This is a genomic window from Neorhizobium sp. LMR1-1-1.1, assembly GCF_040675795.1.
GTDB lineage: Bacteria > Pseudomonadota > Alphaproteobacteria > Rhizobiales > Rhizobiaceae > Neorhizobium > Neorhizobium cellulosilyticum.
This window is the reverse complement of record NZ_JBEGHE010000001.1, coordinates 515,563-627,698: the sequence shown is the minus strand read 5'-3', so window position 1 is coordinate 627,698 and position 112,136 is coordinate 515,563. Positions and strand designations below refer to the sequence as shown.

The 112,136-nt window shown below is 59.2% G+C and carries 112 protein-coding genes, 1 other RNA gene and 1 pseudogene (2 of these 114 only partly in view); 43 read left to right on the top strand and 71 right to left on the bottom strand.

The features are described from left to right. Window positions 1–353, bottom strand: partial view of a mechanosensitive ion channel family protein gene (locus MRBLMR1_RS02810; RefSeq protein WP_148145873.1) — the start only. The gene continues 769 nt to the left of window position 1, outside the view; only the first 353 of its 1,122 coding nucleotides appear in the window; it begins with the start codon at window positions 351–353; its stop codon lies off the left edge, out of view. 98 nt (window positions 354–451) lie between these two features. On the opposite strand from MRBLMR1_RS02810, the gene MRBLMR1_RS02805 reads away from it, so the two are divergent. Then, entirely contained in the window at window positions 452–886 is a 435-nt protein-coding gene (locus MRBLMR1_RS02805) for a DUF1810 domain-containing protein (protein WP_183685239.1), read from the top strand. 9 nt (window positions 887–895) lie between these two features. Here MRBLMR1_RS02805 and MRBLMR1_RS02800 read toward each other — a convergent pair whose 3' ends face one another. The 4 genes from MRBLMR1_RS02800 to MRBLMR1_RS02785 all read right to left on the bottom strand — a co-directional run bounded on the left by MRBLMR1_RS02800 (window position 896) and on the right by MRBLMR1_RS02785 (window position 6,155). Further along, entirely contained in the window at window positions 896–1,981 is a 1,086-nt protein-coding gene (locus MRBLMR1_RS02800; protein ID WP_148145876.1) for a Tim44 domain-containing protein, read from the bottom strand. Between the two features lie 278 nt (window positions 1,982–2,259). Beyond that, window positions 2,260–3,855, bottom strand: coding sequence for a phosphoglycerate dehydrogenase (gene serA, locus MRBLMR1_RS02795; RefSeq protein ID WP_148145878.1), 1,596 nt, complete (start codon window positions 3,853–3,855; stop codon window positions 2,260–2,262). Between the two features lie 79 nt (window positions 3,856–3,934). Next, the gene (locus MRBLMR1_RS02790) at window positions 3,935–5,116 is read right to left on the bottom strand and encodes a phosphoserine transaminase (RefSeq protein ID WP_148145953.1); all 1,182 of its coding nucleotides are present in this window, start codon (window positions 5,114–5,116) and stop codon (window positions 3,935–3,937) included. Window positions 5,117–5,315: 199 nt separating this feature from the next. Next, window positions 5,316–6,155 carry an outer membrane protein gene (locus MRBLMR1_RS02785; protein ID WP_148145879.1) on the bottom strand — a complete coding sequence of 280 codons (840 nt, stop codon included), beginning with the start codon at window positions 6,153–6,155 and terminating at the stop codon, window positions 5,316–5,318. A gap of 142 nt (window positions 6,156–6,297) precedes the next feature. Between MRBLMR1_RS02785 and MRBLMR1_RS02780 the strand changes: the two genes are divergently transcribed. Next, window positions 6,298–8,220 (top strand): glycoside hydrolase family 15 protein, encoded by a 1,923-nt coding sequence (locus MRBLMR1_RS02780; protein ID WP_500063602.1) that lies wholly within the window; start codon window positions 6,298–6,300, stop codon window positions 8,218–8,220. Between the two features lie 12 nt (window positions 8,221–8,232). Here MRBLMR1_RS02780 and glmM read toward each other — a convergent pair whose 3' ends face one another. The 9 genes from glmM to tolQ all read right to left on the bottom strand — a co-directional run bounded on the left by glmM (window position 8,233) and on the right by tolQ (window position 18,844). Then, complete coding sequence (gene glmM, locus MRBLMR1_RS02775; protein WP_148145880.1) at window positions 8,233–9,588, bottom strand: phosphoglucosamine mutase; 1,356 nt, start codon at window positions 9,586–9,588, stop codon at window positions 8,233–8,235. 231 nt (window positions 9,589–9,819) lie between these two features. Further along, a complete protein-coding gene (gene ftsH / locus MRBLMR1_RS02770) occupies window positions 9,820–11,754 on the bottom strand; it encodes an ATP-dependent zinc metalloprotease FtsH (RefSeq protein WP_148145882.1) in 1,935 nt (644 codons plus the stop codon). A gap of 102 nt (window positions 11,755–11,856) precedes the next feature. Beyond that, the gene (gene tilS / locus MRBLMR1_RS02765; RefSeq protein ID WP_148145884.1) at window positions 11,857–13,212 is read right to left on the bottom strand and encodes a tRNA lysidine(34) synthetase TilS; all 1,356 of its coding nucleotides are present in this window, start codon (window positions 13,210–13,212) and stop codon (window positions 11,857–11,859) included. Window positions 13,213–13,223: 11 nt separating this feature from the next. After that, a complete protein-coding gene (gene ybgF, locus MRBLMR1_RS02760; RefSeq protein ID WP_148145886.1) occupies window positions 13,224–14,231 on the bottom strand; it encodes a tol-pal system protein YbgF in 1,008 nt (335 codons plus the stop codon). A 198-nt stretch (window positions 14,232–14,429) separates the two neighbouring features. Next, window positions 14,430–14,963, bottom strand: a complete 534-nt coding sequence (gene pal / locus MRBLMR1_RS02755; RefSeq protein WP_148145888.1) for a peptidoglycan-associated lipoprotein Pal — start codon at window positions 14,961–14,963, stop codon at window positions 14,430–14,432. Between the two features lie 183 nt (window positions 14,964–15,146). Beyond that, window positions 15,147–16,454: a Tol-Pal system beta propeller repeat protein TolB gene (gene tolB, locus MRBLMR1_RS02750; RefSeq protein ID WP_148145889.1), complete on the bottom strand. Its 1,308-nt coding sequence runs from the start codon at window positions 16,452–16,454 to the stop codon at window positions 15,147–15,149. A 30-nt stretch (window positions 16,455–16,484) separates the two neighbouring features. Further along, window positions 16,485–17,630, bottom strand: a complete 1,146-nt coding sequence (gene tolA / locus MRBLMR1_RS02745; RefSeq protein ID WP_148145891.1) for a cell envelope integrity protein TolA — start codon at window positions 17,628–17,630, stop codon at window positions 16,485–16,487. A gap of 9 nt (window positions 17,631–17,639) precedes the next feature. Further along, window positions 17,640–18,098 carry a protein TolR gene (gene tolR, locus MRBLMR1_RS02740; RefSeq protein WP_148145893.1) on the bottom strand — a complete coding sequence of 153 codons (459 nt, stop codon included), beginning with the start codon at window positions 18,096–18,098 and terminating at the stop codon, window positions 17,640–17,642. 26 nt (window positions 18,099–18,124) lie between these two features. Further along, a complete protein-coding gene (gene tolQ, locus MRBLMR1_RS02735) occupies window positions 18,125–18,844 on the bottom strand; it encodes a protein TolQ (RefSeq protein ID WP_148145895.1) in 720 nt (239 codons plus the stop codon). A gap of 444 nt (window positions 18,845–19,288) precedes the next feature. Here tolQ and MRBLMR1_RS02730 point away from each other — a divergent pair, with 444 nt between their 5' ends. Further along, window positions 19,289–19,774 carry a DUF3617 family protein gene (locus MRBLMR1_RS02730; RefSeq protein WP_148145897.1) on the top strand — a complete coding sequence of 162 codons (486 nt, stop codon included), beginning with the start codon at window positions 19,289–19,291 and terminating at the stop codon, window positions 19,772–19,774. 30 nt (window positions 19,775–19,804) lie between these two features. On the opposite strand, the gene ybgC is transcribed toward MRBLMR1_RS02730, so the two are convergent. Next, the gene (ybgC, locus tag MRBLMR1_RS02725) at window positions 19,805–20,254 is read right to left on the bottom strand and encodes a tol-pal system-associated acyl-CoA thioesterase (protein ID WP_148145899.1); all 450 of its coding nucleotides are present in this window, start codon (window positions 20,252–20,254) and stop codon (window positions 19,805–19,807) included. A 122-nt stretch (window positions 20,255–20,376) separates the two neighbouring features. Between ybgC and MRBLMR1_RS02720 the strand changes: the two genes are divergently transcribed. The 3 genes from MRBLMR1_RS02720 to MRBLMR1_RS02710 all read left to right on the top strand — a co-directional run bounded on the left by MRBLMR1_RS02720 (window position 20,377) and on the right by MRBLMR1_RS02710 (window position 23,435). Beyond that, window positions 20,377–21,597: an NAD-dependent epimerase/dehydratase family protein gene (locus tag MRBLMR1_RS02720; protein WP_148145900.1), complete on the top strand. Its 1,221-nt coding sequence runs from the start codon at window positions 20,377–20,379 to the stop codon at window positions 21,595–21,597. A 132-nt stretch (window positions 21,598–21,729) separates the two neighbouring features. Continuing rightward, window positions 21,730–22,557, top strand: coding sequence for a glycosyltransferase (locus MRBLMR1_RS02715; RefSeq protein ID WP_148145901.1), 828 nt, complete (start codon window positions 21,730–21,732; stop codon window positions 22,555–22,557). Next, a complete protein-coding gene (locus MRBLMR1_RS02710) occupies window positions 22,554–23,435 on the top strand; it encodes an NAD-dependent epimerase/dehydratase family protein (protein ID WP_148145903.1) in 882 nt (293 codons plus the stop codon). The genes MRBLMR1_RS02715 and MRBLMR1_RS02710 overlap by 4 nt, the downstream gene beginning before the upstream one ends. Here MRBLMR1_RS02710 and MRBLMR1_RS02705 read toward each other — a convergent pair. The 8 genes from MRBLMR1_RS02705 to ruvC form a co-directional block, all read right to left on the bottom strand. Further along, on the bottom strand, window positions 23,432–23,824 hold the full coding sequence (locus MRBLMR1_RS02705; RefSeq protein ID WP_148145905.1) for a hypothetical protein: 393 nt from the start codon (window positions 23,822–23,824) through the stop codon (window positions 23,432–23,434). The two genes, MRBLMR1_RS02710 and MRBLMR1_RS02705, sit on opposite strands and share 4 nt — an antisense overlap. Next, entirely contained in the window at window positions 23,817–24,038 is a 222-nt protein-coding gene (locus MRBLMR1_RS02700) for a hypervirulence associated TUDOR domain-containing protein (RefSeq protein ID WP_148145907.1), read from the bottom strand. The genes MRBLMR1_RS02705 and MRBLMR1_RS02700 overlap by 8 nt, the downstream gene beginning before the upstream one ends. A 53-nt stretch (window positions 24,039–24,091) precedes the next feature. Further along, window positions 24,092–24,619 (bottom strand): NUDIX hydrolase, encoded by a 528-nt coding sequence (locus MRBLMR1_RS02695; protein WP_148145909.1) that lies wholly within the window; start codon window positions 24,617–24,619, stop codon window positions 24,092–24,094. Continuing rightward, a complete protein-coding gene (gene ruvB, locus MRBLMR1_RS02690) occupies window positions 24,612–25,652 on the bottom strand; it encodes a Holliday junction branch migration DNA helicase RuvB (RefSeq protein WP_148145910.1) in 1,041 nt (346 codons plus the stop codon). Before ruvB ends, MRBLMR1_RS02695 begins: the two co-directional genes overlap by 8 nt. A gap of 71 nt (window positions 25,653–25,723) precedes the next feature. Then, window positions 25,724–26,338 carry a Holliday junction branch migration protein RuvA gene (gene ruvA / locus MRBLMR1_RS02685; RefSeq protein ID WP_148145912.1) on the bottom strand — a complete coding sequence of 205 codons (615 nt, stop codon included), beginning with the start codon at window positions 26,336–26,338 and terminating at the stop codon, window positions 25,724–25,726. After that, complete coding sequence (locus tag MRBLMR1_RS02680; RefSeq protein WP_148145913.1) at window positions 26,335–26,766, bottom strand: type II toxin-antitoxin system VapC family toxin; 432 nt, start codon at window positions 26,764–26,766, stop codon at window positions 26,335–26,337. Before MRBLMR1_RS02680 ends, ruvA begins: the two co-directional genes overlap by 4 nt. A 4-nt stretch (window positions 26,767–26,770) precedes the next feature. Beyond that, window positions 26,771–27,022 carry an AbrB/MazE/SpoVT family DNA-binding domain-containing protein gene (locus MRBLMR1_RS02675; protein ID WP_148145915.1) on the bottom strand — a complete coding sequence of 84 codons (252 nt, stop codon included), beginning with the start codon at window positions 27,020–27,022 and terminating at the stop codon, window positions 26,771–26,773. A gap of 69 nt (window positions 27,023–27,091) precedes the next feature. Continuing rightward, complete coding sequence (ruvC, locus tag MRBLMR1_RS02670) at window positions 27,092–27,601, bottom strand: crossover junction endodeoxyribonuclease RuvC (protein ID WP_148145917.1); 510 nt, start codon at window positions 27,599–27,601, stop codon at window positions 27,092–27,094. A gap of 181 nt (window positions 27,602–27,782) precedes the next feature. Here ruvC and MRBLMR1_RS02665 point away from each other — a divergent pair, with 181 nt between their 5' ends. Next, on the top strand, window positions 27,783–29,153 hold the full coding sequence (locus MRBLMR1_RS02665) for a methyl-accepting chemotaxis protein (protein WP_183685241.1): 1,371 nt from the start codon (window positions 27,783–27,785) through the stop codon (window positions 29,151–29,153). 103 nt (window positions 29,154–29,256) lie between these two features. Then, a complete protein-coding gene (locus MRBLMR1_RS02660) occupies window positions 29,257–30,264 on the top strand; it encodes an LLM class flavin-dependent oxidoreductase (protein ID WP_148145921.1) in 1,008 nt (335 codons plus the stop codon). Window positions 30,265–30,445: 181 nt separating this feature from the next. Here MRBLMR1_RS02660 and MRBLMR1_RS02655 read toward each other — a convergent pair whose 3' ends face one another. Further along, the gene (locus MRBLMR1_RS02655; RefSeq protein ID WP_148143604.1) at window positions 30,446–31,192 is read right to left on the bottom strand and encodes a YebC/PmpR family DNA-binding transcriptional regulator; all 747 of its coding nucleotides are present in this window, start codon (window positions 31,190–31,192) and stop codon (window positions 30,446–30,448) included. A 169-nt stretch (window positions 31,193–31,361) separates the two neighbouring features. Here MRBLMR1_RS02655 and MRBLMR1_RS02650 point away from each other — a divergent pair, with 169 nt between their 5' ends. Next, on the top strand, window positions 31,362–31,874 hold the full coding sequence (locus tag MRBLMR1_RS02650) for a pyridoxamine 5'-phosphate oxidase family protein (protein WP_148143602.1): 513 nt from the start codon (window positions 31,362–31,364) through the stop codon (window positions 31,872–31,874). A gap of 22 nt (window positions 31,875–31,896) precedes the next feature. Here the strand turns inward: MRBLMR1_RS02650 and MRBLMR1_RS02645 are convergent, their stop codons facing one another. The 11 genes from MRBLMR1_RS02645 to MRBLMR1_RS02595 all read right to left on the bottom strand — a co-directional run bounded on the left by MRBLMR1_RS02645 (window position 31,897) and on the right by MRBLMR1_RS02595 (window position 40,268). Further along, window positions 31,897–32,745 carry an MBL fold metallo-hydrolase gene (locus MRBLMR1_RS02645; RefSeq protein ID WP_148143600.1) on the bottom strand — a complete coding sequence of 283 codons (849 nt, stop codon included), beginning with the start codon at window positions 32,743–32,745 and terminating at the stop codon, window positions 31,897–31,899. A 172-nt stretch (window positions 32,746–32,917) separates the two neighbouring features. Beyond that, window positions 32,918–33,277 carry a hypothetical protein gene (locus tag MRBLMR1_RS02640; protein ID WP_148143599.1) on the bottom strand — a complete coding sequence of 120 codons (360 nt, stop codon included), beginning with the start codon at window positions 33,275–33,277 and terminating at the stop codon, window positions 32,918–32,920. 95 nt (window positions 33,278–33,372) lie between these two features. Continuing rightward, window positions 33,373–34,197 carry a TIGR00282 family metallophosphoesterase gene (locus MRBLMR1_RS02635; protein WP_148143597.1) on the bottom strand — a complete coding sequence of 275 codons (825 nt, stop codon included), beginning with the start codon at window positions 34,195–34,197 and terminating at the stop codon, window positions 33,373–33,375. A gap of 2 nt (window positions 34,198–34,199) precedes the next feature. Next, complete coding sequence (locus MRBLMR1_RS02630; RefSeq protein WP_148143595.1) at window positions 34,200–34,799, bottom strand: 5-formyltetrahydrofolate cyclo-ligase; 600 nt, start codon at window positions 34,797–34,799, stop codon at window positions 34,200–34,202. Beyond that, window positions 34,799–36,085, bottom strand: coding sequence for a hemolysin family protein (locus MRBLMR1_RS02625; protein ID WP_148143593.1), 1,287 nt, complete (start codon window positions 36,083–36,085; stop codon window positions 34,799–34,801). The genes MRBLMR1_RS02630 and MRBLMR1_RS02625 overlap by 1 nt, the downstream gene beginning before the upstream one ends. A gap of 206 nt (window positions 36,086–36,291) precedes the next feature. Further along, window positions 36,292–37,323, bottom strand: a complete 1,032-nt coding sequence (locus MRBLMR1_RS02620) for a sensor histidine kinase (RefSeq protein ID WP_148143591.1) — start codon at window positions 37,321–37,323, stop codon at window positions 36,292–36,294. Window positions 37,324–37,332: 9 nt separating this feature from the next. Next, the gene (locus tag MRBLMR1_RS02615; RefSeq protein ID WP_148143588.1) at window positions 37,333–37,776 is read right to left on the bottom strand and encodes a response regulator; all 444 of its coding nucleotides are present in this window, start codon (window positions 37,774–37,776) and stop codon (window positions 37,333–37,335) included. Beyond that, window positions 37,773–39,272, bottom strand: a complete 1,500-nt coding sequence (locus MRBLMR1_RS02610; protein ID WP_500063591.1) for a sensor histidine kinase — start codon at window positions 39,270–39,272, stop codon at window positions 37,773–37,775. The genes MRBLMR1_RS02615 and MRBLMR1_RS02610 overlap by 4 nt, the downstream gene beginning before the upstream one ends. Before the next feature lie 112 nt (window positions 39,273–39,384). Then, window positions 39,385–39,543, bottom strand: a non-coding RNA gene (gene ssrS / locus MRBLMR1_RS02605) — 6S RNA. Between the two features lie 62 nt (window positions 39,544–39,605). Next, window positions 39,606–39,983, bottom strand: coding sequence for a cell division protein ZapA (locus MRBLMR1_RS02600; protein ID WP_148143584.1), 378 nt, complete (start codon window positions 39,981–39,983; stop codon window positions 39,606–39,608). A 12-nt stretch (window positions 39,984–39,995) separates the two neighbouring features. Further along, window positions 39,996–40,268, bottom strand: coding sequence for a DUF4164 domain-containing protein (locus MRBLMR1_RS02595; RefSeq protein WP_148143582.1), 273 nt, complete (start codon window positions 40,266–40,268; stop codon window positions 39,996–39,998). A 323-nt stretch (window positions 40,269–40,591) separates the two neighbouring features. Here MRBLMR1_RS02595 and tkt point away from each other — a divergent pair, with 323 nt between their 5' ends. Next, window positions 40,592–42,565 carry a transketolase gene (tkt, locus tag MRBLMR1_RS02590; RefSeq protein ID WP_148143580.1) on the top strand — a complete coding sequence of 658 codons (1,974 nt, stop codon included), beginning with the start codon at window positions 40,592–40,594 and terminating at the stop codon, window positions 42,563–42,565. 82 nt (window positions 42,566–42,647) lie between these two features. Further along, window positions 42,648–43,658 (top strand): type I glyceraldehyde-3-phosphate dehydrogenase, encoded by a 1,011-nt coding sequence (gene gap, locus MRBLMR1_RS02585; RefSeq protein ID WP_148143578.1) that lies wholly within the window; start codon window positions 42,648–42,650, stop codon window positions 43,656–43,658. A gap of 54 nt (window positions 43,659–43,712) precedes the next feature. Here gap and MRBLMR1_RS02580 read toward each other — a convergent pair whose 3' ends face one another. The 3 genes from MRBLMR1_RS02580 to MRBLMR1_RS02570 form a co-directional block, all read right to left on the bottom strand. Continuing rightward, entirely contained in the window at window positions 43,713–44,156 is a 444-nt protein-coding gene (locus MRBLMR1_RS02580) for a DUF1284 domain-containing protein (RefSeq protein WP_148143576.1), read from the bottom strand. Then, window positions 44,153–44,743: a biotin transporter BioY gene (locus MRBLMR1_RS02575; protein ID WP_148143574.1), complete on the bottom strand. Its 591-nt coding sequence runs from the start codon at window positions 44,741–44,743 to the stop codon at window positions 44,153–44,155. Before MRBLMR1_RS02575 ends, MRBLMR1_RS02580 begins: the two co-directional genes overlap by 4 nt. Before the next feature lie 119 nt (window positions 44,744–44,862). Next, window positions 44,863–45,492, bottom strand: a complete 630-nt coding sequence (locus tag MRBLMR1_RS02570; RefSeq protein ID WP_148143572.1) for a GntR family transcriptional regulator — start codon at window positions 45,490–45,492, stop codon at window positions 44,863–44,865. A gap of 685 nt (window positions 45,493–46,177) precedes the next feature. Between MRBLMR1_RS02570 and MRBLMR1_RS02565 the strand changes: the two genes are divergently transcribed. The 4 genes from MRBLMR1_RS02565 to MRBLMR1_RS02550 all read left to right on the top strand — a co-directional run bounded on the left by MRBLMR1_RS02565 (window position 46,178) and on the right by MRBLMR1_RS02550 (window position 51,666). Beyond that, window positions 46,178–48,001: a potassium/proton antiporter gene (locus MRBLMR1_RS02565; protein ID WP_148143570.1), complete on the top strand. Its 1,824-nt coding sequence runs from the start codon at window positions 46,178–46,180 to the stop codon at window positions 47,999–48,001. Between the two features lie 135 nt (window positions 48,002–48,136). Next, window positions 48,137–49,339: a phosphoglycerate kinase gene (locus MRBLMR1_RS02560; RefSeq protein ID WP_148143568.1), complete on the top strand. Its 1,203-nt coding sequence runs from the start codon at window positions 48,137–48,139 to the stop codon at window positions 49,337–49,339. A 197-nt stretch (window positions 49,340–49,536) separates the two neighbouring features. Then, entirely contained in the window at window positions 49,537–50,562 is a 1,026-nt protein-coding gene (locus MRBLMR1_RS02555) for a class I fructose-bisphosphate aldolase (RefSeq protein ID WP_148143565.1), read from the top strand. Window positions 50,563–50,748: 186 nt separating this feature from the next. Then, window positions 50,749–51,666, top strand: a complete 918-nt coding sequence (locus MRBLMR1_RS02550; protein ID WP_148143562.1) for a PhzF family phenazine biosynthesis protein — start codon at window positions 50,749–50,751, stop codon at window positions 51,664–51,666. Here MRBLMR1_RS02550 and MRBLMR1_RS02545 read toward each other — a convergent pair whose 3' ends face one another. Beyond that, window positions 51,667–51,828 (bottom strand): hypothetical protein, encoded by a 162-nt coding sequence (locus tag MRBLMR1_RS02545; RefSeq protein WP_183685242.1) that lies wholly within the window; start codon window positions 51,826–51,828, stop codon window positions 51,667–51,669. It abuts the gene before it with no gap. Window positions 51,829–52,027: 199 nt separating this feature from the next. Here MRBLMR1_RS02545 and MRBLMR1_RS02540 point away from each other — a divergent pair, with 199 nt between their 5' ends. The 3 genes from MRBLMR1_RS02540 (at window position 52,028) to rcdA (ending at window position 54,433) form a co-directional block, all read left to right on the top strand. Beyond that, window positions 52,028–53,299 carry an MFS transporter gene (locus MRBLMR1_RS02540; protein ID WP_148143560.1) on the top strand — a complete coding sequence of 424 codons (1,272 nt, stop codon included), beginning with the start codon at window positions 52,028–52,030 and terminating at the stop codon, window positions 53,297–53,299. Between the two features lie 2 nt (window positions 53,300–53,301). After that, a complete protein-coding gene (locus MRBLMR1_RS02535) occupies window positions 53,302–53,493 on the top strand; it encodes a DUF1192 domain-containing protein (RefSeq protein WP_148143558.1) in 192 nt (63 codons plus the stop codon). Between the two features lie 427 nt (window positions 53,494–53,920). Beyond that, a complete protein-coding gene (rcdA, locus tag MRBLMR1_RS02530) occupies window positions 53,921–54,433 on the top strand; it encodes a protease adaptor protein RcdA (protein WP_148143555.1) in 513 nt (170 codons plus the stop codon). On the opposite strand, the gene MRBLMR1_RS02525 is transcribed toward rcdA, so the two are convergent. Next, on the bottom strand, window positions 54,434–54,964 hold the full coding sequence (locus MRBLMR1_RS02525) for a P-loop NTPase family protein (RefSeq protein ID WP_286193986.1): 531 nt from the start codon (window positions 54,962–54,964) through the stop codon (window positions 54,434–54,436). 87 nt (window positions 54,965–55,051) lie between these two features. Continuing rightward, on the bottom strand, window positions 55,052–55,273 hold the full coding sequence (gene rpmE, locus MRBLMR1_RS02520; protein ID WP_112454588.1) for a 50S ribosomal protein L31: 222 nt from the start codon (window positions 55,271–55,273) through the stop codon (window positions 55,052–55,054). Window positions 55,274–55,549: 276 nt separating this feature from the next. Between rpmE and MRBLMR1_RS02515 the strand changes: the two genes are divergently transcribed. Together MRBLMR1_RS02515 and MRBLMR1_RS02510 are read left to right on the top strand one after the other, a co-directional pair. Continuing rightward, window positions 55,550–57,337: an ABC transporter transmembrane domain-containing protein gene (locus tag MRBLMR1_RS02515; RefSeq protein WP_210297855.1), complete on the top strand. Its 1,788-nt coding sequence runs from the start codon at window positions 55,550–55,552 to the stop codon at window positions 57,335–57,337. Window positions 57,338–57,360: 23 nt separating this feature from the next. Then, window positions 57,361–58,617 (top strand): glucoamylase family protein, encoded by a 1,257-nt coding sequence (locus MRBLMR1_RS02510; protein WP_148143551.1) that lies wholly within the window; start codon window positions 57,361–57,363, stop codon window positions 58,615–58,617. Between the two features lie 9 nt (window positions 58,618–58,626). On the opposite strand, the gene MRBLMR1_RS02505 is transcribed toward MRBLMR1_RS02510, so the two are convergent. The 4 genes from MRBLMR1_RS02505 to MRBLMR1_RS02490 form a co-directional block, all read right to left on the bottom strand. Then, a complete protein-coding gene (locus tag MRBLMR1_RS02505; RefSeq protein WP_148143548.1) occupies window positions 58,627–58,845 on the bottom strand; it encodes a hypothetical protein in 219 nt (72 codons plus the stop codon). Window positions 58,846–58,848: 3 nt separating this feature from the next. Beyond that, complete coding sequence (locus MRBLMR1_RS02500) at window positions 58,849–59,880, bottom strand: peptidoglycan -binding protein (RefSeq protein ID WP_500063586.1); 1,032 nt, start codon at window positions 59,878–59,880, stop codon at window positions 58,849–58,851. A gap of 3 nt (window positions 59,881–59,883) precedes the next feature. Further along, on the bottom strand, window positions 59,884–60,930 hold the full coding sequence (locus tag MRBLMR1_RS02495) for a flagellar motor protein MotA (RefSeq protein WP_148143544.1): 1,047 nt from the start codon (window positions 60,928–60,930) through the stop codon (window positions 59,884–59,886). 119 nt (window positions 60,931–61,049) lie between these two features. Next, on the bottom strand, window positions 61,050–61,850 hold the full coding sequence (locus MRBLMR1_RS02490; protein ID WP_148143541.1) for an inositol monophosphatase family protein: 801 nt from the start codon (window positions 61,848–61,850) through the stop codon (window positions 61,050–61,052). A 182-nt stretch (window positions 61,851–62,032) separates the two neighbouring features. Here MRBLMR1_RS02490 and MRBLMR1_RS02485 point away from each other — a divergent pair, with 182 nt between their 5' ends. Beyond that, the gene (locus MRBLMR1_RS02485) at window positions 62,033–62,383 is read left to right on the top strand and encodes a DUF1648 domain-containing protein (protein WP_148143539.1); all 351 of its coding nucleotides are present in this window, start codon (window positions 62,033–62,035) and stop codon (window positions 62,381–62,383) included. On the opposite strand, the gene MRBLMR1_RS02480 is transcribed toward MRBLMR1_RS02485, so the two are convergent. After that, window positions 62,380–63,459 carry a tetratricopeptide repeat protein gene (locus MRBLMR1_RS02480; RefSeq protein ID WP_500063583.1) on the bottom strand — a complete coding sequence of 360 codons (1,080 nt, stop codon included), beginning with the start codon at window positions 63,457–63,459 and terminating at the stop codon, window positions 62,380–62,382. The two genes, MRBLMR1_RS02485 and MRBLMR1_RS02480, sit on opposite strands and share 4 nt — an antisense overlap. A gap of 7 nt (window positions 63,460–63,466) precedes the next feature. Then, complete coding sequence (locus tag MRBLMR1_RS02475) at window positions 63,467–64,120, bottom strand: thiamine phosphate synthase (protein WP_148143537.1); 654 nt, start codon at window positions 64,118–64,120, stop codon at window positions 63,467–63,469. Between the two features lie 128 nt (window positions 64,121–64,248). Here MRBLMR1_RS02475 and MRBLMR1_RS02470 point away from each other — a divergent pair, with 128 nt between their 5' ends. After that, window positions 64,249–65,016, top strand: a complete 768-nt coding sequence (locus MRBLMR1_RS02470) for a sulfite exporter TauE/SafE family protein (protein ID WP_148143535.1) — start codon at window positions 64,249–64,251, stop codon at window positions 65,014–65,016. Between the two features lie 149 nt (window positions 65,017–65,165). Here MRBLMR1_RS02470 and MRBLMR1_RS02465 read toward each other — a convergent pair whose 3' ends face one another. After that, window positions 65,166–65,342 carry a YdcH family protein gene (locus MRBLMR1_RS02465; RefSeq protein WP_148143532.1) on the bottom strand — a complete coding sequence of 59 codons (177 nt, stop codon included), beginning with the start codon at window positions 65,340–65,342 and terminating at the stop codon, window positions 65,166–65,168. 229 nt (window positions 65,343–65,571) lie between these two features. On the opposite strand from MRBLMR1_RS02465, the gene MRBLMR1_RS02460 reads away from it, so the two are divergent. The 6 genes from MRBLMR1_RS02460 to MRBLMR1_RS02435 all read left to right on the top strand — a co-directional run bounded on the left by MRBLMR1_RS02460 (window position 65,572) and on the right by MRBLMR1_RS02435 (window position 69,387). Then, window positions 65,572–65,775 carry a YdcH family protein gene (locus MRBLMR1_RS02460; protein ID WP_112454343.1) on the top strand — a complete coding sequence of 68 codons (204 nt, stop codon included), beginning with the start codon at window positions 65,572–65,574 and terminating at the stop codon, window positions 65,773–65,775. Between the two features lie 10 nt (window positions 65,776–65,785). Then, on the top strand, window positions 65,786–66,280 hold the full coding sequence (gene purE, locus MRBLMR1_RS02455) for a 5-(carboxyamino)imidazole ribonucleotide mutase (protein WP_148143530.1): 495 nt from the start codon (window positions 65,786–65,788) through the stop codon (window positions 66,278–66,280). After that, window positions 66,277–67,356: a 5-(carboxyamino)imidazole ribonucleotide synthase gene (locus MRBLMR1_RS02450; protein WP_183685243.1), complete on the top strand. Its 1,080-nt coding sequence runs from the start codon at window positions 66,277–66,279 to the stop codon at window positions 67,354–67,356. Before purE ends, MRBLMR1_RS02450 begins: the two co-directional genes overlap by 4 nt. Before the next feature lie 129 nt (window positions 67,357–67,485). Further along, window positions 67,486–67,611 carry a type B 50S ribosomal protein L36 gene (gene ykgO, locus MRBLMR1_RS02445; protein WP_006726873.1) on the top strand — a complete coding sequence of 42 codons (126 nt, stop codon included), beginning with the start codon at window positions 67,486–67,488 and terminating at the stop codon, window positions 67,609–67,611. 92 nt (window positions 67,612–67,703) lie between these two features. Then, on the top strand, window positions 67,704–68,324 hold the full coding sequence (locus MRBLMR1_RS02440; protein ID WP_148143525.1) for a tetratricopeptide repeat protein: 621 nt from the start codon (window positions 67,704–67,706) through the stop codon (window positions 68,322–68,324). Between the two features lie 22 nt (window positions 68,325–68,346). Then, on the top strand, window positions 68,347–69,387 hold the full coding sequence (locus MRBLMR1_RS02435) for an alpha/beta fold hydrolase (protein WP_500063578.1): 1,041 nt from the start codon (window positions 68,347–68,349) through the stop codon (window positions 69,385–69,387). A 9-nt stretch (window positions 69,388–69,396) separates the two neighbouring features. Here MRBLMR1_RS02435 and MRBLMR1_RS02430 read toward each other — a convergent pair. The 3 genes and pseudogenes from MRBLMR1_RS02430 to MRBLMR1_RS02420 form a co-directional block, all read right to left on the bottom strand. Next, window positions 69,397–69,920, bottom strand: a pseudogene (locus tag MRBLMR1_RS02430) (GNAT family N-acetyltransferase). Window positions 69,921–69,994: 74 nt separating this feature from the next. Beyond that, on the bottom strand, window positions 69,995–71,434 hold the full coding sequence (pyk, locus tag MRBLMR1_RS02425) for a pyruvate kinase (RefSeq protein ID WP_148143521.1): 1,440 nt from the start codon (window positions 71,432–71,434) through the stop codon (window positions 69,995–69,997). Next, window positions 71,434–71,817 carry a DUF1036 domain-containing protein gene (locus MRBLMR1_RS02420; protein WP_223218398.1) on the bottom strand — a complete coding sequence of 128 codons (384 nt, stop codon included), beginning with the start codon at window positions 71,815–71,817 and terminating at the stop codon, window positions 71,434–71,436. The genes pyk and MRBLMR1_RS02420 overlap by 1 nt, the downstream gene beginning before the upstream one ends. 322 nt (window positions 71,818–72,139) lie before the next feature. Here MRBLMR1_RS02420 and MRBLMR1_RS02415 point away from each other — a divergent pair, with 322 nt between their 5' ends. From MRBLMR1_RS02415 to MRBLMR1_RS02400, 4 genes are all read left to right on the top strand, one after another. Further along, window positions 72,140–72,934, top strand: a complete 795-nt coding sequence (locus tag MRBLMR1_RS02415; protein ID WP_148143666.1) for an N-formylglutamate amidohydrolase — start codon at window positions 72,140–72,142, stop codon at window positions 72,932–72,934. Window positions 72,935–72,958: 24 nt separating this feature from the next. Beyond that, the gene (locus MRBLMR1_RS02410) at window positions 72,959–73,267 is read left to right on the top strand and encodes a DUF1244 domain-containing protein (RefSeq protein ID WP_148143519.1); all 309 of its coding nucleotides are present in this window, start codon (window positions 72,959–72,961) and stop codon (window positions 73,265–73,267) included. Window positions 73,268–73,360: 93 nt separating this feature from the next. Next, window positions 73,361–73,639 (top strand): DUF2312 domain-containing protein, encoded by a 279-nt coding sequence (locus MRBLMR1_RS02405; RefSeq protein WP_112454363.1) that lies wholly within the window; start codon window positions 73,361–73,363, stop codon window positions 73,637–73,639. A gap of 83 nt (window positions 73,640–73,722) precedes the next feature. Further along, entirely contained in the window at window positions 73,723–74,991 is a 1,269-nt protein-coding gene (locus tag MRBLMR1_RS02400; protein ID WP_148143517.1) for an FAD-dependent oxidoreductase, read from the top strand. Window positions 74,992–75,042: 51 nt separating this feature from the next. On the opposite strand, the gene MRBLMR1_RS02395 is transcribed toward MRBLMR1_RS02400, so the two are convergent. Then, window positions 75,043–76,899 (bottom strand): peptidoglycan L,D-endopeptidase MepK, encoded by a 1,857-nt coding sequence (locus MRBLMR1_RS02395; RefSeq protein ID WP_148143515.1) that lies wholly within the window; start codon window positions 76,897–76,899, stop codon window positions 75,043–75,045. 201 nt (window positions 76,900–77,100) lie between these two features. Continuing rightward, window positions 77,101–78,681, bottom strand: coding sequence for a sigma-54-dependent transcriptional regulator (locus MRBLMR1_RS02390; protein WP_148143513.1), 1,581 nt, complete (start codon window positions 78,679–78,681; stop codon window positions 77,101–77,103). 178 nt (window positions 78,682–78,859) lie between these two features. Here MRBLMR1_RS02390 and MRBLMR1_RS02385 point away from each other — a divergent pair, with 178 nt between their 5' ends. Then, window positions 78,860–80,722: a M3 family oligoendopeptidase gene (locus MRBLMR1_RS02385; RefSeq protein ID WP_148143511.1), complete on the top strand. Its 1,863-nt coding sequence runs from the start codon at window positions 78,860–78,862 to the stop codon at window positions 80,720–80,722. 58 nt (window positions 80,723–80,780) lie between these two features. Here MRBLMR1_RS02385 and MRBLMR1_RS02380 read toward each other — a convergent pair whose 3' ends face one another. Next, window positions 80,781–81,245: an NfeD family protein gene (locus MRBLMR1_RS02380; protein WP_148143509.1), complete on the bottom strand. Its 465-nt coding sequence runs from the start codon at window positions 81,243–81,245 to the stop codon at window positions 80,781–80,783. Window positions 81,246–81,249: 4 nt separating this feature from the next. Beyond that, window positions 81,250–82,281: an SPFH domain-containing protein gene (locus MRBLMR1_RS02375; protein WP_148143507.1), complete on the bottom strand. Its 1,032-nt coding sequence runs from the start codon at window positions 82,279–82,281 to the stop codon at window positions 81,250–81,252. Between the two features lie 137 nt (window positions 82,282–82,418). Here MRBLMR1_RS02375 and queC point away from each other — a divergent pair, with 137 nt between their 5' ends. From queC to queE, 3 genes are read left to right on the top strand one after another with little or no spacing between them, the layout of a single operon-like run. After that, window positions 82,419–83,144, top strand: coding sequence for a 7-cyano-7-deazaguanine synthase QueC (gene queC / locus MRBLMR1_RS02370; RefSeq protein ID WP_148143505.1), 726 nt, complete (start codon window positions 82,419–82,421; stop codon window positions 83,142–83,144). Then, entirely contained in the window at window positions 83,144–83,500 is a 357-nt protein-coding gene (gene queD / locus MRBLMR1_RS02365) for a 6-carboxytetrahydropterin synthase QueD (RefSeq protein ID WP_148143503.1), read from the top strand. The genes queC and queD overlap by 1 nt, the downstream gene beginning before the upstream one ends. Continuing rightward, window positions 83,497–84,231 carry a 7-carboxy-7-deazaguanine synthase QueE gene (gene queE, locus MRBLMR1_RS02360; RefSeq protein ID WP_148143501.1) on the top strand — a complete coding sequence of 245 codons (735 nt, stop codon included), beginning with the start codon at window positions 83,497–83,499 and terminating at the stop codon, window positions 84,229–84,231. Before queD ends, queE begins: the two co-directional genes overlap by 4 nt. Window positions 84,232–84,247: 16 nt before the next feature. Here the strand turns inward: queE and MRBLMR1_RS02355 are convergent, their stop codons facing one another. From MRBLMR1_RS02355 to MRBLMR1_RS02315, 9 genes are all read right to left on the bottom strand, one after another. Beyond that, window positions 84,248–84,937: an SDR family oxidoreductase gene (locus MRBLMR1_RS02355; protein WP_148143498.1), complete on the bottom strand. Its 690-nt coding sequence runs from the start codon at window positions 84,935–84,937 to the stop codon at window positions 84,248–84,250. A 228-nt stretch (window positions 84,938–85,165) separates the two neighbouring features. Next, window positions 85,166–86,200 (bottom strand): ferrochelatase, encoded by a 1,035-nt coding sequence (gene hemH, locus MRBLMR1_RS02350; RefSeq protein ID WP_148143496.1) that lies wholly within the window; start codon window positions 86,198–86,200, stop codon window positions 85,166–85,168. 171 nt (window positions 86,201–86,371) lie between these two features. Continuing rightward, window positions 86,372–88,318: a 5'-nucleotidase C-terminal domain-containing protein gene (locus tag MRBLMR1_RS02345; RefSeq protein WP_183685245.1), complete on the bottom strand. Its 1,947-nt coding sequence runs from the start codon at window positions 88,316–88,318 to the stop codon at window positions 86,372–86,374. A 217-nt stretch (window positions 88,319–88,535) separates the two neighbouring features. Further along, window positions 88,536–88,898 carry an outer membrane lipoprotein Omp10 gene (gene omp10 / locus MRBLMR1_RS02340; RefSeq protein WP_148143492.1) on the bottom strand — a complete coding sequence of 121 codons (363 nt, stop codon included), beginning with the start codon at window positions 88,896–88,898 and terminating at the stop codon, window positions 88,536–88,538. A gap of 173 nt (window positions 88,899–89,071) precedes the next feature. Further along, entirely contained in the window at window positions 89,072–90,523 is a 1,452-nt protein-coding gene (locus tag MRBLMR1_RS02335; protein WP_148143490.1) for a homospermidine synthase, read from the bottom strand. A gap of 153 nt (window positions 90,524–90,676) precedes the next feature. Continuing rightward, the gene (locus tag MRBLMR1_RS02330) at window positions 90,677–91,588 is read right to left on the bottom strand and encodes a heme-dependent oxidative N-demethylase family protein (RefSeq protein ID WP_148143488.1); all 912 of its coding nucleotides are present in this window, start codon (window positions 91,586–91,588) and stop codon (window positions 90,677–90,679) included. Window positions 91,589–91,660: 72 nt separating this feature from the next. Beyond that, a complete protein-coding gene (locus tag MRBLMR1_RS02325; protein WP_148143486.1) occupies window positions 91,661–92,293 on the bottom strand; it encodes an aminotransferase class IV family protein in 633 nt (210 codons plus the stop codon). Beyond that, window positions 92,278–93,441, bottom strand: a complete 1,164-nt coding sequence (locus tag MRBLMR1_RS02320) for an aminodeoxychorismate synthase component I (protein ID WP_148143484.1) — start codon at window positions 93,439–93,441, stop codon at window positions 92,278–92,280. The genes MRBLMR1_RS02325 and MRBLMR1_RS02320 overlap by 16 nt, the downstream gene beginning before the upstream one ends. A gap of 120 nt (window positions 93,442–93,561) precedes the next feature. Next, entirely contained in the window at window positions 93,562–94,476 is a 915-nt protein-coding gene (locus MRBLMR1_RS02315) for a LysR family transcriptional regulator (protein ID WP_148143482.1), read from the bottom strand. Between the two features lie 111 nt (window positions 94,477–94,587). Between MRBLMR1_RS02315 and MRBLMR1_RS02310 the strand changes: the two genes are divergently transcribed. The 3 genes from MRBLMR1_RS02310 (at window position 94,588) to MRBLMR1_RS02300 (ending at window position 96,208) form a co-directional block, all read left to right on the top strand. After that, a complete protein-coding gene (locus MRBLMR1_RS02310; RefSeq protein WP_148143480.1) occupies window positions 94,588–95,310 on the top strand; it encodes an SDR family oxidoreductase in 723 nt (240 codons plus the stop codon). A 47-nt stretch (window positions 95,311–95,357) separates the two neighbouring features. Then, window positions 95,358–95,849 (top strand): carboxymuconolactone decarboxylase family protein, encoded by a 492-nt coding sequence (locus MRBLMR1_RS02305; protein ID WP_148143478.1) that lies wholly within the window; start codon window positions 95,358–95,360, stop codon window positions 95,847–95,849. Between the two features lie 77 nt (window positions 95,850–95,926). Continuing rightward, window positions 95,927–96,208 carry an Atu4866 domain-containing protein gene (locus MRBLMR1_RS02300; RefSeq protein WP_394353634.1) on the top strand — a complete coding sequence of 94 codons (282 nt, stop codon included), beginning with the start codon at window positions 95,927–95,929 and terminating at the stop codon, window positions 96,206–96,208. Between the two features lie 6 nt (window positions 96,209–96,214). On the opposite strand, the gene MRBLMR1_RS02295 is transcribed toward MRBLMR1_RS02300, so the two are convergent. Together MRBLMR1_RS02295 and MRBLMR1_RS02290 are read right to left on the bottom strand one after the other, a co-directional pair. Further along, window positions 96,215–96,580, bottom strand: a complete 366-nt coding sequence (locus tag MRBLMR1_RS02295) for a DUF4440 domain-containing protein (protein ID WP_148143474.1) — start codon at window positions 96,578–96,580, stop codon at window positions 96,215–96,217. Window positions 96,581–96,591: 11 nt separating this feature from the next. Then, a complete protein-coding gene (locus MRBLMR1_RS02290) occupies window positions 96,592–97,587 on the bottom strand; it encodes a KpsF/GutQ family sugar-phosphate isomerase (RefSeq protein WP_148143472.1) in 996 nt (331 codons plus the stop codon). Between the two features lie 146 nt (window positions 97,588–97,733). Here MRBLMR1_RS02290 and MRBLMR1_RS02285 point away from each other — a divergent pair, with 146 nt between their 5' ends. Continuing rightward, entirely contained in the window at window positions 97,734–99,293 is a 1,560-nt protein-coding gene (locus tag MRBLMR1_RS02285) for an outer membrane beta-barrel protein (protein ID WP_183685248.1), read from the top strand. Between the two features lie 369 nt (window positions 99,294–99,662). After that, window positions 99,663–100,946, top strand: coding sequence for a sugar MFS transporter (locus MRBLMR1_RS02280; RefSeq protein ID WP_500063567.1), 1,284 nt, complete (start codon window positions 99,663–99,665; stop codon window positions 100,944–100,946). Between the two features lie 99 nt (window positions 100,947–101,045). On the opposite strand, the gene galU is transcribed toward MRBLMR1_RS02280, so the two are convergent. After that, on the bottom strand, window positions 101,046–101,936 hold the full coding sequence (gene galU, locus MRBLMR1_RS02275) for a UTP--glucose-1-phosphate uridylyltransferase GalU (protein ID WP_148143466.1): 891 nt from the start codon (window positions 101,934–101,936) through the stop codon (window positions 101,046–101,048). Between the two features lie 200 nt (window positions 101,937–102,136). Between galU and MRBLMR1_RS02270 the strand changes: the two genes are divergently transcribed. Both MRBLMR1_RS02270 and MRBLMR1_RS02265 read left to right on the top strand, forming a co-directional pair. Further along, on the top strand, window positions 102,137–103,354 hold the full coding sequence (locus MRBLMR1_RS02270) for a lytic murein transglycosylase (RefSeq protein WP_148143464.1): 1,218 nt from the start codon (window positions 102,137–102,139) through the stop codon (window positions 103,352–103,354). A 58-nt stretch (window positions 103,355–103,412) separates the two neighbouring features. After that, on the top strand, window positions 103,413–104,609 hold the full coding sequence (locus MRBLMR1_RS02265; RefSeq protein WP_148143462.1) for a DUF459 domain-containing protein: 1,197 nt from the start codon (window positions 103,413–103,415) through the stop codon (window positions 104,607–104,609). Between the two features lie 55 nt (window positions 104,610–104,664). Here the strand turns inward: MRBLMR1_RS02265 and MRBLMR1_RS02260 are convergent, their stop codons facing one another. The 4 genes from MRBLMR1_RS02260 to gltB form a co-directional block, all read right to left on the bottom strand. Further along, entirely contained in the window at window positions 104,665–106,170 is a 1,506-nt protein-coding gene (locus MRBLMR1_RS02260) for a DASS family sodium-coupled anion symporter (RefSeq protein ID WP_148143460.1), read from the bottom strand. Between the two features lie 218 nt (window positions 106,171–106,388). Then, complete coding sequence (locus MRBLMR1_RS02255) at window positions 106,389–107,843, bottom strand: glutamate synthase subunit beta (RefSeq protein WP_148143458.1); 1,455 nt, start codon at window positions 107,841–107,843, stop codon at window positions 106,389–106,391. Window positions 107,844–107,855: 12 nt separating this feature from the next. After that, entirely contained in the window at window positions 107,856–108,014 is a 159-nt protein-coding gene (locus MRBLMR1_RS02250; protein ID WP_183685249.1) for a hypothetical protein, read from the bottom strand. Between the two features lie 5 nt (window positions 108,015–108,019). Next, window positions 108,020–112,136, bottom strand: partial view of a glutamate synthase large subunit gene (gene gltB / locus MRBLMR1_RS02245; RefSeq protein WP_500064029.1) — the 3' portion only. The gene runs 566 nt beyond the window's last position; 4,117 of the gene's 4,683 nt are visible here — the last part of the coding sequence; its start codon lies off the right edge, out of view — the gene reads right to left on this strand; the stop codon is at window positions 108,020–108,022.

Here is a 112,136-nt window from a genome sequence, read left to right as displayed (position 1 = left end):
TAAACGGTCATCCAGATATGCAATGCCGCCTTTGCCGACCAGCCGACAACTAGGATGAAGGCGATCAGAAGGAGATGCCGGATAATCTCGGCAGGGCGCGCGGCAAGTGGCGCGACCGTGGCAGCAAAGGATAGCGTGGCCGTGAGGATGGCAAGCCTGAGCGGCCGAGTTCCCCTGGACACAAGAGAACGCCAGAACAGATCCTTATTCTCGACCAGGCGTGTTAGAATCCGGAATGCCAGCCGATGCATGGCAAGGCCGATCGCGATGGCGGCAGCCAGCACACCAAGGCTCACCATCCAGTTCGGCAGCCAATCTGTATATTGGCGAAACTCTGCGATAAACTGGTTCATCGGAGTTCAGTTAGGGTGCAGCGCAACATAGAAAAGTGCGGCCGCAAAAATATCATCTTTCTCCGACTTCATGCCGCAATTGGGGTGAGGAGCGTTTCATGAACGAACAATTTGTTCCTTTCGATCTGACTCGCTTCGTCGAGGCGCAGGCATCCATCTATAATCAGGTGATCGCGGAGCTGCGCGACGGACAGAAGCGCAGCCATTGGATGTGGTATATATTCCCGCAAATCAACGGCTTGGGCGTATCTGCCACATCGCAGCGCTTCGCCATACGCTCGCGGGCGGAAGCCATCGCCTATCTCGAACATCCCCTGCTCGGCTGGCGGCTCGGCGAATGTACGGCAGCCATGCTCGGGCATGAAGGGCGCAGCGCAGGTGATATCCTCGGCGCGACGGATGATCTGAAATTCAGAAGTTCGATGACGCTCTTTCATCTGGTCAGCGAAAAGGGCTCGCCTTACGAGCGAGCCCTTCATATCTTTTACCAGGGTGAGCACGACGGCAGGACCGCCGAACTCCTCAAACTCTAGGCGCTGGTTTTAAGCAGCGGACTGGATTGCAGAAAGCTTCCAATCATTGGCCGGCTTGCGCACGAAGGTCCAGACTTCCACCGTTTCGGTGATTTCGTTCGGATTGCCTTCGGCAACTTCGCCCGTGTTGCGGTCGCGCAGGAAGTCGATCGAGGAATAGCGCATTGCGACGGTCGCATATTCCTGGCCGTTTTCGCGCCATGCCTCGGCAAGGTCACCCTGCAGCAGGGTCACGTCGCGAACCTCGTTCTTCACGCCATTGGTTGCGTTTTCACCCAACTCTTCGGCAAGGTAGGACATCGCTTCCGGCGTCGTGAGGTCACGAAGCTTGGCATAGTTTTCGTCGGCATAAGCACCCTGCACCTCGGTCAGCAGCTTTTCGAACTGGCTGAGGTCGCGATTGGTGATGCCAACTTCATCCGTATCCGGACCAGCCTGGCGCTGAACCGCCTGCTGGCCGCCACCGAAAGCTGCGGCCCCCGCGCCAGAACCGATCTTCGGGATCTGGAAACCGCCCTGGTTCTGCTGCGGTGCCTCATAGGCGTTGTTCTGGCTCTGGCCAAAACCGTCCTTGCCACCATTGCCGCCATCGCCATAAGCGCGGGCATTAGCGGCCGGACCGGCAGCCTGCTGCTGCTGACGACGGGCGAAGAAACGGAAGGCCAGCATGGCGAGACCAGCGATCAGCGCGATCTGCAACAGCATGCCGAAGAAGCCTGCCATTCCACCAAAACCACCACCCATCAGCATGCCGAACAGGCCGCCCAGAGCGAGACCACCCAGAATGCCGCCGAACATACCGCCGAACATGCCGGGGCGACGCTGCTGCTGAGCTGCCTGCGCGCCCATGCCGTTAGCTGGGCTTGCCGCATTCTGCTGCGTATTCGGGGTCATCGAGCGGTTGATGCCGCCTGCTGCACCCGGAGCCGTATTCGTGGCCGGCGGTGCCGCAAAGGTACGCGTACCACGGCTGCCGAAGCTGGAACCACCGCCGGCGCGACGCGCTTCCGCGAAATCGACGGCTGTTAGCGAAACTGCCATTCCGATCGCTGCGATCGCGAAGAGTTTCTGGAAACGCCGAAGCTTGAACAACATCAATTTCTCCTCTGGCCGCCCTATGCGGTCCGTGACCCTGATATGGGGAGCCGTGGAGCAGTTTTCAGTAGCCTGTCCACTTTTTCCCGCTTTAGTAGTTACAAAAGTTCAAGACGAGAGCCAATTGACAGAAATACAACCAAGGGGCGTTTTTACGAGTAAAGTGATCACATAATCGTCAGACGAAACAAAACGGGCCCGGTGCATATCGCACCAGACCCGTTCTGCGTCTTCCTTGGGAGGAAAAGGCAGGGCAATACGCCCCACCAAATGATGGCTTACTCGACGTTGAACACCAGCGGGCGAGCCTGGCGGATTGCCGGGTTTGCCGTCAGCTGCGCAAGCACATCTTCCGAAACAGGCGCATCGACATAAAGCAGTGCGATGGCATCACCGGCTTCCTTCTCGCGACCGAGCTGGAAGTTGGCGATGTTGACGCCGGCATTACCAAGCGTCGTGCCCATGAAGCCGATCATGCCGGGAACGTCGGTGTTGGAGATGTAGACCATGTTGGCGCCGACATCGGCGTCCATGTTGATGCCCTTGATCTGGATGAAGCGCGGCTTGCCATCCGAGAACACGGTACCGGCAACCGAACGGGTCTGCTTGTCGGTCTTGACCGTCAGCTTGATGTAACCGTCGTAAACGCCGGTCTTGTCACGCTTGACTTCGGAAAGGACGATGCCCTTTTCCTTGATCATGATCGGCGCCGAAACCATGTTGACGTCGGACACCTGGTTGCGGATCAGGCCGGCCAGCAAGGCAGACGTCAATGCGCGCGTATTCATGTTGGCCGTCTGGCCATCGAACAGAATTTCGATTTCCTTGATCGGATCATCCGAAACCTGGCCGACGAAGGCACCGAGAACGTCGGCGAGACGAATGAACGGCTTCAGGATCGGCGCTTCTTCGGCGGTGATCGACGGCATGTTGATGGCGTTGGATACGGCGCCCTTGACGAGGTAATCCGACATCTGTTCGGCGACCTGAAGGGCAACGTTCTCCTGCGCTTCCGTGGTCGAAGCACCAAGATGCGGCGTGCAGACGACGTTCGGCAGGCCGAAGAGCGGGCTCTCGGTGGCAGGCTCGACTTCGAACACGTCAAAACCGGCACCGGCGACATGACCGGACTTGATGGCTTCGGCAAGCGCTGCCTCATCGACGAGACCGCCGCGGGCGCAGTTGATGATGCGAACGCCGGGTTTCGTCTTGGCGAGGTTTTCCTTGCCCAGAATGCCGCGGGTCTTGTCGGTCATCGGCACATGCAGTGTGATGAAGTCGGCACGCGGCAGCAGTTCGTCCAGTTCCACTTTCTCGACGCCCATTTCCTGTGCACGCTCGGCAGACAGGAAGGGGTCATAGGCAATCACGTTCATGCCAAGGCCAATGGCCTTCTTGCAGACGATGCCTCCGATATTGCCGGCGCCGATGACGCCGAGCGTCTTGCCGGTGATTTCGACACCCATGAACTTCGACTTTTCCCACTTGCCGGCCTGGGTCGATGCGTCGGCCTGCGGCAGCTGGCGGGCAACGGCGAACATCAACGCGATGGCGTGTTCCGCCGTCGTGATCGAGTTGCCGAACGGGGTGTTCATGACGATGATACCGCGCTTGGAAGCGGCCGGGATATCGACGTTGTCGACGCCTATACCGGCGCGGCCGATGACCTTCAGATTGGTCGCAGCAGCGATCAGCTTTTCGGTCGCCTTGGTGGCCGAGCGAATGGCGAGACCATCATAATTGCCGATGATTTCGGCCAGCTTGTCTTTGTCCTTGCCGAGTTTCGGCTGGAAATCGACTTCAACGCCGCGATCGCGGAAGATCTGGACGGCGGTTTCCGACAGTTCGTCGGATACAAGTACGCGAGGTGCCATGGTCTGGGCTCCTGATAAAGGGTTCAGTCTCTGAATGCGGGATGAAACGGTGCCACATTCCATGGCACCGGAAATCGGATCAGGCAGCGGCCTTGTTGAGCGCAGCCTTCTGCGTTTCGAACGCATAGGCCAGCCACGGCATCAAGGCCTTCATGTCTGCCTCATCGATCGTGGCGCCGGCCCAGATGCGCAGACCGGACGGAGCATCGCGGTAAGCGCCGACGTCGAGAGCGACGCCTTCCTTCTCGAGGATCGAGGTCACGCCCTTGGCGAATGCGGCCTGCGCGTCGGCGTCGAGAGCCGCGACTTCGGCATCGACGATCTTCAGGCAGACGGAGGTGTTGGAGCGGGTCTCGTCGAGCTGCGCCAGATTGGCAATCCAATCATTGGCAGCAACGAAATCGAAGATGACCTTGGCATTGGCGTCAGCGCGGGCGATCAGGCCTTTAAGGCCGCCGACCGTCTTTGCCCAATTCAGCGCATCAATATAATCCTCGACGCAGAGCATCGACGGCGTGTTGATGGTTTCGCCCTTGAAGATGCCTTCGGAAAGCTTGCCGCCCGAGGTCATGCGGAAAATTTTCGGCAACGGCCAGGCCGGGACATAAGTCGTCAGGCGTTCGACAGCGCGCGGCGACAGAATGATCATGCCGTGACCGCCCTCACCGCCGAGAACCTTCTGCCAGGAGAAGGTGACGACGTCGAGCTTGGCGAAATCCAGATCCTGCGCAAAGGCGGCGGATGTGGCGTCGCAGATAGTCAGACCCTTGCGATCTGCAGGAATAAAGTCGGCGTTCGGAACGCGGACACCAGACGTCGTGCCGTTCCAGGTGAAGACGACGTCACGGTCGAAATCGACTTCATTGAGGTTCGGAAGGAGACCGTAATCGGCCTCGAACTTGCGAACATCCTTGAGCTTCAGCTGCTTGACGACATCTGTGACCCAGCCGGCACCAAAGCTTTCCCAGGCAAGCATGTCGACGCCGCGCTCGCCGAGCAGCGACCAGAGCGCCATTTCGACGGCACCGGTATCGGATGCAGGAACGATGCCAATGCGGTAATCCGCTGGTACGTTCAGAATTTCGCGGGTGAGATTGATGGCCTGTGCCAGCTTGTCCTTGCCAACCTTGGCGCGGTGCGAACGACCGAGCGGGGCATCGGAAAGCGCTTCAAGCGACCAACCAGGACGCTTGGCGCAAGGGCCAGAAGAAAAATGAGTATTATCCGGACGCACATCCGGCTTCGCGGCGACATTGGCCATATAGATACCCTTCCAGGTAATTAGCCTCTCGTTGGGGAGAGGTGTCCCGCCGTCGTGGATATATTTCCCTGCTTTCACAGTCAAGCGGGTCATTTCGTCGCTTGAAGAAAATCTTCGTCGCAAATGCCGTGATCACATCGACAGGCAGGCAAAAACGCAAAAAGCCGCCCGAAGGCGGCTTTGGCAACATGCGCTGATCTTACTTGTAGACGATCGGCTGAGGTTCAGGCTCGTAAGTCGCCTGTTCACAATTGTTGTTGAACATGTAGCGGGCGCCGACGCGGGCTTCGTGACTGTAGATGCCCTTGTCGCGGCCTGGACCGCCTGAATTGGCGTAACCGAACATGTTGCCGCCGTCGATGTAACGGAAGCGATAGCCAACATCCGCCTTGAGATTACAGGTGACGTCGATCGTGGCACCTGCCATCAGGGCAGCGGTCGCACGCCATTTACCCTTGCCATCGTGATCCGACGAGGGATCGCAATCCGTCGGGTCGGTGACCGAGCAGGAGGTGTTCCGCAGCTTGTCCCACTTCACGTATGAAGCGCCGAAGCCAGCACCGACATATGGCGTGAAATAGGCGTAGGTGCCGAGATCGACATAGACGTTGGCCATCAGGCTGTAGGCCGAGAAGGATGAACGATCGTCCGAGACGCAATTGCCCGGGATCGTGCCGCAGCCGCCGGAAGTCGAACCGCGGAAATCGGTCTTCGACAGGTAGTCGAGCGTCAGGTCGGTGCGGAGATAGTTGTTGATCTGGTAACCGACGCCGCCGCCGATCAGGAAGCTGTCATCGATATCCGTGGATTCGAAATCCACCTCGTTTGCCGAGGAACCGCCCTGGTAGAAGTTTGCGCCACGCAGCCGGTTGAACGAATATCCCACATCGCCACGCAGATACCAGCCGCTCGCTTCCTGCACCGTGACTTCCGGTGCGTCCATGAGCGGTGCGGGCTGGGGCTGGTAGAGATCTGCCGACTGGGCAACGCCAGCCGACAGCATGGCGGCAGCAACCGTCGCTGCAAGGCGCATCTTCATGTTCGCTTCTCCAAGCTTCATCATGCATGGCGTGCCACCTGCACGACCACCTTATTTGGCATGGAGAATGAATGATAAAGGTTAAGCCCCACTTAACCATAGATGTTTACCGATATGCTTCGTTACGCGACAGAAGCGTTACTTGGCGCTTCACGCAAAGTTCAGCATCCCAGTGATGGAGCCGATGTTCTTTTCCGGCGTTGACATGCTCAACACGAAAGGACCGGCCTTGAAGCATTTGAAAGACGATGCGGGCAAATCGATCGTAAACACAGTCGATGTCCCCCGCCCCATCTCCGAGCATGGCACCATTGGAAATATGCGCACGATCGCACTCGTCGCCAAGGATTGCACGATCGATTACCTGTGCTGGCCGAATCTTGACAGCCCGAGCGTCTTCGCCTCCCTGCTTGATCCGGAAAAGGGCGGCGCATTCGAACTGACGCCGCAGATCGAGGGCGCCCGTCGCCTGCAGATGTATGTCCCGGAAAGCAATGTCCTTCTGACCCGCTGGCTCGGCACGAGCAACAGTGCCGAGATCGTCGATTTCATGCCGCTGCCGCACGGCCCGGATGAGCCTTCATCACTCGTGAGGCGCGTCACCGTCACGCGAGGAAAGGTCGCGTTCAAACTGAAGTGCTGGCCGCGATTCGACTACGCCCGAAGCACGCCGAAGGTAAAGACCGGAAAAGGCCATGTCTTCTTTCATTGCGGCGACTTCACCCTCCGCCTGTCGGGTGCAGTAGATTTTCATACCAGGCAAGGAGCCGCGTTTGCGGAGTTTACCTTGCAGGGTGGGGAAACCATCGACTTTACGCTGGATGGTGATGAAACACGCCATGCGCCGAATACGGAAGCCATCGACGCTCTCCTTGAGGAGACGACCGGCTACTGGCAGGGCTGGGCAAAGAAATCGACCTATCGCGGCCGCTGGCGCTCATCTGTCACTCGGTCCGCTCTCGCGCTGAAGATGCTGACCTCGGCCGAATATGGCTCTATCGCCGCGGCAGGAACGTTCGGTTTGCCGGAAGCTCCGGGGGGCGAGCGCAATTGGGATTACCGCGCCACATGGATCCGCGACGCTTCCTTCTCGATCTACGCCCTGATGCGGCTCGGCTATCTGGATGAAGCCAATGCCTTCGGCCGCTGGATCAGCGAACGGACCGACCGCTCCGACGGCAATGTGCAGATCATGTATAATCTCGACGGCTCAAGGGTCGCACGTGAAGAATCACTGGATCATCTCTCCGGATATGGAGGTGCCAGACCCGTGAGGATCGGCAATGACGCCGCCGGCCAGGTGCAGCTCGATATCTACGGTGAACTGCTCGACTCCATCTATATCAGCAACAAATATGGCGGCTCCATCTCGCACGAGAACTGGCTGAACGTCCGCAACGTCGTCGATCATGTCTGCGAGGTCTGGCAGGAACCCGATGCTGGAATATGGGAAGCGCGCAGTGAACCGCAGGAACACCTGCATTCCCGGCTTATGTGTTGGGTCGCCGTCGATCGCGCTTTGCGCCTTGCACAGAAACGTTCGCTTGCCGCTCCTTTCGGCAAGTGGATCGAGGCCCGCAATGCGATTACAGAAGACATCTGGGCGAACTTCTGGAACGAAAAGCATGGTCACTTTGTCCATGCCAAAGGCGGCGAGGAACTGGATGCCTCGATGCTGATGATGCCGCTTGTCCGCTTCATTAGCGCCACCGATCCCAAATGGCTGGCGACGCTCGACGCGATCTCCCGCGAACTCGCCGATGACAGCCTCGTCATGCGCTACAAATGGCAGGATGCACTGGAAGGGCGAGAAGGTTTTTTCGGCGCGTGCTCATTCTGGTTTGTCGAATGCCTGGCCCGTGCTGGCAGGCTTCAGGAGGCCGAGATCAATATGGAAAAGCTGCTGCTCTTCGGCAACCACCTGCAGCTTTATGCCGAAGAATTCGATCCGCGCGGGGAATTCCTCGGAAACTTCCCCCAGGCCCTCACCCATCTCGCCCTGATAAGCGCCGCCTTTTATCTCGACGGCGCTCTGGACGGCAAATTTCGGGAGTGGCGGCCTTAGCTGCCGGAAGCGTCAGGCCGCTTCCGACCTGACATTGCCGATCACGTCGATTAGACCATTGACGATCTTTTCGACCTGGGCGCGATCGTCACCTTCCGCCATCACCCGGATCAGCGGCTCGGTGCCGGACGGACGAATTACGAGACGGCCCTTGGAACCAAGTTCGGCTTCCGCATCGGCAATCGCCTGGCGGACGACACTGTCCTCAAGCGGCTTGCCGCCGGAGAAACGAACGTTCTTCAGAAGCTGCGGAACCGGCTCGAAGCGGCGGCAGACCTCACTGACAGGCCGCCCGAGCTTCTTCACGCAGGCGAGAATCTGAAGCGCAGCGACAAGACCGTCGCCCGTCGTGCCGAAATCCGACAGAACGATATGGCCGGACTGCTCGCCGCCGACGTTGAAATCGTGGTTACGCATGTGCTCGACGACATAGCGGTCACCGACCTTGGTGCGCGCAAGTGTCAGCCCGTTGTCGCCAAGGAAACGCTCAAGGCCCAGATTCGACATGACGGTGGCAACGATACCACCACCCGTCAGACGCTGGTCCTGTGCCCAGCTTTCAGCGATCACGGCCATCAGCTGGTCGCCGTCGATGATCTCGCCATTCTCGTCGACGATGATCACACGGTCCGCATCGCCATCCAGCGCGATACCGATATCGGCGCGCACTTCATGCACCTTCTTCTGCAGCGCTTCCGGGCTGGTCGATCCGCAGCCGAGATTGATGTTGGTGCCATTCGGCTCGTTGCCGATCGTCACGACATCCGCGCCGAGTTCCCAAAGAGCCAGAGGAGCGACCTTGTAAGCCGCACCGTTGGCGCAATCGATGGCGATCCGAAGACCATGAAGCGTCACGTCACGCGGCAGTGTGCGCTTGGCCTGCTCGATATAGCGATAGATATCACCCTCGACGCGCTTCGCCCGGCCGATATCGGCGGATTTGGCAAGCTGGGCATGCAGATCGCTGTCGAGCAGATCCTCGATGCGCATCTCCAACTCGTCGGAAAGCTTGTAGCCATCCGGGCCGAAGAGCTTGATGCCATTGTCCTCGAAAGGATTATGCGAAGCGGAGATCATCACACCGACATCCGCACGCAGCGAGCGCGTCAGCATGGCAACGGCGGGCGTCGGGATCGGGCCGAGCAGAAAAACGTCGAGGCCAGCAGCGGTAAAACCCGCCACCATGGCATTTTCCAGCATGTAACCCGAAAGGCGCGTGTCCTTGCCGATCACGACGCGGTGGCGGTGGCTGCCGTTGCGGAAGATCGTGCCCACTGCAATGCCGACCCGCATCGCCAGATCCGGCGTCATCGGAAAGACGTTCGAATGTCCGCGGATACCATCGGTACCAAAATAGCGGCGTGCCATGTAATCTCCTTCGTCGTCGCGCGATCGATGCGCTGCGGGCAGAATCAATTTAGCGCCCGCTGCCGCATCACTTCGGATCGGCGTATGTCTGGCTATTGCCACAGGCGAGTGGCGCAAGCACGTAAATTAGCGTCAAAGCCGATCATATCGCGTGACCGGATAAGTCATCGTTAACATAAAAGACCGCCGCAGACGGGTCCACGGCGGTCTTGTTAAGTAATGTGAGCGGCCTTAGTGCGGCTGTGGCTCAAGACCTGCTTCGGGTTCTCCACCCTTCGGCTCATCTTTCTTGCTACCAGTCGAGGGCACTGCCGAACCACGGCTTGGTGTCGAATCGTCACCGAGATCGCGCGCCGGCTTTTCGCCCCGAAGCAAAGCCTTGATCTCTTCGCCGGTCAGCGTCTCATACTCCAGCAGGCCTTCGGCGATCGCGACGAACCCGTCATGATGGTCGGTGAGGATCTGGCGTGCCTCGGTATACGCTTCATCTATGAGACGACGCACTTCCTGGTCGATCTTCTGGGCGGTTGCCTCCGAGACGTTCTTGGACTGCGAAACCGAGTGACCGAGGAAGACCTCCTGCTGGTTCTCACCATAGGCAACCTGACCGAGGATGTCGGAAAAGCCCCACTGGGTGACCATGGCGCGGGCAAGCTTGGTGGCCTGCTCGATATCCGATGATGCGCCAGACGTGATGTTTTCCTTGCCGAACGTCAGTTCTTCGGCAACGCGACCGCCCATCATGATGGTCAGGCGCGACACCATCCACTTGTAGCTCATCGAATAGCGGTCGCCTTCCGGTAACTGCATGACCATGCCGAGCGCACGGCCGCGCGGAATGATCGTCGCCTTGTGCAGCGGATCGGCAACCGCGACCTTGAGCGCCGTGATGGCGTGGCCGGCTTCGTGATAGGCGGTAAGCTTCTTTTCGGCTTCGGTCATGGCAGACGAGCGACGTTCCGCGCCCATCATGATCTTGTCCTTGGCGTCTTCGAATTCGGCCATGGTGACAAGACGCTTGTTACGGCGCGCAGCCATCAGGGCAGCTTCGTTGACGAGGTTCATCAGGTCGGCACCGGAGAAGCCGGGCGTACCACGAGCGAGAACCTTGAGATCGACATTCGGCGCCAAAGGCACGTTGCGAGCATGCACCTTGAGGATGCGCTCACGACCGACGATGTCCGGGTTCGGCACCACGACCTGGCGGTCGAAACGGCCCGGACGCAAGAGCGCCGGATCGAGAACGTCGGGACGGTTGGTAGCGGCGATCAGGATGATGCCTTCGTTTGCCTCAAAGCCGTCCATCTCGACCAGCAGCTGGTTGAGGGTCTGTTCGCGTTCGTCGTTACCGCCGCCAAGGCCTGCGCCACGATGGCGGCCGACGGCGTCGATTTCGTCGATGAAGATGATGCAAGGCGCATTCTTCTTCGCCTGTTCGAACATGTCGCGCACACGGGATGCACCGACACCGACGAACATTTCAACGAAGTCCGAACCGGAAATGGTGAAGAACGGCACATTCGCTTCGCCGGCAACAGAACGGGCGAGCAGCGTCTTACCGGTACCCGGAGGGCCGACAAGAAGAACGCCTCGCGGAATGCGACCGCCGAGGCGCTGGAACTTCTGCGGGTCACGCAGGAATTCAACGATTTCCTCAAGATCCTGCTTGGCCTCGTCGACACCGGCAACGTCTTCAAACGTCACACGGCCATGTGCCTCTGTCAGAAGCTTGGCCTTGGACTTGCCAAATCCCATTGCGCCGCGAGATCCACCCTGCATCTGGCGCATGAAGAACAACCAGACACCGAGGATGAGCAACATTGGCAGCAAGGTGCCGAGATAGCTCAGGAAACCTGAAGAACCGTCCGTTTCCGGCCGAGCGACGATGTTGACATTCTTCTCCTGCAAACGCGACATCAGCGAGTCGTCGATTACAGGCGAATACGTCTGGAAGCTCTGGCCATTTTCGGCAAGTGTACCCATGACACGGTTGCCCGTCACCACGACGTCGCGCACACGACCAGAATCCACGTCCTTAAGGAACTGCGAATAAGAAACTTCGCGGGAACTGGTTTGTGAAGGCGCCGTCTGGAACATGCTGAACAATGCGATCAGCAAGAGGGCTATGATAGCCCAGAGGGCAAAATTACGAAAGTTTGGGTTCATCGAACTCCCCGGACTGCCATTGCAGCCGCTGAAGCGGCCGCCTTTCTTGCGCATAACATAAGGTTGCGTTACGCCCTTGCCAAGGCAAGGCAGCCCTGCCGTTTAGCTTTTCCGCTCGAAAACCTTAATTGGAGCGGCGGGAAACTCATCACATCCGAACAAAAGCCCGAGTTCACCACCTAGAATAAGATCAAACTGCGGCAAAAAACGGTCATATGGGGCAAGAACCGGCTGGGCGATCACACTCTCTTTATCGATTTCGTTCAACGACGGAGGGTAGATTTCAATCTGCGGCATTACCCCAATGGCACGCATCGAGACAGCAGGAGGCGCATCGGGGAACATGACCATGGCCACGGCACGCTCCGAAACCCTCGGACCGACCTCGACAACCTGATCCGTCCGGTTGCTGATCCGGTAGCGGCCGTCCCAAATCCCGGTTGTTCCGCCCAGAATATTAACGGAAATCAGGTCGCGATTTTCGCGATGCATATAAAGGCCTTCCCGCCTCAGGTCGAAGATCACGCGCCCAGCCGTCATGCGCCCCATGCTGCGCCGATCAAGCATCGTCATGACGCGTTCCATTGCTGCTGCGGCCGGCAGGTGTTGGCGTCCACCGAGAATCGCAGCAAGGCTCGCCAGCAGATGCCGTAACGTCTCGGCATCCTCGTTGAGCGCTTCCGGAGCGAGCTGAGCGAGGACGCCGTGCACAACGGTCAGATGGCGGCGGGCAAGTCCGGCAGCCTCTTCGGCCAACTGGCTGCGGCGGCGAGCGGCTGGCTGGATGGTCTCCAGCGCCTGGGCGGAATGATCCGAAAGGTCCTGTCTCACCCGCACGCGCTCATAGTGTCGGTCGATATTGCTTGGATCGTCGATCCATCCCCTACCCGACCGGCGCAGGAATTCTCGTATGGCCTCGCGCCGCGTCGCAAGAAACGGGCGCAACAGCCAGCGGCGTCGATCGAGCAAAACGGCCTCCGCCATGCCCGCGAGCCCAAGATTGGCATTCGCCTCGCTGCGGACAGCCCGCATCGCGATCGTTTCCAGCTGGTCGTCCAGCGTGTGCCCGGTAACGATGATATCGGCTTCGAGCACATCGGCAGCCTCCATCAGCAGGAAATAACGCGCTTCCCTTGCTGCAGCAGAGATTCCGGACTTGGGCTTTTCGCCTGACCAGCGGAGGGTCCGGTGAGGGATAGACATTTCCTTGCATTGACGTGCCACAGCCTTGGCTTCGTCAGCAGATTCGCCCCTCAATTCGTGATCGATCGTTGCCGCGACAAGCTCATGTCGCGCTTCCTTATCGGCAGCAAGTGCAACGTGAAGCCCAAGAAGCAGGCCTATCGAATCGCTTCCCCCCGAGACCGCCACAAGAATACGGGTTGGCCTTACCAGACGCTCGAGAAGCGATTGTACCGCCTCCTGTGGTGAGATCGGCCAGCCTTGGACGACGGTCATCGCGCGGTTCGCTAGCAGCCGAGGCGCTTCTGCTCACTGCTGACTTTCGAAAGCACGGCCTTGGCAGCAGTTGGGTAACGGCGCGGCACTTCCTTAAGCGTCGCGCAGGCAGTCTCATTGTTATCCAGAGCCGCAAGCGACATGCCGAGCTTCAGAAGCATTTCCGGAGCCTTGGGCGATTTTCCGTATGTCTGGTGTGCATTGAGGAACGTCTTGGCAGCGTCGTTATACTTGGCCTGCGAATACTGCGCCTCGCCAAGCCAGAAATTGGCATCCGCAAGCCGAGTGCTCTTGGGATAGGAAGAGATGTAGGTGGAAAACTCCGTTTCGGCGAGCTGGTAATCGCCAGTCAGTACGTGATCATAAGCAATCTTGTAGGCATCGCTTTCACTGCCGAGCGACGCTGTTTTCTGAGGATCCTTGCCTGCACGAGGCGATCCCGTGTCGACCCCAGGAAGCGCGGATGAATTGCGGGCACTGTCGTTGCGGCTGGCGCCGACCGGATTACCGTTCTGATCAAACTCCATTGAGCCAAGCGTCGTTGGGGCCGGCGCGCTACTGCTCTGCTGACCACCTGTACCGATGTCGGATGGCGCCTCGATGGCGCGAGCGACATCATCACCTCCGGAAGACTGAGGCGGGGTGGATGAGGAAGGGCGGCTGGACGCCACGGCCGGTTGCCCGGTCGTGTCGCCCAAATCGCTTCTCTTCTTCTTTTCCAGCTCCTGGAAGCGGAATTCGTTATCTTCCTGCGTTTTGCGCAGTTGCTCCTGCATCTGCAGCAGCTGATAGCTCATTTCCTCGATCCGGCCGTTAAGCTGCCGGAGTTCTTCCTGGAGTTGCTGGTTACGAACGGCATCATTGCTCTGCGCCAGGATGATTTCGCCTTGTTCGGGCTTTGCCTGTTGCGGAGCGCTCTGCTCGCCCTGGAAGAGTTTCGGCAGAGACAGTTGAAATGCCCCGGCGGGGCCTGTCATTGCCGCCAGCCCTAGCATTGCTGCCAAGACAATTTTCTTCATGTCGTTCGTCCTGCTTCTCTGATTTGCGTCGGGATGACGCAAGACGGATTTTTCTTACCTGCCGGCAAAAAGCAACCAAGCCATCATTCAAAATCTAGGGAATCGGGGCCAAACTAAGGAAAAACAAAAAAGGTGGCCGAAAGACCACCTTTTCTAACGTAATTGTCATCTTCGCCGAGACCGAAGCCTCTACTGAGATTACATGCCGGCGCCACCGAGAACGGTAACAGCGCGACGATTCTGCGACCAGCAGGAGATGTCGTCACAAACGGCGACCGGACGTTCCTTACCGTAGGAGATCGTCTTCATGCGGTTTGCCGGAACGCCGCGCGATGCAAGATATTCCTTGGTGGCAGCGGCACGGCGTGCGCCGAGAGCCAGGTTGTATTCGCGGGTACCGCGTTCGTCGGCATGGCCTTCGACGGTGATCGCGTAGTTCGGGTAACGGCCGAGCCACTGAGCCTGACGGTCGAGCGTCTGCTGGGCGTCCGCGCGGATCGAGGTCGAGTCGGTATCGAAGAAGATACGGTCGCCAACGTTGACCGTGAAGTCCTGGGTCGAGCCGGGGGTTGCCGAGCCTGCACCGCCGAGGCCAAGTTCACCTGCGCTGTTGGGCAGGTTCTTCTTGTTGGCGCAGCCAGCAAGTGCGAGCGCCAGCGTGAGTGCGATGACGGCTGGATTGCGAGCGAGGGTCTGCATGCGGCTCATCGCCGGGGTATAAGTGCGGCTCATGGCCGATCTCTCCTTGGATCATGAAATTCAGAGTTGCCAGACTCTAACCTAATTGAGTTAACCATATTCAAATGGCTATGGTTAACCAAACCTTCCGGTGTCCCGTAACCGCCCCATTCTGCTGGGATTGGGGCGGAAAAGAGGCGAGGTCGCCTCACTCTTGATTGCACCTGTTCACACAACCTATTCCAAGAGCGGCGACCACGCCGGGTCGGAGCCGTAAGACGGCGTCTTGACCATCTGTTCATTGTAACCGGTCAGGTCGATCGAATAGAGCTGCGGACCACCGGCACCTGCTCCCTGGCGGAAGAACATCAGCACGCGGCCATTCGGCGCCCAGGTCGGACCTTCGTTGTGGAAGCCCGACGTCAGGATACGTTCGCCCGAACCGTCCGGCTTCATCACACCGATCGAGAATTTTCCGCCCGACTGTTTGGTGAAGGCGATCAGATCGCCGCGCGGCGACCAGACCGGTGTCGAATACGAACCGTCACCGAAGGAAATACGGTTCTGTCCCGAACCATCGGCGTTCATCACGTAGATCTGCTGACGGCCGCCACGGTCGCTTTCGAAAGTGATTCTCTGACCGTCCGGCGAATAGGAAGGTGCTGTATCGATTGCGGCCGTCGAGGTCAGGCGCGTCGTCGTTCGCGAGCGCAGGTCCATGGTATAGATATTGGCATTGCCTTCCTGCTGCAGGCTCATGATGACCTTCTGGCCATCGGGGGAGAAGCGCGGCGAGAACGTCATGCCCGGGAAATTGCCGACCACTTCGCGCTGTCCGGTTTCCAGCTGCAGCAGATAGACGCGCGGCTGATTGCCTTCAAACGACATGTAGGTGACTTCCTGACGGCTCGGCGAGAAGCGCGGCGTCAACACCAGGTCCTTGGTGTTGGTCAGCATGCGGACGTTGAAACCGTCCTGGTCCATGATCGCAAGCTGGCGCTGGCGGGCGGTCTTCGGACCGCTTTCCGAGACGAACACGACGCGGGTGTCGAAATAGCCCTTTTCACCGGTAATGCGCTCGTAGATCGCGTCGGCGATGATATGGGCGAGACGCCGCCAGTTGTCCGGCTGGGTGAAAAATTGCTGGCCGGTCATCTGCTGGCCGGCATAGGTATCCCACAGGCGAAACTCGGCGCGCAGACGGCCGTCGCCCTCACGGGTAACCCGGCCGACGACCAGCGCCTGGGCGTTGATCGCCGTCCAGTCCTGGAAACGCGGCGCCTTGTTCGGATCGGAGATCTTCTCGATGAAGGCCGCCTTGTTCACCGGAGCAAACAGGCCGGAGCGCTGCAGGTCGGCAGCGACCACCTGGGCGATCTGGGCACCGAGATCATTGTTGGACTGGAAGTCCGTGATCGCGATCGGCAATGGCTGGACATTGCCCTTGTTGATGTTGATTTCCACTGCGGCCTGTGCCGACGTGGAAAACGTCATCGCCATTCCGGCAATCGCCATCATGATACCGATGAGGGAATGTCTGATCATATCGCTAAAGCCTTTCAGCTATTTGATTCTTTAGAGCCCCAGATCACTGGGGTCGAAATTCACGGCAACTTCGCTCCAGGCGTCGTATTTCTCGGCCGGCAGGCCCTTGAAGGGCTGCGACTTGAGGACCGCGCGCAACGCACCCCCCTCCATCGTCCGGCGCGCCATCGAAGAGCCGCCAGTCGACGTTACTTCGGGCTCACCGACAATCATGCCCGACTTGTCGAGCCTGAACGTCACCCGGATCACCATGCCCTGCAATCCTTCGATACCGGCAATGGTCGACCAGTTGTTCTGAATCTGGCCGCGTAGCGCGTCCATCTCGCTGAGGCTCAGCTTCGCGCCGGTGGACGGCTTGGTGCTTCCGGTTGATGCCGGCGAGGTTGACCGCTTGGCGCCACCGCCGGATGATTCCTGCTTGTTAAGGAGCGAGGCGATCTCGTCGGCGTTGAAGTCGCTCTTCTGCGAAGAAGAAGACTTCGCGGTCTCCTGCTTCTTGCCTTCCTTCTTGTCGGTCGGCTTGGCAGTCTCCGCAGGCTTCGTTTCCGGCTTTTTCTCGACCGGCTTCTCGACGGGCTTTTCAACCGGCTTTGCCTGTTCCTTCGGCGGTTCCGGCTTCGGCTTGGAGGCCGGCAGCGGAATAGAAGACGGCAGCGGAATTTCCTCCGCTTGGGTCTCGGCGGGAGCAGGTGTCGGTTCCGGCTTCGGAGTGGGCTCAGGCTTCGGCGGCGTAGGCTCGGGCTTCGGCTGCGGCAGCGCGGCGACCTCGGTCGGCTTCGGCGCGGTCTCTTCCGGCGCGATATCCTTGACTTCGTTCTGCTCGGGCGTTGGTGTCGGCGTCGGGCGTTCCGTCGGTTTCGGCGCGGCTGCAGCTTCCACTTGTGTCGGCTTCTTGGAAGGTGTCGGCGGTGCCTTCAGGTCGACATCGTTTTCGCCTGCATTCTCGGCGTTCTCGACGATCTTCTGGTTTTTTGTTTCCTTGACCGAAGGCTTTTCCGTCATCGGTGCCTTCTTGTCACCCTGCATCATATGGGTGACGTCTTCGATCGGCACGATGTCGACGGGCAGCGCCTCGACATCGGCAACGGTCATGGGCGCCGGCGCACTGAGCGAAACCATCGCCCAGGTCAGAACCAGCGTGTGAAGAACCAGCGATGTGCCGAGACTTCCCTTCATGGCACTCGATTACCTGTCCTGTTCCTGAAGGGTAACGAGGCCGATATTCTTATAACCGGCAGCAGAAATGCGGGCCATGACCTTCATCACGACGCCATAGGCGGCAGCTGTGTCGCCACGCACATAAATGCGCTCGTTATAACCGGTCGTGGCAATCGCCTCGAGCTTCGGAACGACTTCGTCGATCACGATCGGTGTTTCCTGCAGGTAGATTTCACCTGCCGGATTGACGGAAATGGTGATCGGCTGGGTATCGGAGTTCATCGCCTTCGCCTGCGTTTCCGGCAGGTCGATCGGCACGCCTACGGTCATCATCGGAGCCGCGACCATGAAAATGATCAGAAGCACCAGCATGACGTCGACGAGCGGCGTCACGTTGATTTCGCTGATGGCACCGCCACGGCGGCGACCACGACGTCCGCGGCGACCGCCACCCGATGCATTCGCTCCTCCGGCAGACATGCCCATGATCTAGCTCTCCTTCGTCGCGCGGCTTATTGCGCGGCCTGGCGCGGCTGCAGCTTCTCGTCGATCTGACGAGACAGGATGGCCGAAAATTCGTCGGCAAAACCTTCCATGCGGGAATGCAGCTTGCCCGCTTCGGCCATGAACTTGTTGTAAGCGATAACAGCCGGGATAGCGGCGACAAGGCCGATCGCGGTTGCAAGCAAAGCTTCGGCAATACCGGGAGCAACGACTGCAAGGTTGGTCGACTTCGAACCGGCAATCGCCTGGAACGATGTCATGATACCGACGACCGTACCGAAGAGGCCGATGAACGGACCGGCCGAACCGATCGTTGCCAGCGATCCGAGGCGTGCCTCATAGGCTTCACCTTCGCGTGCCATGGTCACGTCCATCGCACGGTCGATACGCATCTGCAGGCCGATCGGCGACCGTGCGCCGCGCTCGAAGCTCTTTTTCCATTCGCGCATGGCGGCAACGAAGATGGCAGCGAGACCATTGTTTTGACGCTCACCGAGTGTGCGGTAGAGCTCTTCCAGCGACTGGCCCGACCAGAAGACCTGCTCGAACTGATCGAACTGCTTCCGCGCCTTGGAGAAGCTCACATACTTGTCGAGCACGATCGCCCAGGTCCAGACCGACGCCCCGAGCAAACCGATCATGACCAGCTTGACGAGAAGCCCCGCCTGCATAAACAACGCCAGCAGACTGACGTCGTGCGTTGCGGCTTCCAAAGCTACCTGTTCCATCAACTATCCCCGAATCCAAACGCCCGGCATGGTGACCGGGCGGGTTCCAAAGCGCATGCTCGCGAATATCTGCCTGACCACCGAGAGCGCAGCCCTAACCCCAAGATGTCCTGAGTTTTCTGCTTGGCTTCTCGCCTTCAAATTTGGTCAAAGGAAGGCGTGCGTTGCACAAATTCCTCGGTCCTGAGTAAGACAACATTATCGTTAATAATGCGTTACAATTGCGCACCCCATCCTCCTGAAACGACTCGACAAATCCGCAAATGATGATTGTTTTCGCCACCACTCGCCGGCCATTCCGGCAGAGTGAGCGCGAGATATGCCGGCATGCAACCACCGGCAGCTTGAGCAAGGCAGATGCCTTGGCTATCCGTCCGACCATCACCATCCCGCCTTGAGGCGACCTCGCGCAACTTGGCGGAGAACATTTTCAAAGAGGAATAAATGCTTGTTTTCAAACGCACCCTGATCGGTGCCGCTCTCCTGTCCGTGTTTCTGATTTCACCCGCGGCCGCCAAGGATATCCCTCCGAGAACAGCCGGCTTGTGGCTGCTCAAGGCCGAAGACAATCCGTTCGCGGACTGGTCGATGTGCATCGAAGAGGCTAGGAACGACTTTCTCGATACCGACGTCTGGGATAATTTCGCCAATGAGTGCAAGGTCACGAACTCCAGCACCCGCAAATCATCAGGCAAGATCGACGCGACCTGCAAGCTGACCGAAAAGACCGAGGCCAAATTGCAGATCACGTTTTCGGGAGACTTCAAGACCGGCTACAGCTTCGAATCAGTCACGCAGTTCGTGAATGCGCTCGGCAAGACCAATACTCTCCATGCCAATGCCAAGGTGACCTATGCCGGAAAATGCCCGGCCGAGCTTAAGCCGGGCATGAAGAGGATGACCAAGAGCGGCCTTATTCTCCGCCCCTGACCGCAAGATCTATACGTCAGGCGTGGCGCACTACGCGCCATGCCCCAGAAACTTATCTGCGATCGTCTCCGGCAGCCGCCGGGGCCGACCATGTTTGTTGATCACAGCGATCACCACTTTGGCAGCGATCAGCAGCGTGTCGCCACGGCGGATTTCCTGACTGAGCACCATCTTGGCGCCACCCGCCTTTTCCGTCGCTGTCGTAATCGTCAGGACATCATCCATCCGCGCCGGTTGCTTGAAGTCGATTTCCATCCGGTGGACCACGAACACGAGACCTTCCTCATCGGCAGCCAGAAGCGCGCTCTGCTCGCATCCCAGGCAGCGCAGATAGTCAGTCCGGCCCCTTTCTAGGAAGTGCAGGTAACGCGCGTGATAGACGACGCCGGAAAAGTCCGTGTCCTCGTAATAGACGCGTTGTACGAGCCGGTGTCCGTGATCGGTCAATTCGCCGGAAAGAAGAAAATTATCACTGCTCATGAGGCTTGCCTTGGAAAAACCTTATCGCCATCTGGATATTGGGAGCACTCTGCACCACCATTTAAAGGGCGTCATATTTCCTCCCTATCAGGAAAAGTTTAGAACACCACCGGAGATTTTTTATGAAGATTGCAGTCATGGGCGGCGACGGTTTCATCGGATGGCCAACATCCCTTCACCTGTCCCATGCGGGCCATGAAGTCCATATTCTCGACAATCTTTCCCGCCGCTGGATCGATACGGAACTCGGCGTGCAGTCTCTTACCCCGATGGACAGTATCCAGGAGCGCACCCGCATCTGGCACGCGGAGACCGGCCGCCGCATCCATTTCAATCTCATCGATCTCGCCAAGGACTACGAACTCCTGAAGAACTGGCTTGCCGAGCATCGCCCGGATGCGATCGTGCATTTTGCCGAACAGCGCGCAGCCCCCTATTCGATGAAGAGTGACCGCCACAAGAACTACACGGTCAACAACAACGTCAACGCCACGCACAATCTCCTGAATGCGCTGGTCGAACTCGATCTCGACACCCACCTCGTCCATCTCGGCACAATGGGCGTCTATGGCTATTCGACGGTCGGCGCAGCCATCCCCGAAGGCTATCTGCCGGTCGGCATCGAGACGATGAGCGGCGAGACGGTATCCCAGGAAATTCTCTACCCGTCCAATCCCGGCTCGATCTATCACATGACCAAGTGCCTGGATCAGCTTCTCTTCCAATTCTACGCCAAGAACGACCGCATGCGGATCACCGACCTGCATCAGGGCATCGTCTGGGGCACCCATACGGCCGAGACGCGCATCCATGAACAACTGATAAATCGCTTTGATTATGACGGGGATTACGGGACGGTCTTGAATCGTTTTCTCATCCAGGCGGCAATCGGGTATCCGCTTACCGTACATGGCACCGGCGGCCAGACCCGCGCCTTCATCCATGTTCAGGATTCGGTTCGCTGCATCGAGATCGCCCTCAACAATCCCCCTGCCCGCGGTGGCCGCGTCGAAATCTTCAACCAGATGACCGAGACCCACCGGGTCCGTGATCTGGCCGAGATGATCTCGAAGATGACCGGCGCAAAGATCGCCTGGCTGCCAAATCCGCGCAAGGAAGCACCGGAAAACGATCTCGTGGTGAAGAACGAGAAATTCATCGAACTCGGCCTCAAGCCGACAACGCTCGGCGAAGGTCTGCTGTCCGAGATCGTCGACGTTGCGAAGAAATACGCCTATCGCGTTGATCGCAGCCGCGTTCCAGCCGTCTCCGCCTGGACCAAGGACATCGCCGCCACCGTCGAACGCGACCCGGAAGGCAAGCGGCTGAAGTCGGTTTGCTAGGAAACCGTATTTCGTCCTCCTCGTCCTCGGGTTAAACCCGAGGATGATGTACAATCCTGCCAAGGCGTATGTCATGCTTGGGACGGGCCCGAGCATGACATACGCGGCGCGCCAACAGGACCACAACAAGCCATGCGGAACGCCTTCGTCACACTCGTGACCAATGCAGATTACATCATGGGCGCGACAGCACTGGTCCACTCACTGCACCGGACCGGCACCACGGCTGACATCGTCCTTCTCCATACGGGTGCGGTTTCCCAGGAGGCTCTGGGCAATCTCAAGAGGCTCGGCTGCCGAACCATCGAAGTCTCGCACCTTCCCCTGTCCGACGACTTCAACGAGCGCCATGCCCGCAAGAACCTGCATGGTGCCGCCCCTTTCACAAAGGGCCGCAAACCCGACTTCCACACGCCGCTCGACAATTTCTGCAAGCTTCGGCTCTGGCAACTCAAGGAATACGGCACTGTCGTTTTCCTTGATGCAGACGTGATCGTGCTGAAGAACATCGACAAGCTGTTCGATTATCCGGAATTTTCCGCAGCCCCGAATGTCTACGAGAGCCTTGCCGATTTCCACCGGCTCAATTCCGGCGTCTTCGTCGCAAAACCGTCCGCCGAAACCTTCGAGCGCATGCTTGCAGCCCTCGACCAACCCGGCGCCTTCTGGCGGCGGACCGACCAGACCTTTCTCGAAAGCTTCTTCCCAGACTGGCACGGCCTACCGATCACCATGAACATGCTGCAATATGTCTGGTTCAATATGCCAGCTTTGTGGGATTGGAAAAGTGTCGCCATCCTGCATTACCAGTATGAGAAGCCATGGGAGACGGACCATCCCAAGGCAGAAGTGCTGCGTCCGCTGATCGACCTCTGGCAGGCCTTTCATGACGGCAGGAACATCCCCGATACCAGCACCCTACCCGGCCCACAGCTCTCCAATCCCGGAGATGTGGCGTGAGGGTTCTGGTTTCCGGCGGCACAGGTCTTGTCGGCCGCTATATCATTGAAGGCCTTCTGTCGGCAGGATATGCCGTCACAGTTGGCGCCCGCAAACCACCTCCGGCAGGTTTCTTCTCACAGCCGGCTGATTTCCGTCCGCTGCACCTTGATCCCAAACTCAATCAGTCCGGCACATTCGAAGGCATCGACGCCTTTATCCATGCAGCTTTCGATCACCTTCCGGGAAAATACCGGGGTGGTGAAGGCAAGGATCCGAAGCGCTTCCGGCGTCTGAATCTCGACGGCTCGGTCAAACTTTTCGAGACGGCGAAAAAGACAGGCGTACAGCGAGCCGTATTTCTCTCCAGCCGCGCCGTTTATGATGGTCTCGAAATAGGCACGGTCCTCACGGAAGATCTGGCGCTCTCACCGACATCCCTTTACGGCGAGATCAAGCTCGCTTGTGAGCATGCGCTGAGCACCTTATCCGGCCAGGATTTCGTCACCGCATCGCTGCGCGCCACCGGCATCTATGGAGAATTCCGTCCAAATAAATGGGATGATCTCATCGCCGATACGCTTGTCGGCAAACCGGTTGCGCCACGTGCAGGCACGGAGGTCCACGGAGCAGATGTCGCCCAGGCTGTCCAGCTCATGCTGACAATGGACGCTTATTCGATAAGTGCGCAGAGCTTCAACATCTCGGACATCACAGTCGATACGCGAACAATCCTGGAAAGACTGGGGCTTTCGGCCCAGCTGGTTGCCTTCGCGACACTCTCTGCGAACGCGATGGCTACCGAAAAGATCCGCCGCATGGGCTGGCGGCCTGGAGGAATGCGGCGGTTCGACGAAACCATGGCGATACTGGCTCACCAGATTGAGGAGGATCACTAATGATGTGAAGCATGCCGCTGGACATTGCCGTCTCGGCCATGACGGCTCGGCTGTTTCTCCCTTTTCTTCGCCTCGATGGCCTTGGCCTGCTCTTCCGCCCATTTCTGCCCGGCATCGCCGCCCCATAGGAGCCACGCGATGTACCCGGTGGAAGGCTCTTCATCATCACCGAAATTCTCGGCGCGCTTGTCGACCTTGTGGCGGGCGAAATAGCTGACCATTCTCTTGACAGTAAGATCGGAGAGCGACTTGCGATGCTGGAGATCGCGGGCGCGCGCAATGCCAACAGTGGTGCCGCCGCGCCGGAACTTAGCCCTGAGTTTCAGCCCTTTTTCAGCAGCAGCAGCCACGTCCGCCGGCGGACGATTGTCGAAATCCTTATCAGCCATGGCTCTTTTTCACCTCCGACTGACTTTTCAGAACGCGGTCTCCATCATCCTGTTTGATCAGGAATGCCGGTTCCGTGTGTTCCGCCTTGCGCTTGATCGTCTTTCCCTTGATCCGGCGCTCTACGTCCTCGGTGAATTTCTGGGTGACCTTACCCTCTGCCTTGGAGCGACCCCATTTCCATTCGACTTCATTTCCGACTTGGATTTTCTGCATGCATGGCTCCTTTCTCCCTTGGGAAACTCGAGGAGCCGGATGATGTTCCGAAATCAGCTCTTCAGATCGAGGTCGCCATCCCGTTGAACGACATGATGCGGCGAAGTCGGCAGATTTTCGATCTCTTCAGCGATGAAATAGGGTGGGATATCGAGAGCCTTGAGCGCATCCCTGGTCGCCGGAACCCATTTGAACTCAAGTTCATGCGTATCGACCACACGATGCACGATATCGCTCGGATGAAACGGAAAGCTTTCCGGCAGCTCCATCCGGTAATAAAAGCCGAGTTCGTGCCAGTCCTTGCCTTCGTAATGAAAAAAGTTCTCCGCAACCCAAAGCAGCGGCCCGACGTCAGCCGTGGCGCCAAGCTCTTCGACCATCTCGCGTTTCAGTGTCTCTTGCGAGGTCTCGCCCATCTCGGCACGCCCGCCTGGAAACGTCCAGAAGCTTTCATGAATGGCACGATGCACCAGCACATGCCCGTCGCGAAACGCCAGCCCGGCAATGCGCATCTGAAAAATGCGCTTCGGCTTGAACTTCATCCGGATGCGAAGATCCTGCAGCTTGTCCTTTTTACTCATCTTCCAGGCTCATGCGAAACTGCGCCGCTTCCATATCCTTCGGCGGCTGCAGGCCGAGATGTTTCCACGCAACGGCGGTCAGCACGCGACCGCGCGGCGTGCGCTGGATAAAACCCTGCTGGATCATATAGGGCTCGATAATGTCCTCAATCGCGTCGCGAGGCTCCGAAAGAGCGGCTGCTATCGTCTCGATCCCGACCGGCCCGCCGGCAAAATTCACCGCGATCATGTTGAGATAGCGCTTGTCGAGCTGGTCGAAACCGGCATGATCAACATTGAGACGGATGAGCGCCTCATCCGCAATCTCCTTGGTCACGGCCTCCGCGCGGGCCACCTCGGCAAAATCGCGCACGCGACGCAAAAGACGTCCGGCGATCCGCGGCGTCCCGCGTGCCCGGCGGGCAATCTCGCGGGCACCGTCATCCGTCATTTTAAGTCCCATCAACCGCGCGCCGCGGCGCACGATGCCTTCCAGCTCCTCGACGGTATAGAAGGACAGACGCACCGGAATACCGAAGCGATCGCGCAGCGGCGTGGTCAGAAGGCCGATACGGGTGGTGGCGGCAACCAGCGTGAATTTCGAAAGATCGATCTTCACCGAACGCGCCGCCGGCCCCTCGCCGATGATCAGGTCGAGCTGAAAGTCTTCCATGGCAGGATAAAGAATTTCCTCGACCGCCGGGTTCAGCCGATGGATTTCGTCGATGAACAGAACGTCGCGTTCTTCGAGATTGGTCAAAAGCGCCGCAAGATCTCCCGCCTTGGCAATGACCGGGCCGGAGGTCGATCGAAAATTGACGCCGAGTTCCTTCGCCATGATCTGCGCCAGCGTCGTCTTTCCCAGTCCCGGCGGGCCGACAAACAGGACATGGTCCAGCGCCTCGCCACGGTTCTTCGCTGCCTCGATAAAGATCTTCAGATTGGCGCGGGCTTCTGCCTGTCCGCTAAACTCGTCCAGCGATTGGGGGCGCAAAGCCGTATCAAGATCTTCGCCCCGCTTTTCCGGCGAGATGAGGCGGGTTTCGTCAGTCATAAGGTATTTCCGTTCGAACCAGTTATCCAGTCAATACACGACATGGACAAAATACGCAGCCGCGATAGCCGTTAACGTGAGAGTTCCTTTAGCCCCAGCCGGATCAGCTTGGCGCTGTCCGCCTCCTCACCTGCAGTTTTCAGCGCCGCAGCCACAGCATTGGCCGCCTGATCGCGCGAATAACCGAGATTGGTCAGCGCCGAAACGGCATCGGAGATAGGTGCGGAGGCGACGCCCTCGCCAATTTCCTGCTTCAGGCCGATATTGGCGGAGGCTTCACCCGCAAAGGCCGGCGCTTTGTTCTTCAACTCGGTGACAATGCGCACCGCCACCTTGGGGCCGACACCCGGCGCACGCGAAACCGCGGTCTTGTCCTGCAGCGCGATCGCATTGGCGAGCTCACCCGGTGTCAACGTCGAAAGAACGGCAAGCGCCACCTTCGAACCGACGCCCTGTACGCTCTGCAACAGACCGAACCATTCGCGTTCCAGCGCCGAGACGAAACCGAACAGCTTCAGCTGATCCTCGCGCACATAGGTCTCGATGAACAGGATTGCCGCCTCGCCGACATTCAGCCGCGACAGCGTGCGCGACGAGCAGAAGGCTTCGTAACAGACACCATGCACGTCAACGAGCACATGGTCCGTTCCGATCTCGTCGATAGTGCCTTTAAGCTTGCCGATCATGTCTGTTTTCCTGAAAGAGGGTGCGTGTCGGGCGCGATCAGATCGATACCCGGAAAATAGCGGCGATAGCCGGATGGATCGCGCGTCAGCAATGTATATCCACGGATCGTCGCATGCGCGCCGATGAGGAAATCCGGCAATACGCGATCACGCTGTCCGTCTGCCGACCCATATCGGCGAAAGGCATAAGAGGCTGCGAATGCAGCAGACCAAGGCAGGTTATCACGAATAAACTGGTTGCGCGGCAAAAGCGCATCCACGGTTTCCAGCTCATCGTATCGGTAGGAGAATTCCGAAAAGATGATCTGATTGATCACCACGCTGCCGCGCGCCATCGCCGCCAGCAGCTGCCGACGCGACCACTCGAGCCAATGTGGATCTCGCACGGCAAGGTCTACGAGAATATTGGTATCGATGAGAGTTGCCATGCCGTTATCGATCGCGCGTTATACGCATCAGTTCGTCGGCATCGATGGACTGGTCACCAGTCCCGCCCAGTTCTTCAAGCGTGGCGATGAAACGATCAAGCCGCGCACGGTCCGCGTCTGCAGTGGTTCCATGCTTGGGTGTCAGGGTAATCACACCACCTTCCAAACCGAAGATTACCTCACTGTTCGGCTCTATGCCGACCAGCTCGCGAAGATCCCGTGGTATGGTCACCTGCCCTTTCGATGTTACACGCATGACCTGCTCTCCTTTGAGTAAGAAAATATCTTACCTAGAGAACAAGTCAAGAACAAACCTATTGAGCGGTTATCCGGCCAACGCCTGACGCATACGATTTCCGCCACGGTTATGGGCGTGGCAGATGGCAATGGCGAGAGCATCAGCAGCATCGTCACCCTTGAACTCGACCTTGGGCATCAGGATCTTCAGCATCATGTGGATCTGTTTCTTATCGCCGTGGCCGACGCCGATCACCGATTTTTTCACAGCATTCGGCGCATATTCCGAAACAGGCAGTCCGGCACGAGCAGGCACCAGCATCACGACGCCGCGTGCCTGACCAAGCTTCAGCGTCGCGACCGCATCCTTGTTGACGAAAGTCTGTTCGACCGCCGCCTCGTCCGGCTTGTAGGCATGTACGACCTCGGCAAGCCCGTCATGCAGCTGGCACAGGCGCGAAGCGAGATCCAGATCCCCATCCGAAGTCACCGTACCTGAGGCGACGAACTTCAGGCTGTTGCCGATCGTGTCGATCACACCCCAGCCGGTGCGCCGAAGTCCGGGATCGATGCCGATGATTCGAATGATGTCTGCCATGCCTCACCCTACCTTCACCCGCCCTTGATAGCCATTGAAATATGAACAAAACAGAAACATCGAATTTCAACTGGTTAACGCGTCGCTAACCATATGTCGCTCTACTGATATGACCTGTGCAACGACGGCGGATTTTCCGCGTTCTGGGTGTTCTCGAATGATACGAGAGGGAGAGAGGGCGATGTCTCAACGCCAAAGCTTGTTCATGAAGATCACGGCTCTTCTGCTAGTGCAGAATGGCCTGCTGGCAGTGATCGCATCCACTTTTTCTCCGGGAATGTCCCCCGCCATGACAGTACTTCTGGCAGCGGGCGTCGTTGGTTTCTCAATGGCGACGGCTATGATGGCCACCCGCATTGCCGGCGCTCATGAAACAAGACCGGCCTCGACCAGACTATTGCTTGGTGCGGCACCTGAAAATGCGATCACATCCGGTTTAGGCCCGCTGCCAAAGTCTTCAGAACCAAAAACTTCTCCTGAACGCCTCAATCCGGCCATCCCCCGCTTGGTTGGGTTGAGGACTATTGACCAGCAGCATGGAATAGCAGGCAACGATCGCCAGAAGGCTTCGGAAGAAGCGCTCAGCGCCTTGGATGCCGGTTTGCGTCGCCTCGCGACAGGCGACCTTTCCGTCACTCTCGACACTCCCTTCTCGGATGGCTTCGAAGGATTGCGCGGTGATTTCAACAAGGCAGTCAATTCGCTCAACGAAAGCCTGACAACCATCATCACTTCGGCGAGCACCCTGCATGGAGAATGCGCCGAGGCGCGTATCCGGCTGGCGCAGGAGCGTTCGATGATACCGGATGAAGTTCCTGCTCTTTCGGTTGCCGGCAATGGCCTGCGTGATATCGCGGATCTCCTGCGTGAACAGGATGCGGCGTTGAGAGAGATCGCCACAATCGCTGCCAATGCCAAGACCTATTGGCAACAAAGCCACGAAACCGTTTCGCAGGAGGCCAAGGCATCTGAAAGCATGCGCGACTCAGAGAAACAGGTTGGAGAGATCGCTGCGCTGATGCGCGACATGGCATTCCGCACCAACATGCTTTCCGTCAGCGCCAGCGTTGCGGCAGCAAACATGGCCGGCCCCCAGGAAACGCTGCCGGCTTTCGCAGCCGAGTTGCGCAATATGGCCGAAACAAGCGCGGCAGCAGCAAAGCAGGCTTCGCTTCTGGAACGCGACGTCACTCTCTGCCTCCAGCAAGCGCGCACCCAGACGGGTCGTATCCTGCAGCAGGAACAGCATCTGCACGAGAGTTTCGAGACGATCGGCGACAAGCTCACGTTAATCTCGGAAGCTTCGACGATGTCGTCAGATATCGTTGCCCGCAGCGGCGTCATTCTGGACGGGTCACTCAAGCATGCCAGCCAGCGCCGCTCGCTCGACCATATGCTGGAGACGGCGCTAGAACGCCTGGCGCAGGAGCTTGCGGTGATCAATAGGCATTGCGGACGCTTCATTCATATCACCGTTCTTCACGATGACCACACACCGCCAGACACCAGCCCGCCCCACCACCGCAGCCATCTGAAGTTAGTGAAGACGTAAAAGCGGAACCGCCTGCTCATGCTTTTCTGCGCGAAAGGGTCGCATCGGCGGTTCCGGCTCCCTAGATAGGAACGACAGAATTGTTCCTTTCCAAGGTAGATCCATGATTCCGTTCTCGATACTTGACCTTTCGCCGGTCGGCGAAGGCTACTCGGTGCGCGATGCGCTCGATCAATCCCGTCGCATGGCAATCAAGGCCGAAGAGCAGGGTTACAAGCGTGTCTGGCTGGCCGAGCACCACGGCATGCCCGGCATAGCCAGCGCCGCGACATCGATCGTCATCGCCCATGTGGGGGCGGCGACGAAGAAAATCCGCGTCGGTTCCGGCGGCGTCATGCTGCCCAACCACTCCCCGCTCGTCATCGCCGAACAGTTCGGCACGCTGGAAGCCCTGTTGCCCGGCCGTGTCGACCTCGGCCTCGGCCGCGCTCCCGGCACCGATATGCGCACCGCCAGCGCGTTACGGCGTAACATGGACGCCGGTGCCGAAAGCTTTCCGCAGGATATCGTCGAGCTGAAGCACCTGCTCGGCACGCCGATCGAGAACCAGGCGATCATCGCAGTCCCCGGAACCGAAGCCAATGTGCCGATCTGGCTTCTCGGCTCCAGCCTCTACAGCGCCCATCTCGCCGCGGCGCTGGGCCTGCCCTATGCCTTCGCCTCCCATTTCGCGCCCGACATGCTGATGGATGCGATTGCGATCTATCGCGAACGCTTCCAGCCGTCAGCGGAACTCGACAAGCCTTATGTCATGGTTGGCGTCATGGGCGTCGCCGCCGATACCGACAAGGAGGCGGAACGCCTCTTCACATCGTCGCAGCAGCAATTCGTCAATCTGCGCAAGAATGTCCGCACCCGCTTTCCCAAGCCGCTGGACAGCATGGACGGGTTCTGGACGCCGATGGAAAAGATGAGCGTCGAGCACACGCTGCGCTACGCAGCCGTCGGCTCGGTGGCGACCATCGAGGCAAAGCTGAAGGATTTCCTCGAAGAAACCGGCGCTGACGAACTGATCGTCTCCATGCCGATCCATGACATCGGCGCACGCCTGCATTCGGTGGACCTGTTTGCGTCACTGCCGATGATGGAAAAGGAAAATTACGGAGCTTGAGGGTGATGCGGGGGCTGCCCCTCATCCGCCTGCCGGCACCTTCTCCCCGCTCGCGGGGCGAAGGACCCGTGTGGCAAGCTCACCGCATATCGCCAACGCCGAGCGTGGCAAGTCCCCTCTCCCCGCAAGCGGGGAGAGGGTTAGGGTGAGGGGCAACTCCGAAGCCACCCCTCAATAACAATCAGGCCGAAAGCTTGGCCAGAACTTCGTCCGACACCTCGAAGTTCGAATAGACGTTCTGCACGTCATCATCGTCTTCCAGGTTGCCGATGAGCTTCATCAGCGACTGCGCCTTTTCCTCATCGACTTCGATCGTGTTCTGCGCCTTCCAGATCGCCTTGACTGTCTCGGCTTCGCCGAGAACGCCTTCGAGCGCCTTGGACACTTCGTTCATGTCCTCGAAACCGCAATAGATCGTGTGGCCTTCTTCGTCGGTCTCGACGTCATCGGCGCCGGCTTCGATAGCCGCTTCCATCACCTTGTCGGCATCGCCGACGGAAAGCTTGTAGGTGATTTCGCCGACGTGATCGAAGGAGAAGGAAACCGAACCGGTTTCACCAAGCGCACCGCCGGCCTTGGTGAAGATGGAGCGGACGTTGGATGCGGTGCGGTTGCGGTTGTCAGTCAGCGCCTCGACGATGACGGCCGTGCCGCCCGGGCCGTAGCCTTCGTAACGCACGGAATCGTAGTTCTCGGCGTCAGCACCGGAAGCCTTCTTGATCGCACGGTCGATGTTATCCTTCGGCATCGACTGTGCCTTGGCGTTCTGCACGGCAAGGCGAAGCGCAGCGTTCATCGTCGGGTCGGGAAGACCTGTCTTGGCAGCAACGGTGATTTCGCGTGCGAGCTTGGAGAACATCTTCGAACGGATGCCGTCCTGCTTGCCCTTGCGGTGCATGATGTTTTTGAACTGTGAATGGCCAGCCATGGCACCCCTGATACTTTAACCGGTTTTGGAATGGGCGCCTTATAATTTCGAAGCGCCCGCCATTCAAGGCATTTCGATTACCCAAGCGTCCCCGCCTCAACGAAATGGGCCGGAACAAAGCCTTTGCAGCTCCGTTTGACCTATCGAAAACAACAAAGGAGACGCAGGAATGGCAAGCCTCACTGAAGCCCGCGAAGCACCCGAACGCCAGATGTGGGACGAGATCAATGGCGTCCATGCCGGCATGCTTGGTCTGGAAGGCACACACATGCATTTCCAGCCGATGGCGCCGAATGTCGATACCAAGACCAATACGATCTGGTTCTTTACCAAGACGGATACGGATCTCGTGCGCGCCATCGGCGCTGGCGGCCGGGCGCATTTCTGCGTCACCGGCAAGAACCATGACTATCACGCTTGCCTGTCGGGCCTGATCGAAGTCCGCCTCGATGCCGCAAAGCGCGACGAATACTGGAGCGCCGTAACCGCCGCCTGGTACGAGCAGGGCAAGGACGATCCGCTTCTCACCATGCTCGCCTTCAAGGTAGATGATGCCGAAATCTGGGCCTCGACCAACAGCACGCTGAAATTCGGCTGGGAGATCGCCAAGGCCAACATGACCGACGAGAAGATGCCGGAAGTAGGCGTCAAGCAGCACCTCACCTTCTCGGCAATCCATTAGTCTGATTTAGCCGCGGGGGCCGTTAAAGCCCCTGCGGCACCAGGATCGTCGGTTTCTTGGGCAGAGACCGCATCGATACCCTGAGCGTTTTTTCCTTCGCATAGGCGATGTCGAACTTCCCGTCGAACATCGCGAGGAACGTATCCAGCGGCGGCCCGAAACGGTGCATCGGCAGGATCAGCGAAGACCGCAGCCGTTGCACGACGCGGCTCATGCTGTCCGCCCCCATGGTCAAACCACCGTCGACAGGCACCATCAGGATATCGAGACGCCCGATCTCCGTATATTGCGCCTCGTTCAATTCAAAATGCAGATGCCCCAGATGGCCTATGCACAGGCCCGCAACCTCGAAGATGAAGATAGAATTGCCGTTCTCCTCTATACCGCCGCCCCAGTTGCGGATGTCGGAGACGACATTGCGGATATAGACATCTCCAATCATCTCCTGATGTTTAGCCTTTTCACCCGGCACATCGCTCCACCCATGCAGCACCATCTCAATCCCTGGATCGGGCGTCAGAGAGTAATGAGTGGAATGCGCGCGGTTCATCGTCACCACGTCCGGCAATCTGTCAGGCCGATAGACACCGCTGTAGTCCGTCGCAATCCCGATACCGCCCGGCGTCTCGATGAAATAGGTAGAATGCCCGACGAAGGTGATCCTCACCTCTTCCCGCTCGGCGAGCGTCAACGCCTTGCCCGCCTGCGCAAGCTGAACGCCCGGCGGCCTGAAGCTCGCAAACCGCACTTGCGGCAGTTTCTGAGCGATTGCCTGGCATTGGCTGACAGGAAGGCCCTCCTGTGCGTAGGCCGAAGAGAATGCTGAAAGAAGAAAGGCCGAAAAACCGAATGCGAGAGTTCGCAGCTTCATGCCACACTCCGGAAAACGCGTTCATGCTCATTCCGGGGAAAAGGATGGGGCAAGCATGCGGATCGGTCCAGCAGACATTACCGATCCGCGCCTCACAATTCCGTCATTCGGCCAAAGGTTGAGTTCGATCCGACACAAGGCGCTCCCGAACATGGCCCCATATGAAACCGGATCAGATGATCAGTGTACGATGCCCGAATGGCGTCTCGTCATCGTAATTCCGCGTTCCGATACGCTCGCTTTCACCCGACAATCTTGCGTCATCTGCCTGCTCGTCGAGTGTTTCCGAAGCAGTCGCGTCCTGTCGGCGGTGCGGGTGCCGACCATCGAGAGACGCGGAAGGCTCTTCTTCGCTTCCGGCCTCGTCCTGCTGCTCACGAAAACGCTTCATGGTCATAAGGTCGGCATTGATCTGATCCTGCCGGTGGGCTGCCCAGACATTGTCGGGCTCAGCCCGGCTGACCACGCTGCTATCGACCAAAGTCGCGGCGGATGCTGACGTCGAAGAAACGCGGGTAACCGGGTCAACCATGCTATGCCCTCCATCAGATGCCGCCCTGCCCGGCACAAGCGCCGGTGCAGGAAGTCACATGCCTGAATGATAGCATGGTAACCGCGGTTGCCCAATCAACGCCAGAAGCTGGGAATGGTTTCCGCCAACCGCGGCCCGATCCGGATGGGCTCGATCTTTTCGGCAAGCCCGGTCGAATCCGAAATCTCGATCCCGAGACCGCAAAGCGTCGCCGGTCCATGCGCCGCCTCGAACCGGCCCTTAGGCATTTTCGAGATGAAGCGGTTGAGCGGCTCTTCCTTCTCCATTCCCAGAGACGAGTCGTAGTCACCGCACATGCCGGCATCCGACATGTAGCCGGTGCCGCCGTTCAGGATCTGGCAATCGGCAGTCGGCACATGGGTATGCGTGCCGACAACGAGCGAGGCGCGCCCGTCGACGAAATGCCCAAAGCACTGCTTCTCGCTGGTCGCTTCTGCGTGGAAATCGAAGATGATCGCGTCGGCCTGCTCCTTCAACGGAGCAGCATCAAGGATTGCCTCGGCGCTCTTGAAGGGATCGTCGAGTTCCGGATGCATGAAAACCCGGCCCATGATGTTGGCAACGAGGATGCGCGCACCATTGCGGGCATAATAGAGACCCGACCCCTTACCCGGCGTGCCGGCAGGATAGTTGGCAGGTCGCAGGAACTGGTCGTGGCGACCGGCAAAAGTCACCGCTTCCTTCTGGTCCCAAACGTGGTTGCCGGTGGTGACGACATCAGCGCCGGCATTGATCGTCTCGAGAAAGATGTCCTCGGTGATGCCGAAACCGCCGGCCGCGTTCTCGCCGTTGACGATGACGAAATCGAGCTTCAGGTCGGAAATCAGGCCCGGCAGTTTTTCCCATACGGTCGTGCGGCCGGTCTTGCCGACCATGTCACCTAGAAAGAGAAGGCGCATTCCTATCCAATCTTTACAATGGCCTCATCGGACAGATCGCGAAAACCGCTTTCCGTCAGGATCCCGTGAAGCCTTATATCATGAGGTTCGTCGGGAACTGATGCCACTTCCTGGCAGTCGAAAGCAATGCCGATCAGCCGTGGATTGCAGCCTTTTTGCTGCAAACGGTAAATTGCGCGATCATAATAACCGCCACCATAACCGATCCGGTGGCCTCTGCGGTCGAACGCCGCAAGCGGCACCAGCATGATCTCGGGGTCGAGTTCGGCCGCGTCCAACCCCGGCCCGACCGTGCCGAAGACACCCGCGACAAGCTCGGCGCCGGGTGTCAGTTCGCGAAAAACGATGGTTTCCTTATCGAGTACAACGGGCACACAAATCCGCGCCCCGCGTTGTCTCAGGAGATCCATAAGAGGACGGACATCCACCTCGGAGCGGATCGGCAGGAAGCCGGACACGAGCGTTCCGTCGTTGAGATAGATCGCCGCCATGCCATGCGATGCCAGCGACAGGCTTTTCTCCACGCGCTCCGCAGCACTGAGCGCATCGCGCGCCGCGAGCCTTTCGGCCCGCAGCGACGCCTTGATCGATCGGCCGGCCATCAGGCCTTGTCGCCCGAGCGCGAGACCAGCAGCTTGTCGATACGCCGACCGTCAAGATCGACGACCTCGAAGGTCCAGCCATGCGTCGTGAAGCTTTCGCCGAGTTCCGGCAGGTGCTTCAATTCGTCAAGCACGAAACCGGCAACGGTCTCGTAACCCGGATCTTCCTCGATAGAGATCCCCATCTGCGCCCCGAACTCATCCACCGGCATCCAGCCGGCGATCAGGTAAGAACCATCGTCCCGCACCACGATTGCAGGCTCTTCGGTCGCGTCTTCCTGGAACACACCGGTGATTGCCTCCAGCACGTCGCCGGAGCTGATGATGCCTTCGAAATGACCGTATTCGTCATAGACAAGCACCATATGCGCCGGTGCCTTCCTGAGCGCCTGGATGACGTCGAGAGCGCCGGTCAGGTCGGAGACGACGGGAGCCTCGCGCATCGCGAGCTGAACATCGAACTGCTTTCCGCCGGCCATGAAATCATAGGCGTCCTTGACGAACAGAACGCCTATGATCTCGTCGGAACTGCCCTTGCGAACCGGAAGGCGGGAGCGTGTCGTGGCGCGAAGCTGGGCGCGGATTTCCTCCGGCTCGTCCTCCGTATCGATCACCTCGACATCGCGGCGCGGCGTCATCAGGCCGCGGGCGGTGCGGTCGGCCAGGCGCATGACGCCCGAAATCATCTCGGACTCACCGCTTTCGATGACGCCGGCGCTCTGCGCTTCAGCAAGAACGGTGCGGATTTCCTCGTCCGTCACCTTGTCTTCGGACTCGCCCTTCTGACCGAGTATGGCCAGCACGAAGCGGCCGGAAATATCAAGAAACCAGACGATGGGCGCGCCGATCATTGCCACGAGCTTCATCGCAGGCGCGACGCGGGCGGCAACAGACTCCGGCGCGCGAAGCGCAATCTGCTTCGGCACCAGTTCGCCGAGGATAAGCGACATATAGGTGATGACGACAACGACACCGCCGACACCAAGCCAGTCGGCAAGGTTCTCGGCCATGCCTTGTGCCTCGAGCCATGAGGTCAGGCGCGTGCCGAGGGTTGCGCCTGAAAATGCGCCGGAAAGAACACCAACCAGCGTGATGCCGATCTGAACGGAAGAGAGAAAACGACCTGGGTCTTCGGCAAGCTTGATGGCTGTGGCCGCACCGCGATTTCCCTGCTCTGCCATAACCTTGAGACGGATGGGGCGGGATGAAACAACGGCAAGTTCCGACATCGCAAGAACACCATTCAATATGGTGAGTGCAACGACGATAAGGATTTCGGTTAACAAAAGGTGCTCTTAGGCTGGGACAATATCCTGCGCACAAAACGTTGACCGCTTGCGGCGGCTGCCGTTGATTTCATGATGTGATCTCGCGCGCAGTTCGGAAAACCGTCAGCCGGTTCTCGGAACTGCGCACCTTCACCTGTGAGCAGAAATCATAAGGTCGGCTTGCGTCTATTGCAATGGCTGGAACAACTGATGTCTGCCGCCGATCAAATAGAGAGATCGATCGTCATCTCCGCACGTGTGCCTTTTGGCCGCTCGACGTATTGAATGGCCGATCCGAGCGTGGACGCCATTGACTTCACGATCCGGCTTCCAAGACCTGTTCCCCTGACGACGTCGCCTTCTTTCCAGCCGATCCCGTCATCCTCGACAGCAAGCAGCGCCTTGTCATCCGGCTGACGTGTCAGAAGGACGCGTACTTCGCCATCAGTTCCCGGTTCATAAGCATATTTCAACGCATTGGTCAGAAGCTCGGTGACGATCATGCCGACGGAAACTGCGCGATCCGACGTCAACATTACCTCGTCGGCCGAAAGATGGATGGTCGCCCCCTGACGGTCGGTGACCGTTCCTTGCACCTCGTTGACCAGCGTGCCGAGATACTTGTCCATCTCAACCTGCCGCACGTCATCGGATGTGTAGAGGCTACGGTGCATGCCGGCGATTGCCGCAATCCGAGCCTGTGTCTCGGCAAGCGCTGCCTTCACGTCCTCGTTCTTGCTGCTTCCGGCCTGGAGTCGGATCATCGCCGCGACCAGAGCTAGACTGTTTGCTACGCGGTGATTGACCTCCGCCAGCAGGATTTCGGCTCGTTCCTTGCCGATGCGGATTTCCTGGTCGGCCTTTTCCTTCTCGCGCCACAGATCTGCGGTCGAGATCGCCTGGCCGATCGCATTCTGCATCAGCGGCAGGAACTCGTCGCCGACGGTCTTGATGACATAATCGGATGCGCCGTTCTTCATTGCCTCGATGGCGATCGTCGCTTCGCTGGAACCGGTGACGTAAATGACCGGCGCCGAACAGCCACGCCCCTGCAGGCGATGGAAGATATCCATACCGGTCTCGGCGCGGAGATAGTGGTCTAGAACGATCGCATCGATCCCGCCCTTTTCGAACGCCGCCATGGCGCTTTCCCCGTCGACGGCAGTGACGACATTGTAACCGGCGCGTCCGAGATGGCGTTCCGCGAGACGGGCCAGAGCGACATCGTCGTCAACATAAAGGATCGTTCGCGGCATATCTTCTCATCATTGTCCGGGTATCTGCATCACCGAAAAGAACAGACCCAGCTGTCGAATGGCGTGTGCAAAACTATCGTAATCCACTGGCTTGGTAATGTAGACATTCGCGCCGAGATCGTAACAGCGCTGAATTTCACGCTCGTCGTCCGTCGTCGTGAGGATCACCACGGGCAGTCGTTTTGCATGAGGGTTGGACTTCACCTTCTCAAGGATGTCAATACCCGACATATCCGGCAGATTGAGATCGAGAAGGATAAGAAGATGCCGATCGCTGCTGGCCATGCCCGAGCGGTCGGCACCGAGAATGAAATCGAGCGCATCGGTACCATTGGTAAAAGGCACGATATCGTTGCTGACGCCGGCCCGGCGCACATTTTTTTCGATCAGGCGGGCATGCCCTTCGTCATCTTCGATCATGACGATGGTGACTTCCTTGCCGGCAGCTTTCATGGCCCGCTACTCCTAACATACTGGGACAGATCCATGGGCAGACGGATGACAAATGTCGATCCTCCCCCCAATGTGGAGGTCACAGTAATTTCCCCGCCTAAATTTCTGACTAACGAGCGCACATGCGCAAGCCCGATCCCCTCGCCCGGCTTATCCTGCACCCCGGCCCGGCGAAAAAGTTCGAAGACGCGTTCATGGTCTTCCGGCGCGATCCCGCGACCATTGTCCGCCACCTCTATCCGGACGGCACTGCGCCCCATCGGGAATGCCTTCACGGAAAGGTTGAGCGGTCGCTCCGGATGTTTGTACTTTACCGCATTGTCGAACAGGTTGCCGAAAATCTGCTCCATGGAGAACCGGTCAGTCAAAAGACCACGGGCTGCGCCCACGGAGATGCTTACCTCGCCGCCGGAATCGCTGACCTGGTGATGAACGCTTGCGGCCGTCGTCTCCAGCATTTCGCCGAGATCGATGCGTTCAGGTTTCAGCTCGCGGCGGCCATCGCGCGAAATCTTCAGGATGGCGTTGATCAGGGCATCCATCTTCTTGGTCGATGACCGGATGAACCCGATCGCCTCCGGTAGATCCTCCTCGACGGCAAGCCGCGCCTCGCGCACCTCGTCTTCGCTTGGGCGCGCCTCATCGGCCAGCACATAGGCACTGATCGACTTGAGAGACGCATCGAGTTCGCTGGTAAAGCCCATGATATTGACGAGAGGAGCCCTCAGGTCATGGGAGACGATATAAGCGTAACGCTGGATTTCACGATTGGCCTGTATCAGGTCTTCGGTGCGCTCGTTGACCCGTTCCTCAAGCCCGACATTCAGCTCCTCGACCTCCGCCCGGGCATGAGCGAGTTCACGCACATGCTGCATCACGACGGCAATTGCGCCGCCGACGACCAGGATGATCAGCAGTCCGCCGCCAAGTGTCACATATTGCAGCGATCCCGCGCTTTCGCGGATTTCGCCGATACCGTTGATCAGATGCCCGTCCAGTTCCTGCACGACATCGCCGATCGCCTGCCGAAGCTGCTGCATGACGACGAAGCCGGACTCATTGCGCACGATGGCAACGGCATCCGCCACCTTGCCCTCGCTGGCAAGATTGAGCGTCGACTGCATCTCCGTCACCTTTTCAGCGATCAGGCGACGGATATCCTCAAGCGGCACGTTGACCGTATTCTGATTTTTGGAAACGCGCTCCAGCCGCTCGACCTGACTCGGCAACGCTTCGAGCGCCTTTTGGTATGGCTCGAGAAAGGCCTCGTTTTGCACCAGAAGATAACCGCGCTGGCTCGACTCAGCAGAATTCAGCAGAACCAGCATGTCAGCCGCGACAGAGCGCACCGCCCTCAGCTTAGTCACTTCATCGAAATAGGTCCGCGTCATGCCTGCAAGGAAGAAGGACGACAGGACGATAGCAACGAGCAGTGCAGCACCGATCAAAAGCATGAAGAGCGAAGACCGGGCAAACTTGTTATTGGCAAAGAGCATGAAGAGGAACCGTCGATTGAACTGGGCGGAATGAACTTGGCCGCAACGCCGGCATTGTCAATGCATATCCGGCAAGCGCCGGACTGCATCAACGACAATCTAAAAAAGGAAAGCGCGATCCGCGGCGACCGATGGATGTTTACGATCCTGGGTGCCTACAAACGTAGGTGGGCGCCATATGTCCAAGCCCACGGGCCTGGTCAGGGACAGCTCCCTTTGGATCGAGTATGGCCCCAGGGATTGTGGTTCCTGTCGGGAAGCGCAGAACGCGACCAGAATATATGTGCGATCCTCGGGCAGCGCCAGTAGCCAGGGATCGAATTTTTGTAAGTATCAATTGATCTCGGCAGGTGTGCGCCCGTTGAGCTTTGCCGCAAGCCCTTCGATCCGCGCAGCAAGCTCGCCGATCGTAGAGACCAGCACCTGCTCGTTGCGCTGTTGCACCTCGATAGATCCGTCGCGATTGGACCGCAGGGAAGCCAGTTCCGCCTCGAGAGCCGAAACCTTACGCGTCATTTCGGACAGTTCGTCCATGATCATGATGCCGGCCATGACGGTGATCCTCAGATCGCCGATTTCGCCGAACTGCCCCTTGAGGTGGCCGACATAGCGGTCCAGCCGGTCGGCAAGCTGGGTCAGGTGATCTTCCTGCCCCTCCTCGCAGGCCATTCGATAGGCCTTGCCATCGATCGTGACTGTAATCTGAGCCATCAAATTCTCCCGTCAGCGATCAAGCACGGCGCGGATCGTTTCCATAGCCGTCACCAGTCGACGCGATACTTCGCGATTGACTTCTTCCAGCCGATTGGCGCGAAATTGCGACTGATCGAGCTCCTGTGCCAGACGGGCACGATCTGCATGGACGCGACGAACTTCGCTATCGACGTCGCGGCTCTCGCGCTGACGTTCGATACGGGCATCCACGGCATTTTCGAGACTGCCCACCGCTGCGCGCAGTTCCGAAAGCGCCACCTCAACCGTCTTTTCTGCCGGCATCCATCATATCCCGTGAGAATGCGAAGAAGACCGAATCGTGCAGCCAAACCTCGCCATTAGGTAAAACAGATTAAGCACCGCTTGAAAGCCGGTCAACAAACCACCACCCTCTGTGCGTCATCGACTTGTGGATCAATCACCTTATATCGTTTTTGCACACATCTGCCCAAACAAACGGCGACCTGTCGCAAACCTGCTCAATATGTAATAGCTATAGCCCCACATTTGTTGACTTGCGCGCGCCACCTGATAAGGATCAGGCGCTCCCTCAAATGGCCCTCCAAACGGGCCTCTGACCGACACTCGGATACAGTGGATTAGCCATGACTTCTCGCGAACAAAACGACCGGATGGCGAATGCGATCCGTTTCCTTGCCATGGATGCCGTCGAAAAGGCGAATTCCGGCCACCCGGGCATGCCGATGGGCATGGCCGACGTGGCAACGGTCCTGTTCTCCAAATATTTGAAGTTCGACCCGACGAAACCGCACTGGCCGGACCGCGATCGCTTCGTGCTGTCGGCCGGCCACGGTTCGATGCTTCTTTATTCGCTGCTGTATTTGACCGGTTATGAAGACATGACCGTCGAGGACCTGAAGGGCTTTCGCCAGCTCGGCTCCAAGACCGCCGGTCATCCGGAATACGGCCACGCCACCGGCATCGAGACCACCACCGGCCCGCTCGGCCAGGGCATCGCCAATGCCGTCGGCATGGCGATTGCCGAACGCAAGCTGCGCGACGAATTCGGCGCCGACCTGCAGGATCACTATACATACGTGATCAACGGCGATGGCTGCCTGATGGAAGGCATCTCCCACGAAGCCATCGCGCTTGCCGGCCACCTGAAGCTCAACAAGCTCGTCCTCTTCTGGGACAACAATTCGATCACCATCGACGGCGCCGTTTCGCTGTCGGACTCGACCGACCAGATCGCCCGCTTCAAGGCCGTTCACTGGCACACGATCGAAATCGACGGCCATGATCAGGCAGCCATTGCCGCCGCGATTGAAGAAGCCCACAAGTCCGACAAGCCGACCTTTATCGCCTGCAAGACGGTGATCGGCTTCGGCTCTCCGAACAAGGCCGGCAGCCACAAGGTTCACGGCTCCCCGCTCGGTGCGGAAGAAATCGCTGCAACTCGCAAGGCGCTGAACTGGGAATACGAACCCTTCGTCGTCCCGAACGATGTCCTGTCCGAATGGCGCGCCGCCGGCACCCGCTCGGCAGACGCCGTCAAGGCATGGGAAGGCCGCCTCGAAAAGTCCGACAAGAAGGCCGAATTCGACCGCCGCTTTGCCGGCGACCTGCCGGCAGGCTTCGACGCTGCGATCAGCGACTACAAGAAGAAGCTCGCCGAAACCAAGCCGACGGTCGCAACCCGCAAGGCTTCCGAAGACGCGCTTGAAATCATCAACGGCTTCCTGCCGGAAACGCTCGGCGGCTCCGCCGACCTGACGCCGTCGAACAACACCAAGACCAGCCAGATGATCTCCGTCACGCCGACGGATTTCTCCGGTCGCTATATGCACTGGGGCATCCGCGAGCACGGCATGGCGTCGGCCATGAACGGCATCGCGCTGCATGGCGGCCTGATCCCTTACGGCGGCGGCTTCATGATCTTCTCGGATTATTGCCGCCCGCCGATCCGCCTGGCATCCCTGATGGGTATCCGCGTCATCCACGTCCTGACGCATGATTCGATCGGCGTCGGCGAAGACGGCCCGACCCACCAGCCGGTCGAACAGATGGCCTCGCTGCGCGCCATCCCGAACCTGATGATGTTCCGCCCGGCCGATGCCGTCGAAACTGCCGAATGCTGGCAGATCGCCGTCTCGACCAAGGATCGTCCGTCGGGTCTTGCCCTCACCCGCCAGAACCTCACCACCGTTCGCACCGAATATTCGGAAGAGAACCGTTCGGCCAAGGGCGCCTACACACTCTCCGGCAATGCCGATGCTAAGGTCACGATCTTCGCATCCGGCTCGGAAGTCGAACTGGCAGTAGCTGCGGCAAAGACGCTCGGTGAAAAGGGCACGACCGTTCGCGTCGTCTCGGTTCCCTCGACAGAACTCTTCTTCGAACAGCCGGATGCCTACCGCGCCGAAATCATCGGCAAGTCCCCGGTCAAGATCGCCGTCGAAGCCGGCGTTCGCGAAGGCTGGGATGCCTTCATCGGTCCGGAAGGCACATTCATCGGCATGAAGGGCTTTGGCGCTTCCGGCCCGGCCAAGGATGTCTTCAAGCACTTCGGCATCACGGCTGACGCTGTCGTCGCTGCCGCCGAAGCAAAAATTTAATGCTACCGACTGCCCTAGATCAAAGTAGGGCAGTCACAACCCGCGTTAGAACGTAGCCCCATTATCAGGGAGTAAAGCTCATATGACTGTAAAGGTTGCCATCAACGGCTTCGGCCGTATCGGCCGCAACGTCCTCCGCGCCATCGTCGAATCGGGTCGCACCGATATCGAAGTCGTTGCCATCAACGACCTTGGCCCGGTTGAAACCAATGCCCATCTGCTCCGCTACGACTCGATCCACGGCAAATTCCCGGCCGAAGTGAAGGTTGACGGCGATACCATCACCGTTGGCGGCGGCAAGCCGATCAAGGTTACCGCGATCAAGGATCCGGCAACCCTGCCGCACAAGGAACTCGGCGTCGACATCGCGCTCGAATGCACCGGCATCTTCACCTCCCGTGAAAAGGCTGCCCTGCATCTGACCGCCGGCGCAAAGCGCGTCATCGTTTCGGCTCCGTCCGACGGCGCAGACCTGACCGTCGTCTTCGGCGTCAACCATGACGCCCTGACCAAGGACCATCTGGTCATCTCCAACGCGTCGTGCACCACGAACTGCTTGGTTCCGGTCGTCAAGACGCTGGATGACGCCGTCGGTATCGACCACGGCTTCATGACCACGATCCATTCCTACACGGGTGACCAGCCGACGCTCGACACCATGCACAAGGACCTGTACCGCGCCCGCGCTGCGGCCCTGTCCATGATCCCGACCTCGACCGGCGCCGCAAAGGCAGTTGGCCTCGTTCTGCCGCACCTCAAGGGCCGCCTCGACGGCACCTCGATCCGCGTGCCGACCCCGAACGTCTCGGTTGTCGACTTCAAGTTCGTTGCCAAGAAGAACACCACGGTTGCCGAAATCAGCGAAGCCATCAAGGCTGCTGCAAACGGCAAGCTGAAGGGCATCCTCGGCTACACCGAAGAGCCGCTGGTTTCCCGCGACTTCAACCACGACAGCCATTCCTCGATCTTCGCGATCGACCAGACCAAGGTGCTGGAAGGCAACTTCGTCCGCGTTCTGTCCTGGTACGACAACGAATGGGGCTTCTCCAACCGCATGGCCGACACCTCCGTCGCAATGGCAAAGCTCATCTGATCGAGCCGATACGAATGAAGAAAGGGGCGCCTCGAGCGCCCCTTTTTTATTGCATCAGAGACACGTCGTCTCGATAGTCGCCCTCACCCGCACCGTACCATAACCATCATTGGCGATACCGCTGCAGAGATCGTACCATTCGCAGCCGCGACAGGCTTTCCGCGATTGTCCCTCGGTAAAGGCTTTTCGCATTCTAGCAAGCAACCCCGGATGCAGATCGATCCGCGCACCCGCCGACAAGCGCATCTCCAGCAGATCCCCGATATCCGCCGCCGCCTGCGCATCACGGACACGCACGCTGTCACGAAAACAATGCGGTTCAGGCTCGCACAAAAGTGCTGCGCAAATGTCGTCCGGACCGTCGACGACGAGAACATCCTCGCCGCTCGATAGCCGTTTGGCGATACGATCGTAGTTGGCGACAAAACCCGGCGTGTATCCTTTGCCCACATATGTGAGCAGGCAAAGGAGATGATGCGGTCTCAGCCGAACCGTCATGCAGCAGGCTTGGTCCTGCCTCGCGCCAGCAGACGCAGGATCGCCGCGCCGAGCGCGGATTTCAACCCGGCGCCGACGAGGAACGGCAGCACTCCGAACAGAAAAGCCTTCTGCGCCCCGATCATAAAGGCCAGCACGGCACCGCCGATAACAAGGCACAGAAGATTGGCGACCAACATCGCCACGAACGCCAGAACCGGGCGATGACCGTTCCAACCCTTCTCCGCCAGAAAGCCCGTGACGGCTGCGATGACGGGGAAGGAAAACAGATAACCGGACGTCGGCCCGACGAAAACATGAAGTCCGCCTGCCCCGTTGGCCAGAACCGGCATGCCCATGGCAGCCTCGGCAAGCCATGCGACAACCGTCGCCGCCCCCAGACGCCAGCCGTAAAGCGCACCGATCAGCGTGACAGCCAGGGTCTGCATGGTGATTGGCACGGGGATCATCGGCACCGAGACGTAGGAAGATGCGGCAAGTATCCCAGTGCCGAGCACGATAGCCAGGCCACGCAGGACGAGCGGAGCATTCTGCAGATCAAGCGGGCTGAAGGCAGGCTTGGCAGTGCGGGTAGAAGCGTAGTTCATGCGGATCTCCAAATTATAGATAATTTAAGGAATCTATAGCTAATGAGTCCACAGACCACACGAATTGACAAGCCATGAAATTCACGGTCAGCAAAACGCCTTGAAATTGCGAAGGAATTTTAGCTTTTGCGGGGGCTTGGGCCGACCCACTGCACATGCCGCGCAAGAACCGAGGCGGCCTGATCCACATCCCCGGCCCTCAGCGCGGAGAGAATGGCACGATGATCCCGGTCCGTTGGCGCTTCCCACTCGGCCCGCCATCCCGAAAACAACAATCGCGCACCGACCACCTGCAGGTCGTCGATGGACTTCAACAGGCGCGGCATGCCGCAAGGGCTGAGGATCAGACGATGAAAACTCCGGTTTGCCTCATCCCACGCCTGCACATCGGCAGCCTTTTCGCCGGCATGGTTCGCAGCCTCGGCCGCATCCAGAATGGCCCTCGTCAGATGCGGCGCAGCATGGCGCAAAGCCAGCACTTCCAGGGCGGCGCGCATTTCGGCCACCTCTTTTACCTCGTCGAGACTGAAGCCCGCAACCCTCACCCCCCGGCGCGGCTCGCTGACAACCAGGCCCTGCGCCTCCAGCCGCCGAAACGCCTCACGCACAGGCACATGGCTGGCCCCGAACTCTTCGGCAATATGATCCTGCCGAAGCCGTGCCCCGGCGGCAATCACGCCGGTAACGATACGCTCGGCAAGCTCTCGACTGATACGCGAGGCAATCGTGTCTGATTTGGCTGTCGTCATGAATTATAGATAATTGATGAGGACGTAACCGTCGAGCGCTGAACCACCATCACGTGGACGCGAGCGCCATCCTTGCACACATATTCAATACTTTAGCACATCAATCATCCCCGCCCTCCCGACCTGCATTTACAATCCGCCCGCCTCCATCGCCGGAGTGTTTCGCGAGACGTTCGCAGGCAGGCGGCGGCCGGCGCTTTCGTCTGCCCCATTACGTGCGGCAAGGACGAGAGGGGCGAAACGCATGGAGCGTCCGGCGTCGTCAAAACCGGCCCCTCCTATCAAGCCCCCCCCCGGCGACCATGTCGGGTTCGGTTGAGCCGTCCAAGTGTGGGTAACCACATGCAGCCAGGCGAGAAGATCACCCGTAGGACCGGAAGTCCCGATACCAGCCGAAGGCCACGCGAATGCGGAGCCGCCTTATCTACCCAATCGAGGTTCCGCATTTGCGTGGGCTCTCCGTTCTCTGAAAAGCTGAAAGCACCAAGGGGTAAGACCGTCTTTTTTCCACCCTGCCCTTCTCTTGCCGGATTTGTTCCTGCCTATTGCTGAGAGTGACGATTCGCTCCGGCTCGCGCCGGATCTGCCCCCGCCCCGACAGATGCCCCGCGACCGAAAACCGGTTTCGCGACCAGCACGTGCTGCCCGGGAAGGGAGCAAGCGGCAAACGAAGAGGTCGGGGTCTTTGGAGGCGTTTTATATCGTATTGTTGATCGGCACACTGCTTGTGCTGGTTTCCGCCTTCTCCAGCCTTCTCGCCTTCCGCTTCGGCGCACCGCTGCTTCTCGTCTTCCTGTCGATCGGCCTTCTCGCCGGCGTCGATGGCCTCGGAATACAATTCTCCAACTATCCCTTCACCTTCATGCTGGGATCGCTGGCATTGGCCGTTATCCTGTTCGATTCCGGCTTCATCACTCCCATTCACTCCTTCAAGATCGCTGCAGTACCGGCAATCACGCTGGCCACGGTCGGCGTGCTTCTGACCTCCGGCATCTTCGCCTTTGCCGCAGCCCTTTTTCTGAATCTCGACTGGCTGGAAGGACTGCTGCTCGGTTCGATCGTTGCCTCGACCGATGCTGCCGCCGTCTTCTTTCTTCTGCGCATCGGCGGCATCAATATCCGCGACAAGGTACGCTCGACGCTCGAAGTCGAATCCGGCACCAACGATCCGATGGCGATCTTCCTGACCATCGCAATTGCCGAGTTGATCGGCACCGGCCAGCGCTTCTCCGGCATCGACCTGCATTTCTTCTTCACCTTCTTCGAGGAAATGGGGCTCGGCCTCGTCTTCGGCCTGCTAGGCGGCATGATGATCGTGGCGATCCTCAACCGCTTCACCTCCGACCGCGGCCTCGCGCCGATCTTCGTACTGACACTCGCCCTGCTCGTCTTCGCCTTCACCGGCGCCATGGGCGGCAGCGGCTTTCTCGCCGTTTATGTCGCTGGCATGTATGCGGGAAACCGCAAGATGTACGCCAAGCAGCAGATCATGCGTTTCAACGAGGGACTGACCTGGCTTGCCCAGATCATCATGTTCCTCGTTCTCGGCCTGCTCGCCACGCCATCGCAATTCCCGGCCATTCTTCTGCCGGCAATCGGCCTTGCACTCTTCCTCATCTTTGTCGCCCGGCCCATCGCGGTTTGGCTGAGCCTGCTGCCCTTCGATTTCACCCAGCAGGAAATCGGCTTCGTCGCCTGGGTCGGCCTGCGCGGCGCGGTCTCCATTCTGCTAGCGATCATGCCGCTCTTAAGCGGCGTCGAAAACGGCGAACTCTTCTTCAATGTCGCCTTCATCATCGTCCTCGTATCGCTCTGCCTGCAGGGCTGGACGATCAAGCCGGTCGCGACAAAACTTGGCCTTATCATTCCGCCGCGCATGGGCGCGGTCGACAAGATCGAGCTCGATCTGCCGGGCGCTGCCCAGCACGAACTGATCTCCTACAAGGTCATCAAGGACAGCCCGATCATGCGCGGCGAGCGCATTCCCCGCTGGGCCATGCCTTCGCTCGTCATCCGCGACGCAAAGAGCATGCGTTATCAATATGCCGGACGCCTGCGCGAGGGCGATCAGGTCTATCTTTTCGTCGCCCCGACCTACACGAAACTGCTCGACCGCCTGTTTGCCGCCCGCGCGCCGGTGGATGACAATGACGAGGAGTTCTTCGGCGCCTTCGCCATCTCGCCCGCCCGTCCCGCCAAGGAACTCGATGCTGCCTATGGTCCAGGTCTCATCTCACCCGCAGAACAGGCCATGACTGTCGGCGAACTGCTCATCGCCCGCCTTGGCGGCAAGGCGGAATATGCCGACCGCATGCGCTTCGGCTCGATCATCCTGATCGTCCGCGAAGTCGACGAGTTGAACCATATTCGCTCGATCGGCGTTTCGCTGGAACCGGTCGAACCGACGACCAACCTGCCCATCTTCATCAACATGCGCGAGATCGCCCATCGCGTGCGTGACCTCATCCGCAAATACCGCGGAAAGCCGGTGCCCACCCAAAGGCGATAGGCTATACTTGAGAGACCACTGCGGCTCTTGGCGCCCTTGCGTCGGGCCGCAACCATAGTATGGTCCGCCAGTTTCAGCGGCCGGGCGCTTCAGGGCACTCGGTCCCATTTCAGCACTCAAGGAGTGGATTAGCCCATGCCGGCATTCAAGACTATTGACGATATCAGCAACCCAGCGGGCAAGCGCGTTCTCGTACGCGTCGATCTCAACGTACCGGTTGCCGACGGTAAGGTAACCGACAAGACTCGCATCGAGCGTGTTGCCCCGACCATCCTTGAACTGTCGAAAAAAGGCGCCAAGGTCATCCTGCTTGCCCATTTCGGTCGCCCAAAGGGTGAGCCTGTCGCCGACATGTCTCTCTCGCTGATCGTCCCGGCCATCAACGAAGTGCTCGGCACCAAGATCCTCTTCGCCGCCGATTGCATCGGCCCCGACGCCGAAAAGGCCGTCGCATCGATGAAGGACGGCGACATCCTGCTTCTGGAAAACACCCGCTTCCACAAGGGCGAGGAAAAGAACGACGCCGAGTTTACCGAAGCGCTTGCCGCAAACGGCGACATCTACGTCAACGACGCCTTCTCTGCCGCTCACCGCGCTCACGCATCGACCGAAGGCCTCGCGCACCATCTGCCCGCCTATGCTGGCCGCACCATGCAGGCCGAGCTTGAGGCGCTGGAAAAGGGTCTTGGCGCACCGGTTCGCCCGACAGTTGCCATCGTTGGTGGTGCAAAGGTATCGACCAAGATCGACCTGTTGCAGAACCTGGTAAAGAAGGTCGACGCGCTCGTCATCGGCGGCGGCATGGCCAACACCTTTATCGCGGCAAAGGGCATCAATGTCGGCAAGTCGCTCTGCGAACATGATCTCGGCGAAACCGCCAAGGCAATCATGGCTGAAGCCGAAAGCGCCGGTTGCGCCATCGTCCTCCCCGTCGATGCTGTCGTTGCCCGCGAGTTCAAGGCCAATGCAGCAAACGAGATCGTCGCCATCGACGCCATCCCGGCCGATGCCATGGCCCTTGATGTCGGCCCGAAGTCCGTCGAAGCCATCAACGAATGGATCGGCAAGGCCTCTACGCTCGTCTGGAATGGTCCGCTCGGCGCCTTCGAAATCACGCCCTTCGACGCAGCAACCGTTTCGGCAGCAAAGTTCGCAGCGGCACAGACCAAGGCCGGCAAGCTGACCTCGGTCGCCGGTGGCGGTGACACGGTCGCAGCCTTGAACCATGCGGGCGTTGCCGACGACTTCACCTACATTTCGACGGCAGGCGGCGCTTTCCTTGAATGGATGGAAGGTAAGGAACTGCCCGGCGTGGCAGTTCTGTCCAAGACGGCCTGATTGCTGTTTATCCACAGCTTGACCACAACCAGAGTGCGCGGACATGGCTCCGCGCATTCGCGTTTCAAGGCCCCTTTAAATTTTTTAGATGTTTTAAACGATTGAATTGAATTCAATCGTTTCAAATATTTAGCCGTGGATTTACTTCCGCCCTACATCTGTTATCGCCTCAGATATCAAGTGTTGGAGATCGACAAATGACCGAACGTCTGGAAGATATTGCACTCAAGATGGTATCGAACGGCAAGGGCCTTCTGGCCGCCGACGAGTCCACCGGGACGATCAAAAAGCGCTTCGATAGCATCGGGATCGAGTCTACCGAAGAGAGCCGCCGTGACTACCGCGAGATGCTCTTCCGCACCGAAGCAGCGATGAAGAACTGCATTTCCGGTGTCATCCTCTATGAAGAAACCCTCTACCAGAAGGCAGCCGACGGCACTCCGTTCGTCGACATCATGACCGCAGCCGGCTCGATTCCTGGCATCAAGGTTGATATCGGCGCGAAGCCGATGGCGCTTCACCCGCACGAATTCATTACTGAAGGTCTCGATGGCCTTTATGAACGCCTCCGCAAATATCGTGAAGCCGGTGCCCGTTTCGCCAAGTGGCGCGGCGTCATCACCATCGGTGACCAACGTCCGAGCTGGGGTTCGATCAAGGCCAACTCGCAGTCTCTCGCTCGCTATGCAGCGCTCTGCCAGCAGGCTGACATCGTGCCGATCGTCGAGCCGGAAGTGATGATGGACGGCACTCCCGGCGACCATGACATCGACCGTTGCGCCGAAGTTACCCAGCACGTACTGCAGACCGTCTTCGCCGACCTGTTCGACGCCCGCGTCGATCTCGAAGGCATGATCCTGAAGCCGAACATGGTCATCGATGGCATCAAGGCCCGCAAGGCTTCGGTGGAAGAAGTCGCCGCACGCACCGTCAAGGTTCTGAAGGCCACCGTTCCTGCTTCCGTACCGGGCATCGCCTTCCTGTCCGGCGGCCAGACCTCGGAAGAAGCGACGGCACACCTTTCAGCCATGGTTGCCGGTTACGACCTGCCCTGGAAGCTGACCTATTCCTACGGCCGAGCACTGCAGGAAACCGCCCTCAAGGCTTGGGGCGGCAAGTCCGAGAACGTGGCAGCCGGCCAGCGCGCCTTTGCGCACCGTGCCGAGATGAACACGCTCGCCGCCAAGGGCACGTGGAAGAAGGATCTCGAAAAGGCAGCGTAAGCCAAGCCTTTTCACCGAAATCGTTGCAGCCGGTCCGCAGCCTTGATTTGGCGCGGATGCTGCAGGGAGGGAGAAAACCGCGTCGGCAACGGCGCGGTTTTTCCGTTGATTGATACCATAACAAAGTTTGACTGGTGAGCCGCATCGCAGCCGCTTAAGCATCGTCCCTCACCCTTGGAGGATGCCATGCCCAAAGTCGAATTCGTCACCGTCGATGTTTTCACTGCCGAACGCTTCACCGGCAACCCGCTTGCCGTCATCACCGATGCACGCGGACTGACCACGCAGCAGATGCAAGAGATCGCTACCGAATTCGGCTATTCCGAAAGCACATTCGTGCTGCCGCCAGAAGATCCGGCCAACAGCGCCCATGTCCGTATCTTCACGCCGACGCTGGAAGTTCCCTTCGCCGGCCATCCCAATGTCGGCACGGCTTACGTTCTAGGCCAGGAGGCGAGCCTGTTCGGTAAAGCCATCGGCGACAGCCTTCGTTTCGAGGAAAAAGCCGGCCTCGTCGAGGTCCAATTGAAGCGCGAAGACGGCAAGGTCGCCGCCGCTTCGATCCGCGCCCCGAGATCGCTCGAGATCGGAGAGACGGTGGCCGCAGAGCTTGTCGCGCGCTGCGTTGCGATCGATACAAAGAATGTCCGCACCGAGCGGCATCAGCCGGTCTTCGCATCGGTAGGCCTCGGCTTCGTCCTTGCCGAACTGGATGGCCTCGACGCCCTTGGCCGCGCTCTACCGGATCTTGCTGCCTTCCGGGAAGCAGTCGCCCGTCATCCCGGCGACGGCCTCGGATTTTCAGTATTTCTCTATGTCCGCGATCCGTCGCGGCCGGACCTTATCCGTGCACGCATGTTCGCACCACTCGACGACGTTCCGGAAGATCCCGCGACCGGCAGTGCATCCGGTGCGCTCGGCGCATATCTGGTCGCCAACATGCCCGAGGCGGATATCCACACCCAACTGACTATCGAGCAGGGCGTGGAGATGGGCCGCAGGAGCATCATCGAACTCGATGTTACCAAGCAACATGGCAAGGTAACCGATGTGCGGATCAGCGGCCGCTCTGTCTTCGTCATGCGCGGCAGCGTCGAATGCTGATCAGAAGAATTCCCGCGCAAGCAGTGCAATAGTCCAGATGACGAAAGCAAGCACGGCGAGTTTCCAGAAATCCATGCGCCGCTTGAGGCCGGGAAAGCCCAGCGGCCTTATGATCTGAACGACCATGGCGAGCATGAGCAGGATGGAGATTGCTTTCGTCATTGTTCGCCCTGCTGCGATCTTTTCGTTTTCCGCCACAGGGTAGACATTTTTAAACTCCACCACAGATAGGCTTTGGGAGGGGCTAACAAATCAACAGCGAGCCCCGTCCCTCGTTACCGTTCCCTGCGGCAAGGCGCAACACGTCTGACGGCAGGGAAATGTGCCATTGATTGTTTGACACGAACCCATTTGTGAGACGATGAGACGAAACCTGCTTCCCGTCCTCGCCCTTTTATCCGGAACCCTTTTTCTATTCCTTGGCAACGGCCTCCAGGGCCTGCTCCTGCCCTTGAGGGGCTCTCTCGAAGGTTATTCCAACGAGACGCTCGGCCTGCTCGGCACGACCTGGGCTGCGGGTTTTGTCATCGGCTGCTTTGTTGCCCCGAACGTGGTGCGACGGATCGGCCACGTCCGCGCCTTTTCCGGCTTCCTCGCGCTGATCTGCCTGAACGTGCTGCTGACCGGCCTGCTGGTCGATCAGACGGCATGGCTGACGTTGAGAGCCATCACCGGCTTCTGCACCGCCGGCACCTCGATGATCATCGAAAGCTGGCTGAACGAGCGGGCAACGCCGGAAAGCCGGGGCACGATCTTTTCCTTCTACATTTCCATCACGCTCTTCGGCGTCGTCGGCGGCCAGATGCTGGTCCCCTTTTCTGACGTGACAACGACGACGCTCTTCATGATCTGCGGCATTCTCTACAGCATCGCCGCGCTGCCCACGACGCTCTCAAAAGCCGCCTCTCCCCAGCCGCTCAAACGCGCCAAGCTGGATTTGAAGGGGCTGTTCAAAAACTCGCCGATCTCCTTCGTCGGCATTCTGCTGATCGGCATTGCCAATGGCGCCTACGGCACTCTGGCCGCTGTCTTCGCAAACCGCGCCGGCCTCTCTCAAGGGGCAGTCGCTGCAATGGTGACGATCACCATCTTTGCCGGCGCGATCATGCAGTTTCCGGCGGGCCGCCTCTCCGATCGCATGGACCGTCGCTACGTGCTGGCAGGCCTTTCCGCCGCTGCGGCACTGGCGGGACTGGTTGTCGCCATGGTGCGGCCGACTGACGCCTACGGGATCATCGTGCTGGTCGCGATCTACGGTGCCGCGGCAAACGCGCTCTATCCGATCGCGGTTGCCCATGCCAACGACTTCGCCTCGCCGGAGGACTTCGTCAAGGTTTCCGGTGGCCTGCTCCTGCTCTACGGCATCGGCACCATCATCGGCCCGACACTCGGCGGCCCGGTCATGACCTGGGCCGGACCTTATGCGCTCTTCCTCGTCACCGCGATCGCGCATATCCTGATCACAGCCTATGCCATCATCCGCAGTCGCCAGCGGGCACCGGTACCGGCAGAGCATCGTGATGCCTATACGGTCGCTCCGGCCGCAACATCGCCGATGACGACCCCGGAAAGCCTGGCGCTCGACCCGCGTGCAGCGCAGGCGGAAGGCACGACAGAAGACCGGAGGAACTGAGGATGACATTTTTCGACGACGACCGGCCGGCCAAGAAGCTCGCCCATGAGATCGGCTCGGATCTTTCCATGCTTTCGGTGGGCGATCTCGATGCTCGAATCGATCTCCTCAGAGAGGAAATCGCGCGGCTGGAAACCGACAAGCAGAACAAACAGGCCGGCCGCATGGCGGCCGACAACTTCTTCAAGAAGTGAGACGATCCGAAAATGCCCAAGTAAAGCCTGGGGATTTTAAGTGGATATTAATCATTAACAGACATTATAAGACCGTCCAGGCTTCCTGGACTCAGACAGTTTCACCACCCGGCGAATGGTCTGATTTCTCCCTGTTTTACCTTGAGAGCCGCCTTTCCGCGGCTCTTCTTTTTTGGCACGCCGCAAAACTGCTTTACTCGGCCGTGTAGAGACGCCTCGCAGGCTCTCTTGCAGTTTCCGAAAATGTGTTCCAAAACAAGAACATCCGCATCGGTTTACCGCTTCTTGTGGGTATTAACCTTTCCTTAATAAACGCCTTGCGGATTTCAATTATAAAGATCATGTTCAAGTCAATGAGGGCGGCGATGGAACCTTTCGCTACATCCCGCCATTGCCTCATCGTGGTTGCGTTAGCAGGATGACATTCATGCAAGAACAGGGTCTGAATACCGTCAATTTCGCCGGTCGCGCAGCGAATTCCTCGCAGTTCAAGACACTTTACTCCGAGGGCATGTCCCTGGTGGAAGAGACCGCGACCTATCTCGACGGAACGGGTCGCGCCGCATCGAAGGTCCTGCCGCGTATCGCCTCGGTTCTTTACGCCGCTGAATCTATGCGCCTGACGACCCGCCTCATGCAGATGGCCTCTTGGCTGCTGCTGCAGCGCGCCGTCAACAATGGCGAGATGTCGAAGGATCAGGTTCTCGCCGAAAAGAACAAGGTTCGCCTTGACGGTTTCAACGTCGACCGCAACGCACCGGGCTGGAACGAACTTCCGGAAGGTTTCCGCGATCTCATCGAGCGCTCTTTGCGCCTGCAAAACCGAGTGGCCCTTCTCGATCGCGAGATCTATCGCCCGTCTGACGCAGTTGCCGTTCCGGACAACGAAAACAGCGTCCGCTCGCAGTTGAACCTGCTGCAGACAGCCTTCGGCAACTGATCATCGATCAGCCAGTTGCTCCAGATATTCGAGAATTTCAGTGCGGCTTCTCAGCCGCACTTTTTCGTTGGGAAACTCTTCGAACATCCGCAAATGGCTTTCGAACGAATTCCAGTTGTTTTTCCGCTCCCGATACTTCGACACCCAATCGAGCAATTCTGCGAAGCTCTCGTCGCTTTCTCCGCGCTGTTTGCCCCTCGCCCTGATATTGGCGATGCATTCGTCTTCCGGCAGATCGAGAAACACCAGTGTCGTCGCGCGCGGCAGGATGACATTGACCAGCCAGCCATAGACGCCTTCGATGATCCATCCGGAGGTCAGCGACAATTCCCGCACCTCTTCGATGACGATCGCCTTGTCACGGGCAATGCCGTCGCCATGCGGGCCGGGTTGCCAGTAGACATCATCGAGATGCACGGGAGCGCGGTCGAGGTATAACGACAGCTTGCGGGCGAGCCATGTCTTGCCCGAACCGCCATTGCCCATGATCACCACCCGGCGAAGGGCCTCATATTGCTTGTCTTTTATCATGGCACTCCCCTTGAGCCCTGCCATGACACCAAACGAAAAAAGCCCGGCTTTCGCCAGGCTTTTTTTAGTCCGCCAACGTTAAGGCTATTAGAGGCCGAGGCCGCCGAAACGCTTGTTGAACTTGGAAACGCGACCGCCACGGTCCATCAGCTGCTGGTTGCCACCAGTCCATGCCGGATGGGACTTCGGGTCGATTTCAAGGTTCATCGTGTCGCCGGCCGAACCCCAGGTGGAGAAGGTTTCGTACTCGGTGCCATCGGTCATGACGACCTTGATCTTGTGGTATTCGGGATGAATGTCAGCCTTCATGTCGATATTCCTGCTCTGCGGGGTCTCCATGCCGCATTTGCGATCACCGACCCTCTTTAATCAATGAAGCCGTAGACCAGCACGGTCACGGCTTCCCAATTCGATGCGGAGCCTATACAGGAAGGTCGCGACTAGCACAAGTACCCGCAAGGCCAAGATAAGAGGGCCTCTACAGCGTTCTTTGTCCGACATCAATGGCGGGCAGCGTGCGTTGAAATATCAGAGTTCGCGTATTGTGAAAATGACGATGCGCAAGCAGGAGTTCCCGTGGCAGACATGTCTGAGACCGAAAAGAAGAATCGCAGCCTCAAGCCCCTCGCCCGACTGATCCCCTATCTTTCCCGTTATCGAAGGCTGGTTGCTTCGGCTCTTTTCTTTCTGGTTCTGGCGGCCGCGACAACACTTGCTCTTCCGCTCGCCGTCCGGCGCATGGTCGATCATGGATTCGCGTCTTCCGACGGCCATTTCATAAACAACTATTTCGGCATGCTGCTGATCCTTGCCATCCTCTTAGCGCTGGCCAGCGCCATGCGCTATTATTACGTGATCACCATCGGCGAACGCGTAGTGGCCGACCTGAGGCGCGAAGTCTTCGCGCATGTCACCCGCCTTTCAGCATCCTTCTTCGACGTCAACCAGTCGGGCGAGATCGTCTCGCGCCTGACAGCCGACACGACACAGATCAAGTCCGCCTTCGGCTCGGCCGCCTCCCAGGCTTTGCGCAACACTATTCTCTGTCTCGGCGCCATGGGCATGATGATCTATACCAGCCCATGGCTTTCCGTCATGGTGCTCGGCGCCATTCCGGTCATCGTGTTCCCGATCGTCGGTTTTGGCCGCAATGTGCGCCGCCGCTCCCGCGCCGCACAGGACACGCTGGCAGAAAGCTCGGCTTTCGCATCGGAGACCGTGGCGGCGACCCGCACCGTTCAGGCCTTCGGCGGCGAAGAGATGGCAAGCGTGCGTTATGCCTCTGCTGTCGAGAGTGCGTATGACGCCGCCCGCGTCGCGATCCGTTCGCGCGCACTGCTGACCGGCTTTGCCATTCTCCTCGTCTTCGGCTCGATCGTCGGCGTCTTGTGGTATGGCGCGCAGAGCGTTCTTGCCGGCGAGATGAGTGCCGGCACGCTTGGCCAGTTCGTGCTTTATTCGGTGATCGCCGCAAGCTCGCTCGGCCAGCTCTCGGAAGTCTGGGGCGAGCTTTCCGCCGCCGGTGGCGCCGCCGAACGGCTGACCGAACTTCTGCACGAAATCCCGGCCGTTCACGACCCGGAACAACCGGTTACCCTGCCTTCACCGGCCCGCGGGGAGGTCGAATTCGATCAGGTCTCCTTCGCTTATCCGGCCCGCGTCAGCGCGATTACGCTCAACAGCCTGTCCTTCAATGTCAAAGCCGGTGAAACGATCGCCATCGTCGGCCCGTCGGGTGCCGGCAAAAGCACGATATTCTCGCTTCTGATGCGGTTCTACGACCCACAGACCGGATCGGTGAAACTGGACGGCGTCGATCTTCGCGAGGCCCGCATCGAAGACATCCGCTCGCGCCTGGCAATCGTGCCGCAGGACGTGACGATCTTTGCCGCATCGATCCACGACAACATCGCCTTCGGCATGCCGGGCGCTACCCGCGAGGCAATCCGTGCCGCGGCCATTTCCGCCCAGGCTGACGAGTTCATCGGCAAGCTCGACCAGGGTTATGACACCATGGCCGGCGAACGCGGCATCACCCTTTCCGGCGGCCAGCGGCAGCGCATCGCGATTGCCCGGGCGATCCTGAAGAATGCGCCCGTCCTGCTTCTGGATGAGGCGACCTCCGCGCTCGATGCCGAAAGCGAAACGCTGGTACAGCGCGCGCTTGACGGGCTGATGGAAAACCGCACGACGCTCGTCATCGCCCATCGCCTGGCAACCGTCCTCAAGGCTGACAGAATTCTCGTGCTTGAAGACGGTCGCGTTGTCGAGGAAGGAACCCATCAGAGCCTCGTCGCCAAGGGTGGACTTTACGCCAAGCTGGCGCGCCTGCAGTTCCATGATCTGGAACAGCGCAGCGTAAGCGCTATCTGACCGATAAACAGGATTAGGACTGCATGATTGTCGAGCCACTGGACCCGAATGCCCCGCTCGAGCAATTGCTGGACAGGGTTCAGTACCAGACTTTCCTGTATTTTTGGGAAGGCGCGCATGCAGATAGCAAGCTCACCTATGACAAGCGCTGGGTAAACGGCGCGATTGCCACCAACATGATCTCCATCAGCGGCACCGGTTTCGGGCTGATGGCGATCCTTGTTGCGGCAGAGCGGCAATGGGTGACCCGCGATGAGGCGCTGGAGCGGATCAGCCTCATTCTGGACCGCCTGAACCTCGCAACCCGCTATCACGGCGCCTTCCCCCACATGGTCGATGGCGCCACCAGCGAAACCGTCCAGTTTTCGCAATATGACGATGCCGGTGACCTTGTGGAAACCGCCCTCCTGTTTCAGGGCCTGATCTGCGCGCGAGAATATTTCACCGGCGCATCGGAAACCGAGCTGGCTCTGCGGGCAACTGTCACGCGGCTGTTCGACGAAGTCGAGTGGGACTGGTTCACACGCGGCAAGGACGATGGTCCGCTTTACTGGCACTGGAGCCCGATCCACAACTGGACCATGAACCTTCCGATCAAGGGCTGGAACGAAGCGCTCTCGGCCTATGTGCTGGCGGCTGGTTCTGACACGCATCCGATCAAGCCGGAAAGTTATCATGCAGGCTGGGCGCGCTCCGGCGCGATGAAAAACGGCGAAAGCTATTTCGGCACCGAACTTCCCCTCGGTGAGCCTCTTGGTGGCCCGCTGTTCCTCTCCCAATATTCCTTCTGCGCGCTTGATCCGCGCGGACTGTCGGACCGCTATGCCGATTATTGGCAGCAGGCCGTGGCGCATACGAAGATCAACCGGGACTACTGCCTCAGCATCCTGGCCTATAAGCAATACGATGTCTGGGGCCTTACGGCTTCGGAAGCGCCGAATGGCTACAACGCCAACTCTCCGACGTCGGACACGGGCGCCATCGCCCCGACCGCGGCACTGTCGAGCTTCCCCTTTCAGCCGGCGGAGGCCGAAGAGGCCCTGCGCGCCATGATCCGCTACGAGGATGGAAAGCTGTTCGGATCGTTCGGTTTCGTCGATGCCTTTGCCCCGGCAATAGACTGGCTCGCGCCAACCTATATCGCCATCGACCAGGGTCCGCTCATCGCCATGATAGAGAACCACCGCTCCGGCCTTTTGTGGAGCCTGTTCATGAAGGCGCCTGAAGTGCGGCGCGGACTGGAGCGCCTCGGCTTCACCTCAAGCCACTATACGGCATGAGGACAGGGCCTATTCGGCCCGTTCGAATACCCATTTCACCACATATTTGCCGTTCGGCTTCAGCTTGGTCTTCGTCTTCATCCTGACCGCCCCGCCGAGCGCTGCTTCGGCTTGGTCAAACATTTCGCGCGCCTCGGCAATTACCTGATGGTAGGTGCTATTGTCACGGCGTGGCGTATCCGCCACCGCCTTGATCAGGGCGTTGATATCTCGTTTTTGCGCAACCATCGATCAGCGTTCCGTCAGCTTCAATTCGATACGCCGGTTCTGAGACTTCGCTTCTGGCGTGTCGCCCGGAGCGATCGGCTGGAATTCGCCGAAGCCGGCAGCGACAAGCCGGTTAGGCGGAACACCCTTCGAAATCAGATACTTCACAACCGAAGTTGCTCGGGCGGATGAAAGCTCCCAGTTGTCGCGATAACGCCCCGCACCGGAGAGCGGCGAATTATCGGTATGGCCGTCGACCCTGAGCACCCAATTGATTTCCGCCGGTATTTCCTTGGCAAGCTCAAGCAGGGCCATTGCCAGCTTGTCCATTTCACCATGCCCGGCATCATCCAGCTCGCTGCCACCGACCGGAAACAGCACTTCCGACTGGAAGACGAAACGGTCGCCGACGATACGGATATTTTCGCGATCCGAGAGGATTTCACGCAAACGGCCGAAGAAGTCGGAGCGATAGCGGTTGAGTTCCTGCACGCGCGCAGCGAGGGCAACATTCAGGCGGCGGCCGAGATCCGAGATCTGCGCCTGCGAGGTCGCATCCTTGGCTTCCGAAGCCTGAAGCGCCTGCTCCACCGCAGCGATCTGCGCGCGCAATGCTGCGATCTGCTGGTTGAGGAGTTCGATCTGACTTGCCGCGCGCTGGCTGATTTGCTGCTGGTTGTTCAACTCGCTGGTTAGCTCACCGACTTTTGCATTGGCGGCCGCACTGCTGCCGGCGCCGTCATTCAAAAGCTGCTGCAGACGCGAGCGATCGCTTTCCACTGCAGCCAACGAGGATTGAAGGTTGGCAAGCTGATCTTCGAGATCCTGATTGCCGCTCTTTTCCAGCGCCAGCAGGTTTGTCAGCTCTGCGATCTGGCTGTTTAGGCGGTTCAACACCTCGTCACGACCGGTGATCTCGCGGCTGAGCAGAAACTGCGCCAGCACGAAGACCGTCAGCAGGAACATGATCGCCATGAGAAGAGTGGACAGCGCATCCACGAAGCCCGGCCAGAAATCGACTGTGCGTTCGCGACGGCGGTTCTTGGCGAGCGCCATCGCTTATTTCCCCCCGATCTTGTCGGAAAGCCGGTCAAGCGTGCGACGCATCGCCTTGGATTCTTCCTGCTGCGCCTCGATCCAGTCACGCAGCATCTGCTGCTCGTTGCGCATGTTCTTCACGAGCCCCTGAATGCCTTCCGCCAGATTGGCCATGGCAGCCATCGAACGCTCGCTCTCGGCGCCGTCACGCCCGGCCTTGGCCTGGACGGCGGCAAGCTTGCGCAATTCGGCGGTCAGAGCCTTCAACTCGTCTGCGGCGCCGTTATCGCCATTGGCGATCGGCCCGTCGTAACCAACGTCGGTTACCGAAGAGAGCCAGTTTTCGAGTTCCGTATAGAAGCGGTTCTGTGCGCGGCCGGCCTGCAGATCGAGGAAGCCTAGAATCAGCGAACCGGAAAGGCCGAGCAGCGAGGACGAAAACGCCGTGCCCATGCCGGCGAGCGGCTGGGCCAATCCGCTTTTGATTGCGCTCAGAATGTCGTTCGAGCCGCCCGACGACGGATCAAGCGCACCAATGACGTCGCTGATCGAGCCGATCGTTTCAATTAGCCCCCAGAACGTGCCAAGCAGGCCGAGGAAAACCAGAAGGCCTATGAGATAGCGCGAAGTATCGCGCGTTTCGTCCAGTCGCGTGCCGATCGAATCGAGGATGGAGCGATAGGCGACGGTCGACAGCGCCACCTTGCGGCGGCGACCGATCAGGGTGCGCATCGGGGCGAGCAGGCGCGGTTCGCGGCCCACCTTGTCGGCATTACCACCGGCGGCCCGGAAGGAATTGAACCAGCCGACTTCCCGCGCAAGACTGATCACCTGCACGAAGACGAGCAGGATACCGATCGCCAGAACGCCGAGGATCAGCCCGTTCAGGCCCGGATTGGTCTGGAATGCGTGCGCCGCCTGTCGGTAGAGGATCGACGCGACGAAGCCGACAAGCGCGAGAAAGATGAGCATCGTCCAGAGGAACGACGCAGGATTGGAGAGCTTGTGTTTATAGCCGCCGCGGCCGGTTTCCGACTCGTCCAGATCATCCACTGTCGCATTCGCCATAATACGCCTCGACTCCGCTAAATTGAGCGGAGGCTAGTGTAAAATTGCGACGAATTGAAGTGCGCAAGCATTGGAAAACAGTGCGCTATCCAATAGCGCGCACTGAATTCACTATTGCCTCAGCGGCTCGGCACCGGACGATTGACGACTTCGACCAGTGCATTACGGATCAGTTCGTTGCCAGCGATCACATTGCGGGCCTCGAACATGTTCTGCGCGCCCTTCATGTCGGAAACGAAGCCGCCGGCTTCGCGAATGAGCAGCAGGCCGGCAGCCATATCCCACGGAGAAAGCTCGGCTTCCCAAAAACCGTCAAGACGACCGGCAGCGACATAAGCAAGATCGAGAGCAGCCGCACCTGCACGGCGAACGCCTGCAACTTCACCCATGACATGACGCAGTTCGACGAGGAACTTGCCGTGGTTGCCACGGCCCAGATGCGGAATGCCGCAGCCGATGACGCAATCGGACAGCACCCGACGGGCAGCGACACGGATACGGCGGTCGTTGAGGAACGCACCGCCGCCCTTTTCCGCCGTATAGAGTTCATCCACTGCCGGATTGAACACGACACCGGCAACGATCTCGCCATTGCGCTCGAGCGCGATCGAGACTGCAAACTGCGGAATGCCGTGGAGGAAGTTGGTCGTGCCATCGAGCGGATCGACGATCCAGCGATGCGCACCGTCGGTGCCCTTTTCTTCGCCACCCTCTTCACCGAGGAAGCCATAGGTCGGGCGAGCCTTCATCAGCTCGTCACGGACGATCTTTTCAGCTTTCAGGTCGGCCTGCGAAACGAAGTCGCTCGGTCCCTTTACGGAAACCTGCAGATTCTGCACCTCACCAAAATCTCTGGTAAGCGATTTGCCTGCCTTCAAGGCAGCCTGCACCATGACATTGAGAAGCGCTGAACGGGCCATTTCGGAATCCTTGAGCCCCGGAATCCGGATGACCGGGAGAGCGGGCGATACTGATTTTGTTGATTGGGCGGCTTCAAGACCACAAATTGCCGGTAAATTCAAGTCATGCGGTCGCACGGCAGTGTTGTCATTCGCGGCCCAGCCTGCGAAAGGAGGGCAGACCTCATACAGGAGACAGCCCCATGCGCATGCCCATCCCTCTTTTTATCAGCCTCGGCATGCTCATCACCATGACCTTTTTGTCGCTGGGCCTATGGGCCGCACTGCCGGCCGAGACTATGCTGCCGATCCACTTCGACTTCTCCGGAAATCCGGATAATTTCGCGCGCCCGACGATCGCTCTTTTCCTGCTGCCGGGCGCGATGCTGTTTGCGGTCGCCGTCTTTGTCGTGTCGCCGTCCATCAACCCGAAGGCGCTTGATCGACCCGGTCTTTACACTGCCATCTGGTTGTTTGTTATTCTGGCGCTGGCCGTAGCCCACGGCTTCATCATCCGCGGCGCGCTCTTTGCATTGCAGGCGCTACAGGGCTAATTCCGCCGGAACTTGTTGGCCGCATCGATCGCCTGTTTCTGCTGATCTTCGTTAATGCCGAGATAGAAATCCTCAAGCCCGGCATCCTGCAGGCCGGCGCGCCGGGAGAGCACGTACCACTTGGCGGCTTCCACGGGGTTGGGTCGCGTGCCGAGCGCATTGATATAGAGATAGGCAAGCTTGTTTTGGGCGACCACATTGCCGCGCATCGCGGCAATCCTCAACCACTCGAACCCCTTGTCGTAGTCACGCTCGCCGCCGACGCCGTTTACATACCAGATGCCCATGTCCAACTGGGCGGTGTCATAGCCTGCCTTGGCGGAACGCAGCATCCAGTCACGCGCCTGTGCCTTTTTGGTCGGTGAAACTTCGCGAAGCGCCATGTAGAGCTGGGCCACGGCATATTGCGCATCGGCTACGCCCTGGCTGGCGGATTTTTCATAGAACGGCAGTGCCAGTTGCATTCCCTTTTCGCCGGGATTGTCGGAAATCAGGATTTGGCCCCAGTTGAACTGAGCCGCCGAATTACCGGCTTCCGCCGCGCGACGCATGAAATCATCGGCCTTCTTTTTGTCGGCCGGAAAATCGCGTCCCGTCATCAACAGCAGCGCATACTGGAACATTGCTGCGGCATCGCCTCCTTCGGCGGCCTGACCATACCAGAAGGCAGCGCCCTTGGGGTCGCGCGCGATCCCCTGCCCCTTCGTCATCATCTCTGCAACCAATGTCTGCGCCGCTGCATCGCCCTGCTGCGCCCGTTCAAGCGCAAGCTTCATAGCCTCGACATACATGCCACGCTGATAGGCGCCATAAGCCTCATCGACCTTGCCGCTATAAGTTTTCTCCTCAGGTGGCGCTGGCAATGCAGCACCCATTCGCCTGTAAAGCTCGACGCCGCCGGACGGCACCAAGCCATCAGGCTGCTGCTGCCGCTCCATCTTGCCTGCGTCCGGCCCGACCGGCCGGGTCACCGCCTGATTGGACTGGGCATACACAGATGTGACCGCAGCCACAGAAACGAGCAGTGCAGTGAAGATTTTGACCGGATTGCGATACAGTTTTTTCGTCGATGGCATGCGACCATCAACCCTCAAACCGTGGCGCTTTTTCGTCCAGCAACGCATTGGCCTTGGCAACGGCTGCAGCGGGGCCATCACCACTGGCAAAAACGGCATCGCGCAACGCCACGAATTCGGCTCCGCTCTCGGCGACGGCGACCACCGATTCGGCATCGTTGCCGCCCATAGTGATGCAGGGGATCTCGATCATCGACGCCCACCACTCAGCAAGCGCAACGTTCTTCGGATGAGCTTCCGGCTTGATGTCGCCATCGAAACGGCCGAAGAAAATATAGTCCGGCCTCAATTCGCCGATCTCGAGCGCAGTATGCCGTTCCGCCGCACCGCCGGCTCCGACGATCATCTTCGGCGTGAACTTCTCGATCGCCTCACCCAGTTCCTCGAGCGAACCCGACATGTGAAGACCATCGGCCTTGGCGCGACCGGCAACCCGGCTGTCACCGGAAATGATGGCGGCGGCTCCGGCATTCTGGATGATCTGCACCACCACTTCCGCCCGCTTCTGGAATGCCTGATCGTCCAGCCCGTATTGCGGCAGGATGACCGATGCGACATCGCCACCCGACATGGCCTCCGTTAGAAGTCTGGCCTGGTGATCGGCGTCGGCATCATCCGGTACGATCAGCACGATGCGGCAGCGGTTGTCCGGTTCTGTCATGTTCTTATCCGATCATTCTCGCCTTGAAGCGAAGACGTACCGCTTCAGCACGTTCCGCTCTGGTTTTATTCGGACAATTCGATAGACCGGACGGATTGCAGGATCAACACCCTCGACAGTAACCGCCGATGATAGATATCCCCAACCTGTCGTTCTTCCTCGCCGCAATTCCGGCAGTCATGCTTGTCGGTCTGTCGAAAGGCGGCATCGGCGGCGCGATCGGCCTGATGGGAGTACCGATCATGTCGCTTGCGGTCGAGCCGGTCCAGGCGGCTGCGATTTTTCTGCCGATCCTCATTCTGATGGATGCTGTCGCGCTCTGGTCCTGGCGCAAATACAATGATCCGAAAACACTGCTGATGATTATGCCCGGCGGTGTGATCGGCATCGCCCTCGGTTGGGCGACGTCGGCCTATGTCTCCGACGATGCGCTGAAAGTGGTGATCGCTTCCGCGACCATTCTGTTCGCCGCCCGCTATTTCTGGCAGGTCTATGGGCGCCGGGGCGAAATCGTGGCTCCTCTCCCGCACCGCCCGGTGGCCGCAACATTCTGGGGATCGCTGTCCGGTTATGCCAGCTTCGTCGCCCACGCCGGTGGCCCGCCATTCCAGATTTATGTCCTGCCGATGCAGCTTGACCCGAAAAACTACACCGGCGCGAGCATCCGCTTCTTCGCCATCGTCAATGCGGTGAAGGTGATACCCTATTTCTTTCTGGGTGCGTTGGATACGCAGAACCTGACCCTGTCGGCAACGCTTCTGCCCGTAGCACTCGTCTCGACAATAATGGGAGCGGCCGTCGTCAAGCATCTCAAGGCCGAAACCTTTTACCCAATGACCTATGGCCTCGCCTTCCTTGCCGGCCTCAAGCTGCTATGGGATGGCCTCCCGTTCTGAACAGGCGCGGATTGGGGATAAAACCAGGCTCCGGAAACAATTCTGGCCGCAGCCCGCATGAACCACGACCAGAACTGAAAATTGGGTTTTGTGCCGCTATCGGATCATATCCAAATCGAGATCCGCGGCTATGGCTCTATTAGCTTGCCTTAGTGGCGTGTAGACGCCTTGAGGCGCTGCATTTGGTCTTTGATACGCAGCTTACGACGCTTCAGATCGGCGATTTCCCGATCGTCAGATGAAGGAGACGAAAGAATCGCCTGGAGCTCCTCCTCGAGATCGCCGTGCTTCTTTTCAAGCGATGCTATATGAGCCTGGATGGTCATGTGGCATGTCCTTCCCTATTGCCTGCTCCGGCCACTCCATCGGCCGAAGCTTCAGGTTTACGACGGAAGTGTGACACGATCTGAGCTGTTTGTCGAAGGTGTTTTCGTGACAAGAGCGCGGCAAATTCGTGACGTTGGCGAACTTCCCGTTAACGCGGTTTGGTGATAGGAGCTTGCGCATTAAGCTGGGCCGGGTCACAAGCCCGGATCGATATGGGGACTTTAAGACATGGCCGATCAGGAACAGGCGGACAACCGGCTGGCGCTGGCAAAGCTCCGGCAGGAGCATGAAGACTACGACGCCGCGATCAACGCCATGATAAAGGTGGGCTGCGATGCGTTGCGCGTGCAGCGCATGAAGAAGAAAAAGCTCGCCATAAAAGACAAGATGACCCAGATCGAAGATCAGATCCTGCCCGACATCATTGCCTAGGAACGCTCAAATGGCCGAGACACCGCCCGTCGCCATCATCATGGGAAGCCAGTCCGACTGGGAGACCATGAAGAACGCCGCCGAAACCCTCGATGCCCTCGAAATCGACTACGAGGCCCGCATTATTTCGGCACACCGGACGCCCGAACGCCTGTTCACTTTCGCCAAGGGCGCGCGTGACGAGGGCTTTCAGGTCATCATCGCCGGTGCCGGCGGCGCTGCCCACCTGCCCGGCATGGCCGCCTCGATGACGCCGCTGCCGGTCTTCGGCGTTCCGGTCCAGTCCAAGGCTCTATCCGGTCAGGACAGCCTTCTGTCGATCGTGCAGATGCCGGCCGGGATACCCGTCGGCACGCTTGCCATTGGCCGCGCCGGTGCGGTCAATGCGGCCCTGCTTGCAGCGGCCGTGCTTGCCCTCTCCGACGAGGACATCGCCTATCGCCTGGACGAATGGCGTGCCCGCCAGAGTGCCGCAGTCGCCGAATACCCGATGGACGAAGCATGAAGGCCCAGACGATCGGGATTATCGGCGGCGGCCAGCTGGGCCGTATGCTTGCAATGGCAGCCGCAAGGCTGAACCTCACCATCATCATTCTGGAACCGCAGGCCGATTGTCCCGCAGCTCAGGTCGCCAACGAGCAGATCACCGCAGCCTATGATGATCCTGCCGCTCTCGCGGAACTGGCCAGACGTTGCGATATCGTCACCTACGAGTTCGAAAACGTGCCGGTCTCCGCCGCACAAGCGCTGGAGCGCTCCGTTCCCGTCTACCCGCCCTCCAAGGCGCTCGAAGTCGCCCAGGACAGGCTGACGGAAAAACGCTTCCTCAACAGCTGCGGCATCGAGACGGCCCGTTTCCATGCGGTCAACAGCCAGCAGGAGCTCGAAGCAGCTTTGGTCGACTTCGGCGGCAAGGGCGTGCTGAAGACCTGTCGCATGGGTTACGACGGCAAGGGCCAGCGCGTTTTCCGCTCGAGCGACGACTCACCCGCAGGCGCGTATGAAGCGCTCGGTTCCGTGCCCCTGATTCTCGAAAGCTTCGTTCCATTCGAGCGCGAGATCTCGATCATCGCCGCCCGTGCCAAGGACGGCACGATTCGGTGCTACGACCCGGCTGAGAATGTCCACCGCAACGGCATACTGCATACGTCGACCCTGCCGGCAAACATACCGGCCGAGACAGCGGCAACCGCCCGTGCTGCGGCCGAAAAGCTGCTCGCAGCGCTCGGTTACGTCGGCGTTATCGGCATGGAATTCTTCGCCATGGCCGACGGCACGCTGATCGCCAACGAGATTGCCCCGCGCGTCCACAATTCCGGTCACTGGACGGAGGCTGCCTGCGTCATCTCGCAGTTCGAGCAGCATATGCGCGCGGTTGCCGGTCTTGGGCTCGGTGACCCGGACAGGCATTCCGATTGCGTGATGACCAACCTGATCGGCGACGACATTCTGACGCTGCCGCAATGGCTGGCAACCAAGGATGTGCTTGTCCATCTTTACGGCAAGACGGAAGCCCGTCCGGGCCGTAAAATGGGCCATGTCACCGAATTGAAAGGCCGGAAAACCTCGTCACAAGGTTGACATGGAGAAAGCCTCGGGTTATCTGCACCCCAACCTGAGGCGCGCCCCTATCTCTAGGGACTAGGCGGCGCGCTTTCGATTGTTAGAGACAAGCGGCTCTATGAGCCCACAGACTGCTGGACCAGTACAATGAAGATCAAGAACTCGCTTAAGGCGCTGAAGGCTCGTCACCGCGACAACCGTCTGGTTCGCCGTAAGGGCCGCATCTACATCATCAACAAGCAGAACCCGCGCTTCAAGGCCCGCCAGGGCTGATTGCTCAGGGCGAATTTTTCGCCTGCAATCAAATTGTCGATAGCGCGACAATTCGGCTTTGACCTTCGGCGCATCCGGATTAACTTATCCGGATGCGCTATTTGCTTCTGAGCACCCCTATTCTGGCCTTGGCCGTTTTCGTCCCTGTCGCTCATGCACAGGCGCCTCAAGCCGCCCCTCCTGCACAAGCCGTTCCGCAACCAACCGCCCCCGCAGTAGAATCAGCCGCAGCCGCAAAACCGCTCGACACATTGTTCGAGGCGCTGAAACGCGAACGCGATCCTGAAAAGGCCAAGGGCATCGCCAGCCAGGTCATTGCCGAGATGAACGATTCCGGCAGCGCCACGGTCAACCTTCTGATGCAGTGGTCCGAAGACGCCATCAAGGAAAAGAAGAACGCCGCCGCGCTGGACTTCCTCGACCGTGTAACCCTTCTCGATCCTGCCTTCACAGAGGGCTGGAACAGGCGTGCTACACTTCACTACACGATGGGGGATCAGCGCAAGGCGATGGCCGATATTGCCGAAGTCTTGAAGCGTGAACCGCGCCACTTCGGCGCTCTTGCCGGCTTAGCGGGAATACTGACGGAAGCCGGCGATGACGACATGGCGCTTAAGGCCTGGGAGCGCTATCTCAACGTCTATCCAGCAGATCGGGAGGCACAGGAAGCCGTCTCGAAACTCTCGGAAAAGATCGCCGGGAACAGAACTTGAGCCTTTCCCAGGTTATTCTCCAATGATTCTGCCGCTTGCCCTTGTCGCCATTCTTGTCGCCGCGGCCTTCAGCTTTACCGCCTGGAAAAGCCGCCAGATTGAGCGGCAGTTTCCGCGCCATGGCGAACTGATCGATGTCGGCGGCTACAGGATCAACGCCCTGCATATTCCTGCACCGCCAAATCCCGCCCTGCCCCCGATCGTCTTCATCCATGGAGCAAGCGGCAACCTGCGGGACCAGGAAACGGCCTTCCGCAAGCTCCTGGAAAGCCGTGCGGAGCTTCTCTTCATCGACAGGCCTGGACATGGCTATTCGGAGCGCGGAAGGCCAGAGAATGGCTTTCCGGACGGACAGGCGGTAGCCATCAGCCGCGTAATGGATATGAAGGGCATGGAGCGCGCCATCATCGTCGGACACTCCTTCGGCGGGGCGATTACTGCAAGCTTTGCCGTCTTCCATCCCGAAAAGACGGCCGGATTGCTGTTTCTCGCACCGGCAACCCATCCCTGGCCCGGCGGCGTGGACTGGTACTACAGGATTTCTGCCGCTCCCTATCTGGGCTTCTGGTTCACCCGCCTCATCAGCCTGCCCGCAGGCCTTGTTCTGCTGGATGGTGCAACGAGGTCCGTCTTCAGCCCCAACCTCCGTCGTGACCGCTATGTCGAGAAGGGCGCACCCGCACTGGTGCTGAGGCCTGAAAACTTCCGCAACAACGCGGTCGATGTCGCCAATCTGCACGACTATGTCACGCGCATCTCACCACGTTATAAAGAGATAACGGCACCAACCATTGTCATCACAGGCGACAGCGACCCGATCGTGCTCGAAGAGATCCATTCCCAAGGGCTTGCGCGTGATATAGCCGGTTCCGAACTGGTGAAGATCCATGGCCTCGGCCACAAGCCGGACTATGTGGTGCCCGACGTGGCAATCGCCGCAATGGAAAAGATCGCAGGCATGGACCGCGACCTGCAGGCATTGGCACGCATGGTTGAGGCGCGGCTGACCCAGTCGGGAACTACGGATCAGCCTGCAATAGGAATGACGATCGAAAAGATCTGAGCTGAAGGATTATGTCGCCGCAACGACATGCCGGTAGACGACATCTTCCGGATCATGCCGCTCGGCAGTCTCATCCAGCCAGGCACCCAGCCTTTCGGCCAGTCTGCGGGATTTGTCGTTGTCACGATGAACATAGCTGACCAGCGTCTTCAGGCCGAGTGCCCTGAAGCCCCAGTTTCCCAATGCGGCCGCAGCCTCCAGAGCATAGCCCAGCCCTTCGAAGCTGGGGTAAAGAAGCCAGCCCAATTCATGCTCGGGGAATAGCGGGCCGGCATTGATGCCGACCTGACCAAGGCAGGTTCCGTCGTCCCGCCTCTCGATCATCAATGAGCCATGGCCCATCAGCTGCCACTGCGCCACGTCATGGCAGAACATGCCCCAGGCGGCGGCCCGCGAAAACGGACCGCCATATGCGCAGCTCGTTCCGAGGCCATGAACGCCGCATAGGTCGGCCAGTCCGCCATGTTCGGCACACGCAGCCTGAGACGGTCGGTTTCGATCACCGTGATCGAAGCAGATGATTGACTGTTCATGGATATGCCCATTCCAAAACGACAGACGGCCGGATCGCTCCGGCCGTCTGTTAATTGCAAATTGTGTCAGCCGATTATGCGCCGGTCTGGCCGTCAGCGCCGATATAGGCGATACGCAGCATGTTCGTCGAACCGGGCGTGCCGAGCGGAACGCCGGCCGAGATGATGACGCGGTCGCCGGGCTTGCCGAACTCTTCCGAAACGGTGATGCGCGCAGCGCGGTTCACCATGTCTTCCAGATCGCTTGCATCCTCGGTTACGACGCAGTGCAGGCCCCAGCAGACAGCAAGGCGGCGGGCCGTCTTGACATTCGGGGACAGCGCCAGGATCGGAACATTCGGACGCTCGCGCGAGGCGCGCAGACCGGTCGTGCCGGACTGGGTGTAGGTGACGATCGCGGCAGCCTTGAGTGTTTCGGCAATCTGGCGTGCAGCAAGCGAGATCGCGTCGGAGCCGGTGGCTTCCGGCGTTGCGCGCTGTGCGTAAATGATGCTCGGATAAAGCGGATCCTGCTCGACCTGACGGGCGATGGACGCCATCATCGAGACAGCTTCGACCGGATACTGACCGGAAGCGGATTCGGCCGACAGCATGACGGCATCAGCGCCTTCGAAGACGGCGATCGACACGTCGGAGACTTCCGCGCGAGTCGGAACCGGAGCCGTGATCATCGATTCCAGCATCTGGGTGGCAACCACGACCGGCTTGCCTGCACGGCGGCAGGCGCGAGTCAGCTGCTTCTGGATACCGGGAACCATTTCGATCGGCATTTCAACACCAAGGTCACCACGGGCAACCATGACGGCGTCGGAAAGCTCGATGATCTCGTCGATGCGTTCGATAGCCTGCGGCTTTTCGATCTTCGACATGATGCCGACACGGCCGCGAGCGATCTTGCGGACTTCCGCCAGGTCTTCCGGACGCTGCACGAAGGACAGCGCAACCCAGTCGGCGTCTTCGGTGGCAAGAACGGCATCGAGGTCGGCGCGGTCCTTGTCGGTCAGAACGCCGACGGTCAGGATCGTGTCGGGCAGGCTGACGCCCTTGCGGTCGGAAATGCTGGTGCCGGCAACAACGGTGCAGACGATCTTCTTGCCGTCGGCTTCGACAGCCTTCAGAGCCAGCTTGCCGTCGTCGATCAGCAGGCGATCGCCGGCCTTGACCGCTTCGAGGATTTCCGGATGCGGAAGGTAAACGCGGTTTTCGTCACCCGGCGCTTCGTTGTTGTCGAGCGTGAATGTCTGACCCGGGGTCAGTGTTACTTTGGTGTTGGCAAATTTGCCGACGCGAAGCTTCGGTCCCTGCAAGTCACAGAGAATACCGATCGGGCGACCCGACTTCTTCTCGACCGAGCGGATGCGCTCGATCAGGGTACGCATCATTTCATGGCTGGCATGGCTCATGTTGATACGGAAGAGGTCAGCGCCTGCTTCGTGGAGCTTCTGGATCATTGCCTCTTCCGACGATGCCGGACCGAGCGTGGCAAGGATCTTTACTTTGCGGTTACGCCTCATCAATTCTGGCCTTCTTGCGTACCGGGCGTGTCGGACAGCTGGACCATCCAGCTTCCCTGACGACCCGTATCATACTCTTTGAAACCCATGCGCTGGTGGCCACGGGTGAAACAATCATTGACGCCGACAATTTTGAATTCATTCTCGGCGACGCACATATTGATATTTCCGGTCCACCGCCCTCCGCGGGCGGCATCCTCGGCATAAAGATAATAGTATCGTGACTGCAGTTCCCCTTCGATCAGAGTAGCGCAGGTGGAAGCAGGAACCTGCCACCAACCCTCGGTATTCCAACCATCCTGGGCACGATAACCGATTGCCACCCCGACAAGATTCTGCGTGCCGTTACAGACACGAAAATCAGCATGAGCCGGAGAAGCCATGAGAAGCGGTGCGCTTGCGCAAACAGCAAAAGCACCCGCCGGAACGGAAAGGAGCGAACGAAGATAGATTTTAATCGATTTTATCGGCACGGTTTCCGTCAGGTCTCCATGGTTATCGTGGAGGCACTTTCTCGCGCGCAACGGGCAGAAAGTCAACGAAGCTGTGGTTGATTGCGTCGCCCTGCCGCTACGCTTGCTTAAATTTGTTTCATCCCCCTGCACGGGCTTGCTTTTTGACAAGCACAGGCCGCCTCTCTTGCGCCAAAACGGCTGTCATGCGATCACCAAACTCACAACATAATCGTTTGAAATGTACGTGAGCATGCAGAATTTCCAATCGTTCGAAATCATAGACGGCAACTATGACACAGGCATGGTGCTTCTCGCAGATCACGCCATGAACAGCCTTCCTTCGAAATATGGCACTCTTGGCCTACCCGACAGCGCCTTTCTCAGGCACATCGCTTTCGATATCGGCGTCGAGGGCCTGACACGCAGGCTTGCCGCCATGCTCGGCGTGCCGGCACTGCTCGGCTGCTTCTCGCGCCTGCTGATCGATCCGAACCGTGGTGAAGACGATCCGACCCTGATCATGAAGATTTCCGACGGCGCGATCATTCCCGGCAATCACCCGATTACCGATGAAGAATGGCAAACCCGCCTCGACACCTACCACCGGCCTTATCACCGCGCCGTCGAACAGACGATAGCCAAGGCCTCGACATCCGGCCGGGCGCCTCTGGTGCTTTCAATACATTCCTTCACTCCCTACTGGAAGGATTTCGCAAGGCCCTGGCATGCAGCAGTGTTATGGGACAGCGATGACAGGGCAGTTTTGCCGCTTCTGTCAAAACTTCGCGAACCGGGCGATATCGTTATAGGCGACAACGAGCCTTATGATGGCGCCTTGAAGGGCGACACGATGTATCGCCACTGCATGATCCCCGGCATTCCGCACGCGCTTCTGGAAGTAAGGCAGGACCTGATCGGCGATGATGCAGGCATGGATGCCTGGGCGGCAAGGCTTGCGCCGATCTTTACCTCGCTCAACGCAGACCCCAAATTGCATGAATACAGGATTTTCCCGTCGCGTACCGACCCCTACCCCGCCGTGTGACGACAGCAGTCAGGAGACGTTCCCATGACCGACATCAGCAAGGAACAACAAACCGAGCTTGAAGCGGCGGCATTTCGCCGGCTCGTCCAGCATCTGCGTGAACGGAGCGACGTCCAGAATATCGACATGATGAATCTGGCAGGCTTTTGCCGGAACTGTCTGTCCAACTGGTATCGCGATGCAGCGACCGAGGCAGGACTGGACCTTTCAAAAGAGGCTTCCCGCGAGATCGTCTACGGCATGCCCTATGAAGACTGGAAGAACCTTCACCAGATGGAAGCAAGCGACGCTCAAAAAGCCGCATTCGAGATCAACAAGCCGCCGCATGGCTGAATTGGCATTGGCGATTGATTAGGCTTGACCTTGCGCCTGCTTTTCGGCACTTGACCACTATCCAATAGAGATTTCCATTATCAGGAGACACCGATGTCTGATGCTCATGGCGTCGCCCGCGACCAGCTCCGCGCTTTTGTAGAGCGCATTGAACGACTTGAAGAAGAAAAGAAGACGATCGCCGACGACATCAAGGACGTCTATGGCGAAGCGAAGTCGATGGGCTACGACACCAAGATCATGAAAAAGGTCATCGCCCTTCGCAAGAAGGATGACCAGGAGCGCATGGAAGAGGACCTGATCCTCGACACTTACCTCAGCGCCCTCGGCATGATCCCGGGCGCCGGCACCGACGAGGAAGAAGCCGCCTGATCCGCTTTTCAAAGCCCGCCCCTTGAAGGCGGGCTTTTTCTTTTGCGCCTGATGCAGCAAATCTCCCTTCGCGCGAGTTTCCAATGGCAGATCACGACGTCATCGTTATCGGCGCAGGCTTTACCGGCCTTACCGCGGCCACGGACCTGATGGCTGCCGGCCTCGATGTCATCGTGGTCGAGGCCCGCAACCGCGTCGGCGGCCGGGTGGAATCGGAATATTTGCCGAACGGGACACGCATCGATACCGGCGGCCAGTTCCTATGCCGTGACATGACACATCTGGTCGAGACGGCGCAGCGCTTCGGAGCACGCACCGTCTTCTCTCATGTCGATGGAGAACAATCCTATCGCCCCGCCATTCCACCCGAACACGGTGATGCCATCTGGAACGGCGTGGAGCAGTTGCGTGAGCGAATGCGCTCCATCGATCTCACCAATCCTGCATTCTCGGGTCTGACCGTGGGGCAATGGATCGACCGCCAGACCGACATGCCTTCGGATGTGACCGGCTCATTCCGAAGACTCGTAAAGGGATTGTGGTGCCGCGCGCCGGAAGACGTGGCGCTTGCCTATCTCGTCTCGAACGACCGGCGGATTACCAATATCTATCCCGAACTTGAGATGTTCATGCGTGACACCATGCACGCGCTGGCCGACCGTTTAGCGGCGGGCCTCGATGACCGACTGAGACTGTCCGCCCCCGCCACCTCTATCACCATCATGGAAGATGCGGTTGAAGTGGATGTCGAGGGACGCGCGCTCACTGCAGGACATGTGATCATTGCCGTACCGCCCGTCATGGCGCGAAGAATAGAAATATCGCCACCGCTTCCAGCTGAACTCGAAAGGGCACTTTCTGCCTGGGAGCCGGGTTGTGCGATCAAGCTGCAGATCGGCTACAGGACACCATTCTGGCGCGACAAGGGACTGAGCGGGTCGGTCATGTGGAGCGATCCGCAGGGCATCTACGCCTGCGACGCCAGCCATGACGATTATTTCGGCATCGTCGTCTTTCTTGGCGGACCGCTGGCCTCGGAATGGCATAAGCGACCGCAGACCGAGCTGGCGAACTTCGTCACGTCAGAACTCAGCGCCGCATTGGGAGAGAAAGGTCACGAACCGGTTTCCGTCTGCATTCGCGATTGGGTCAACGATGCCTGGAGCGATGGTGCCTATAGCGACGTCATCACCGACCTTAAGGCTACGGATGCGGAAGAGATCCTGCTCAAGGGACTGCCGCGCCTGCATTTTGCCTGTTCGGAGCTGTCGCCGTCTTTCCCTGGATATATCGAGGGTGCGATCGTCGCCGGAAAACTGGCTGCGCAGTCTATCTTGCAAGACAGAGAATAGACTTTAGCTCGGGTGAACCTAGCCGAGCATCAATCAGCTTCAAAACGGGGATCAGTTGGAGCCGCTGAAACGATTGGGATCGATCTTCACTGCGGCAGCAACCGGCTTGAAGCCCTCGCTCGCATAGGCCGCCGAATATTCGCTGTTCAGCGTGCGGGTCACCACCCGCGGCGCCTTCATCGAAACCACGTCGCCCGAGCGCTTGTTATCCAGCGCCCATTTCTCCAGCGTATCCTTGGTCAGGTTGCCGGAAGCCGGTGCTAGGTCAGGCTTCGTCGATCGGCCACCCTTGGTTGGCACTGCGGAAGCTGCTGCAGCGACCCACTTGGGCGTATCGAAACCATCGCCGAAATGACCGGAAGCCGAAGGTGCCTGGATAACCTTTTTCGGTAGTGCTGCAACTTCCGTCGGCTTGCGCGCCTGAGAATGCAAAGGTGCCGGAGTAGCACCGGCCTCATCGCTGACAGCACGAATACCGGCCGCTGCTCTGCGATCATCATCGACACTGCGGGAAAGGGCTGCGACCAGTTCAGGCGTCAAGGCTTGCTCATTTTCCCTTGCCCGTTCCGCCGGTTGCGGAGCTGGCACCATTGCGGCAACCTGCGCGACAGCCGGACGGTGAGCAGGAAGCGGTACGCCCGACACATCCTGCAGCGAAGGCGGGACATCGCCCAGCGACGCCATCATGTTTGATGTGTCGGCATCAGCCTTCGTCCCGCGCGAACCGAGCAAGGTCGGCACCGGAACGGCGTATTTCGTCAGATCTTCGAAGCTTTCACCTTGAGGCCTGCTGTTAACAGCCGCAGCGGCCTGAAGCGCAAGCGCCTCCTGGGCAGGATTGCGCTGCTGCGAATAGAGAGCAGTTGCAAGTGCACCCGGGCCGTCCTGGCGGAAAGCTGGGCGTGAAGCGGGAACCGGCGCCGTGATATTCTCCGGCTGCGGCGCCTGCTGAGGTTGGGCCGAAGCGACCATCACACCCGGCAGCGGAGCGGCGGCAGGTGCTTCGTCCTCTGCATCAGCCGGCCGGCTTGCAGGCGCGGAGGGCCGCGGCGACGCAATGGCTGGCGTGCTGCTTTCACCATTATCCTCTTCTTCGTCGGCACCGCCGCCAAAGAGAGTTGCGAGGAAGCCGCGGCGCTTGCGTTCAGCGGCGGGCGCGCCGCCGGCCGTCGATGCGATCTCGATCGAGCTTGAACCGACACGTTTCTTGTAATCTGCGAGCGCCTGATCATAGCCTGGAAGCGGCTGACCATCTGCCGGAAGATGCAGCGTATTGCCCTTCGGGAAAATCTGCACCAGCTCCTGGCGCGACATACGCGGCCATGCACGCACGCCACCGACGTCCAGATGCACGAAAGGTGAACCGGATGTCGGATAGAAGCCGACGCCACCGACCTGCATCTGCATCGCGAGCGCACGCAGCGTCGCAAGCTTTACGCCGGGAATGTAAAAGTCCATTGCCTTGCCGAGCATGTGCTGGCTGTTCTTCGCCACGCCGGTATTGCGCGAGCGACCGCGCAGCATGCCGTTGGTGGTCGGCGAACGATAGGCGGAGACGACGTGGATGTAATCCTTGGCGCCACTGCGCCGATAGACTTCCCAGACGAGATCGAAAAGACGCGGGTCCATCTTTGTCGGCTCGTTCTTGCGCCAGTCACGCAGGAAATTGTTGATCTGCTGAAGACCCTTGGGATCGAAGCGGCCGTTACGCTTGAACGTAATCTCGGCCTTTTCGCCGGTATGGATGAAATAGAGCTTGAGGCTGCGGTTTTCCGCAGCCGCCTCGGACACCTGCACGGACCAGATGGAAGCAGCAACGACAGCAAGTGCCGCACCCTGAGCAGCACGCCTGGTCAGCGATTGAAAGGCCTTTAGGACGAGGCGATGAACGCCTGTGCCCGAAGGCATTTCTTTTGCATTCAAATCAGGCAAAGCGATCCCCGTCCTGCAGACAACGTCCCTCGTTGTCCCATTTGGCTGACAATTGCGGTCACACGATGGCAAATCTGCCACACATGTACAAGCATCTCTCTTATAGTCAATGATGTGCTAAAGAGAGATTGACAGAAATTGCCATCGCTTCCTTGCCTGAAAATTAACACTCTCTAATCAGGCTGCTTCCTTGAGTGGGTCATCCGGATCGATACCGTAATCCTTCAGCTTGCGGTAAAGCGTCGAACGACCGATGCCGAGCTTGCGGGCAACCTGGCTCATCTGGCCGCGGTAGAACTTCAGCGCGAAACGAATCAGTTCCTCTTCCACATCGGCAAGTTTTCTCACCTCACCCGTGTCGTCGGTGCTTACGATGACATTGTCCGATGCCGGGTAGGCGGCAGCCAGAAGCGCGCGCGGATCCGGCCGTGTCGTACGAGGCGGCAGCATCGGCTGCGGGAAGCCCAGATCTTCGATGATCGGGCGTAGGACCGATGAAGGAGCAGACATTTGTGTCGTGGCAGTCGCGACCAGTTCGGGAGTGCGGAATTCCGGCACCTGGGCCGCAATCTGCGGGAAATCAAGCTCTGTAAGCTCATCACCTTCCGCAAGCACGATGGCCCGGAAGATGGCGTTTTCGAGCTGACGGATATTGCCCGGCCAGTCGTAAGCCGTCAGCAGCGCCAGCGCACCGGCGCTGACATTGAGGTTCTGCGGCAGCTTCTGCTCCAGCGAAAAACGCTCGGCGAAGACGCGCACCAGATGCGGAATGTCTTCCTTGCGGCGGCGCAGAGCCGGAATAGTGATCGGAAAAACGTTGAGGCGGTAGTAGAGATCCTCGCGGAAACGACCGGCGCGAACCTCTTCGATCAGGTCCTTGTTGGTGGCCGAAATCAGCCGAACATTGACCTTGTGAACCCGGCCGGCACCGACCGTTTCAATCTCGCCCGACTGCACGGCGCGTAAGAGTTTCACCTGAACTTCGAGCGGCAGATCACCGATTTCGTCCAGGAAAAGCGTGCCGCCATCGGCCTCGACGAACTTGCCGGTGTGACGCTCTGTCGCTCCGGTAAACGCACCTTTTTCGTGACCGAAGAGGATGCTCTCGACCAGATTGGCCGGGATCGCGCCGCAGTTGACGGTGATGAACGGCTTGCCGGCACGATCGCTGCCCGACTGGATGGCGCGGGCGATCATTTCCTTGCCGACGCCGGATTCACCCTCGAGCACGACCGGAATATTCGAATGCGCCGCACGCTGTGCCAGATCGATAACCCGCAGCATGTCCGGGCTTGCAGATACGATGTCGTTGAAGCCGACGACACCGGCGCGACGGCGGCCGACCTTGGCCTTGCCTTCGCGATAATCGAGCTTCAATGCGTTGGCGATGGAGGTCGCGATCCGCTCCGGCGAAACCGGCTTGACGACGAAGTCGAAAGCCCCTGCCCGCATCGCCTGAACGACATATTCGATGCTGCCCTGTCCGGTCTGCACGATGACCGGGGTCTGAACGCCCATCTCCCGCAGTGCGACGAGGAAGGAAAGCCCGTCCATTTCCGGCATCATCAGGTCAAGCACGATGACATTCACATCGCCGCTGGTGCGACTGAGAAAATCGAGTGCGACCTTTCCGTTTTCGGCCAGATGCGCGACATAACCTTGCCGCTCGACTGCATTCTTCAGAAGGCGGCGCTGAATGGGATCGTCATCGACGACAAGGATATGAGCAGACATTTGTGAACTCCCGGCAACGTTCATCGTGCACCCTTTGCGGGCTCTTATGCTGGAAGTTGTGCCAGATAGGCTTGAACATCCCCTTTTGAGAAAAGCTCACATTTTAACAGTCTGAACAGAAAACGGACGGGTGGCGGCAGAAGGGTTGAAATGCTACCCATCTGGCACCCATTCGAGTACCCGGTTGAGGGAAGGAAAGACCATGAAAAATCGCATAGCGCTGTCTGAAATTGCACATGCCGCACCGGCGGCCGGTGGCGGCGCAACGGATCCCGCGCTTGGTCTCCTGCCCGTCTGGAAGCTTTCCGATCTCTATGCCGCCAAGGATGCACCGGCCTTTACAGCCGACCTGAAGCAATCCGAAACGGACGCGCTCGCTTTTGAAAACAAGTGGAAGGGCAAGCTGGCCGAGGCCGCGACGAAGAACGGCGCAGGCGGTATCGGCGAGGCACTCAAGGAATACGAAGCGCTCGACGATCTCCTCGGCAAGATCGGCTCATTCGCCGGCCTCACCTACTTTTCCGATACGTCCGACCCCGCCAACGGCAAATTCTTCGGCGACGCCCAGGCGAAACTCACCGACATCTCGTCACACCTTCTGTTCTTCGCGCTGGAACTCAACCGCATCGACGATGCCTTGATGGATGCCTGCGTGGATGGCGATCCGGCCGCCGGCCACTACCGCCCATGGATCGTCGACCTGCGCAAGGACAAGCCCTTTCAGCTGGATGACAAGCTGGAACAGCTGTTCCTCGAAAAGTCGATGACGTCAGCGTCTGCCTTCAACCGCCTGTTCGACGAGACCATGGCGGAACTGCGCTTCGATATCGACGGCGAAAAGCAGCCGCTCGAAGTCACGCTCAACATGCTGCAGGAGGCCGATCCGGCCATCCGCGCCAAGGCGGCAAGTGCCCTGTCGAAAACCTTCAGCGACAACCTGCGTGTCTTCACCCTGATCACCAACACGCTCGCCAAGGACAAGGATATTTCCGACCGCTGGCGCGGCTTAGAGGATATCGCCGACAGCCGCCACCTTGCCAACCGGGTCGAGCGCGAAGTGGTCGATGCGCTGGCCGCCGCCGTTCAGGACGCCTATCCGCGCCTGTCGCACCGCTATTATGCGATGAAGGCAAAATGGCTCGGCATGGACCAGCTGAACTACTGGGACCGCAACGCACCGCTGCCGGAAACGCCCAAGGCCGTCATTCCGTGGGAAACCGCGAAGGAGACCGTGCTTTCGGCATACGGTGCCTTTGCCCCGGAAATGGCCGATATCGCCAGCCGCTTCTTTGCGGAAGAATGGATCGACGCGCCGTCGCGTCCCGGCAAGGCACCCGGAGCCTTTGCCCATCCGACCGTGCCGTCTGCCCACCCTTATGTTCTGGTTAACTATCTCGGCAAACCGCGCGACGTGATGACGCTCGCCCACGAACTCGGCCATGGCGTGCATCAGGTTCTCGCCGGTGGACAGGGCGCACTGATGTGCCAGACGCCGCTGACGCTTGCCGAAACCGCCTCCGTCTTCGGCGAAATGCTGACTTTTCGTACGCTACTGGAGAAAACGAAGGACAAGCGCGAGCGCAAGGCGATGCTCGCCCAGAAGGTCGAGGACATGATCAACACGGTCGTGCGCCAGATCGCCTTCTACCAGTTCGAGCGCAAGGTCCATACGGCCCGCAAGGAAGGCGAGCTGACATCACAGCAGATCGGCGAGCTTTGGCTGTCAGTCCAGGGCGAAAGCCTCGGCCCGGCAATCCGGATTTCGGAAGGTTATGAAAGCTGGTGGACCTACATCCCCCACTTCATCCACTCGCCCTTCTATGTCTATGCCTATGCCTTTGGTGACTGCCTGGTGAACTCGCTCTACGCCGTCTACCAGAACGCTGCTCCCGGCTTCCAGGACAAGTATTTCGAGCTTCTGAAGGCCGGCGGCACCAAGCATCATTCCGAACTCCTGAAGCCCTTCGGCCTCGACGCCACAGACCCGACCTTCTGGTCCAAGGGCCTCTCGATGATCGAAGGCCTGATCGACGAATTGGAAGCACTGGACAAGGAACTGGGCTGAGGGCCCGAAATGACAAACGGCCGGGGAGACCCGGCTGTTTTCTATTTGAAGTGAATGTCTACCGTACCACCGGTTCCACTGTCAGGTCCCGGCCACTCGACGCCACGACCCGGACGCGGGAACCGACCGGCAGATCCGGCCCCATGACCGACCACATCGTATCGTCGAGCCTGATCCGGCCGCGCCCTTCCTGAATAGGCTCGGAAAGCGTCGCCGTGCGACCGATGAGGCTTTCGCCACGACGGTTGAGCCAAGGCTCGTCGCTTGTCGTGCGTTTGCCGTTATAGATTCGCCGACCGATAACCGCGAACAGAACCGAAAGCACGGCAAACAGCAGCAGCTGAACATGCCAGCCCCAGAAGGCGGCATCCCAGAGCGCCAGCGACAGCGCGCCGAGCACCACGGCCGCGGCACCTATCCAGATCAGGAATACGCCGGGTACCAGCAGTTCCAGCACCAGCAGCGCAATACCGACAATCCACCAGCCCCAGGGACCGAGACTGTTCCAGAGTTCAACCACCATCACATCACCTCTCGGAGGTCGGCGGGGTGAAAGGCGGCACCACGGCGGTTACCGTCGGCGTGCTGCGCGCCGGACGTGGCTGTTGAGTACGAGGAGTGGACGGTGCCGGGCCATTGCCGTCGCCGAACACTTCCTTAGCAATGGCGCCGATACCGCCGAGCGAACCGATCAGCGACGAAGCTTCGAGCGGCATCAGCACGATCTTGGAATTGTTGGCCTTGCCGATCTCGACCAGCGCCTCTGTGTATTTCTGCGCAACGAAGTAGTTGATCGCCTGCACGTCACCGGCAGCAATGGCTTCCGAGACGAACTGGGTCGCCCTCGCTTCGGCTTCGGCCAGACGCTCGCGCGCCTCGGCCTCGCGGAACGCCGCTTCGCGCTCGCCTTCGGCCTGCAGAACCGCCGCCTGCTTGGCGCCTTCTGCCCGAAGGATCTGTGCGTTACGCGCACCTTCGGCTTCCAGCACCAGCGCACGCTTTTCGCGTTCCGCCTTCATCTGCCGCGCCATGGATTCCACCAGATCCTTCGGTGGCTGGATGTCCTTGATCTCGATACGGGTGACCTTGATGCCCCACGGGTGCACTGCCTCGTCGACCACGCGCAACAGCTTGTCGTTAATGACATCACGGTTCGACAGCAATTCGTCGAGATCCATGGACCCCATGACCGAGCGTATATTCGTCATCGTGATATTTTGGATGGCGTTTTCCAGATTGGCGATCTGATAGGCCGCCTGCGCCGGATTGAGCACCTGGTAGAAGGCCACGGCATCGGCCGCCACGCTGGCATTGTCCTTGGTGATGACTTCCTGTGTCGGAATGTCGAGCACCTGCTCCATCACGTTCATCTTCGCGCCGATGCGTTCGATGAACGGTGTGAGAATGTTCAAACCCGGCTGAAGCGTACGCGTGTAACGGCCGAAACGCTCGACCGTATAGGCGTAACCCTGCGGTACCGTCTTCACCAATGCAAAGAGGAGCAGGATCGCGAGGATCACCACAACGATGACGAAAATATCGAAACCACCCAAGCCCATTAAAGCCTCCCTTATGAATTGCTTAAAATCGCGGCAATCCTATTCAACCGGAGCACCATTCACAAGCACAGGAAGGTAGTCTAGAAGGCACCCGAAGACCGGTCGCAGCCTACCCGGATAAAACAAGGACACCAATCATGAAGACTATCGTCGTCTGCTCCGGCGGACTGGATTCCGTTTCGCTTGCCCATAACATCGCCGCCAAGGGCGAGCTTATGGGCCTCATCTCCTTCGACTATGGCCAGCGCCACAAGAAGGAGTTGGAATTTGCCGCAGCCACTGCGGAACGCCTCGGCGTTTTCCACCAGATCATCGACATGCGCGCCATCGGCAGCCAGCTCACCGGCTCGGCGCTGACCGATGATGTCGACGTTCCCGACGGCCATTATGCCGAAGAGACGATGCGCATCACCGTTGTGCCGAACCGCAATGCGATCATGCTGACCATCGCCTTCGGCGTCGCGGCCGCCCGAAAGGCAGATGCGGTGGCAATCGCCGTCCATGGCGGCGATCATTTCATCTATCCCGACTGCCGCCCCGACTTCATCGACAGCTTTGATGCGATGCAGCGCCACGCACTGGACGGCTACGCCTCGGTGAAACTGCTCGCTCCTTATGTCACCGGCTCCAAGGCCGATATCGTCACAGATGGCGCGAAGCACGGCACGCCCTTCGTCGAAACATGGTCCTGCTACAAGGGCGGTGAGCGTCATTGCGGCCGCTGCGGCACCTGTGTCGAACGGCGCGAAGCCTTCCACCTCGCCGGTGTCACCGACCCGACCGATTACGAAGACCCGGATTTCTGGAAGGCAGCAACCGAGGGCTTCAAGGCCCCGGAATTTAAGGCAGAGGAGGTCCGCTGATGTATCGCATCACCAAGGAATTCCACTTCTCCGCTTCTCACCAGCTGTCGCATCTGCCGGCAGACCATCAATGCGCCCGCCTGCACGGCCATAACTACATCGTCGTGGTCGAACTCGCCTGCGCCGACCTGAACGAGGACGGGTTCGTTCGCGACTATCACGAACTGGCACCGCTGAAGCGCTATATCGATGACGAATTCGATCACCGCCACCTGAACGAGGTTCTGGGCCATGACAAGGTGACCTCGGAATATCTGGCGAAGCATTTTTACGACTGGTGCAAGCAGCGCCTGCCCGAAACTTCGGCCGTCAAGGTCAGCGAAACGCCCAAGACCTGGGCTGAGTACAGACCATGACCGCATCCGCAGAAACGATCCGGATCAGCGAGATCTTCGGCCCGACCATTCAGGGCGAAGGCATGCTGATCGGCCAGCCGACCGTTTTCGTGCGCACCGGCGGCTGCGATTATCGCTGCTCGTGGTGCGACACTCTGCATGCCGTCGATAGCGCCTATCGCCACGACTGGACGCCGATGGAGGCCGACGCGATCTGGCAGGAAGTGCGGGAACTTTCGGGCGGAATGCCGCTGATGGTCTCGCTTTCGGGCGGCAATCCGGCCATTCAGCCATTGAAATCCCTGATCCGGCGCGGCAAGAACGACGGTTACCGATTTGCCATCGAGACCCAGGGCAGCATCGCCCGCGACTGGTTTGCCGATCTCGACGTGCTTGTCCTCTCGCCCAAACCGCCATCGAGCGGAATGGAAACGGATTGGGACGTTTTGGCCGACTGTCTTGAAGCGGCGGGAAAAGCACCGCGCATCGCACTCAAATTCGTTATCTTCGACGATACCGATTATGCGTTTGCCCGCGAGGCATCGCTGCGCTTTCCGGAACTGCCCGTCTATCTGCAGCCCGGCAACCACACGCCGCCGCCGCCGGAAGACGACGATGCCCGCATCGATCTCGACGGCATCATGGATCGGATGTTGTGGCTGGTCGACAAGGTGACGGCTGACCGCTGGTTTTCGGCAACGGTTTTGCCGCAGCTTCACGTTCTGCTCTGGGGCAACAAGCGGGGCGTCTGAGAAACGCCCCAAACACTTACTCGGCGTAGATCATCTTCTTCGTCATCCCGCCATCGACGGTCAGCACCTGCCCTGTGACGAAACCGGCACCGTCGAGATAGAGCACGGCATCGGCAATATCCTTCGGCCGCCCGACGCGGCCTGCGGGATGCTGCGCCTCATCCTCATGGCTCAGGTTCGTCTCGTTGGTGATCCAGCCCGGAGCAATCGCATTCACCCGGATCGTTGGGCCAAGGCTGACGGCAAGCGCATGCGTCAGCGCAACCAGCCCGCCCTTGGACGCCGCATAGGCTTCCGAATTCGGCTCCGACATGAAGGCTCGGGTCGAAGCCATGTTGACCACCGATCCGCCGGTTTTCATCAACGGCACGACGGCCCGCGTCATCAGAAAGGCACCCGTGAGATGGCTGTCGATCACGCGGCGCCAGTCGAGATAGGACATCTCGAGGATGGAGGTGCCGAGCGCCCCGCCTGTGGCACCGGCATTGCTGACGAGCAGATCGAGACGATCCCAGCCGAGTTCGGCAATCGCGATCTCGACTGAGGCTTCGTCTGCAACATCACATTCGATGGCACGAACACCCTCGACAGCGTGGGTCTTGCCGGAGAGGTCGAAAGAGGCAACCTCGAAACCGCGGGCAACCAGCGCCTCGCAAATCCCAGCCCCGATCAGGCCTGCTCCACCGGTAACGATTGCCTTTTTCATGGGGTGTTCCTTTGGCTAACTGGCTTCGCTGTAAGCGTCATCTTGAGCGTTGGCGCTGCCCCTCATCCGCCTGCCGGCACCTTCTCCCCGTAATGACGGGGAGAAGGACGCGAGCCGCAAGGCCTCCGTCCCTCTCGAGCATCAGGCAGGGCACGTCCCCTCTCCCCGCTTGCGGGGAGAGGGTTAGGGTGAGGGGCAGAGGCTCTCTCTAAGAGCGCACTCTACCAATCAAACCCAGCCCTGCAGCTCCCGCCGCACCACCGTCTCCAGCACGTCCATTCCGCCCTCGCTGTCGTTCAGGCAGGGGATGTGAACGAATTTCTCGCCGCCATGATGCATGAAGATCTCGCCTGCCTCTCCGGCGATTTCTTCCAGTGTCTCAAGACAATCCGAAACGAAGCCCGGGTTCATGATGGCGACACGCTTGATGCCCTCTGCCGCCAGCCCTTCCATCGTCTTGTCTGTATAGGGCTGCAGCCATTCTTCCGGGCCGAAACGCGACTGGAAGGTGATCCGCAACTGATCCTCGCGATAGCCGAGTTTTTCGCGCAACAGCCGCGCCGTCTTCTGGCAGAAACACTGATAGGGATCGCCGGCCTTGAAATAGGACTGCGGGATGCCGTGGAACGAGGTGATCAGCAGCTGCGGTTCCCAGTCGAGCGTCGAAAGCGTCTGCCGCACCGAGTTGGCGAGCGCTTCGATGTAGACGGGATCGTCGTGATAGGTCGGCACCGTGCGCACGGCCGGCTGCCAGCGCATCTTCATCAGGTGCTCGAACGCCTTGTCGTTAACCGTTGCCGTCGTCGCCGCCGCATATTGCGGATAGAGCGGGAAGAGCACGATGCGGTCGCAGCCTTGCGCCTTCAAGGCATCGATCTTCGAGGCGATTGACGGATTGCCGTAACGCATGCCCCAGTCGACCACGACATTCGGCAGATCCTTCAGCCGCTGCGCCATCAGCTCACCCTGGTTGCGGGTATAGGTGCGCAGATAGCTTTCGTTGAGATCCTTGTTCCAGATCTCCTCATACGCTTTGCCGACCTTCTGCGGCCGCTTGTTCAAGACGATGCCGTAAAGGATCGGGTACCAATAGAGCTTCGACCATTCGATGACGCGGCTATCGGACAGGAATTCGGCGAGATAACGCCGCATCGACCAGTAGTCGGTACCATCGGGCGTGCCGAGATTGACCAGCAGCACGCCGACCTTGCCAAAGTAAACGGACGGATGGGATGCGGGCATGGAGGCAGAAGACGTGCTCATGAAAGCTTTCCAGATATGCGAACCGAAACCATTACGGCGATCGACGGGCTGCGGATCATTTAGAAACAAAAAACGGCTCGGGAAACCCCGAGCCGCAATCGTCGCTGAGACAATTTGTCCCGATCCAATGATTTAGTTTATCAATCCCGGCCTTGACCGGGATCAAGAACCTCACTTGGCCGGCAGTTCCAGCTCTGCGCCGACCTGGATCAGGTTCGGATGACGCAGGCTGTTGGCCTTAGCAATTTCGGTCCAGCGCTCGCCGTCACCATAGGTGCTTTCGGCGATCTTCCACAGCGAGTCGCCCTTTACGACCGTGTACTTGCTCGGACCCGCAGCCGGCGGAGTTGTCTGCCCCTGGGCTTCGACTGCGGCCGGAGCCGTTGCAGCGGGAGCCTGGGCAGTGGTTGCCGGTGCAGGAGCAGCCGGAGCAGGCGTTGCGGCTGGTGCAGCGGCAGCCGGTGCAGCAGCCGGAGCCGGCGGCGGAGGCGGCGTGTAGCCAGCCGGCGTCAGGTCGGTGATGCGTCCATCCGTGTAAGGCTTGTAGGGATTGTGAGCCGTAAGATAATCGGCAACCGCCTGCTCAAGGTTGGGACCGAAGTCATAGGCGTTTTGCGCAGCAGTCGCAAAGATCTTGAACCCGTCACCGCCACCACGAACATAGTTGTTGGTGACGACGCCATAGACCTTGTTCGGATCGATCGCCACAAAGGCATCGCCTTCCTTGACCTGCACGTCGCTGGTGCGCGAGCCGACCGGCTTAGACTTGTCGAAGGAGAACTTCATGCCTGCGACCTGCGGGAAGCGGCCTGCACCGTCGTCAATCTGGCTGACGCCGTTTTCAAGCGCGGCAACAAGGTCCGAACCCTTGATCTGGAAGGTAGCGATCGTGTTCTGGAACGGCAGAACGGTCAGCACTTCACCCATGGTTACTTCGCCGGCATCGATCGACGCACGCAGACCACCGCCATTCTGGATGGAGATGGTGATGCCCTGATCCTTGACGCGATCGAGCTGCGCATCGGCAAGCAGGTTACCCATCGAGCATTCGGCTGCGCGGCAAATCTTGCGGTCGCCCTCTATCGCCGTTTCGGTCGAGCCGACGACCTTCTTCTTCAGCTCGTCGATCGGCGCCTTCAACTCGTCGACGCGCTTGACCATGTCCGCATTCGGCTGGAACTTGACATCGACCGGGATCGGTTCGCCTTCGGCCGACTTGACCACGCCGTTGTCGTCGAACACGACCTTCAGGTCGCCCAGGTAGCGGCTGTACTGGAATGCCTGCACGACCGGAACCTTGTAGCCGCCCGGATTATCCACCCAGGTCGGATAAGGACCGGCGGCACCCTTGACGGTGTTCGAAAGAAGCGTGTGCGTGTGGCCGCCGACAACGACGTCGACATCCGGGATTTTGGCGATGTAGGCGAGGTCACGCGGATAACCGACATGAGTAAGCGCGATAATCTTGGTCACGCCTTCTGCCTTCACCGCCTGTACGGCTTCGGTGATCTTGGCGATATCGTCTGCAATGGTGATGTTCGGACCGGGATTTGCAATTTCCGGCGTATCGTTGGTCACCGCACCGACGATACCGATCTTCTGGCCACCGACCTCAAGAACGATATGGGGCTTGATGCGGTCACCGACCTTAGAAGCTGCGGAAGCAACGACGTTGGCGGTAACGACCGGGAACTGGATCTTGTCGAGGAAGGTGGCGAGAACATCGTCCGAATCGTCGAATTCGTGGTTGCCGACGGCCATCGCATCGAACTTCATCGCATTCAGGACTTCTGCTTCAACAGCGCCCTTGTAGGTCGTGTAGAACAGCGAGCCCTGGAAGTTGTCGCCGGCATTGAGCAGCAGAACATTCTTGTTGTCGGCCTTCAGCGCATCGCGCGTCTGGTTGATCGCGGTCAGCAGGCGGGCTGCACCGCCAAAGCACTCACCCTTGCCTTCTTCTTCGGCCGAGCAAGTGGAATCGAATTTGTTGACGGATTCGATACGGGAGTGGAAATCGTTGATGTGCAGGATATTGAGTTCGTAGTCGGCAAACGCCACTCCGCTCGACAAGGCCATGACCGATGCGGTCAACAGCCCTAATCCCATAGTCTTCATCATCATTTCTCTCCTTGTTTAATCACCGTGCAGAACGCACGGCTGTTCCCGATTGTCTTAACTTTTCAGCGTGACAGTGATTGTGCACTGCATGCTTTCACCAAGCAAAATCGGTTTCAAGGCAAATATGACAAGAGCGCACTGCATCATTTTGCCTCCATAACGCGAAAACCCCGCTTGCGCAGGGTTCTCAAGAGACTTCGAATGTTGTGCGCTAAAATCAGATGCGTCGCGTCAGCGAGAACTGCGCGCCGCTATCCTGGGTGCAGTTGAGCTGGCTGGTGCTCACGAGCGAGCAGTTGACGCGCGACTGGGTCTTGCGCACCAGAGAGGTCATGTTGATCTCGACCAGCGTTGGCGAAAGCGTCGTATAGGTACCGGATGCCAGCAGCGCGTTGCTGTCGCTGGCGCGGGTGTTGAACGTCCCCGCCTGGAAGGTCGAGACGATGCCGTTCGGATCGACCCAGCTTCCTTCTACGCCCTGCGGCTGCGGGGCTGCAGCCATCTGCCGCGGCGGCGGCGAGGACACGCAAGCACTCAGACTGGCAGCTGCGATCAGCGCAAAGCCCATTTTCAGTTTCATGATTTATCTCCCGCGATTCGCTCGGTCATACGTAACAAGGACCATGGCGTCCCGCTTCATCTATGGCAAGCCGCCAGCTTGTACAGTGTCGGGACATTCTGTCTCTACAGAAAACGCCCGCTTTTGCGCGGGCGTTTCCAAAATACACAAAAAGATCGGCAACAGGCCAGTGCTTACCGCACCAGAATGTTCTTGAACTGCCAGGCATCCTTCTCGTCAATATCTTCCGGGAAGAGACCCGGACGACCTTCGAGCGGGGTCCAGTCGGTGTAATGACCCTCGACCGGGCCAAGGTAAGGCGTCTGCACTTCCAGGCAGCGCTTGTAATCCACCTCGTCGGCCTCGACGATGCCGGCCTTCGGATTTTCCAACGCCCAGACCATGCCGGCGAGAACAGCCGACGTCACCTGCAGACCGGTGGCGTTCTGGTAAGGCGCGATGCGGCGGGTTTCTTCCAGCGACAGGCGCGAACCGTACCAGTAGGCGTTCTTTTCGTGGCCGTAGAGCAGCACGCCGAGTTCATCGACGCCATCCTCAAGCTCGTCCTCGTTGAGAACGTGCAGGACCGGCTGCTGGTTGCCGCCATTGCCGAACATCTCGTGCAGCGAAAGCACGGCGTCATTGGCCGGGTGGTAGGCATAGTGGCAGGTCGGACGGTAGGCGACTTCGCCGTCCTTCTCGACCGTGAAGTAATCGGCAATCGAGATCGACTCGTTATGGGTGACGAGGAAGCCGTATTGCGGGCCCGGCGTCGGGCACCAGGTGCGGACGCGGGTATTGGCGCCCGGCTGCTCCAGATAGATGGCGGCCTTGCAGCCCTTCTTGTGCTTCTTGGCGTTCTTCGGCATCCAGTTTTCATGGGTGCCCCAGCCGAGTTCGGCCGGCTGCAGGCCTTCCGAGATGAAGCCTTCGACAGACCACGTATTCCAGAACACGTTGAGCGGCTTCGGGTGCTTGGTGCGCTGTGTATCGCGCTCCGCAATATGCACGCCCTTGACGCCGAGCTTCTTCATCAGCTTGGCCCAGCCTTCGCGATCATTCTGATCCGGCTCGTCGAACTTCAGGCCGGTGTCGTTGGCGAGGTTGACCAGCGCCTGCTTGACGAACCACGAGACCATGCCCGGGTTTGCGCCGCAGGTGGAAACAGCCGTCGTGCCGCCCGGGTTCTTCTTCTTCTCATGGCGCACGGTTTCGCGCAGCGCATAGTTGGTGCGGTCGGAATTCTTCAGGCTCTTGTCGAAATAGAAGCCAAGCCACGGCTCGACGACCGTATCGATATAAAGAACATCGAGCTTGCGGCAGAGCTTCATCAGGTCAAGCGAGCCGGTATCAACCGACAGGTTGACGCAGAAACCCTGCCCGCCCTTGCCGTCGTCCAGCAATGGCTTGAGAAGCGTCTTGTAATTGTCCTTGGTGACGTGTTCCTTGATGTGGCGAACGCCGTGCTTGGCAAGAATTTCCATGTCGGAAGGTTCTTCGCGCGGGTCGATGACCACCATCCGGCTCTTGTCGAACTTGAAATGGCGCTCGATCAGCGGCAGAGTGCCGCGACCGATCGAACCGAAGCCGATCATCACGATCGGGCCGGTAATTTCGGCATGGACCGGGTAGTTGGTATCCGACATGTCATACTCCCTAAAAATCGACTGCTCTATGCAAACCGCAGCCTGGCTTCACGCATAATCAGCGAGTGTGACGCTGTTCTGATGCGCGGCCCTAGATCACAAAAATCAGTCACAATAAAGGGCTTGTGCCGGGATCGCGACAAGGACAGCATACTATTCTGCCAAAGTCTTAACCGGCTCCGTTCGGCGCAGCAAACCGACAAGCTCGACGCGCTTTTCCGTCAGCCCCTTGTAGTCGACTTCTACATCCGACATCGCTTCCAGCTGCTCCGCCATCGAGGCTGCAAGTTCCACTGCATTCGGCTGCGCAAGAATGACTGAAACCGGATCGAGATAGATACGAATGGTGAAAAGGATATCGCCCGAAACCGGCAGCTTGCGCAGTGTCTGACGCTCCACCCGGATGAAGGCCTTGTCCGCAGACACCCCGCGTTTTTCTTCTGCCGACTTCGCATCCGGATGATAGAGCGCATGCGACCAATTCACCGACCAGTTCCAGCGCACCACGATCCTGTCGGCGGAGAGATTGTCGAACATTCGGTTGATCAGCCCGGCATTGCGACTGCCGCCTTCGAAGCCCGGCACCGGTGCATGCACCTCATCCATCGACAGGCCGAATTTCTCCGATAGCCGCCAGGACGATGGGAAGGCCAGAAAAGCTGCGGCAATTCGCCAGCCGTTTTCGCCTTTGCGCATGATCACCAGATCGTCCTGCACCAGCAACCCGGCTCGATGCAGCGGCATCATCGCTTCATCGGCAATATCCGGATCGAGGCCCGCGATGCGCATATCATTGCCAACCAGACGGTAATTCTCCGGATGATAGTGCGGCAGATAGTCGATCAGGAGATCGAGAACTTCCTGCTGTGCCTCCTGCGTACCCGCCTCGGCGCGCAGCACAAGCTCGCCATGCTCCGCCACCAGATTGCGTTTCAGCAATACCTGTTCTGCTAGATCGCCATCGGGCTCGATCCAGCGCTCAGGTTCCAGTTGCATAAGACCGATCGTGAACGGTTTCGACGAACCGTCGTAAGGTGTGTAGGTCGGGGCTATAGGGGCAGGCATCGGATCCGCGACATCTCCTGTTTGCCGCAGTGTCGTTTCAAGACCGCGTCTTTTCAAGCGCTTTGGAACAGATCAGAGCAACTCGGCCTGAATGAGCCCGCGAAGCGAATTGCCGACGAAGATCCTTCGCCCGGCCGTCATCGCCTCCTCCAGATCGGCAGGCTTCAGAACCGCCCCCTTGGCGCGACGCTCGCGGATCAGGTCGGCGCGCAGCACGCCGGGCAGGATGCCGCTGGTGATCGGCGGGGTCATGAGCATGCCCTCCTGATCCTCAACGAACAGGTTGGTGATTGTGCCCTCGCACATCTCGCCGCGCTCGTTGGTCAAAAGCACTTCATCGGCTTCGTCGGCGGAAAACTCGGCACGCGCCGCTTCATAAGGCTCGCGCCGTGAGGTCTTGTGGCGATAGAGCGGATCGTCAGACTTCAGCTTCGTCGTCCCGATCCTGACTTTCCAGACGGTCTCCGGAGACTGGATGACGAACGGAGCCGTCGTCACCTCGATCTTGCCGCGAAATGACATGACCAGGCGAACACGCAGCGGCTCATCACCGTCGACGGCGTCATCGAGCGCTCTGCGGGCGTCCTGCGGCTGGCGAAAACCGAGCGCATCTGCCGAGCGACTGAGCCGGCGCAAATGCTGCTCCAGACGGACGAACCCGTCCTCGGGCGTCCAGCGCATCGTCTCGATCAACGAGAAATCCATTGGTCTCCCACCGCAAACCTGGCCTTCAACAGGCACTCTTCATATTCCGCCTGCGGCATCGAATCGAAGACGATACCGCCGCCGACATTGAAAACTGCCCTTCCGCCGGAAAAAAGGCTGATCGTGCGGATAGCCACCGAAAATCGCATCGGCCCTGCCGGATCACACCAGCCGATCGCTCCGCAATAGACATCCCGCGGCACCCTTTCCAGCTTTTGCAGGATCGTCATGGCGGAAAGCTTCGGCGCACCGGTGATCGACCCGCAGGGAAACAGCGCCCGCATGATCTCCGGCAGACCCGCATCCGGCAAAAGCCGGGCGCGGACATGGCTCACCATCTGGTGCACGGTCGGATAGGTCTCGATCTCGAACAGTTTCGGCACCAAAAGCGTGCCCGCCTCGCTGACATGCGAGATATCGTTTCGCAACAGATCGACGATCATCCGGTTTTCCGCCAGCGTCTTTTCATCCGCCAGCATCTGCTGCTTGATCGCCTCGTCTTCCTCGGGCGTAGCGCCGCGTGCGGCCGTCCCCTTCATCGGATGGGTCTCGATCCAGCCATTCTCGTCGACGGAGAAGAACAATTCCGGCGACCGCGAGACGATGGCGGGACCGCCAAGCTCGGCAAGCGCTCCGTAACGGACCGGCTGGCGCGCGATCAGCGACCAGAACAGCTCCCGCGCATCCCCCGGCCAATGCGCTTCTATCGGCATGGTGAGATTGCCCTGAAAACAGTCTCCCTTGCGCAGGTGATCATGCAGGACGGAAAAACGGGCGGCATAACTCTCTTCGTTCCAGGCCGCATGCGGCTCGCTCAAGGTCGCGTCGGACTTGGGCCCTGCCGGCGGCTCCAGCCTCGGATCACCATCCTCGACCGGTCTGTCGAACACGCCCATGCAGACGAGCGGCGTCTCCCGGCACTCCGGCACAAGCGGTCGAAGCTTTTCCTCGAACGCATAACCAGCCTCGTAAGTAAGGTAACCGGCAAGCCACTTGCCGGAGGCCCGGCATTCTTCCAGCCGTCGCAAAGCCGGAATGACCTCGTCGACACGGCGCGCAATAACCAGCTCACTCGGAGACGCAAACAGAAGCTGCCGCTCGGCAAGATCGTCACGAAACAGAATATAGGGAGAAGAATTCCGATCCATGTCCCTTAGCCGCAGCGGCTCCCTGCCCGTTCCTAATCCCGCCAGCATTGCGGATCTCACGCGCCATAACACCGCCGCCACGCAGTTTGAAGCGCGGACTGCGAAATCCACTGCCGCATCTCATCCGTTTGAAAGCGTTTGGCTCTGGCGAAAACCGCGCAGGTGATCCACCAGCGCGCGCAGTTTCGGCGCCATGTTGCGGCGGCTCGGATAATACAGATAGAAACCCGGAAATTGAGGGCAGAACTGCTCGAGGATCGGCACAAGCTCTCCACGCTTGATGGCTGCCCGAAAACTGTCCTCCATGCCGAAGCTGATACCGGCGCCGGCGACCGCAAGCTTGATCATCAACGCCATGTCGGTCGTCGTGATCGCATCGTTGACTGCGACGGAAATTTCCCGCCCGTCTTCCTCGAATTCCCAGCGATAAGCCGGCAGGTTGGGGGCCTTGCGCCAGCCGATGCAGCGGCGTTCGGTTAGTTCGCGCGGGTGAGCGGGCACCCCGAAGCGCTTGATATAGTCTGGCGATGCGACGGCAAGCTGGCGCTGCTCGCCCGATACAGGAACCGCGATCATGTCCTGGGCAATCAGCTCCCCTAGCCTCACGCCGGCATCATAGCCCTCCTCGACGATATCGAATTCCTCGTCGGTAACCGTGACATGCAGCCTGACCTCAGGATTGCTTTCCGCAAAGGAAGCAAGCATCGGCCCGGACAGAAAACTCTCGGCGATGGACGAGACTGCAAGCCGCAATTGCCCGCGCGGCCTGTCCCGCAGGCTTGCTGCCGTCTCGATAGCTGACTGCATACCGGAAAATGCCGGCGCCACTTCCGCATAAAGCCGCTCGCCCGCTTCGGTCAGGGCGACGCTGCGGGTGGTGCGGGAAACCACCGCGATGCCAAGCGTTTCCTCCAGCTTGCGGATCGTCTGGCTGACTGCCGAGCGCGTGACGCCCAACCGATCCGCCGCAGCGCGAAAACTCTTCTCCTCGGCAACGATAACGAAAGCGGCAAGGGCATTGAAGTCAGGCAACATTGGTTAGTTTCACTTACCAAACTGGAAAACACTAAGCGACTTATCGCGACAATGCACTGCGACTACCTTTCTGGCAACCGCAATCAAGCGGCAAACATGGAAGGAAATGTCATGGAAAAGGTTGTTCTCATCACCGGCGCTTCCAGCGGCATCGGAGCAGGAATTGCGCGTGAACTGGCAAAGGCCGGAGCAACTGTGGTGCTCGGCGCGCGACGTACCGAACGTCTCGAAGAACTGGCCGATGAAATCCGCCAGAACGGCGGCAAAGTCATGACCCGCAGGCTCGACGTGACGAACCGCGCCGATGTCGCAGCCTTTGCCGATGCGGCAAGAGCAGAATTCGGCCGCGTCGATGTCATCGTCAACAATGCTGGCATTATGCCCTTGTCACCCATGGCCTCGATGAAGGTCGACGAATGGGACCGCATGGTCGATGTCAACATCAAGGGCGTTCTTCACGGCGTGGCTGCCGTCCTGCCCGAGATGACGGAACGCGGCTCGGGCCACATCATCAACATAGCCTCGATCGGTGCACTCCAGGTCGTGCCGACGGCGGCCGTCTATTGCGCCACGAAATTCGCCGTGCGGGCCATTTCGGACGGGCTGCGACAGGAGAACGACAGGCTGCGTGTCACCTGCATCCATCCCGGCGTGGTGGAAAGCGAGCTGGCCAGCACGATCACCGATCCGGTTGCCGCCGAAGGCATGAAGACCTACCGGGCCATCGCCCTCAAGCCTGATGCAATCGCCCGCGCGGTGCGCTTCGCCATCGAGCAGCCCGAGGATGTCGACGTCAACGAGATCGTCGTGCGCCCGACACGCTCTTCCTACTGATCCCCATCCGGATTGGACCCGATCACGCAATCATTGAGGAGATAGTGATGCTTCAAAAGATCAGATCCCATGTCGCCACTACCGGCGCGGTTGCCCTTCTGGGGCTTGCCTCACAACCGGCCTTCGGACAGACGACCGAGGAAAGGCGTGAACGCGGCGCAGCCGTAATCCGCGAACTCAACAACGGGAAGACCCAGCCCAATCTGGAAGCCATGCGGCAGGAATTTCCGTTCCTTGCGGAGGCAACCGAGGCTTATGCACTGGGTGATGTCTGGTCGCGCCCCGGCCTCGATAACCGGACGCGGCAGCTGGCGGCGGTGGCAGCCTTCGCAGCCATCGGGGAGACGGCCATGATGCGTGTCCACGCGGGCTATGCGCTCAATATCGGTGCGACCGAAGAAGAACTGAAGGAACTCATCTACATGGTCACGGTCCCTGCAGGTTTCCCCAAGGCGATTGCCGCATCACAGACGCTGTCGCAACTCTTCGAGGAAAGACGCGCCGTGAACGAAGTAGAAAACGGTGAGGCTCGTCCATGAGGATCTTGAACAACCCCCTTGCCGTTATTGTCGGCATTATCATCGCCACCGCCACCTCGCTTGGCGCGGTTGTCCATATGGCAAAGGCAGAGAACAGCATGAGCACTCAGGCGCAAGCCCAAAACCACCCCTATCTCGGCATGTGGGTAACCGGCGATGGCCGGATACGCCAGGAGCTCTTGCCCACCGGTCGTTATGACGAGGCCCGGGGAAACAGGAAGAGCGCATATCAGGGCCGTTATGTCGTGACCGGCGCTCATATTGATTACTGGGACGATACCGGCTTTACCGCCGACGGGACATTCGTGGAAAAAGACGTCCTGCATCACGGCGGCATGATATTCTACCGGGAGAAATGAAGACGCTCAGGCCGCTGGCGTGCCCTGGTGAAAAACCATGCGCCAGCGACAATCCTTTTCCAGGCGCCAGATCGAACTGCGATTGGTCCGCAGTTCGATCCCGTGATCATTGAAGCGGATACCGCGATAGGTCGCGAGCACAATTTCCTCGCTCAGAAGCGATATGGCGAAATCCTCGATGGCCGTTTTTGCGACCGTCACTTCAGTCGTCAGACCTGCAAGGATTTCCGCAAGGCCATAGGACCGGCCAGAGCGGCCGAATTCACGAAAATCCGGCGCGAGGATCTCAAGCAGACGCGCCCTTGAAGACCGCACCTCCTTCGTCTGAAGCGCCACCTCGAGAGCATGAAGATGGGCCTGAAGATCCGGCAACGGGTCCGACCTCAGGCCACTCCGACCCGCAACAGATCGTGGAAATGCACGATACCGATCGGTCGCTTTTCCTCATCGACCACCAGAAGAGCACCGATACTGTGCTTGTTGAGAAGCGCCATGGCAGCAGTCGCAAGTGTCGTCTTGCCGACCGTTTTCGGGTTGGCCGTCATGACTTCGTCAACGATCATCGTACCAAGATTACCATCGAGATGACGGGCGATGTCGCCATCGGTCAGGACGCCGCAGATACGTCCCTCATCATCAATCACGCCGACACAGCCGAACCGCTTGGCAGAAAGCTCGCGGATCGCATCAGGCATCGACGCGCCCTTGTTCACCAACGGCAGGCGATCTCCCGTATGCATCAGGTCGCTGACATGAGATAGCATAGCGCCAAGCTTGCCGCCCGGATGATAGACGCGAAAATCAGCTGCAGAGAACCCACGCGCCTCAAGCAGGGCCACGGCAAGCGCATCGCCGAGTGCGAGCTGCATCAGCGTAGACGTTGTGGGCGCCAATCCATGCGGGCATGCCTCCTGCGCCTTCGGCAGCAACAGCACGATGTCTGCTTCACGCGCAAGCGTCGATGTTTCGCCCGAGGTCAGCGCGATCAGGGGAACGGAGAAGCGACGGGTGAAGGAGACTATACCCTGCAACTCGGCAGTCTCGCCACTCCACGACAAGGCCAGCACCACATCGCCGGGCGCAATCATGCCGAGATCGCCATGATTTGCCTCGACGGGATGAACGAAGAAAGACGGCGTACCGGTCGAGGCAAGGCTCGCCGAAATCTTGCGGCCGATATGCCCGCTCTTGCCGACACCGGTGATCACCACTCGACCATCGATTGCGCCAATTGTCTCCACAGCCTGTCGAAAGGCTGGCCCAAGGCTATCCTTCAGAGTCTCCTCAAGAGCGCTAAGCCCTTGTTGTCCGAAAGCAATTGTCCGCAAGGCGGAATCGACGACGTCATGTTCGACAAGTTGTAATGCGCGCTTGATCATGGCGGCAGGATTAGTCCCTTTTCCGCCTCAAGTCCATCGGCTTTCGGCGCGATCCTTTGTCCATCCACTACCGGCCGGCTATTTCAACCAATCCTTAACCACAGTGATTTACATTTGGGTAAGCATTTATGGTTGCCGGGCATTCGATGAAAAAAGCGCTTCTGACAGGTACGGCTCGACGCGGGCGGCGGACGGCTTTAGGCTTTGTCGTCGCAGTGGCTGCTGTGTCCGGCGTCAATCCGGCTTATGCTCAGAGTGTTTTTTCAAGCAACACCACTCCCCTGCCCGGCCTTCCGGACAGCCAGTTCGGAACAGCAGGAACCACAAGTGTTACGGGCGGTGCCGCAACGGCGACATGGCCGACACCGACAACGCAGGATGATATCGATCAGGGAGCGTCCCGCCTTTATGATCCTACCGCTATTCCAGCGACGCAACGACCTGCCCGGCCGGAAAATACCGCTGAGAATGATGACCTGAACCAACCTGTCGAACAGGATCTGAATCAGCAATACGACCAGCCGGCGGATGACGACCCGGGGCCTCTGGACCGGTCACAATGGGAAGAACGGTACCGCGAGGGCGCTGACGCGCCCGGCATGCGTCTGGGCACGTTCGTTCTCCGTCCATCTGTCAATCAGAGCATCAATACGGAAGTGATCCGCGATCACGGCTCGAAGGAAACACGCAATTATCTTGCAACTGGCATACGCGGCACATTGACCTCCGACTGGTCTCGCCACGCACTGACGATTACCGGTCAGGGCGTCTACGAACGCAATTTGAACGGCAGCCAGAACAACGCCGATCCGAACGCACGGATCGGCGCCGATCTTCGGCTGGATCTTGCCGACGATACAGTTGCACATATTACCGGAAATTACAGTTTCGAACGCGAGGATGTCGCGGACCCCAACGCAGTCGGCAATGCCTCCGAACAGGCAGGCGTCCATCAATTCGAGACCGAGGCCTCGATAGAACGTGAGGTGGGGCGCATCCACGGCCTGGCGGCCATCGGTGCCAGCCGCAATGTTTATACGGATGCTAAACTGTCCGATGGCTCCGTCTTGAGCATGAAGGATCGAGACCGCACCGGCATCGACGGACGTCTACGCCTTGGATACGAGCTTTCGCCGGCAATCATTCCTTTCGTTGAAGTCGCACTGGGGCATACGTCCTACGACCGCCGACGCGACAGCGCCGGTTATGAACGCTCTTCCGACAATTATGCGGCACGTGCCGGCGTTGCATTCGATTTTGGCGAAAAACTGCGCGGGGAACTGGCCGGCGGATACCAGCGCGTATCCTATGAGGACGCCCGGCTGGATGCCGTGAATGCCTTTACCGCAGACGGCAACGTCAGTTGGTCTCCGCGCCGTGGCACGGACATCAATATCGGGCTTCGCAGCACTGTCCAGGATTCGACTGCGGCAGGCCAAGGCGGGTGGGCGGAATATCAGCTGAGTTCCGTTCTCGCTCACCAGATGCGTGATCATCTCGTCGCCCGCCTGACGGGAAGCGCGACGCTTCGCGATTTTCAGGGATCCGGCAACAACAACGTCACCTGGATTACCGGAGCAGGCCTGACATGGAGTATCAATCGATATCTGGATATGACCGGCGACGTAGAATACGAAACAACGACCGGGGGCGGCTCCGATCAGGACATTCTTCGCGCCGGCATAGGGTTGACCCTGCGGCGATAATCACATTTCCGTGAACATACGTGATGCATGATGAGCATACGTCGCAACTCCCATAACTAGAGTTTGCCTATAGAATGAGCAAAAGCTCAGCAGACAAATTATGGCATGACGACAAGTTGTCGCATCTTGTCGCAATCTCGAAGCCTATGAACAAATGTTTCGCGCAACCCCACATCATGTTTCCCATGCTTGAAATGCAATGGTTAAAAGGCTGCCCGGTAATATCAAGCCGGAAGTGAACTGTGAAATATCGCTGTTTCCTGATCCCTACCTCTTTCATCTGTTAGCAGATGCAGCATATAGCGGCCCATTCGGCATATTTTTGCCGCAATGCAGCATTGCCGCATGGCGCAAGTTTGAGGTTTCAAATTGGCTAGTCTTACCAACAACGGCACAAAGGCCGGAAGCACGAAGTCTTCCAAGGCCGGCGCCAACAATTATCAGTTCGCTCTTATTGCACTGACGTCGCTGTTCTTCATGTGGGGCTTTATCACATGCCTGAACGACATTCTCATTCCGCATCTGAAGAACGTCTTCTCGCTGAACTACACGCAGTCGATGCTCATTCAGCTTTGCTTCTTCGGCGCCTATTTCATCGTGTCGCTGCCAGCGGGTGCGTTGGTCAAGCGCATCACCTATAAATGGGGTATCGTCGTTGGCCTGCTGATCGCCGCGATCGGCTGCGCCCTCTTCATTCCGGCAGCAAGCTACCGCGTCTACGGCCTGTTCCTCGGAGCACTCTTCATTCTCGCTTCTGGCGTGACCGTCCTTCAGGTCGCTGCCAACCCGTACGTCACCGAACTCGGCGCACCGGAAACAGCAGCCAGCCGCCTGACACTCACTCAGGCATTCAACGCGCTCGGCACGACCGTTGCTCCGCTGTTCGGCGCCTTCCTGATCCTCTCGGCCGCAACCGGCGACATCGCCAACACGACCAGCGAGCAGTTGGAAGCCATGCGCCTTGCGGAAGCCGACGCAGTCCGCTTCCCATACATGCTTCTGGCTATTGCCTTCCTCGTTCTGTCGGCAATCTTCGCAGCCTTGAAGCTGCCGCAGATCGAAGAGGAAGCCGTTGAAACCGAAGGTGGTGAACGCGCCTCGGCATGGTCCTACCGCCACCTCGTTCTCGGCGCGATCGGCATTTTCGTTTATGTCGGCGGCGAAGTTTCGATCGGTAGCTTCCTGGTGAACTACCTTGCCGAGCCGACCATCGCCAACCTGCCGGAAGCAGAAGCAGCTCACTATGTGGCTTACTTCTGGGGCGGCGCAATGGTTGGACGCTTCATCGGCGCCTATGCCATGCGCTACATTGAAGACGGCAAGGCGCTTGCCTTCAATGCCGTTCTGGCAGCTGTTCTTCTCCTGATAACGGTCTTTGCCGGCGGCAAGCTGGCCATGTGGGCTGTTCTCGCGATCGGCCTGTTCAACTCGATCATGTTCCCGACCATCTTCAGCCTTGCGCTGAAAGGTCTTGGCCGTCACACCAGCCAGGGTTCGGGCATCCTGTGCCTGGCCATCGTCGGCGGTGCGATCGTTCCGGTTATCATGGGCGCTCTTGCCGATACGATCGGCATCCACCTCGCCTTCCTGATGCCGGTCATTTGCTACATCTACATCTTCTACTACGGCATCAAGGGCCACAAGGCCGTCTGACATTGCCTATCTAGCGTGGGGTAAATTCACACGCCCCAAAAGAAAGAAGCCGCCGGGACAGACCTCGGCGGCTTCTTTTATTTTCAGCTTGCGCAGATGTTACTTCAGTTTGGCAGCAAGCGCCTTGAGCGGGCCTTCGATGGCCGGGCGGATATCCGGGCGCTGCAGGGCAAAAGCGAGGTTCGCCAGAATGAAGCCGTCCTTGGCGCCGCAGTCATAGGTCTCGCCGGTAAACGGATAGGCAGCGAAGTCCTGTTCCTTGGCCAAGGCCAGCATGCCATCGGTCAGCTGGATCTCGTTGCCGGCGCCGCGCTCCTGGGTCTCCAGGATCTTGAAGATCTCAGGCTGCAGGATGTAGCGACCGTTGATGAAGAAGTTGGAAGGTGCGGTGCCCTTGGCCGGCTTCTCGACCATCTCGGTGATCTTGAAACCACCATTGCCGACGGAAGCGCCCTTGCCGACGATCCCGTATTTATGCGCCTGTTCCGGATCGCATTCCTCAACGGCCAGAACATTGCCACCAGTCTGTTCGTAAAGCTCGACCATGCCCCTGAGGCAACTCTTTTCCGATGACATGATCATGTCGGGCAGCAGCACTGCAAAAGGCTCGTCGCCAACGATGTCACGGGCGCACCACACGGCATGGCCGAGACCGAGCGGAACCTGCTGGCGAGTGAAGCTCGCCGTGCCGGCCTTCGGCAAAATATGCGACAGAAGCGTCAGTTCGGCATTCTTGTTGCGCTCGCGCAGCATCTGCTCCAGTTCGAACTGGATATCGAAATAGTCTTCGATGACACCCTTGCCGCGACCTGTGACGAAAACGAAATGCTCGATGCCGGCCTCAGCCGCTTCGTCAACCACATACTGAATGACCGGCTTGTCGACCACAGTCAGCATTTCCTTTGGAACGGCTTTGGTCGCCGGAAGGAAACGCGTGCCGAGTCCGGCCACCGGAAAAACTGCTTTGCGGATCTTACGCTGTTCAGACACTCATGCCTCCTGAATGCACTTCATTGTGCGGATATGAAACCTTCGGGGTTGTAATGTGCAATTGCTACTGTTTCGCAAAAGGCTCCCACGAACCCGTGATCTATGGTAAAGAATTTGTTGACTCTATTACGTTAAGACATCGTTGAGCCGCATACCAGACACGCCATGAACGGCGCATGAAGGAATGGATACGACTGCCGATGACCAGATTCCGCACCCGCTCACGTAGCTTCGCCCTCCTGCTTGCAGCCGGTCTCGCGACGGCCATGATGCCGTTAAATGCTCAGGCCGATGCGGGCTTCAAGAGATGGGTTGCAGATTTCTACGAGACCGCAGCCAAAAGTGGCATCACGCGTTCGACATACCAGAAGGCTTTTGCCGGCATCAATGAACCGGACCCGGAGGCTTTACAGAAGGCCCAGTACCAGCCCGAGTTCAAATCGCAAATCTGGGAATATCTGGATAGCCGCGTCAATCCCTACACCGTCCAGATCGGTCGGCAGATGGCCGCCCGCCATGGCGCCACGCTGAACGCCATTGAGCGCCATTTCGGCGTTGACAAGAACATCCTGCTCGCCATCTGGTCCATGGAATCCAATTACGGCGCAGTCTTGGAAAAGCCGGAACGGCTGCATCACGTGCCACAGGCACTGGCCACACTCGCGTGGGCTGATCCCAAGCGAGCAAAATTCGCCCGTACCCAGCTGATCGCCGCCCTGAAGATCCTGCAGGCAGGTGACGTGACGCCAAAGCAGCTGACCGGCTCCTGGGCCGGCGCCATGGGCCATACGCAGTTCATTCCTACGAGCTACCTGCTTTACGCGGTTGATGCTGATGGCAACGGCAAGCGCGATATCTGGCACTCTATCCCCGATGCATTGGCAACCTCCGCCAACCTTCTCGCCCAGAACGGCTGGACTACCGGCAAGACATGGGGTTACGAGGCCGTTCTTCCATCGGGCGCTGGCAGATACGAAGGCCAGACGAAGACGCTTGCCCAATGGGCCGCACTCGGCTTTGTACGCCCTAACGGCAAGGGTTTCCCGCGCGGTACGGATCGTGCGACGCTGAAGCTGATGGGCGGTTCAAACGGACCGGCCTTCCTGATGATGAAAAACTTCTACACCATCAAGAAATATAACGCGGCAGACAGCTACGCTCTGGCTGTAGGGCTTCTTGCCGACGAGATCGCGGGTTATGGCGGCATGCAACAATCATGGCCGCGCCCACAAGGCACGCTCGATATCAGGGAAAAATTTGAACTGCAGAGCCGCATGAAGGAACTTGGCTATTATGACGGCGAAGTCGATGGCAATTTCGGCTCCGGCTCCAAGGCCGCGATTTCTGCGATCCAGAAAAGACTGGGCATGAACCAAGACGGCGAGCCATCGCAATCGCTGCTGCGCGCCCTGCGTTGACATGTGATTCAGCGGGCGCAAGATTTGTGATCATGATAGCCCGTCGGGATTCGTAACGATGTTTATTGACCCCATGAAGAAAAGCCTTGTTCAGCGCGTTGGTTGCGGCGTGCTGACGGCTGCTCTCTTGGCCGGCAGCTTTCCCGTTTCGGCCGGAGCACAGGAACCGGTAAGACGCCGGAACCTGTTTGATCTGCTTTTTGGCGGGCCCCGTTACGAACGGGAAGAGCCTCCGGTCCGCTATAACCGACGTGACGGCTCGATCATCGAGACGGCTCCGCGACGGGAGCGCAACCGAAGCGCGGCAAGACCGCCCGCTCCACGGCCTCCGATCCCACTTGCGCCGCCTAAACCCGATCCGGTCGCGAAACTGGAAGATGCCCGCAAGATCCTCGTGGTCGGTGATTTCTTCGCCGGCAATATCGGCGGTCAGCTTGAGACCACATTTGAAGCATCTCCCGGCGTCGCCGTATTCACCCGAAGCGACGGCTCTTCGGGCCTCGTTCGAGACGATCATTACGATTGGCTGAAGGAGCTTCCGGGCATCATCACCGAGGCCAAGCCGGCGATGGTCGTCGTCATGATCGGCGCCAACGATCGCCAGCAGATGACCTCGGGGGCAAGGGAAAAATTCCCGACAGACGCGTGGTTTGCCGAATACCGGCGACGCGTATCGGAGGTCGCTCGCATCGTGACCAGCCGCCGGCTGCCGCTGCTCTGGGTCGGCCTGCCCTCTTTCCAGTCGCCGTCGATGATGGCGGATGCCGCCAAGCTCAACGCCATCTACCGTGCACGCGCGGAAGACGTGGGCGGCGAATTTGTCGACATCTGGGATGGTTTCGTCGACGAGGACGGCAAGTTCATCCTGACCGGCTCCGACGTGAACGGCCAGCAGGTCCGTCTGCGTGGAGCAGATGGCATTACCTTTACCGAAGCCGGCAAGCAGAAACTGGCCTTCTATGTCGAGAAGCTTGCCCGCCGCCACCTGGGCGACATGGCAAGCCCGGAACTGGTGAACCTGGGACCCGGCACACTGCCGGACCTCAATCTGCCGGTGGATCCCAACAAGACGCTCCCCGCGCTGCCGATCAGCCTATCCGACCCCGACCTCGACGGCGGCAAGGAACTGCTAGGAGCGGTCCCGAAGACAAACAGCCTCACCCAGTCCCCGCGCGAGCGACTGGTCAAGCGCGGCGAAATGGACCCGGCTCCCGCAGGCCGCATCGACAACTACAAGATCTCGAAGACACAATAAGAACAGGCGCCATTTACGGCGCCTGTAATGTTCAGTCTCGCACGGTGCTGACGGATCACCAGTAGCCGAGCGCTCTCCACCACACTGCGCCGACCGCGGCGAAGATGACGAGATTGACCAGGCACATGATGAAGCCCACGCCCCACCACTTGCCCATGGTGATGTAACCGCTGCCAAAGATAATCGGCGATGTGCCTGTCGCGTAGTGGGTCAGCGTCATCATGATCGACGACGAGGCTGCCATCATCAGCAGGAAGACGGCATGGTATTCTGCCGGAATCAGCATCACGCCGACGGTTAGGAAGGCCAGCATCATGGCGCTGACATGCGCGGTGGTGCTGGCGAACATGTAGTGCGCGAAGGTGAAGATCAGCACCAGGATCGCAGCCGTCATCTGCCAGCTCAAGTCCGCATGCGAGATCATGTCCTTCATGCCGTTCGAGAACCAGCCGATCACACCAAGTTTGTTCAGCTGGTCGGCCATCATGACGAGCGCACCGAACCAGATGAGCGTATCCCAGGCGCTTTTTTCCGACAGCACATCATCCCAGTTGATCGTGCCGGTGATCAGGAGAGCGAAGAGACCGAGCACTGCGACCACGGTCGGGTCAAGCGTGAAGGCAGGTCCGAAGATCATCGCCGGAACGTTGGCCCAAAGGATCAGCAGCATGACGAAAGTGCCGATCATCACCATTTCCTTGCCCGACAGAGGCCCCATCGCCGCCAATTCCTTCCTGGCATACGAAACGGCATCCGGCGTGCGCTTAAGCTCAGGCGGCGAGATCATGTAGAGCACGAGCGGCATGACCACGAGCGCGACCAGACCCGGCACGAACATAGCCAGCGCCCAGGTAACCCAGGTCAGTTGCATCGCACCACCGGTCGACTTCGCGATATATTCGAGCACTAGCGGGTTGGGCGCGGTTGCGGTGACAAACATCGCCGACGAAATCGGGTTGGCGTGATAGTTCACCAGCGCCAGATAGGTGCCGACCTTACCCTGCGTCCCCTTTGCCGGATCCGAATCGAAGGCATTGGCGATCGATTTCATGATCGGGTGGATGATGCCGCCGCCACGTGCGGTGTTGCTCGGTGTAAACGGCGCTAGGATCAACTCGCAGAAAACCAGACCGTAACCGATGCCGATCGTCCGCTTTCCGAGAAGCGCGATGAAGCCGAGGCCGAGGCGACGCCCCAGACCGGTCTTCCTCAAACCCAGCGAGATCAGGACCGCAATGACGATCAGCCAGATCAGCGGGTTGGCGAAGCTGCTGAGCGCATCGGCAACCGCGCCCTTAGAATTCGGCGATGTCACCTGCATCAGCGAGACGATAACGATCGCCATCAGCGCCATCACGCCGATCGGCATGACCTTGAGGATGATCGCCAGGATCGTGGTCAGGAAGATGGCCAGCATCTTCCAGCCGTTTTCATCCAGCCCAGCAGGGGCCGGGATAGCCAGAAGGGTGAACAAAAAAACCGTCGTGATGATCGCCGGAATGATTCGGAACGGAACCATGTCCCTGAAATAACTTAGAATAGCCGGAATACTGAAGCGCATTAACTTGTCCTCGGGTGTCCAGAGCCTTGATGTTTATCAAGGCCCTTCGAACAAGGCGTTACACGATCCCGCCGCCCTCCCCTTGACGTTGGTCAAATTTGCAAAATTGTGACGGCACAATGAGATTCAGACAAAACAAAACCGCCACCTACCCGGTTTTCGGGAAGGTAGCGGCTTTGGTTCGATCATGATGACCTGAAAATGCTCGAAGGCCGATATCAGCGCGGCAGCAGAGAGCTTCCCATCAAAGCTTCATCGATGGCGCGAGCCGCTTGGCGACCTTCACGAATCGCCCAGACGACCAGCGACTGACCGCGGCGCACGTCACCTGCCGTCCACAGCTTGTCGACCGACGTCTTGTAGTCGCGCTCGTTGGCAACGACATTGGTCGAGCCACGACGGTCGACATTGATATCGAGCTTTCCGTCGAGTTCGCTCAGCACGCCTTCCTTCAGCGGACCCGAGAATCCGATGGCGATGAAGGCGAGATCGGCCTTGATGATGAAATCGGTTCCGGCGATCGGCTTGCGGCGTTCGTCGACTTCGCAGCAACGCACGCCGGTCAACTGACCGTCTTCGCCGATGAATTCGAGTGTCGCGACCTGAAACTCGCGGACAGCGCCCTCAGCCTGAGAGGAAGAGGTACGCATCTTGGTTGCCCAGAAGGGCCAGACGGCAAGCTTGTCTTCCTTTTCCGGCGGCTGCGGACGGATGTCGAGCTGGGTTACCTTGACGGCACCCTGACGGAAGGCCGTACCGACGCAGTCGGACGCCGTATCGCCACCACCGACGACGACGACATGCTTGGCGCCGGCGAGGATCGGTTCGGCCGCCCAGGCAACGCTATCGATGTTTTCGCGGCCGATGCGGCGGTTCTGCTGCACAAGATACGGCATGGCATCATAGACACCATGCAGGTCAGCGCCGGGGATGCCGGCCGGACGCGGAGTTTCCGAACCACCGCAATAGACGACGGCATCGTGTTCGGCGGTCAGTTCTTCGACCTTCTTGTCGACGCCGATATTGACGCCGTAATGGAAAGTAACGCCTTCGCCGGTCATCTGCTCGACGCGGCGATCGATGAAGTTCTTCTCCATCTTGAAGTCCGGAATGCCGTAACGCAGCAGGCCGCCGGCCTTGCTCTCGCGCTCATAGACATGAACTTCATGACCGGCGCGGGCAAGCTGCTGTGCAGCCGCCATGCCAGCGGGGCCTGAACCGATAACGGCAACCTTCTTGCCGGTCTTCACCGTTGCCGGATGCGGCACGATATAGCCAAGCTCGTAGGCCTTGTCGGCAATCGCCTGTTCAACCGTCTTGATCGCAACCGGCGCATCCTCAAGATTCAGCGTGCAGGCTTCCTCGCACGGCGCGGGACAGACGCGACCGGTGAATTCCGGGAAATTGTTGGTGGAATGGAGGTTGCGGATCGCCTCTTCCCACTTGTTGTTATAGACCAGATCGTTCCAGTCCGGGATCTGGTTATGCACGGGACAGCCGGTCGGGCCATGGCAATAGGGGATGCCACAGTCCATGCAGCGGGCAGCCTGTTTGGTTACTTCCGCATCCGACATCGGAATGGTGAATTCGCGGAAATGGCGGATACGATCCGACGCAGGCTGGTACTTCGCCACCTGCCGGTCGATTTCCATGAAACCCGTTACCTTGCCCATGTCATTCCCTCTTCAAAGCAGGGTGCCCGTAGGACCCCAGTACCAGTAGGCGAAACCGATAACCGCCCCCAGCACGATAAACTCTATTGCAACATTGCCGCTCGCGAAGAATGCAGCCGCTGGCACAGCGACTGCGATGCTCACCGAAACCAGTCGATGAACAAAAGCCATCTGGCTTACTCCGCAGCCACGCCCATCCGCATGCGTTCCATCTCGACCAGCGCACGGCGATATTCGACCGGCATGACCTTGCGGAACTTCGGCCGGAACTCGCTCCAGCGATCAAGGATATCCTTGGCGCGGGTCGAACCGGTGTAATGCATGTGGTTGGAGATCAGCTGGTAGAGACGCTCCTCGTCGTGGCGCGTCATGTCTTCGGAAACGTCGACACGTCCCTTGTGCATGATGTCGCCGCCGTGATGGTGCAGCTTTTCCAGCATGTCGTCCTCTTCCGGAACCGGCTCAAGCTCGACCATCGCCATGTTGCAGCGCTTGGCGAAATCGCCCTTCTCGTCCAGCACGTAAGCGACGCCGCCCGACATGCCGGCCGCGAAGTTGCGGCCCGTTTCGCCGAGAACGACGACAATGCCGCCGGTCATGTATTCGCAGCCATGGTCACCCACGCCTTCGACAACCGCGATCGCCCCGGAGTTGCGCACCGAGAAACGCTCACCGGCAACACCGCGGAAATAGCACTCACCGGTCGTCGCGCCGTAAAGCACGGTATTGCCGACGATGATCGAGTTTTCGGCAACGATCTTCGAGTTTTCCGGCGGACGCACAATGATCCGGCCACCGGACAAGCCCTTGCCGACATAGTCGTTGCCGTCGCCAACGAGATCGAACGTGATGCCGCGGGCGAGGAAGGCACCGAAGGACTGGCCGGCCGTACCGGTCAGCGTCACATGGATCGTGTCGTCCTTCAGACCCTTCTGGCCCCAGCGTTTGGCAAGCTCACCCGAAAGCATCGCGCCGGCAGAACGGTCGACGTTCTTGATCGGCACTTCGAAGACAACCGGCTCCTTGCTTTCAAGGGCTGCCTGCGACTTCTCGATCATCTTGCGGTCGAGAATGTCGTCGATCGGATGCTTCTGACGCTCGGTCCAGTAGGTAGCGCTCTTCGGAGCTTCTACCTTGTGGAAGATCTTGGAGAAATCGAGCCCCTGGGACTTCCAGTGCGCCAGCATGTCGTCCTTCTCGAGCAGGTCGGAAAGGCCGATGATCTCGTCGAACTTGGTAAAGCCGAGCGATGCCAGGATCTCGCGTACTTCTTCGGCAACGAAGAAGAAGTAGTTGATCACGTGCTCCGGCGTACCCTTGAAGCGCTTGCGCAGAACCGGATCCTGCGTGGCAACGCCAACCGGGCAGGTATTGAGATGGCACTTGCGCATCATGATGCAGCCGGCAGCGATGACCGGAGCCGTCGCGAAGCCGAACTCGTCGGCACCGAGAAGCGCACCGATGATGACGTCACGGCCGGTCTTCAGGCCGCCATCGACCTGCAGCGCGATGCGCGAACGAAGGCCGTTCAGCACCAGCGTCTGCTGGGTTTCGGCAAGGCCGATTTCCCATGGGCTACCGGCATGCTTCAGCGAGGTCAGCGGCGAAGCACCCGTGCCGCCGTCGAAACCGGCAACCGTGATATGGTCGGCGCGCGCCTTGGCGACACCGGCAGCAACCGTGCCGACACCGACTTCGGACACCAGCTTGACCGAAATGTCGGACGTCGGGTTGACGTTCTTCAGGTCGTAGATCAGCTGCGCCAGATCTTCGATCGAATAGATGTCATGGTGCGGCGGCGGCGAGATGAGGCCGACACCCGGCGTCGAGTGACGCGTTTTGGCGACAGTTGCATCGACCTTATGGCCGGGCAACTGACCACCTTCGCCGGGCTTCGCGCCCTGCGCCACCTTGATCTGTAGCATGTCGGCATTGACCAGATATTCGGTCGTAACACCGAAGCGGCCCGATGCGATCTGCTTGATCGCCGAACGCTCGGGGTTCATCGAACCGTCCGGCAGCGGCAGGTAACGGTCGCTCTCCTCACCGCCCTCACCGGTATTCGACTTGCCGCCGATCCGGTTCATGGCGATCGCAAGCGTCGTATGCGCTTCGCGGGAAATCGAGCCGAAGGACATCGCGCCGGTCGAGAACCGCTTGACGATATCGACAGCCGGTTCGACCTCATCGAGCGACACAGGCTTGCGGCCAAGCGCTTCCGCCGACTTGATCTTGAACAGGCCGCGGATCGTGTTCATCCGAACCGAGCTCTCGTTCACCATCTGGGCGAACTCGCGGTAGCGATCCTGGCTGTTGCCGCGCACGGCGTGCTGCAGGGTCGCCACCACATCCGGCGTCCAGGCATGGCTTTCGCCGCGCATGCGGTAGGCATATTCGCCGCCGATATCGAGCGACGAGGCCAGAACCGGGTCCTTGCCAAAGGCCGATGCATGGCGGCTGACGGTTTCCTCGGCGATTTCGGTGAGGCCGATGCCTTCGATCGACGTCGCGGTTCCGAAGAAATACTGGTTGACCAGTTCCGAGTTCAGGCCGACGGCGTCAAAGATCTGACCGCCGCAATAAGACTGGTAGGTGGAAATGCCCATCTTGGACATGACCTTGAGGATGCCCTTACCGACCGCCTTGATATAGCGATAGACCATCTCGCCGGCGTCGACTTCCTTGGGGAATTCGCCGCGCATATGCATGTCGGTCAGCGTGTCGAACGCCAGATAGGGGTTGATCGCTTCCGCACCGTAACCGGCCAGAAGACAGAAGTGATGGATCTCGCGCGGCTCGCCGGATTCAACGACGAGACCGACCGAGGTGCGAAGCCCCTTGCGGATCAGGTGGTGATGCACGGCAGCCGTCGCCAGAAGCGCCGGGATCGCGATACGGTCAGGGCCAATCTGGCGGTCGGACAGCACGATGATGTTGTAGCCGCCCTTGACCGCAGCCTCTGCGCGTTCGCAGAGACGATCGAGCATTTCCGGCATGCCTTCGGCGCCGCGCTCGATGTCATAGGTGAAATCGAGCGTCTTGGTGTCGAAGCGATCTTCCGTGTGACCGATCGAGCGGATTTTTTCCAGATCGCCATTGGTCAGGATCGGCTGGCGCACTTCCAGACGCTTGGCATTCGCCATGCCTTCATGGTCGAGAATGTTCGGGCGCGGACCGATGAAGGACACGAGGCTCATGACGAGTTCTTCGCGGATCGGATCGATCGGCGGGTTCGTCACCTGCGCGAAGTTCTGCTTGAAATAGGTATAGAGCAGCTTCGACTTGTCCGACATCGCCGAGATCGGCGTATCGGTGCCCATCGAACCGACGGCTTCCTGACCGGTCGTCGCCATCGGCGACATCAGGATCTTCGTGTCCTCGGTCGTGTAACCGAAGGCCTGCTGGCGATCGAGCAGGGACACGTCACGGCGCAGCGCGCGCGGCTCCACCGGCTTCAGGTCTTCAAGGATAAGCTGGGTGCGATCGAGCCACTTCTCGTATGGGTGCTTGGTCGCAAGCGTCGTCTTCAGCTCCTCGTCGGAGATGATCTGGCCCTTCTCCATGTCGATCAGCAGCATCTTGCCCGGCTGGAGGCGCCACTTCTTGATGATCTTTTCTTCCGGCACCGGCAACGTGCCGGCTTCCGACGCGAGAATGACGCGGTCGTCATCGGTGACGAGATAACGGGCCGGACGCAGACCGTTACGGTCAAGCGTCGCGCCAATCTGCTTGCCGTCGGTAAAGCAGACAGCAGCCGGGCCGTCCCACGGCTCCATCAGGGCAGCGTGATATTCGTAGAACGCCTTGCGTTCCTTCGACATGGACTGGTTGCCGGCCCATGCTTCCGGGATCAGCATCATCATCGCATGCGCCAGCGAATAACCGCCGCGAAGCAGGAATTCGAGCGCGTTGTCGAAGCAGGCCGTATCCGACTGGCCTTCATAGGAAATCGGCCAAAGCTTGGAGATATCGTCACCGAAGAGCGGCGAAGACACGGAAGCCTGGCGCGCCGCCATCCAGTTGACGTTGGAGCGCAGCGTGTTGATTTCGCCGTTATGCGCGACCATGCGGTACGGGTGCGCCAGCTTCCAGGACGGGAAGGTGTTGGTCGAGAACCGCTGGTGAACAAGTGCCACGGCCGTCTCGAAACGCGGATCGGCCAAGTCCTTGTAATAGGCACCGACCTGATAGGCGAGGAACATGCCCTTGTAGACGATCGTCGAGGACGACAGCGAAACCGGGTAGAAGCCGGTCTCCTGACCACCGAACTGGTCGTAGATGCGGTTGGAAATC

Bases quoted from the DNA above. Each gene is read 5' to 3' on its own strand.
- MRBLMR1_RS02395 (WP_148143515.1), bottom strand. From the start codon at position 76,899: ATGCCTTCGGGCACAGGCGTTCATCGCCTCGTCCTAAAGGCCTTTCAA.
- MRBLMR1_RS02665 (WP_183685241.1), top strand. From the start codon at position 27,783: ATGTCTCAACGCCAAAGCTTGTTCATGAAGATCACGGCTCTTCTGCTA.
- MRBLMR1_RS02410 (WP_148143519.1), top strand. From the start codon at position 72,959: ATGACCGACATCAGCAAGGAACAACAAACCGAGCTTGAAGCGGCGGCA.
- MRBLMR1_RS02650 (WP_148143602.1), top strand. From the start codon at position 31,362: ATGGCAAGCCTCACTGAAGCCCGCGAAGCACCCGAACGCCAGATGTGG.
- MRBLMR1_RS02485 (WP_148143539.1), top strand. From the start codon at position 62,033: ATGCGCATGCCCATCCCTCTTTTTATCAGCCTCGGCATGCTCATCACC.
- MRBLMR1_RS02510 (WP_148143551.1), top strand. From the start codon at position 57,361: ATGATTGTCGAGCCACTGGACCCGAATGCCCCGCTCGAGCAATTGCTG.
- rcdA (WP_148143555.1), top strand. From the start codon at position 53,921: ATGCAAGAACAGGGTCTGAATACCGTCAATTTCGCCGGTCGCGCAGCG.
- MRBLMR1_RS02570 (WP_148143572.1), bottom strand. From the start codon at position 45,492: ATGACGACAGCCAAATCAGACACGATTGCCTCGCGTATCAGTCGAGAG.
- MRBLMR1_RS02490 (WP_148143541.1), bottom strand. From the start codon at position 61,850: ATGGCCCGTTCAGCGCTTCTCAATGTCATGGTGCAGGCTGCCTTGAAG.
- MRBLMR1_RS02375 (WP_148143507.1), bottom strand. From the start codon at position 82,281: ATGGGCTTGGGTGGTTTCGATATTTTCGTCATCGTTGTGGTGATCCTC.
- MRBLMR1_RS02475 (WP_148143537.1), bottom strand. From the start codon at position 64,120: ATGACAGAACCGGACAACCGCTGCCGCATCGTGCTGATCGTACCGGAT.
- MRBLMR1_RS02720 (WP_148145900.1), top strand. From the start codon at position 20,377: ATGAAGATTGCAGTCATGGGCGGCGACGGTTTCATCGGATGGCCAACA.
- ybgF (WP_148145886.1), bottom strand. From the start codon at position 14,231: ATGAAGAAAATTGTCTTGGCAGCAATGCTAGGGCTGGCGGCAATGACA.
- queD (WP_148143503.1), top strand. From the start codon at position 83,144: ATGTATCGCATCACCAAGGAATTCCACTTCTCCGCTTCTCACCAGCTG.
- gap (WP_148143578.1), top strand. From the start codon at position 42,648: ATGACTGTAAAGGTTGCCATCAACGGCTTCGGCCGTATCGGCCGCAAC.
- MRBLMR1_RS02680 (WP_148145913.1), bottom strand. From the start codon at position 26,766: ATGGCAACTCTCATCGATACCAATATTCTCGTAGACCTTGCCGTGCGA.
- MRBLMR1_RS02400 (WP_148143517.1), top strand. From the start codon at position 73,723: ATGGCAGATCACGACGTCATCGTTATCGGCGCAGGCTTTACCGGCCTT.
- purE (WP_148143530.1), top strand. From the start codon at position 65,786: ATGGCCGAGACACCGCCCGTCGCCATCATCATGGGAAGCCAGTCCGAC.
- MRBLMR1_RS02545 (WP_183685242.1), bottom strand. From the start codon at position 51,828: ATGACGAAAGCAATCTCCATCCTGCTCATGCTCGCCATGGTCGTTCAG.
- MRBLMR1_RS02640 (WP_148143599.1), bottom strand. From the start codon at position 33,277: ATGGTTGACCCGGTTACCCGCGTTTCTTCGACGTCAGCATCCGCCGCG.
- MRBLMR1_RS02705 (WP_148145905.1), bottom strand. From the start codon at position 23,824: ATGGCTGATAAGGATTTCGACAATCGTCCGCCGGCGGACGTGGCTGCT.
- MRBLMR1_RS02335 (WP_148143490.1), bottom strand. From the start codon at position 90,523: ATGTCGGATACCAACTACCCGGTCCATGCCGAAATTACCGGCCCGATC.
- tolB (WP_148145889.1), bottom strand. From the start codon at position 16,454: ATGATCAGACATTCCCTCATCGGTATCATGATGGCGATTGCCGGAATG.
- MRBLMR1_RS02645 (WP_148143600.1), bottom strand. From the start codon at position 32,745: ATGAAGCTGCGAACTCTCGCATTCGGTTTTTCGGCCTTTCTTCTTTCA.
- MRBLMR1_RS02580 (WP_148143576.1), bottom strand. From the start codon at position 44,156: ATGACGGTTCGGCTGAGACCGCATCATCTCCTTTGCCTGCTCACATAT.
- MRBLMR1_RS02540 (WP_148143560.1), top strand. From the start codon at position 52,028: ATGAGACGAAACCTGCTTCCCGTCCTCGCCCTTTTATCCGGAACCCTT.
- omp10 (WP_148143492.1), bottom strand. From the start codon at position 88,898: ATGAAACTGAAAATGGGCTTTGCGCTGATCGCAGCTGCCAGTCTGAGT.
- MRBLMR1_RS02310 (WP_148143480.1), top strand. From the start codon at position 94,588: ATGGAAAAGGTTGTTCTCATCACCGGCGCTTCCAGCGGCATCGGAGCA.
- tolR (WP_148145893.1), bottom strand. From the start codon at position 18,098: ATGGGCATGTCTGCCGGAGGAGCGAATGCATCGGGTGGCGGTCGCCGC.
- queE (WP_148143501.1), top strand. From the start codon at position 83,497: ATGACCGCATCCGCAGAAACGATCCGGATCAGCGAGATCTTCGGCCCG.
- ftsH (WP_148145882.1), bottom strand. From the start codon at position 11,754: ATGAACCCAAACTTTCGTAATTTTGCCCTCTGGGCTATCATAGCCCTC.
- MRBLMR1_RS02785 (WP_148145879.1), bottom strand. From the start codon at position 6,155: ATGAAGATGCGCCTTGCAGCGACGGTTGCTGCCGCCATGCTGTCGGCT.
- glmM (WP_148145880.1), bottom strand. From the start codon at position 9,588: ATGGCACGCCGCTATTTTGGTACCGATGGTATCCGCGGACATTCGAAC.
- queC (WP_148143505.1), top strand. From the start codon at position 82,419: ATGAAGACTATCGTCGTCTGCTCCGGCGGACTGGATTCCGTTTCGCTT.
- MRBLMR1_RS02415 (WP_148143666.1), top strand. From the start codon at position 72,140: ATGCAGAATTTCCAATCGTTCGAAATCATAGACGGCAACTATGACACA.
- MRBLMR1_RS02700 (WP_148145907.1), bottom strand. From the start codon at position 24,038: ATGCAGAAAATCCAAGTCGGAAATGAAGTCGAATGGAAATGGGGTCGC.
- MRBLMR1_RS02260 (WP_148143460.1), bottom strand. From the start codon at position 106,170: ATGCGCTTCAGTATTCCGGCTATTCTAAGTTATTTCAGGGACATGGTT.
- ruvC (WP_148145917.1), bottom strand. From the start codon at position 27,601: ATGGCAGACATCATTCGAATCATCGGCATCGATCCCGGACTTCGGCGC.
- ruvB (WP_148145910.1), bottom strand. From the start codon at position 25,652: ATGACTGACGAAACCCGCCTCATCTCGCCGGAAAAGCGGGGCGAAGAT.
- MRBLMR1_RS02525 (WP_286193986.1), bottom strand. From the start codon at position 54,964: ATGATAAAAGACAAGCAATATGAGGCCCTTCGCCGGGTGGTGATCATG.
- MRBLMR1_RS02405 (WP_112454363.1), top strand. From the start codon at position 73,361: ATGTCTGATGCTCATGGCGTCGCCCGCGACCAGCTCCGCGCTTTTGTA.
- MRBLMR1_RS02440 (WP_148143525.1), top strand. From the start codon at position 67,704: ATGCGCTATTTGCTTCTGAGCACCCCTATTCTGGCCTTGGCCGTTTTC.
- MRBLMR1_RS02385 (WP_148143511.1), top strand. From the start codon at position 78,860: ATGAAAAATCGCATAGCGCTGTCTGAAATTGCACATGCCGCACCGGCG.
- MRBLMR1_RS02355 (WP_148143498.1), bottom strand. From the start codon at position 84,937: ATGAAAAAGGCAATCGTTACCGGTGGAGCAGGCCTGATCGGGGCTGGG.
- MRBLMR1_RS02465 (WP_148143532.1), bottom strand. From the start codon at position 65,342: ATGACCATCCAGGCTCATATAGCATCGCTTGAAAAGAAGCACGGCGAT.
- MRBLMR1_RS02285 (WP_183685248.1), top strand. From the start codon at position 97,734: ATGAAAAAAGCGCTTCTGACAGGTACGGCTCGACGCGGGCGGCGGACG.
- MRBLMR1_RS02805 (WP_183685239.1), top strand. From the start codon at position 452: ATGAACGAACAATTTGTTCCTTTCGATCTGACTCGCTTCGTCGAGGCG.
- MRBLMR1_RS02460 (WP_112454343.1), top strand. From the start codon at position 65,572: ATGGCCGATCAGGAACAGGCGGACAACCGGCTGGCGCTGGCAAAGCTC.
- pal (WP_148145888.1), bottom strand. From the start codon at position 14,963: ATGAGCCGCACTTATACCCCGGCGATGAGCCGCATGCAGACCCTCGCT.
- MRBLMR1_RS02635 (WP_148143597.1), bottom strand. From the start codon at position 34,197: ATGCGCCTTCTCTTTCTAGGTGACATGGTCGGCAAGACCGGCCGCACG.
- MRBLMR1_RS02630 (WP_148143595.1), bottom strand. From the start codon at position 34,799: ATGGCCGGCCGATCGATCAAGGCGTCGCTGCGGGCCGAAAGGCTCGCG.
- ykgO (WP_006726873.1), top strand. From the start codon at position 67,486: ATGAAGATCAAGAACTCGCTTAAGGCGCTGAAGGCTCGTCACCGCGAC.
- MRBLMR1_RS02655 (WP_148143604.1), bottom strand. From the start codon at position 31,192: ATGGCTGGCCATTCACAGTTCAAAAACATCATGCACCGCAAGGGCAAG.
- MRBLMR1_RS02390 (WP_148143513.1), bottom strand. From the start codon at position 78,681: ATGAACGTTGCCGGGAGTTCACAAATGTCTGCTCATATCCTTGTCGTC.
- MRBLMR1_RS02595 (WP_148143582.1), bottom strand. From the start codon at position 40,268: ATGCCGGCAGAAAAGACGGTTGAGGTGGCGCTTTCGGAACTGCGCGCA.
- MRBLMR1_RS02290 (WP_148143472.1), bottom strand. From the start codon at position 97,587: ATGATCAAGCGCGCATTACAACTTGTCGAACATGACGTCGTCGATTCC.
- MRBLMR1_RS02500 (WP_500063586.1), bottom strand. From the start codon at position 59,880: ATGGCGCTCGCCAAGAACCGCCGTCGCGAACGCACAGTCGATTTCTGG.
- tolQ (WP_148145895.1), bottom strand. From the start codon at position 18,844: ATGGAACAGGTAGCTTTGGAAGCCGCAACGCACGACGTCAGTCTGCTG.
- MRBLMR1_RS02305 (WP_148143478.1), top strand. From the start codon at position 95,358: ATGCTTCAAAAGATCAGATCCCATGTCGCCACTACCGGCGCGGTTGCC.
- MRBLMR1_RS02715 (WP_148145901.1), top strand. From the start codon at position 21,730: ATGCGGAACGCCTTCGTCACACTCGTGACCAATGCAGATTACATCATG.
- MRBLMR1_RS02315 (WP_148143482.1), bottom strand. From the start codon at position 94,476: ATGTTGCCTGACTTCAATGCCCTTGCCGCTTTCGTTATCGTTGCCGAG.
- hemH (WP_148143496.1), bottom strand. From the start codon at position 86,200: ATGAGCACGTCTTCTGCCTCCATGCCCGCATCCCATCCGTCCGTTTAC.
- MRBLMR1_RS02610 (WP_500063591.1), bottom strand. From the start codon at position 39,272: ATGCTCTTTGCCAATAACAAGTTTGCCCGGTCTTCGCTCTTCATGCTT.
- MRBLMR1_RS02800 (WP_148145876.1), bottom strand. From the start codon at position 1,981: ATGTTGTTCAAGCTTCGGCGTTTCCAGAAACTCTTCGCGATCGCAGCG.
- MRBLMR1_RS02660 (WP_148145921.1), top strand. From the start codon at position 29,257: ATGATTCCGTTCTCGATACTTGACCTTTCGCCGGTCGGCGAAGGCTAC.
- MRBLMR1_RS02600 (WP_148143584.1), bottom strand. From the start codon at position 39,983: ATGGCTCAGATTACAGTCACGATCGATGGCAAGGCCTATCGAATGGCC.
- MRBLMR1_RS02730 (WP_148145897.1), top strand. From the start codon at position 19,289: ATGCTTGTTTTCAAACGCACCCTGATCGGTGCCGCTCTCCTGTCCGTG.
- serA (WP_148145878.1), bottom strand. From the start codon at position 3,855: ATGGCACCTCGCGTACTTGTATCCGACGAACTGTCGGAAACCGCCGTC.
- MRBLMR1_RS02450 (WP_183685243.1), top strand. From the start codon at position 66,277: ATGAAGGCCCAGACGATCGGGATTATCGGCGGCGGCCAGCTGGGCCGT.
- MRBLMR1_RS02435 (WP_500063578.1), top strand. From the start codon at position 68,347: ATGATTCTGCCGCTTGCCCTTGTCGCCATTCTTGTCGCCGCGGCCTTC.
- ruvA (WP_148145912.1), bottom strand. From the start codon at position 26,338: ATGATCGGCAAGCTTAAAGGCACTATCGACGAGATCGGAACGGACCAT.
- MRBLMR1_RS02330 (WP_148143488.1), bottom strand. From the start codon at position 91,588: ATGCCTGCCCCTATAGCCCCGACCTACACACCTTACGACGGTTCGTCG.
- MRBLMR1_RS02300 (WP_394353634.1), top strand. From the start codon at position 95,927: ATGGCAAAGGCAGAGAACAGCATGAGCACTCAGGCGCAAGCCCAAAAC.
- MRBLMR1_RS02615 (WP_148143588.1), bottom strand. From the start codon at position 37,776: ATGAAAGCTGCCGGCAAGGAAGTCACCATCGTCATGATCGAAGATGAC.
- ybgC (WP_148145899.1), bottom strand. From the start codon at position 20,254: ATGAGCAGTGATAATTTTCTTCTTTCCGGCGAATTGACCGATCACGGA.
- MRBLMR1_RS02480 (WP_500063583.1), bottom strand. From the start codon at position 63,459: ATGCCATCGACGAAAAAACTGTATCGCAATCCGGTCAAAATCTTCACT.
- tolA (WP_148145891.1), bottom strand. From the start codon at position 17,630: ATGAAGGGAAGTCTCGGCACATCGCTGGTTCTTCACACGCTGGTTCTG.
- MRBLMR1_RS02535 (WP_148143558.1), top strand. From the start codon at position 53,302: ATGACATTTTTCGACGACGACCGGCCGGCCAAGAAGCTCGCCCATGAG.
- MRBLMR1_RS02675 (WP_148145915.1), bottom strand. From the start codon at position 27,022: ATGCGTGTAACATCGAAAGGGCAGGTGACCATACCACGGGATCTTCGC.
- MRBLMR1_RS02575 (WP_148143574.1), bottom strand. From the start codon at position 44,743: ATGAACTACGCTTCTACCCGCACTGCCAAGCCTGCCTTCAGCCCGCTT.
- MRBLMR1_RS02270 (WP_148143464.1), top strand. From the start codon at position 102,137: ATGACCAGATTCCGCACCCGCTCACGTAGCTTCGCCCTCCTGCTTGCA.
- MRBLMR1_RS02345 (WP_183685245.1), bottom strand. From the start codon at position 88,318: ATGATGAAGACTATGGGATTAGGGCTGTTGACCGCATCGGTCATGGCC.
- MRBLMR1_RS02420 (WP_223218398.1), bottom strand. From the start codon at position 71,817: ATGGCTTCTCCGGCTCATGCTGATTTTCGTGTCTGTAACGGCACGCAG.
- MRBLMR1_RS02695 (WP_148145909.1), bottom strand. From the start codon at position 24,619: ATGAGTAAAAAGGACAAGCTGCAGGATCTTCGCATCCGGATGAAGTTC.
- MRBLMR1_RS02790 (WP_148145953.1), bottom strand. From the start codon at position 5,116: ATGGCCAATGTCGCCGCGAAGCCGGATGTGCGTCCGGATAATACTCAT.
- MRBLMR1_RS02320 (WP_148143484.1), bottom strand. From the start codon at position 93,441: ATGGATCGGAATTCTTCTCCCTATATTCTGTTTCGTGACGATCTTGCC.
- MRBLMR1_RS02265 (WP_148143462.1), top strand. From the start codon at position 103,413: ATGTTTATTGACCCCATGAAGAAAAGCCTTGTTCAGCGCGTTGGTTGC.
- MRBLMR1_RS02505 (WP_148143548.1), bottom strand. From the start codon at position 58,845: ATGGTTGCGCAAAAACGAGATATCAACGCCCTGATCAAGGCGGTGGCG.
- MRBLMR1_RS02560 (WP_148143568.1), top strand. From the start codon at position 48,137: ATGCCGGCATTCAAGACTATTGACGATATCAGCAACCCAGCGGGCAAG.
- pyk (WP_148143521.1), bottom strand. From the start codon at position 71,434: ATGAGGCGTAACCGCAAAGTAAAGATCCTTGCCACGCTCGGTCCGGCA.
- MRBLMR1_RS02515 (WP_210297855.1), top strand. From the start codon at position 55,550: ATGTCTGAGACCGAAAAGAAGAATCGCAGCCTCAAGCCCCTCGCCCGA.
- MRBLMR1_RS02620 (WP_148143591.1), bottom strand. From the start codon at position 37,323: ATGCCGCGAACGATCCTTTATGTTGACGACGATGTCGCTCTGGCCCGT.
- MRBLMR1_RS02255 (WP_148143458.1), bottom strand. From the start codon at position 107,843: ATGGGCAAGGTAACGGGTTTCATGGAAATCGACCGGCAGGTGGCGAAG.
- MRBLMR1_RS02325 (WP_148143486.1), bottom strand. From the start codon at position 92,293: ATGGATTTCTCGTTGATCGAGACGATGCGCTGGACGCCCGAGGACGGG.
- MRBLMR1_RS02380 (WP_148143509.1), bottom strand. From the start codon at position 81,245: ATGGTGGTTGAACTCTGGAACAGTCTCGGTCCCTGGGGCTGGTGGATT.
- tilS (WP_148145884.1), bottom strand. From the start codon at position 13,212: ATGACCGTCGTCCAAGGCTGGCCGATCTCACCACAGGAGGCGGTACAA.
- MRBLMR1_RS02555 (WP_148143565.1), top strand. From the start codon at position 49,537: ATGACCGAACGTCTGGAAGATATTGCACTCAAGATGGTATCGAACGGC.
- MRBLMR1_RS02550 (WP_148143562.1), top strand. From the start codon at position 50,749: ATGCCCAAAGTCGAATTCGTCACCGTCGATGTTTTCACTGCCGAACGC.
- tkt (WP_148143580.1), top strand. From the start codon at position 40,592: ATGACTTCTCGCGAACAAAACGACCGGATGGCGAATGCGATCCGTTTC.
- rpmE (WP_112454588.1), bottom strand. From the start codon at position 55,273: ATGAAGGCTGACATTCATCCCGAATACCACAAGATCAAGGTCGTCATG.
- MRBLMR1_RS02250 (WP_183685249.1), bottom strand. From the start codon at position 108,014: ATGGCTTTTGTTCATCGACTGGTTTCGGTGAGCATCGCAGTCGCTGTG.
- MRBLMR1_RS02470 (WP_148143535.1), top strand. From the start codon at position 64,249: ATGATAGATATCCCCAACCTGTCGTTCTTCCTCGCCGCAATTCCGGCA.
- MRBLMR1_RS02495 (WP_148143544.1), bottom strand. From the start codon at position 60,930: ATGGCGAATGCGACAGTGGATGATCTGGACGAGTCGGAAACCGGCCGC.